The 112,762-nt window shown below is 56.6% G+C and carries 109 protein-coding genes and 2 pseudogenes (2 of these 111 only partly in view); 63 read left to right on the plus strand and 48 right to left on the minus strand.

Annotation, left to right across the window (positions count from 1 at the left end):
- Together BLR97_RS09705 and BLR97_RS09710 are read right to left on the minus strand one after the other, a co-directional pair.
- A protein-coding gene (locus tag BLR97_RS09705) for a cold shock domain-containing protein (protein WP_089705606.1) crosses the window boundary here: on the minus strand, positions 1-2,794 show its 5' portion. 128 nt of this gene lie to the left of the window's left edge; 2,794 of the gene's 2,922 nt are visible here — the first part of the coding sequence; its start codon is at positions 2,792-2,794; its stop codon lies beyond the left edge, outside the window.
- A 400-nt stretch (positions 2,795-3,194) separates the two neighbouring features.
- Positions 3,195-4,034, minus strand: a complete 840-nt coding sequence (locus BLR97_RS09710) for a DMT family transporter (RefSeq protein WP_089705609.1) — start codon at positions 4,032-4,034, stop codon at positions 3,195-3,197.
- A gap of 100 nt (positions 4,035-4,134) precedes the next feature.
- Here BLR97_RS09710 and BLR97_RS09715 point away from each other — a divergent pair, with 100 nt between their 5' ends.
- A complete protein-coding gene (locus BLR97_RS09715) occupies positions 4,135-5,043 on the plus strand; it encodes a LysR family transcriptional regulator (RefSeq protein ID WP_089705611.1) in 909 nt (302 codons plus the stop codon).
- A 57-nt stretch (positions 5,044-5,100) separates the two neighbouring features.
- Here BLR97_RS09715 and BLR97_RS09720 read toward each other — a convergent pair whose 3' ends face one another.
- Complete coding sequence (locus tag BLR97_RS09720) at positions 5,101-5,970, minus strand: LysR family transcriptional regulator (RefSeq protein ID WP_089705615.1); 870 nt, start codon at positions 5,968-5,970, stop codon at positions 5,101-5,103.
- A gap of 44 nt (positions 5,971-6,014) precedes the next feature.
- Here BLR97_RS09720 and BLR97_RS09725 point away from each other — a divergent pair, with 44 nt between their 5' ends.
- From BLR97_RS09725 to BLR97_RS09735, 3 genes are all read left to right on the plus strand, one after another.
- The gene (locus BLR97_RS09725) at positions 6,015-7,292 is read left to right on the plus strand and encodes an MFS transporter (RefSeq protein WP_139172929.1); all 1,278 of its coding nucleotides are present in this window, start codon (positions 6,015-6,017) and stop codon (positions 7,290-7,292) included.
- Positions 7,293-7,369: 77 nt separating this feature from the next.
- Positions 7,370-7,804, plus strand: coding sequence for a hypothetical protein (locus tag BLR97_RS09730; protein WP_139172931.1), 435 nt, complete (start codon positions 7,370-7,372; stop codon positions 7,802-7,804).
- Positions 7,805-7,977: 173 nt separating this feature from the next.
- Positions 7,978-8,976 (plus strand): virulence RhuM family protein/type II toxin-antitoxin system death-on-curing family toxin, encoded by a 999-nt coding sequence (locus tag BLR97_RS09735; RefSeq protein ID WP_089705623.1) that lies wholly within the window; start codon positions 7,978-7,980, stop codon positions 8,974-8,976.
- Positions 8,977-9,052: 76 nt separating this feature from the next.
- On the opposite strand, the gene BLR97_RS09740 is transcribed toward BLR97_RS09735, so the two are convergent.
- Positions 9,053-9,349, minus strand: a complete 297-nt coding sequence (locus BLR97_RS09740) for a DUF1330 domain-containing protein (RefSeq protein WP_089705626.1) — start codon at positions 9,347-9,349, stop codon at positions 9,053-9,055.
- Positions 9,350-9,459: 110 nt separating this feature from the next.
- On the minus strand, positions 9,460-9,981 hold the full coding sequence (locus tag BLR97_RS09745; RefSeq protein WP_089705629.1) for a cupin: 522 nt from the start codon (positions 9,979-9,981) through the stop codon (positions 9,460-9,462).
- Between the two features lie 248 nt (positions 9,982-10,229).
- Between BLR97_RS09745 and BLR97_RS09750 the strand changes: the two genes are divergently transcribed.
- On the plus strand, positions 10,230-11,426 hold the full coding sequence (locus BLR97_RS09750) for a multidrug effflux MFS transporter (protein WP_089705632.1): 1,197 nt from the start codon (positions 10,230-10,232) through the stop codon (positions 11,424-11,426).
- A gap of 73 nt (positions 11,427-11,499) precedes the next feature.
- Here BLR97_RS09750 and BLR97_RS09755 read toward each other — a convergent pair whose 3' ends face one another.
- On the minus strand, positions 11,500-12,243 hold the full coding sequence (locus BLR97_RS09755; protein ID WP_089705635.1) for an MFS transporter: 744 nt from the start codon (positions 12,241-12,243) through the stop codon (positions 11,500-11,502).
- Here BLR97_RS09755 and BLR97_RS09760 point away from each other — a divergent pair.
- The 3 genes and pseudogenes from BLR97_RS09760 to BLR97_RS19940 all read left to right on the plus strand — a co-directional run.
- On the plus strand, positions 12,217-12,444 hold the full coding sequence (locus tag BLR97_RS09760) for an amidase family protein (RefSeq protein WP_089705638.1): 228 nt from the start codon (positions 12,217-12,219) through the stop codon (positions 12,442-12,444). The two genes, BLR97_RS09755 and BLR97_RS09760, sit on opposite strands and share 27 nt — an antisense overlap.
- A gap of 140 nt (positions 12,445-12,584) precedes the next feature.
- A complete protein-coding gene (locus BLR97_RS09765) occupies positions 12,585-14,720 on the plus strand; it encodes a TonB-dependent siderophore receptor (protein WP_089705641.1) in 2,136 nt (711 codons plus the stop codon).
- A gap of 266 nt (positions 14,721-14,986) precedes the next feature.
- A pseudogene (locus BLR97_RS19940) lies at positions 14,987-15,130 on the plus strand (IS481 family transposase); the annotation flags it as partial.
- Here the strand turns inward: BLR97_RS19940 and BLR97_RS09770 are convergent.
- From BLR97_RS09770 to BLR97_RS09790, 5 genes are all read right to left on the minus strand, one after another.
- On the minus strand, positions 15,090-15,326 hold the full coding sequence (locus tag BLR97_RS09770; RefSeq protein ID WP_340147939.1) for a helix-turn-helix domain-containing protein: 237 nt from the start codon (positions 15,324-15,326) through the stop codon (positions 15,090-15,092). The pseudogene BLR97_RS19940 and the gene BLR97_RS09770 overlap by 41 nt on opposite strands.
- 153 nt (positions 15,327-15,479) lie before the next feature.
- On the minus strand, positions 15,480-15,905 hold the full coding sequence (locus tag BLR97_RS09775) for a Rid family hydrolase (protein ID WP_089705644.1): 426 nt from the start codon (positions 15,903-15,905) through the stop codon (positions 15,480-15,482).
- Positions 15,906-15,965: 60 nt separating this feature from the next.
- Positions 15,966-17,366, minus strand: a complete 1,401-nt coding sequence (locus BLR97_RS09780) for a sensor histidine kinase (protein ID WP_089705647.1) — start codon at positions 17,364-17,366, stop codon at positions 15,966-15,968.
- Positions 17,335-18,021, minus strand: coding sequence for a response regulator transcription factor (locus BLR97_RS09785; protein ID WP_089705649.1), 687 nt, complete (start codon positions 18,019-18,021; stop codon positions 17,335-17,337). The genes BLR97_RS09780 and BLR97_RS09785 overlap by 32 nt, the downstream gene beginning before the upstream one ends.
- Positions 18,021-18,752, minus strand: coding sequence for a MipA/OmpV family protein (locus BLR97_RS09790; RefSeq protein WP_244511274.1), 732 nt, complete (start codon positions 18,750-18,752; stop codon positions 18,021-18,023). Before BLR97_RS09790 ends, BLR97_RS09785 begins: the two co-directional genes overlap by 1 nt.
- Positions 18,753-19,047: 295 nt before the next feature.
- Here BLR97_RS09790 and BLR97_RS09795 point away from each other — a divergent pair, with 295 nt between their 5' ends.
- On the plus strand, positions 19,048-20,202 hold the full coding sequence (locus BLR97_RS09795) for an efflux RND transporter periplasmic adaptor subunit (RefSeq protein WP_244511275.1): 1,155 nt from the start codon (positions 19,048-19,050) through the stop codon (positions 20,200-20,202).
- A complete protein-coding gene (locus BLR97_RS09800) occupies positions 20,199-23,261 on the plus strand; it encodes an efflux RND transporter permease subunit (protein WP_089705657.1) in 3,063 nt (1,020 codons plus the stop codon). Before BLR97_RS09795 ends, BLR97_RS09800 begins: the two co-directional genes overlap by 4 nt.
- Positions 23,262-23,391: 130 nt before the next feature.
- On the opposite strand, the gene BLR97_RS09805 is transcribed toward BLR97_RS09800, so the two are convergent.
- Positions 23,392-24,228 (minus strand): SDR family oxidoreductase, encoded by an 837-nt coding sequence (locus tag BLR97_RS09805; RefSeq protein WP_089705661.1) that lies wholly within the window; start codon positions 24,226-24,228, stop codon positions 23,392-23,394.
- Positions 24,229-24,337: 109 nt separating this feature from the next.
- Here BLR97_RS09805 and BLR97_RS09810 point away from each other — a divergent pair, with 109 nt between their 5' ends.
- A complete protein-coding gene (locus BLR97_RS09810; protein ID WP_089705664.1) occupies positions 24,338-25,231 on the plus strand; it encodes a LysR family transcriptional regulator in 894 nt (297 codons plus the stop codon).
- 145 nt (positions 25,232-25,376) lie between these two features.
- Here the strand turns inward: BLR97_RS09810 and BLR97_RS09815 are convergent, their stop codons facing one another.
- The 3 genes from BLR97_RS09815 to BLR97_RS09825 form a co-directional block, all read right to left on the minus strand.
- On the minus strand, positions 25,377-26,525 hold the full coding sequence (locus BLR97_RS09815) for an MFS transporter (protein WP_089705667.1): 1,149 nt from the start codon (positions 26,523-26,525) through the stop codon (positions 25,377-25,379).
- Positions 26,522-27,049 (minus strand): TetR/AcrR family transcriptional regulator, encoded by a 528-nt coding sequence (locus BLR97_RS09820; RefSeq protein WP_089705670.1) that lies wholly within the window; start codon positions 27,047-27,049, stop codon positions 26,522-26,524. Before BLR97_RS09820 ends, BLR97_RS09815 begins: the two co-directional genes overlap by 4 nt.
- Positions 27,050-27,116: 67 nt before the next feature.
- Positions 27,117-27,860 (minus strand): SDR family oxidoreductase, encoded by a 744-nt coding sequence (locus BLR97_RS09825; protein WP_089706159.1) that lies wholly within the window; start codon positions 27,858-27,860, stop codon positions 27,117-27,119.
- Between the two features lie 205 nt (positions 27,861-28,065).
- Here BLR97_RS09825 and BLR97_RS09830 point away from each other — a divergent pair, with 205 nt between their 5' ends.
- Complete coding sequence (locus tag BLR97_RS09830) at positions 28,066-28,986, plus strand: AraC family transcriptional regulator (protein WP_089705674.1); 921 nt, start codon at positions 28,066-28,068, stop codon at positions 28,984-28,986.
- A 13-nt stretch (positions 28,987-28,999) separates the two neighbouring features.
- Here the strand turns inward: BLR97_RS09830 and BLR97_RS09835 are convergent, their stop codons facing one another.
- On the minus strand, positions 29,000-29,392 hold the full coding sequence (locus BLR97_RS09835; RefSeq protein WP_089705677.1) for a RidA family protein: 393 nt from the start codon (positions 29,390-29,392) through the stop codon (positions 29,000-29,002).
- A 141-nt stretch (positions 29,393-29,533) separates the two neighbouring features.
- On the opposite strand from BLR97_RS09835, the gene BLR97_RS09840 reads away from it, so the two are divergent.
- The gene (locus BLR97_RS09840) at positions 29,534-30,460 is read left to right on the plus strand and encodes a LysR family transcriptional regulator (protein WP_089705680.1); all 927 of its coding nucleotides are present in this window, start codon (positions 29,534-29,536) and stop codon (positions 30,458-30,460) included.
- A 166-nt stretch (positions 30,461-30,626) separates the two neighbouring features.
- Here the strand turns inward: BLR97_RS09840 and BLR97_RS09845 are convergent, their stop codons facing one another.
- The 6 genes from BLR97_RS09845 to BLR97_RS09870 all read right to left on the minus strand — a co-directional run bounded on the left by BLR97_RS09845 (position 30,627) and on the right by BLR97_RS09870 (position 35,455).
- Positions 30,627-31,139 carry a hypothetical protein gene (locus BLR97_RS09845; protein WP_089705682.1) on the minus strand — a complete coding sequence of 171 codons (513 nt, stop codon included), beginning with the start codon at positions 31,137-31,139 and terminating at the stop codon, positions 30,627-30,629.
- Between the two features lie 46 nt (positions 31,140-31,185).
- Positions 31,186-31,806, minus strand: a complete 621-nt coding sequence (gene msrQ, locus BLR97_RS09850; protein WP_089705685.1) for a protein-methionine-sulfoxide reductase heme-binding subunit MsrQ — start codon at positions 31,804-31,806, stop codon at positions 31,186-31,188.
- On the minus strand, positions 31,806-32,822 hold the full coding sequence (msrP, locus tag BLR97_RS09855; protein WP_089705688.1) for a protein-methionine-sulfoxide reductase catalytic subunit MsrP: 1,017 nt from the start codon (positions 32,820-32,822) through the stop codon (positions 31,806-31,808). Before msrP ends, msrQ begins: the two co-directional genes overlap by 1 nt.
- Positions 32,823-32,927: 105 nt before the next feature.
- Complete coding sequence (locus BLR97_RS09860) at positions 32,928-34,424, minus strand: sensor histidine kinase (RefSeq protein ID WP_089705691.1); 1,497 nt, start codon at positions 34,422-34,424, stop codon at positions 32,928-32,930.
- A gap of 3 nt (positions 34,425-34,427) precedes the next feature.
- Positions 34,428-35,129 carry a response regulator transcription factor gene (locus BLR97_RS09865; RefSeq protein WP_089705693.1) on the minus strand — a complete coding sequence of 234 codons (702 nt, stop codon included), beginning with the start codon at positions 35,127-35,129 and terminating at the stop codon, positions 34,428-34,430.
- A 47-nt stretch (positions 35,130-35,176) separates the two neighbouring features.
- Entirely contained in the window at positions 35,177-35,455 is a 279-nt protein-coding gene (locus BLR97_RS09870) for a hypothetical protein (protein WP_089705696.1), read from the minus strand.
- Between the two features lie 201 nt (positions 35,456-35,656).
- Here BLR97_RS09870 and BLR97_RS09875 point away from each other — a divergent pair, with 201 nt between their 5' ends.
- The 3 genes from BLR97_RS09875 to BLR97_RS09885 are packed head-to-tail and all read left to right on the plus strand — an operon-like array spanning position 35,657 to position 38,224.
- Positions 35,657-36,634: a DUF2157 domain-containing protein gene (locus BLR97_RS09875; RefSeq protein WP_089705699.1), complete on the plus strand. Its 978-nt coding sequence runs from the start codon at positions 35,657-35,659 to the stop codon at positions 36,632-36,634.
- Positions 36,631-37,710: a DUF4401 domain-containing protein gene (locus tag BLR97_RS09880; RefSeq protein WP_089705702.1), complete on the plus strand. Its 1,080-nt coding sequence runs from the start codon at positions 36,631-36,633 to the stop codon at positions 37,708-37,710. Before BLR97_RS09875 ends, BLR97_RS09880 begins: the two co-directional genes overlap by 4 nt.
- Complete coding sequence (locus tag BLR97_RS09885) at positions 37,700-38,224, plus strand: GDYXXLXY domain-containing protein (protein WP_089705705.1); 525 nt, start codon at positions 37,700-37,702, stop codon at positions 38,222-38,224. Before BLR97_RS09880 ends, BLR97_RS09885 begins: the two co-directional genes overlap by 11 nt.
- 105 nt (positions 38,225-38,329) lie before the next feature.
- Here BLR97_RS09885 and BLR97_RS09890 read toward each other — a convergent pair whose 3' ends face one another.
- Entirely contained in the window at positions 38,330-39,745 is a 1,416-nt protein-coding gene (locus tag BLR97_RS09890; RefSeq protein WP_244511276.1) for a tetratricopeptide repeat protein, read from the minus strand.
- 169 nt (positions 39,746-39,914) lie between these two features.
- On the opposite strand from BLR97_RS09890, the gene BLR97_RS09895 reads away from it, so the two are divergent.
- The 3 genes and pseudogenes from BLR97_RS09895 to BLR97_RS09905 all read left to right on the plus strand — a co-directional run.
- Positions 39,915-40,883 carry an AraC family transcriptional regulator gene (locus tag BLR97_RS09895; protein ID WP_089705707.1) on the plus strand — a complete coding sequence of 323 codons (969 nt, stop codon included), beginning with the start codon at positions 39,915-39,917 and terminating at the stop codon, positions 40,881-40,883.
- A 184-nt stretch (positions 40,884-41,067) separates the two neighbouring features.
- Entirely contained in the window at positions 41,068-42,849 is a 1,782-nt protein-coding gene (locus BLR97_RS09900; RefSeq protein WP_089705710.1) for a mechanosensitive ion channel family protein, read from the plus strand.
- A 161-nt stretch (positions 42,850-43,010) separates the two neighbouring features.
- Positions 43,011-43,259: pseudogene (locus tag BLR97_RS09905) on the plus strand (alpha/beta hydrolase family protein); the annotation flags it as partial.
- 4 nt (positions 43,260-43,263) lie between these two features.
- Here the strand turns inward: BLR97_RS09905 and BLR97_RS09910 are convergent.
- Positions 43,264-43,608 carry a DUF952 domain-containing protein gene (locus BLR97_RS09910; RefSeq protein ID WP_089705713.1) on the minus strand — a complete coding sequence of 115 codons (345 nt, stop codon included), beginning with the start codon at positions 43,606-43,608 and terminating at the stop codon, positions 43,264-43,266.
- 237 nt (positions 43,609-43,845) lie between these two features.
- Between BLR97_RS09910 and BLR97_RS09915 the strand changes: the two genes are divergently transcribed.
- Positions 43,846-44,217, plus strand: coding sequence for an MbcA/ParS/Xre antitoxin family protein (locus BLR97_RS09915; protein WP_089705716.1), 372 nt, complete (start codon positions 43,846-43,848; stop codon positions 44,215-44,217).
- The gene (locus BLR97_RS09920; RefSeq protein WP_089705719.1) at positions 44,214-44,963 is read left to right on the plus strand and encodes an RES family NAD+ phosphorylase; all 750 of its coding nucleotides are present in this window, start codon (positions 44,214-44,216) and stop codon (positions 44,961-44,963) included. The genes BLR97_RS09915 and BLR97_RS09920 overlap by 4 nt, the downstream gene beginning before the upstream one ends.
- Before the next feature lie 43 nt (positions 44,964-45,006).
- Here BLR97_RS09920 and BLR97_RS09925 read toward each other — a convergent pair whose 3' ends face one another.
- The 4 genes from BLR97_RS09925 to BLR97_RS09940 all read right to left on the minus strand — a co-directional run bounded on the left by BLR97_RS09925 (position 45,007) and on the right by BLR97_RS09940 (position 47,035).
- Positions 45,007-45,345 carry an AzlD domain-containing protein gene (locus tag BLR97_RS09925; protein ID WP_089705722.1) on the minus strand — a complete coding sequence of 113 codons (339 nt, stop codon included), beginning with the start codon at positions 45,343-45,345 and terminating at the stop codon, positions 45,007-45,009.
- Positions 45,342-46,064: an AzlC family ABC transporter permease gene (locus BLR97_RS09930; protein WP_089705725.1), complete on the minus strand. Its 723-nt coding sequence runs from the start codon at positions 46,062-46,064 to the stop codon at positions 45,342-45,344. The genes BLR97_RS09925 and BLR97_RS09930 overlap by 4 nt, the downstream gene beginning before the upstream one ends.
- Entirely contained in the window at positions 46,061-46,591 is a 531-nt protein-coding gene (locus tag BLR97_RS09935; protein ID WP_089705728.1) for a helix-turn-helix domain-containing protein, read from the minus strand. The genes BLR97_RS09930 and BLR97_RS09935 overlap by 4 nt, the downstream gene beginning before the upstream one ends.
- A gap of 144 nt (positions 46,592-46,735) precedes the next feature.
- Positions 46,736-47,035: a hypothetical protein gene (locus BLR97_RS09940; protein ID WP_089705732.1), complete on the minus strand. Its 300-nt coding sequence runs from the start codon at positions 47,033-47,035 to the stop codon at positions 46,736-46,738.
- Between the two features lie 513 nt (positions 47,036-47,548).
- On the opposite strand from BLR97_RS09940, the gene BLR97_RS09945 reads away from it, so the two are divergent.
- A complete protein-coding gene (locus tag BLR97_RS09945) occupies positions 47,549-48,322 on the plus strand; it encodes an MFS transporter (protein ID WP_244511278.1) in 774 nt (257 codons plus the stop codon).
- A gap of 91 nt (positions 48,323-48,413) precedes the next feature.
- Here BLR97_RS09945 and BLR97_RS09950 read toward each other — a convergent pair whose 3' ends face one another.
- Positions 48,414-49,037: a CDP-alcohol phosphatidyltransferase family protein gene (locus tag BLR97_RS09950; RefSeq protein WP_089705735.1), complete on the minus strand. Its 624-nt coding sequence runs from the start codon at positions 49,035-49,037 to the stop codon at positions 48,414-48,416.
- 284 nt (positions 49,038-49,321) lie between these two features.
- On the opposite strand from BLR97_RS09950, the gene BLR97_RS09955 reads away from it, so the two are divergent.
- From BLR97_RS09955 to BLR97_RS09975, 5 genes are all read left to right on the plus strand, one after another.
- Positions 49,322-50,953 (plus strand): DASS family sodium-coupled anion symporter, encoded by a 1,632-nt coding sequence (locus BLR97_RS09955; protein ID WP_089706162.1) that lies wholly within the window; start codon positions 49,322-49,324, stop codon positions 50,951-50,953.
- Between the two features lie 101 nt (positions 50,954-51,054).
- Complete coding sequence (locus BLR97_RS09960; RefSeq protein WP_089705739.1) at positions 51,055-52,203, plus strand: exonuclease SbcCD subunit D; 1,149 nt, start codon at positions 51,055-51,057, stop codon at positions 52,201-52,203.
- On the plus strand, positions 52,200-54,800 hold the full coding sequence (locus BLR97_RS09965; protein ID WP_089705741.1) for an AAA family ATPase: 2,601 nt from the start codon (positions 52,200-52,202) through the stop codon (positions 54,798-54,800). The genes BLR97_RS09960 and BLR97_RS09965 overlap by 4 nt, the downstream gene beginning before the upstream one ends.
- A gap of 64 nt (positions 54,801-54,864) precedes the next feature.
- Entirely contained in the window at positions 54,865-55,599 is a 735-nt protein-coding gene (locus BLR97_RS09970; protein WP_089705744.1) for a tellurite resistance TerB family protein, read from the plus strand.
- Entirely contained in the window at positions 55,599-56,078 is a 480-nt protein-coding gene (locus BLR97_RS09975; RefSeq protein ID WP_089705747.1) for a phosphatidylglycerophosphatase A family protein, read from the plus strand. The genes BLR97_RS09970 and BLR97_RS09975 overlap by 1 nt, the downstream gene beginning before the upstream one ends.
- Positions 56,079-56,170: 92 nt before the next feature.
- Here the strand turns inward: BLR97_RS09975 and BLR97_RS09980 are convergent, their stop codons facing one another.
- From BLR97_RS09980 to BLR97_RS09990, 3 genes are all read right to left on the minus strand, one after another.
- Entirely contained in the window at positions 56,171-57,553 is a 1,383-nt protein-coding gene (locus tag BLR97_RS09980) for an NAD-dependent succinate-semialdehyde dehydrogenase (protein ID WP_089705750.1), read from the minus strand.
- 184 nt (positions 57,554-57,737) lie between these two features.
- Positions 57,738-58,364: a peptide-methionine (S)-S-oxide reductase MsrA gene (gene msrA / locus BLR97_RS09985; RefSeq protein ID WP_422821917.1), complete on the minus strand. Its 627-nt coding sequence runs from the start codon at positions 58,362-58,364 to the stop codon at positions 57,738-57,740.
- Positions 58,365-58,455: 91 nt separating this feature from the next.
- Positions 58,456-59,364: a LysR family transcriptional regulator gene (locus BLR97_RS09990; protein ID WP_089705753.1), complete on the minus strand. Its 909-nt coding sequence runs from the start codon at positions 59,362-59,364 to the stop codon at positions 58,456-58,458.
- A gap of 139 nt (positions 59,365-59,503) precedes the next feature.
- On the opposite strand from BLR97_RS09990, the gene BLR97_RS09995 reads away from it, so the two are divergent.
- The 5 genes from BLR97_RS09995 to BLR97_RS10015 all read left to right on the plus strand — a co-directional run bounded on the left by BLR97_RS09995 (position 59,504) and on the right by BLR97_RS10015 (position 65,006).
- Entirely contained in the window at positions 59,504-61,024 is a 1,521-nt protein-coding gene (locus BLR97_RS09995; protein ID WP_089705757.1) for a CoA-acylating methylmalonate-semialdehyde dehydrogenase, read from the plus strand.
- Between the two features lie 25 nt (positions 61,025-61,049).
- On the plus strand, positions 61,050-62,711 hold the full coding sequence (locus BLR97_RS10000; protein WP_089705759.1) for a GMC family oxidoreductase: 1,662 nt from the start codon (positions 61,050-61,052) through the stop codon (positions 62,709-62,711).
- 190 nt (positions 62,712-62,901) lie between these two features.
- Entirely contained in the window at positions 62,902-63,105 is a 204-nt protein-coding gene (locus tag BLR97_RS10005; protein ID WP_009101184.1) for a cold-shock protein, read from the plus strand.
- A 159-nt stretch (positions 63,106-63,264) separates the two neighbouring features.
- Positions 63,265-63,933: an alpha/beta hydrolase gene (locus BLR97_RS10010; RefSeq protein ID WP_089705762.1), complete on the plus strand. Its 669-nt coding sequence runs from the start codon at positions 63,265-63,267 to the stop codon at positions 63,931-63,933.
- 50 nt (positions 63,934-63,983) lie between these two features.
- Positions 63,984-65,006, plus strand: coding sequence for a YihY/virulence factor BrkB family protein (locus tag BLR97_RS10015; RefSeq protein ID WP_089705765.1), 1,023 nt, complete (start codon positions 63,984-63,986; stop codon positions 65,004-65,006).
- A gap of 229 nt (positions 65,007-65,235) precedes the next feature.
- On the opposite strand, the gene BLR97_RS10020 is transcribed toward BLR97_RS10015, so the two are convergent.
- A complete protein-coding gene (locus BLR97_RS10020; protein ID WP_089705768.1) occupies positions 65,236-66,648 on the minus strand; it encodes a PhoH family protein in 1,413 nt (470 codons plus the stop codon).
- Positions 66,649-67,074: 426 nt separating this feature from the next.
- Positions 67,075-67,269, minus strand: a complete 195-nt coding sequence (locus BLR97_RS10025) for a DUF3008 family protein (RefSeq protein ID WP_089705771.1) — start codon at positions 67,267-67,269, stop codon at positions 67,075-67,077.
- A 104-nt stretch (positions 67,270-67,373) separates the two neighbouring features.
- On the opposite strand from BLR97_RS10025, the gene ybaK reads away from it, so the two are divergent.
- The 7 genes from ybaK to BLR97_RS10060 all read left to right on the plus strand — a co-directional run bounded on the left by ybaK (position 67,374) and on the right by BLR97_RS10060 (position 75,434).
- On the plus strand, positions 67,374-67,841 hold the full coding sequence (gene ybaK / locus BLR97_RS10030) for a Cys-tRNA(Pro) deacylase (protein WP_089705774.1): 468 nt from the start codon (positions 67,374-67,376) through the stop codon (positions 67,839-67,841).
- Positions 67,842-67,934: 93 nt separating this feature from the next.
- On the plus strand, positions 67,935-69,332 hold the full coding sequence (gene dbpA, locus BLR97_RS10035; RefSeq protein ID WP_089705776.1) for an ATP-dependent RNA helicase DbpA: 1,398 nt from the start codon (positions 67,935-67,937) through the stop codon (positions 69,330-69,332).
- Positions 69,333-69,368: 36 nt separating this feature from the next.
- Positions 69,369-70,247: a PA4780 family RIO1-like protein kinase gene (locus BLR97_RS10040; protein ID WP_089705780.1), complete on the plus strand. Its 879-nt coding sequence runs from the start codon at positions 69,369-69,371 to the stop codon at positions 70,245-70,247.
- A 50-nt stretch (positions 70,248-70,297) separates the two neighbouring features.
- Positions 70,298-72,187, plus strand: coding sequence for an ABC transporter ATP-binding protein (locus BLR97_RS10045; protein WP_089705782.1), 1,890 nt, complete (start codon positions 70,298-70,300; stop codon positions 72,185-72,187).
- Positions 72,188-72,218: 31 nt separating this feature from the next.
- Positions 72,219-73,226: a zinc-dependent alcohol dehydrogenase family protein gene (locus tag BLR97_RS10050; protein WP_089706168.1), complete on the plus strand. Its 1,008-nt coding sequence runs from the start codon at positions 72,219-72,221 to the stop codon at positions 73,224-73,226.
- Positions 73,227-73,416: 190 nt separating this feature from the next.
- Positions 73,417-74,598 carry a hypothetical protein gene (locus BLR97_RS10055; RefSeq protein ID WP_089705784.1) on the plus strand — a complete coding sequence of 394 codons (1,182 nt, stop codon included), beginning with the start codon at positions 73,417-73,419 and terminating at the stop codon, positions 74,596-74,598.
- Positions 74,599-74,606: 8 nt separating this feature from the next.
- Positions 74,607-75,434, plus strand: a complete 828-nt coding sequence (locus BLR97_RS10060) for a mechanosensitive ion channel family protein (protein WP_089705787.1) — start codon at positions 74,607-74,609, stop codon at positions 75,432-75,434.
- 179 nt (positions 75,435-75,613) lie between these two features.
- Here BLR97_RS10060 and BLR97_RS10065 read toward each other — a convergent pair whose 3' ends face one another.
- Positions 75,614-76,348: a YebC/PmpR family DNA-binding transcriptional regulator gene (locus BLR97_RS10065; protein WP_089706171.1), complete on the minus strand. Its 735-nt coding sequence runs from the start codon at positions 76,346-76,348 to the stop codon at positions 75,614-75,616.
- Between the two features lie 192 nt (positions 76,349-76,540).
- Here BLR97_RS10065 and BLR97_RS10070 point away from each other — a divergent pair, with 192 nt between their 5' ends.
- Both BLR97_RS10070 and BLR97_RS10075 read left to right on the plus strand, forming a co-directional pair.
- A complete protein-coding gene (locus BLR97_RS10070) occupies positions 76,541-77,158 on the plus strand; it encodes a LysE family translocator (RefSeq protein WP_089705790.1) in 618 nt (205 codons plus the stop codon).
- A gap of 81 nt (positions 77,159-77,239) precedes the next feature.
- On the plus strand, positions 77,240-77,725 hold the full coding sequence (locus BLR97_RS10075) for a glutathione peroxidase (protein WP_089705793.1): 486 nt from the start codon (positions 77,240-77,242) through the stop codon (positions 77,723-77,725).
- Here the strand turns inward: BLR97_RS10075 and BLR97_RS10080 are convergent.
- Entirely contained in the window at positions 77,722-78,105 is a 384-nt protein-coding gene (locus tag BLR97_RS10080; RefSeq protein WP_089705796.1) for a DUF7079 family protein, read from the minus strand. The genes BLR97_RS10075 and BLR97_RS10080 overlap by 4 nt on opposite strands.
- A gap of 158 nt (positions 78,106-78,263) precedes the next feature.
- Between BLR97_RS10080 and fabV the strand changes: the two genes are divergently transcribed.
- Together fabV and BLR97_RS10090 are read left to right on the plus strand one after the other, a co-directional pair.
- The gene (gene fabV / locus BLR97_RS10085) at positions 78,264-79,469 is read left to right on the plus strand and encodes an enoyl-ACP reductase FabV (RefSeq protein WP_089705799.1); all 1,206 of its coding nucleotides are present in this window, start codon (positions 78,264-78,266) and stop codon (positions 79,467-79,469) included.
- Between the two features lie 167 nt (positions 79,470-79,636).
- Complete coding sequence (locus BLR97_RS10090) at positions 79,637-80,614, plus strand: GlxA family transcriptional regulator (RefSeq protein WP_089705802.1); 978 nt, start codon at positions 79,637-79,639, stop codon at positions 80,612-80,614.
- 19 nt (positions 80,615-80,633) lie between these two features.
- Here BLR97_RS10090 and BLR97_RS10095 read toward each other — a convergent pair whose 3' ends face one another.
- The 3 genes from BLR97_RS10095 to BLR97_RS10105 form a co-directional block, all read right to left on the minus strand.
- The gene (locus BLR97_RS10095; RefSeq protein ID WP_089705805.1) at positions 80,634-81,428 is read right to left on the minus strand and encodes an SDR family NAD(P)-dependent oxidoreductase; all 795 of its coding nucleotides are present in this window, start codon (positions 81,426-81,428) and stop codon (positions 80,634-80,636) included.
- 133 nt (positions 81,429-81,561) lie between these two features.
- Positions 81,562-81,882: an antibiotic biosynthesis monooxygenase family protein gene (locus tag BLR97_RS10100; protein WP_089705808.1), complete on the minus strand. Its 321-nt coding sequence runs from the start codon at positions 81,880-81,882 to the stop codon at positions 81,562-81,564.
- A 94-nt stretch (positions 81,883-81,976) separates the two neighbouring features.
- A complete protein-coding gene (locus BLR97_RS10105) occupies positions 81,977-83,011 on the minus strand; it encodes a C45 family autoproteolytic acyltransferase/hydrolase (protein WP_089705811.1) in 1,035 nt (344 codons plus the stop codon).
- A 371-nt stretch (positions 83,012-83,382) separates the two neighbouring features.
- Here BLR97_RS10105 and BLR97_RS10110 point away from each other — a divergent pair, with 371 nt between their 5' ends.
- The 10 genes from BLR97_RS10110 (at position 83,383) to BLR97_RS10155 (ending at position 92,343) form a co-directional block, all read left to right on the plus strand.
- Positions 83,383-84,597, plus strand: coding sequence for an aspartate aminotransferase family protein (locus tag BLR97_RS10110; protein ID WP_089705815.1), 1,215 nt, complete (start codon positions 83,383-83,385; stop codon positions 84,595-84,597).
- A 38-nt stretch (positions 84,598-84,635) separates the two neighbouring features.
- Entirely contained in the window at positions 84,636-85,700 is a 1,065-nt protein-coding gene (locus tag BLR97_RS10115; protein WP_089705817.1) for an arginine N-succinyltransferase, read from the plus strand.
- Positions 85,700-86,731, plus strand: coding sequence for an arginine N-succinyltransferase (gene astA / locus BLR97_RS10120; protein WP_089705820.1), 1,032 nt, complete (start codon positions 85,700-85,702; stop codon positions 86,729-86,731). Before BLR97_RS10115 ends, astA begins: the two co-directional genes overlap by 1 nt.
- Positions 86,732-86,767: 36 nt before the next feature.
- Complete coding sequence (gene astD, locus BLR97_RS10125) at positions 86,768-88,240, plus strand: succinylglutamate-semialdehyde dehydrogenase (protein ID WP_089705823.1); 1,473 nt, start codon at positions 86,768-86,770, stop codon at positions 88,238-88,240.
- Entirely contained in the window at positions 88,237-89,604 is a 1,368-nt protein-coding gene (gene astB, locus BLR97_RS10130) for an N-succinylarginine dihydrolase (protein ID WP_089705826.1), read from the plus strand. The genes astD and astB overlap by 4 nt, the downstream gene beginning before the upstream one ends.
- A 121-nt stretch (positions 89,605-89,725) precedes the next feature.
- A complete protein-coding gene (locus tag BLR97_RS10135) occupies positions 89,726-89,968 on the plus strand; it encodes a type II toxin-antitoxin system ParD family antitoxin (protein WP_089705829.1) in 243 nt (80 codons plus the stop codon).
- Positions 89,961-90,254 (plus strand): type II toxin-antitoxin system RelE/ParE family toxin, encoded by a 294-nt coding sequence (locus BLR97_RS10140; protein WP_089705832.1) that lies wholly within the window; start codon positions 89,961-89,963, stop codon positions 90,252-90,254. The genes BLR97_RS10135 and BLR97_RS10140 overlap by 8 nt, the downstream gene beginning before the upstream one ends.
- Positions 90,255-90,375: 121 nt before the next feature.
- A complete protein-coding gene (locus BLR97_RS10145) occupies positions 90,376-91,311 on the plus strand; it encodes an alpha/beta hydrolase (RefSeq protein ID WP_089705835.1) in 936 nt (311 codons plus the stop codon).
- Between the two features lie 76 nt (positions 91,312-91,387).
- Positions 91,388-91,894, plus strand: a complete 507-nt coding sequence (locus tag BLR97_RS10150; RefSeq protein WP_089705838.1) for a 2-thiouracil desulfurase family protein — start codon at positions 91,388-91,390, stop codon at positions 91,892-91,894.
- A gap of 23 nt (positions 91,895-91,917) precedes the next feature.
- The gene (locus tag BLR97_RS10155) at positions 91,918-92,343 is read left to right on the plus strand and encodes a GNAT family N-acetyltransferase (protein ID WP_089705841.1); all 426 of its coding nucleotides are present in this window, start codon (positions 91,918-91,920) and stop codon (positions 92,341-92,343) included.
- Positions 92,344-92,379: 36 nt separating this feature from the next.
- Here BLR97_RS10155 and BLR97_RS10160 read toward each other — a convergent pair whose 3' ends face one another.
- The gene (locus BLR97_RS10160; protein ID WP_211605100.1) at positions 92,380-92,772 is read right to left on the minus strand and encodes a winged helix-turn-helix transcriptional regulator; all 393 of its coding nucleotides are present in this window, start codon (positions 92,770-92,772) and stop codon (positions 92,380-92,382) included.
- A gap of 69 nt (positions 92,773-92,841) precedes the next feature.
- On the opposite strand from BLR97_RS10160, the gene BLR97_RS10165 reads away from it, so the two are divergent.
- Entirely contained in the window at positions 92,842-94,143 is a 1,302-nt protein-coding gene (locus BLR97_RS10165; RefSeq protein ID WP_211605102.1) for a YbfB/YjiJ family MFS transporter, read from the plus strand.
- An 83-nt stretch (positions 94,144-94,226) separates the two neighbouring features.
- Here BLR97_RS10165 and BLR97_RS10170 read toward each other — a convergent pair whose 3' ends face one another.
- A complete protein-coding gene (locus BLR97_RS10170) occupies positions 94,227-95,153 on the minus strand; it encodes a DMT family transporter (protein ID WP_089705849.1) in 927 nt (308 codons plus the stop codon).
- An 84-nt stretch (positions 95,154-95,237) separates the two neighbouring features.
- Between BLR97_RS10170 and BLR97_RS10175 the strand changes: the two genes are divergently transcribed.
- Together BLR97_RS10175 and bluB are read left to right on the plus strand one after the other, a co-directional pair.
- On the plus strand, positions 95,238-95,726 hold the full coding sequence (locus tag BLR97_RS10175) for a MarR family winged helix-turn-helix transcriptional regulator (RefSeq protein ID WP_089705852.1): 489 nt from the start codon (positions 95,238-95,240) through the stop codon (positions 95,724-95,726).
- 149 nt (positions 95,727-95,875) lie between these two features.
- The gene (gene bluB / locus BLR97_RS10180) at positions 95,876-96,553 is read left to right on the plus strand and encodes a 5,6-dimethylbenzimidazole synthase (protein WP_089705856.1); all 678 of its coding nucleotides are present in this window, start codon (positions 95,876-95,878) and stop codon (positions 96,551-96,553) included.
- On the opposite strand, the gene BLR97_RS10185 is transcribed toward bluB, so the two are convergent.
- On the minus strand, positions 96,554-98,065 hold the full coding sequence (locus tag BLR97_RS10185) for a sensor domain-containing diguanylate cyclase (RefSeq protein ID WP_244511280.1): 1,512 nt from the start codon (positions 98,063-98,065) through the stop codon (positions 96,554-96,556).
- Between the two features lie 315 nt (positions 98,066-98,380).
- Here BLR97_RS10185 and BLR97_RS10190 point away from each other — a divergent pair, with 315 nt between their 5' ends.
- Positions 98,381-99,706 carry a DUF2252 domain-containing protein gene (locus tag BLR97_RS10190; RefSeq protein ID WP_089705862.1) on the plus strand — a complete coding sequence of 442 codons (1,326 nt, stop codon included), beginning with the start codon at positions 98,381-98,383 and terminating at the stop codon, positions 99,704-99,706.
- Between the two features lie 14 nt (positions 99,707-99,720).
- On the opposite strand, the gene BLR97_RS10195 is transcribed toward BLR97_RS10190, so the two are convergent.
- On the minus strand, positions 99,721-101,439 hold the full coding sequence (locus BLR97_RS10195) for a diguanylate cyclase (protein ID WP_244511281.1): 1,719 nt from the start codon (positions 101,437-101,439) through the stop codon (positions 99,721-99,723).
- Here BLR97_RS10195 and BLR97_RS19945 point away from each other — a divergent pair.
- Positions 101,434-101,604 carry a hypothetical protein gene (locus BLR97_RS19945; protein ID WP_244511282.1) on the plus strand — a complete coding sequence of 57 codons (171 nt, stop codon included), beginning with the start codon at positions 101,434-101,436 and terminating at the stop codon, positions 101,602-101,604. The genes BLR97_RS10195 and BLR97_RS19945 overlap by 6 nt on opposite strands.
- A gap of 161 nt (positions 101,605-101,765) precedes the next feature.
- Here BLR97_RS19945 and BLR97_RS10200 read toward each other — a convergent pair whose 3' ends face one another.
- Positions 101,766-102,821, minus strand: a complete 1,056-nt coding sequence (locus BLR97_RS10200) for an SPFH domain-containing protein (RefSeq protein ID WP_089705868.1) — start codon at positions 102,819-102,821, stop codon at positions 101,766-101,768.
- A gap of 2 nt (positions 102,822-102,823) precedes the next feature.
- Entirely contained in the window at positions 102,824-103,318 is a 495-nt protein-coding gene (locus BLR97_RS10205) for an NfeD family protein (protein ID WP_089705871.1), read from the minus strand.
- Between the two features lie 155 nt (positions 103,319-103,473).
- Between BLR97_RS10205 and BLR97_RS10210 the strand changes: the two genes are divergently transcribed.
- Entirely contained in the window at positions 103,474-104,190 is a 717-nt protein-coding gene (locus tag BLR97_RS10210) for a trimeric intracellular cation channel family protein (protein WP_089705873.1), read from the plus strand.
- On the opposite strand, the gene BLR97_RS10215 is transcribed toward BLR97_RS10210, so the two are convergent.
- Entirely contained in the window at positions 104,187-107,207 is a 3,021-nt protein-coding gene (locus BLR97_RS10215; RefSeq protein WP_089705875.1) for an AsmA family protein, read from the minus strand. The two genes, BLR97_RS10210 and BLR97_RS10215, sit on opposite strands and share 4 nt — an antisense overlap.
- Before the next feature lie 108 nt (positions 107,208-107,315).
- On the opposite strand from BLR97_RS10215, the gene BLR97_RS10220 reads away from it, so the two are divergent.
- The 4 genes from BLR97_RS10220 (at position 107,316) to BLR97_RS10235 (ending at position 111,027) form a co-directional block, all read left to right on the plus strand.
- Positions 107,316-108,029 carry a DUF3581 family protein gene (locus tag BLR97_RS10220; protein WP_089706174.1) on the plus strand — a complete coding sequence of 238 codons (714 nt, stop codon included), beginning with the start codon at positions 107,316-107,318 and terminating at the stop codon, positions 108,027-108,029.
- Between the two features lie 120 nt (positions 108,030-108,149).
- Positions 108,150-109,133, plus strand: a complete 984-nt coding sequence (locus BLR97_RS10225; protein ID WP_089705878.1) for a TRAP transporter substrate-binding protein — start codon at positions 108,150-108,152, stop codon at positions 109,131-109,133.
- Positions 109,134-109,181: 48 nt separating this feature from the next.
- Positions 109,182-109,742, plus strand: coding sequence for a TRAP transporter small permease (locus BLR97_RS10230; RefSeq protein ID WP_089705881.1), 561 nt, complete (start codon positions 109,182-109,184; stop codon positions 109,740-109,742).
- 19 nt (positions 109,743-109,761) lie between these two features.
- Positions 109,762-111,027 carry a TRAP transporter large permease gene (locus tag BLR97_RS10235; protein WP_089705884.1) on the plus strand — a complete coding sequence of 422 codons (1,266 nt, stop codon included), beginning with the start codon at positions 109,762-109,764 and terminating at the stop codon, positions 111,025-111,027.
- Between the two features lie 18 nt (positions 111,028-111,045).
- On the opposite strand, the gene BLR97_RS10240 is transcribed toward BLR97_RS10235, so the two are convergent.
- Both BLR97_RS10240 and BLR97_RS10245 read right to left on the minus strand, forming a co-directional pair.
- Positions 111,046-111,921 carry a transglutaminase family protein gene (locus BLR97_RS10240; protein ID WP_089705887.1) on the minus strand — a complete coding sequence of 292 codons (876 nt, stop codon included), beginning with the start codon at positions 111,919-111,921 and terminating at the stop codon, positions 111,046-111,048.
- Positions 111,918-112,762, minus strand: the final stretch of a protein-coding gene (locus BLR97_RS10245) for a circularly permuted type 2 ATP-grasp protein (RefSeq protein WP_089705890.1). 1,564 nt of this gene lie beyond the right edge of the window; only the last 845 of its 2,409 coding nucleotides appear in the window; its start codon lies beyond the right edge, outside the window; its stop codon occupies positions 111,918-111,920. The genes BLR97_RS10240 and BLR97_RS10245 overlap by 4 nt, the downstream gene beginning before the upstream one ends.

The following is a 112,762-nucleotide window of genomic DNA, read 5'->3' on the forward strand; positions in this document are numbered from 1 at the left end:
AAAAAGCTTCATTTGATGTTGCGCCGATAATAACAAACCCATATCCACGCTCTGGATTATAAAATTTTATTAAGCATTTCTCTGTTTGTAATTTATTTCTCCCATTAACGAATCCATCGATTGTTTTAATTTGGAGGCCTTTATTATCTTTTGATAGAGTGCAATATATGATGTCGCCATCATGAATTGAATCAAGTTCATTGTTTTCAAGTTTTTTTGTTTTGAAATAGACTTCATCGTCTATTTCTGAAAGTGAAACGAAACCAAAATCTTTTTCCGGGTCGTAACGTTCTATTTTTCCGATTAGTCTTTTTCCAAGATGGATGGATAAGTTGTCCTGATCTTCTGTTCTATCATCGTTTTTAGAAATGCTAAATGCTTGAATATCTCTTATTAAATCTCTTTGGCATTTAAATTGCTCATTATTATGATTATTGGTGATAAATTTGCTATCTTCATTTATTAAATATGTAGAGAATGCTTTTCTAACACTTGAAGTTATCTCACCAAACGGACGACTTGATTTAAAATAGCTTCTTATCTCATGCGCTACTTCAGAGTCGCAGATCCCTGTGGTCAAAGCCATTTGGTAGAAGTAAACGCTATTTTTAGTTGAAAGGTCATAGTGAGCTAAGCCTTTGTAAGTTATAGCAACTTTTTGAATTTCGTTAAGAACGTTAGTTGATGGGTCATAGGGCTCAATAAGTCGTAATGAGACAATCTCTTTTAAGCATGTTTCAATATCTACGGAGTCGATTCCTAGGGCTTCAAAGTAGTTAACTATAGAGTTTATAGTTAAGTGTCGTTCGTCAACATCGCGGCCAGTTTGCTTTGTGGCTCTAAGTAAAGAAAGTATTCTTAGGGTTAGTAACGGAGAATGAATTTTATCAGAGCTTAATTTGAATGTGGATACCACACCAAAGTCATCGCCTGTACTTACTCGATATGCTTCATAGTCACCACGAATTAAAGCATCTACAAATTTCGGGAAACTTATGGATCCTGTTGTAATGTAGCTTGTAATTAAGTCCTCGATTCTTATTACTGGAGAAGTAATTATTCTTTTAGATAGGTTCATGATTGAGCGGATATTGTAATTAGTCAGTTCACCTAATGTTTTTGCAGTGAAGTTGTTTTCAACAAAGATATCCTCTAGTACTTGGGCAAATTTTGATATATCAGTAAGCTTTATACGGATTCCTCTGTTGGATAAATAGTCTTTGCTATCAATAGTGTCAGCCGCAACTAATTTCTTGTTTAGATATTCAATCCTTTTTCTAAATACTTCTCTAGGTGATGGTGTTGGGAGAAAGAAAGATCTAGACTGATGTATAGTAAATATATCTGTTTTAGAAAAACTCCAAGCGGACTTGTCTGTAACAGGAAATATAAGCATGCATAAATTTACTTTCCTTCTATAAGAGTTGCAAAGCTGAAATATTTTAATTTTGAAGTCGAGTGTAAATTCATCTGTGTTGTCAACAGTTATTATAGGTAATTTTTTTCTGTTATGAATCGTAAAGTGAAGTAGGCTTTCGAGGTATCCTTCACGGTTATCTCGTACCTCACTTTCTAAAAAAGTTGAAAATTTCTCATCGAAAGCTGCTTTGTCGTTTTCGTATATTTTTTTTAGATATCCTGAAGCCATCCTCTTATATTGGTTAAAATACATACCTTGTAGGTCTTTATAGGAAGGGAAACCTTCTAAAAACAGTTCTTTTTCTAGAAATGTTATGACTGTTTCTGTGAGCCAGCTTACGGTAGTGTTATCATCACCAGATGCATCTAAACAATTTATATTGATGGGTAAGCACTGTTTTCGGGTGCTGAGTGGTAGTATTTTCGAAAAAAACCTATCAATGTAAGTAGTTTTCCCAGAACCTGTGGGCCCAACAATAAATACAGACATGTCTGAGTCTGAGGGCATTTCAGCATGGATGTTTATTTCAACTAGGTTACTTAGCTCACTTCCTACTTTATTTTTGTCCTTAGGTAAGTTGTTTAAAACGCCATTGGTTATTTTTTCTAAAGAGTAATCCGCTATTCGGCTTTCATTTGATTCAACGAAGCACTCTTTCATTATTTCAGAGTTCTCATCTCCTGTGAGTTGTGTAAAAAAGCTATTCAATATTTTTTCTAGATCTAATGCGATCGGTGATTTTTGTAGTATGTTTATTTCGCTAGGGTCTAACGCTGAAACTAGAGGTGAGGTAAGGTATTGCCTACTGTTATGTATTTTGTCAAAAATTGCGTTAAAAAGTTTTGCTTTAAAATTCTCAAAAGATAATAGCTCGTAGAACTCGCTAAATGAATTTGAAACCGAATCTAAAGATGGGAATACGAAAGCTTCTTTTTCTCTGTATCCTCCTGGTACCCAGTTCTTAAAAATAATCCAAGTGATTCCATCTGTGACTACTGAAATAGGGATTCCAGCTTCACTAGCATATGAGTGTGCTTGCTTTATTCCCTCAGAAGATGGTTTTAAAGTAGAGCCGGATATTTTTAAAGTTCTACATTTATCAGTGATGGTTGAGTTAATTCCCAATATGCCTATACGTTTAGCCTCTACGATCAATGAAGCGTTGCCTTCTATTTTTAGTATATAGTCTGAGAAGCCATTTTCATGATTTGTTTCACAAATGAAGGATGAGAATGGCCATCCTAAGCATTCATGAAAGATCCTGTTTATAACTTTTATCTTGGAGTCTTCCTCGCTTTCAATTGCTGAAATGTCTTCTCTAATTTCTTTGATAAGTGTATTGATCTTTGTTTCTGCAATGTCGACTTGTGTCATGTTATCCCTTTGAAAGTTAATGGTTGTGTTTTGTATTTAATAATACCATTTTCATATTTTGGAGTGATGTCTTGTAAACAATTATTAGATGCCGTAGAGTTTTAAGTATTTTTCTTGCTATAATATATTGTATGGTTTTAGTTATAGTTAAAAAAATTGGCTTCATGCTGAAAAACATTCTCTATTCACGATTATATGCGCGAACAGCGCCAGCTTCTACAAGTATGCTGCGTGCTAGCGCTGCTGGATGGAAAGCTGTTGTTCACCAAAGATTTCTTTTTTCATCCCCTTCAACAGCGTTGGGTGTGTTGGTAGGTGGCAGCACTAATGACCGGCGCGCTTGGAAGACGCCATCGGTAAAAACCTGGAAAGCCATTCAGTATGAGCGCTTGGCAAGTATTTAATAAGAGCTTACCGTAATCAACACCATCGCCAAAATTGAAAGCGCTATCCCCACCATACTGGCACTGCTAACCCTTTCCCTGCGCACCAGAGAGCCAAACACCACCGGTATCAGCGGGTACATCGACACAATCACAATGCTGATAATGGCAAGCTGTCCTTGCTGTGAGAGCGCATAGAGCGTAAGCCCCAGTGCGCTGATACCGCCTGCCACCGTTGCGAAAAGCGGAAAGCGTTTTTGTGTTGGCTTTGCGCGTTGGTAAAACGGCAGCAAACACACAGCTCCGCTTAGCATGCATAGGGCGATGCCATACGACGCGGCGTGGTCGGGCACCTGCCCAAGAAAGTGCAACTGCAGGGCAAACCCTAAGCCTGCACCCAAACCAAAGAGCAGGCCTGTTCTGATTATGCTGTTCACCTGCCCTTGGTTTATCCGGCCGCCGCCCGCCGTTAGCCAGATAGCGGGCAGGGCGATCATCACACCTAGCCATACCCAGGCGTTGGGCCGCTCGCCAAGCAATACCAGAGAGAGCGCAAGGGCGATGGTCACCATCGAGACAGCGCTAATGGGCACGACGATAGCAAAGGGAGCCTGTGATAGGCCTTTATAAAGCAGTAATGCACCCAGGGCCGAGCCAAGGCCAGCAAGTGCGCCCCATTTCCAGGCGTCCGGCTCCCATGTGGAAAAGAGCAGTGCGCCTGCGAGGCTGACAAGCGCTCCACCCAGATGGGTATAAAAAGCAATATTTAGCGGCGGGTAAAAATGGGCGAGCAAGCCATTGATAAAGTGTGTGCTGCCGAGCAATAACATGGCGCTGAGTGCTAGGGCGATGGACATGCGGTTTCCAGGTTAGGATGATAAATGGAAGGGCCAGCATATAAGGCGCTCACGTGCGGCCAGAAACCCAGGTGGCTCATGGTCACCATGAGGAGATGTGATGATTAGAGGCGCAGATATCTCCATTGCCCAACTGCGTGTATTGCTCACCGTGGCAGAGGAGCAATCCTATACGCGTGCTGCCGCGCGCCTTGGCGTTAGCCAGTCCGGTGTTAGTCACTCGATGCAGGCGTTAGAAAAATTGGCCGGTGGCCCGCTTATCACAAAAGCCGCGGAAGGGTTGGAGCCAACGGCTTTGGGAGAGTTAGTGCTTACTACTGCTAGGAAAGTGGTGGGAGAGCTTCAGGTATTAAACCAGCAAGTGGCCCAGTTCCATGATGAGGTGGATGAAACCCTGAAGATTGGCGTTATTCCCAGTGCGTTAACGGGATGGTTGTCGCCGCAACTTTCGAGCTTAACGAGCCGCTACCCGGAGGCCATTAGCCTTGTATTGGAAGGCATGGAGGAGGAGATAAAGGAGTGGGTGGAAAGCGGCGTGGTCAATATGGGCGTGACGACCGATATGACGCAGCTTAATGTCACCTACTGGCGTGAGCACTTTGATTGGCAGCAGTTAAAAAAGGACGAGATCGTTGCCGTACTGCCCGAAAACCATCCCCTCAGGAAACAAGCCAGCGTGACGGTGGCACAGTTAGCAGAGCACCCGCTTGTTATGTCGTCAGGCGGTTGTGAGTCGCTTATCCAGCAGATATTTGCCCACTCATTGGATGAGGTCGAAACCTTCCAGGTGGATTTTTGGGTACGCGATACCCGCACGTTATTGCAGATGGTCGCTGGAGATGTCGGGGTTAGTTTTGTGCCCACGCTGGCCTTAACAAGTAAGCCAATGCCTGGTGTGGTGACGCGCCCTTTATCGCCGAGGCGGGAGCGAAATCTGATTGCGTTTTGGGCCAAAAAGCAGCCACTCAATCAGATAGGTCGGCAATTGCTGAAAAAGTGCACAGCATGAGAGTACTAGCAGATTAGAGAGAAGCCCAAACCAAGCTCATCGCAATGAATGCGACAGCTATTCAGCACGGTCTTTGCAGCATGCACGCACATAGTTAAGAAACTCGGTAACTGTTTGCGAGGTTCTTAAATCGGTATGCATCAGTCCCCACATGGTCGTACTCAATTCAGGGATAATAGGGCTGATTCTTTTGATTCCCGCCCCTTCTTTGTCGAGATAAGTTGGTAACACTGCTGCATAATCGTAATTGGCTACCATGAAATAATCCATAAGAATGGAGTTGCTTTTTAATAGCCTGCCTTTAAGCAGGTTGTTTTTTGAAAACCATTCGCTGAGCAGTGGGTAATGCATTTCAGTATTAGGCGAAATCCATGAAATATCGCTTTCTAGCCAGTCAGTATGTTTGCTCTTCTGTGAAACATAGACAGCCTGGTCAATAGGCAGAATCTTTTTTCCGATAAGTGTTTCATTCGGGTTGACCACGGGGCGAAACGCAATATCCGCGTCACGAGCTTCAAGACTCATGAGTTTATTGCTAACAATGACGCTTATATTCAGCTCCGTATATTTGCAATTGAAGTCGTGAATAATATCGCCCAACAAGCCATACATTAATGTATCCGTAGTAGTGACTGTTAAGTTTCCGGTTAGTGTTTCTTTGGCAGAGTACAGTTTTCGTTGGGCATAAAGAACTTGTTTTTCTATTTCCTTTGCACTTCTCACCAGCTCTAATCCAGCGAGTGTTGGCACATAAGCATTGTTTTCACGATGGAATAGCTTTACCCCACACCTGCTCTCAATCTCTGCGAGGCGCCTGTATATTGTAGGTTGACTGACATGTAGTTTGCTCGCTGCGTTCTTAAGCACTTTTTCTTCAGCAATTGCCAGCACAACTTTAAAGTCGTCCCACTTTAGATTCTCAATCATGAAAAACTCATTCTCATTAATGATAATTTACATGTTAGTCATGAGTGGATAATATTTCAATAAATTCATTAACAGAATTTAATATTGCTATGAGTGAAATGCAGAGAACTGTTCCAGTGATATCTTCACAGCAGAAATTCAACGCTATTCTGGTTGCTGCTTTATGCGTTATCACTGCCGGCAGTTATGTAACCCTATCAGGCTTGTTGACGTCACAGCTAATTGAAGAGCTCGGCTGGTCGTCCCTCAATATAACCTTTGGCATCACCGTCAATATGATCCTTTATGGTGCGACAGCACCATTCGCCATTCATTTGATGGAAAAATACGGAATCAAAAAAATTGTCATACTAAGTCTTGTGACACTTTGTGCAGGTGCATTGGTGTGCACAATAAATTCAAAAATAATCTTCAATCTTGCCTGGGGTATTTTAGTGGGGCTGGGGTGTGGCGTATTAACGATGTCATTTGGTGCGCTCTTTGCTCGTTCCTGGTTTGAGAAAACGGGCCTGCCGACAGGTATATTGACGGCTTCCTCGGTTACCGGTCAATTTGTATTACTACCCATGTGGGCAAAGCTAGCCAATGAATTTGGCTGGCGAGCGCCGTTAATCGGCTGCATTGTCTTAACCCTAATCACATTGTTGGTGATATGTTTGCTGCTGAATGAGAGGCACTCGGCGGTTAGAACGGTGACTGCTTATAATATTAAGCCGAATAGTACATTTGCAGATGTCTTTATTAACTTAAAAGGGTTCGTAAAGAATAAAAAATTTTGGGTAATCGCATTAGCGTTTGGAATGTGTGGCGCCACTACGAATGGCTTGATGTGGAGTAGTTTTACGCCGGCAGCAACGTTAGAGGGGATATCGGTAGCGGACGCATCTTATTTGCTATTGATAGTAGGCGTTTTAAATATTCCAGGTACGATTGGGGCCGGATGGCTTTCAGATAGAGTCAATAAACAAGCATTGCTAGCGGTTATCTTCTTTTTGCGTGGCGCGAGTTTGATTTGGCTACCCTTTATTTTATCGCAACCCGTTGGATGGGAGCTGATAGCCTTTGCCGTCGTGTTTGGTGTATTTGATGTTGCAACGGTTCCTCCTGTGATTAATTTGTGCAACCACATATTTGGTGATCAAGGGCCTTCGGCTTTTAGCTGGATCAACGTGGCTCATCAGGTAGGCGCTGGGTTGGTTGCTTTTTTAGGCGGGTTAATTGCCTTTATGACGGGATCATATTTTGTGTTGTGGTTTATTGCAGGCGGGATCTGTTTCATTGCTGCTTTGATTGTACTTAGTCCTTATCATGGCGAGAACTAAAAAGTCCGCTCGTTAAACTACGAACAGCCCTTTTTAAGGTATGCTTTTCAGCGGAAATGGCGACTGAGAAAAACACCATGACGAGGATGCTTCCCCACCGTCTGCTGCTTGCCGCTGAAATGCTCTTGTTGGCACTGCCTATTACGCTCCTTTGCGGGTTGCTTGGTGTGGGGGTGGTACTTGCCAACGCATTCCCCTGGTGGGAGCAGATGCTGGTCATCCACTTCGTGCTGTTGGGCTTGGTGGGGATGGCTGGCCTTTGGCGGGTGGCGCTGGCGACGATATGGCCGAGTCAGCAGCAGCGGCCGGCTTACAATGCATGGTGGTGGCACGCGGCTTGTTTGGGGGCTGGGTTATTGGGTGTTTCGTTGCTGCTTTATGGCTTGATTGCGCTGGGCTGGGAGCCGCCCGAGTGGGTCGTCGTCATGGCGACAGGCGTGTACACCATGCCACTGTTGGTGCCATTTCTGCATGTTGCCTACTGTCGGCGAGTGTTTATGTCGGCTAAATAGACCTGCCTTTGATCCCGTGTTGCCACTCACGATTTAAGTGATAGATGTTGAGGGCAATAATTTTTGGATAAATTTGCTGTATGGGTATACAGTTTTATGGGAGAATTATACTTGGCTAATTAAGGGATTGCGCTAGCAATGCGTTGGCCGCAACAAAATGGAGGCAGCAGTCGATGAAGGATCAACAAATACAGATATTCACCAGCGAAGACGGTCAAGCACAGCTGGAAGTGGCGCTGGAACAGGACACTGTCTGGTTGAGTCAGGCACAGATGGCAGAGCTTTTCGGCAAAGATCTGCGAACGGTTAACGAGCATATTGGCAACGTGTTCGCAGAGGGAGAACTGGAGAGAGAAGGAACTATCCGGAAATTCCGGATAGTTCGCCAGGAGGGTAAGCGTCAGGTTCAGCGTGAAATAGACCACTACAATTTAGACGCCATCATCTCGGTTGGCTACCGAGTGAAATCTCAGCGTGGTGTACAGTTCCGCAAGTGGGCGACCCGCGTCCTGAAAGACCATCTGGTTCAAGGCTATACTCTGAACCAGCGACGCCTAACCGAACGCGGTATCGAGTTTGAGCAGGCGGTGAAACTGCTCAGCCAAACCCTGACCAATCAAGGGTTGGTATCTAACGAAGGCGAGGCCGTCGCGCGTGTTATTAGCGATTACGCACGTTCTTGGAGCTTGTTGCAGGGTTATGATGAACAGCAGTTAGCCGAGCTAAACATCAAGCAGCCTGATATGCATTCGTTGGAGGTGGAAGAGGCGTTGAAGGCGATTGGTGAGTTAAAGCAGACGTTAATCGCCAAAGGCGAGGCAACCGAGCTGTTCGGTCAGGTGCGAGGTGACGGTTTGACATCGGCCCTGGCCACCATTGAACAGGGCTTTGGCGACGAGCTGTTTTATCCGAACGTGGCCACCCGCGCGGCGCATTTGCTTTATTTTGTGATCAAAAACCACCCTTTGGCTGATGGAAACAAGCGCTGCGGGTCGTTTCTGTTTCTTTGGTACCTGCGCCGCAATGCGGCCTTGCTGGCCCGGCCCGTTGAGCAACTGATCAACGACAACACCTTAGTGGCGCTGGCGCTGCTGGTCGCAGAAAGTCAGCCGGATCAGAAAGCGCTGATGATTCGGCTGATCGAGCATTTTATACTGCTTAAAGAGCATTAATGGCTGGTGCGCCGCCAACGGGCGTAATTGCTTGATAGCCACTTAATCCCCGCTATAAAAGCGGGGGCTTTGCTGATTAAGCCTCCTCAATCCCATCCACAATAAACACGCGGTAATCGGCCCCCTGGAAGCGGTGCTGGCGGGCTTCATGGTAGGCGGGGCTTTGGTACCAGGCGCGGGCGGCGGCCATATCGGGGAAGCGTAAAATCACCGCGCCTTCCATGGCGCTGCCTTCGAGCACTTTAAAGTCGCCGTAGAACGCGAGCGGTTCAGGGTCGTGGCCTTCGCGGGCGGCTTTGGCCTTTTCGCTGTAGCGCTCCATTTCGTCAGTGTCGTGGGTGTGTTCTTTGATCATCACCACATAGGCGGTCATAGGGCTTTCCTTCAGTATTTGAAATGAGGGTGTCCAGAGCGGCTTAGGCCATGGCTATCGGCTGTATGTAGGCCTGTTGATAATACCGTTTATCGGCAGGGTCAAGGCCGTTACGGCGTCGTTTTTGCCCATAGGGTTTTCAGCGGGCCGCCTACCGGGTCGCTTTCGGGCATCGCCACGCTATCCACGCGCGCCTGCGCCGCTTCCAGCTGTGTCGGGTCGCCGCGCTCTATCGCCGGCTTTTGGCTTGGTGGGTAGGCGCCTACCATGCAGAAATCATCGTCCGCTTCCAGGCTGGCATGCCCAACGCCTGCGGGCAGCACCAGCACATCGCCTGCGCAAAGCATCAGTTCGCGCCCGTTAGGGCCACCCAGCCTTGCGCGGGCTTGTCCGCGGAAGATGCCCAACGCTTCATGGGCGGTGGAGTGGAAGTGGTCGAAGTCATACAGGTGGTAGCGCCACGCCGGCAGCCAGCCATGGCGCTTGAACATGGCTTCGAACGAGGTGGCACGCTCCTCTGGATTACTGGTGTCAATAACGCTGCGGTAGATCAACACCGGCAGTGGGGAGTTGGGGTAGCCGGTCGCTGCATCGCTGTCGAGATGGAGTCGTTCGGGCTGGGGGATCGACATCCTGGCCTCCTCGTTGGGGGTGTGCTTTTCAGCATGGTTTTTAGCCTAGTTTTTAAAAAACAGTTTTAAAATAGCTTTGAGCACACTCTTTTGCATCGCCGAGCTAACCGATAACAGGCTTGCTGCGTGTTTTATCGGTTACTGCCCAGCAGCGTCTCCCAAGTTTTCTGTTCGATTGCCTTGATAGCATCAGCCGGTATCATATCGTTGATGTTGTCCATCATTACGCCCTTTTACCGCGAGCTTCTATGATCCAATCTAAAACGCCCTTCATTGTGGTGCTGAGCCTGGCATTGACCATGATGCTGGGTCCGTTTTCCATGGATACGTACTTGCCGGCTTTTCCAGTTATTGGTGAATCGCTGGGGATCTCTCAGCAGGCGGTATCGCTGAGTGTTTCAGTGTATGTACTCGCATTGGCGCTTGGCCAGTTAATCGGCGGTGCGCTTTCAGACCGCTTCGGGCGCCAGCGGGTGTTGATGAGCGGGCTGGCGATTTTTGCGTTCTCAAGCATCGTCATTGGTATGGCGGATTCTTTGAACACGCTGCTCGGCGGGCGGGCCGTTCAGGCCCTTGGCGCCGGTTTTACCCTGGTATCAGTACCTGCGCTGGTGCGTGACCGGGTGGCGGGCCGCGACGCCGCGAAACTGTTCTCGATGATGGGCTTTATCATGGTGCTGGCACCTGGCATTGCGCCGGGCGTCGGCAGCGCGATTCTGGCGCTGGGTTCCTGGCACTATATCTTTTTCGCCTTGGCGGTATACGCGTTACTGCTGGTGCCGTTGCTGGTGCGGGTGATCTTTACCGGCACGGGCAAGGTGTCTCGAGCGAAAAGCCCTAAGATGAGCCTGCTGGCGCGTTACAAGCTGGTACTGTCGACAAAGCCAGCCTTGCCGTTCATCGTTTGGCAGGCCGCGTCTTTTTCTACCCTGATGATGTTCATCACCTATGCGTCATTTATCTATCAGGGGCACTTCGGCCAGTCGCCCTCGGCTTTTTCGATGCTGTTTGCGGCGAATATCGTCGCGATGCTTATCTTTAATATTATCAATCGAGTGTTGCTTTCCAGGCTACCGTCACTGCGTATCCTGCAGTTGGCAACGGGCTGTCAGGCAGTGGGCATAGTATTGCTGGTGATGGCTGCTTTTATGGAGTGGCCTCAATACGCTTTCCTGCCCGCCATGATGCTGGCCATCGGCTCGATAGGGGCGATCTCGCCGAATATTCAGGCGTGCTTTTTGGAGTTCTTTCCCACCAGTGGCGGGACGGCCGCAGCGCTTCTAGGCGCAGCACAGTTCGGTGTCGCCGGGCTGCTGAGCGCATTGTCCGCCATGTTGCCGCATACGCTTGAAGCGGTCATTCTGGCCATGGCCGCCTGTGGCTCGGTGGCGTATCTGATGCTTGCCCGCTCTGTCATCAAAGGGCGTGCAGCTGTCGAGGCGTAGTGAGTTAGGCGGTATTCTCCTGTCGTGACGGTGGGTATGGAAACATTGCTTACCTTTGACACCGCCGCCTGAGTCAGTGCCACGAGAGCGCTGGTTCTCTCAAGCGCCGCCTACTGATCTCAATGAGAACCGTACATAGCAATGCGGCTACTGCGGTGGCATGAAAGGCATAGCTTGTGCCCCAACTGGCAGCGACAACGCCACCCATCAAGGGCCCTACCACCTGGCCGATATACTGGAAGGATGTTGATATTCCCATCACACGTCCAAGGCTCCCGGCATCGGTGTATACATGTTTGAGTGCTGACTTAAGGCAAGGCAGCACGCCTCCCAGGGCCAGTCCCATCGCGAAACGGAGCCCCATTAGTGTATAAATATCCCTAACAAAGGCTTGAGGAATGATCAGCAAGGCACCTATTGCGAAACCATAAGCGGCAACGCGCATAGAGCCATAACGATCAGCCAAACTACCAAGCATAAGAGAGGAGAGTAGGCTTCCCAATGCGGTGATAGACAGGACAATGCCTGCCGCTGAGGTTGTCTCGAAAGGGGCATGATACATGCCGCCCACAACGCTATAGATGATGGGCTCGATCGACAGGTTGGCCACCAGCACCCCCATGGTCGCTATCAGCAGTGCCCAGATACTGAAATCGAAAGGAGCAGCGTGCGCTGTAGACTCTCCACGTGCTCTCTGCGGAGTATGCTTTTCCTTGACCAGAAAAAAGGTTGAGACAACATTGAAGAAAATCATGCCGCCAGAAATGAAGAACGCCTCACGCATGCCGACATGGGCCGAGATAAAACCTCCCAGCATGGGGCCAGCCAAACTTCTATAGAGCAGGAAACCTTTACCTGGGAGGACGGCAGTCAAGAGAGTGTTGCCGAGGCGTATGTGCGCTTATGTGCACCCGCCAATGTGACCGGGCTACCCGCGCTGACCGTGCCGTTCGGTAAGGATCATCAAGGGCTACCGATAGGCGGGGTGGTTCAGCGTCGTCGAGTGTTGCAATTATGAGCAATAGATAAAAATAAATGATTATGATTGGCATTAGTACTATTGACTCCGCGTTACCCCCTTTGGATACTCTCCCGGCCTTTTAAAAGAAAACCATAAGGCGAGCAGGGCAGGTTTATTCATTTCAAGGGGTCTTCAACATGACTGATAGCAGTAGCGCAGTTCGGCGCAACGCAAGTTGGTTACGGTGGCAGCAGACCACTACCGCCATTCTGTGCGGCACGACGTTGGTGGCTATTCCCATGATCGGGAACGCCCAGGAAACCGGCGAGAGCAGTGAAGATAATGAGGGCTATCGCCTTGCTCCCATTATCGTCAACGCGCAGGCAATCGCCGATGACAACGCGAACACGATCGTGGCCCGGGAACTGTGGATGGGTGGCAAGGTCGCGACCAGCATCCAGGACACCCCCGCTTCCGTCTCGGTCATCACCGAAAAAGAAATCGAGCAACGAGATGCCGATAACACCGAGGAAGTCCTGCAATATACGCCCGGCATCCTCACCGGCTACTGGGGTACCGACAACCGCAACGATTACTACAAAATTCGCGGATTCGACGCCACGACCTACCGCGACGGGATGACACTCGGCTCGATGCGCGGCGTTCGCGAGGAACCCTACGCCTACGAACGTGTCGAGGTGCTGCGTGGCGCCAACTCCACCCTGTTCGGCCCGGCGGCCCCCGGTGGCTCGATCAACTTCGTGAGCAAGCGACCAAAATTCGAACGCTTTGGCGAAGGCTACCTGGGCTATGGCTCCTTCAATCACAAGGAGGCCGGTATCGATGTGGGGGATACGCTGGATGCCGACAAGACGCTGGCCTATCGCTTCACCGGCAAAGTCCAGGACAGCGACCGCGAATACGATCACTCCAAAAACGACAAGCAGTTCTTCATGGGTGGCCTGACCTGGGAGCCGACGGCGTACACCACCGCGACTGTCATCTTCGACTATCTGAAGCGTGACAACACGCCCAACAGCGGCGGCTATCCGTTCGATAAGGAATATGACCGCAGCAACTTCTTTGGCGAGCCGGATTACAACTTTCACGCTGTCGATCGATCCAGTATTACCGGGATGCTCACCCATGATTTCGATAACGGTTTGACCCTGCGCGGCAACCTGCGCTACAGCGATCTGACTGACGACTACGGTTACGTCTATATCACTGACAATCTGGCACGAACCGGCACGCTAGTCGACCGGGGCTATATTGGAAGAGATAGAGAAGCTCAGGAATTGATCGGCAACGCCATCCTGCAATACGACACGAGCTTTGGCCCGGTCGACAGCAGTACGCTGGGCGGGATCGAGTATAGCGATGTATCCAGCAAAACCACGTCCGTTTACGCGCCGGGAGATCCGATTGATGTCTCGAACCCCGTATATCAAGGCGCCCCGAGCAGCCTGACCCCCTATAGCGCCAATGACCAGGACAACAGGACTCGGTCGGTTTTCCTGACGCAGAATCTGTCCTTCTATGACCATGTCATCGTCACCGCGGGCGTTCGCAATGACTCAATGGATCTCTCCAGCAAGGACCTCACGGGAACCACTGCCTCCGACGACGTCTCGGAGACCTCGTACCGAGGCGCATTGACTTATAAATTCAACGACGAGCTTTCCACCTATTACAGCTATGTGGAATCGATTGCGCCCCCAGCCATCGGCGTCAAACCCGAACGCGGCAAACAGCACGAGCTTGGCGTGAAATATGCCCCGGAGGGGATGAATGCCCTGTTCTCGGCAGCCGTTTATGAGCTGAACAAGGACAACGAGAGTATCGCGGTTGTACAGGATAACGGCTCCATCGAGCAGGAAACCGTCGGCGAATCCCGTGTGCGCGGCTTCGATCTGGAAGCCAAGGCCGAACTGACCGACAACCTGAGCCTGACCGGCGGCTATTCCTATATGGATCAGGAAGTGATTCGCGGCACGCTGAGCGATGGCACATCAATCGAAGGGAACCAGTTCGCCACTGCCCCGAAGCAAACCATTTCGTTGTGGACGCATTATTCTCTACCGGATACGGGGATGAGTTTCGGTCTGGGTGCGCGCTATGTCGATTCCTATTATTTTGATGCCGCCAACACCTCCAAAAGCGAGTCGGCAACGCTCTTCGATGCGTCCTTCGGTTACCAGTTCGTCAAGGATACCGATCTGACCGTCAACGTCAGCAACCTGCTCGACAAGCAGTACGTGGTCAACTCCGGTACGGCGGATTTCTATAATCAGGGCCGCGAAATCAGCGCGAAAGTGAGCTATCGCTGGTGATGTAATTTCGCCGATACCCCAGAGGTGCAACAATCGCAAAACGCCCCGACTTGGTTCGGGGCGTTTTGGTATCGCGTTTTCAATCACCCAGTGCGCTTTAGGATGTTTAACAGCAAACATTTTTTGGTATTTTATTTGTATGGATGCACAGGTTTAGTTGCGGTTTATACTTAGCTGTAGAGTTCCTGATGATCAAATGAGTTATAGAAGTTATCCTCTATTGACCGCTAGAGAGCTTCTATAGCAATTCATCTGGGAGCAGGCCTATGGACATCAAACTGCATAAGCAAGCGGCCACGACACCCAAAATCCGTGCTGAGATTCAGGCAGCACCTGCCCATATCAGTGATAGTGAATTGGCGCACCAGTTTATCGTGACTGATTCGACGATCCGGCGCTGGCGGTACCGTGTCGCGTGGTGCGGTTGAGCAGCTTAATCGCCAGGTGCGCCTCAAGGTCGGTGACCAGTTTGCTGATGGTCGAGCGGGGAAGCGCCAACTGCTCGGCGGCCTGACTAAATGAGCCGGTTTCCACCACGCGTACGTAGGCGCGCATTGCGGTAGTTGGTTCATGGCCTCTCACCCTGTGGGGTCTGTTAGTGGTCATTTGCTTGGTGCGATGCCGTCCATCAGTCTCCGGCTACCTCGCGTATATTATCGAGGAGTTCACTAAATGCGCTGCTTACCTGGAATGGCCGGGTAGACGGGCGGGGCGTTGGGTTACAAGCAGAAAAATGACGCCATCGGCGGCGGCGATGATTCAGCTGTTCAAGGCGAATCCCGGCAGCAGCGCCTCGGCCTCGAAAGCGATCAGCCATTCCGGTTCGGCAAGGCCATGCACAATTAACCAGGTAGCCGCCGGTGGCGCGCTGGGGAAGCGACGCTTCAGCGCTTCCATAACCACTTGCTGATCGTAGCGGGCGGACTCAGCCAAGTAGATTCTCAGCATCACCACCCGCGAAAGATCGCCATCGAGGTTCAATAGTAACCGCTCGACATTGTCCAGTGCCGCCTCGGTTTGTTCGGCCAGCTCGGGCCCCGCTAGATGGCCTTGGGGATCGACCCCTACCTGGCTGGACATCAGCACCCGGCATCCGCCCTGAACCAGCACGGCCTGACTGTGGCCTTCTACCAGGGTATCGGGCAGGTTGGTCGGATTCAGGGGTTGGCGCCTTAAGATTTGCATAGCAACCTCGTTGGTAAGCTGATGGTTATCACGCCCAATCGATCCATTGGGCGTGATGCTCTACTGAGCGCTTTTAAATACATCGCTATCATTGGCATCGCTCGCTCTGCTTAGCGTCATGGCCAAACCGGGATGGGCGTTGTGGGCCGAAAGCACCCAACCGTGTGCCATGGCAATCTCCTGGCAGATGGCCAGCCCCAACCCAGCGCCATGGTCGCGTCGATGCGCGCCACGCCAGAAACGAGAGAACAGCAGAGACATCTGTTCTGGCTCGACGCCAGGCCCCTGGTCACGCACGGTTATCGTATTCTCCTGGATCTCCATGCTGACGAGAGTCTGCTCAGGGGCATGCTGGATGGCGTTCTCCAGCAAGTTCTTGAGCAGAGTGAAGCATGCCCCGCGATCAGCCTCCCATGTCACCTCATCGTCGGCGGCGAGTACCGTTAAATGCACGTCGGCGGACTCCGCCATGCGTTGCAAGTAGGTGGACGCTTCGTGGGCGATGTCGTGCATACGAACAACGCTAAACTGGTAGTTGTGCGCCTCGCTCGCTTCGGCCAGAAGTAGCAGTTGTTGCACCTGACGTGTCATGTACTCGACATCGCTCAACAGCGCCTTCCGGTCATTACGCCCTTCCTCAAGGAACTCGACCTGCCCGCGGATCAGCGACAGTGGCGTTTTTAACTCGTGGGCCGCGTGGCCGAGAAACTCCTGCTGCAGGCGATAACCCCGCTCGAGACGTTCCAGGGCGTGATTGAAGCTATCTACTAGTGGTGCAATCTCCGCGGGTACGGCTTCCGTATTTAGCCGGGCGTCAATGGAGCGCGGCGAGATAGCTGCCGCCGATTTGGAAACATCGCGCAACGGCTTGAGGGTGTAGCGCAGGGTAATATAGGCGCATAAGCCGAAGGCGATGAAAAGCACGAGTCCGAACAACGCCACGGCAGCGACCACCTGCGGAAAGGCCACGGTATAGACGACTTCCAGGAACCTCGCACTGACCACGAATTGCAGATACCACCTTCGCCCCTCATGCTCGAGTGGCTGCGTGGCGCCGTAGAAAGTTTTTCCCTCATGCTCGAAAGTGAAATTGCCGCGTGCCAGCCGAACAAGATCGCCGTCGGCCGACCAAAACTCCTCTCCTGAACTCGAAAAGACGGCCACGTTTCCGGCTTCATCTAAAATCCGGTAAGCCGTTTCGCGCTGCGGGCCCTCGTATAGCCAGGCGCGGTCCTCCAGACTCGAGTCGAAACCGACGGGCCGGCCACGACTGTCGAACTCGATATTGTCCACCAGCCCCTCGGCCGCGTCGGCCAGGTCCATACGAGCCAGTAGATCGCTCTGAAGCACCACTGCTGCAGCAATTACCAGCAGCGTGATACTCAGCACCATACCCGCCACATAGGCCAGCAGCACCTTCAGCCTCAGGCTATTGAGCGTCATCCGCTTGACGAAGCGCATACCCCATTCCTCTGACGTTGGCGATCCGCTGGCGCGAGCCGATGGCAAGCAGCTTTCGGCGTAAACGGTGCAGGGCGACATCCAGGGCGTTCGGTGTCACCGCCTCACTTAGTCCCCAGGCCGCTGCTTCCAGCGCGCTGCGGCGAACTACGTCATCGTGCTTGTGTAACAGCAACTGCATGATGTGCATCTCCGCCGGGGCGAGGGTAATGCTTTTGTCGCCGTTGAACAGAGCGCCGCTTTCAATATGTAGTCTCAGGTCACCATGACTGGGGTCGATGGGGTGGAACTCCGCAGGGCGACGCAGCAAGGCGCGAACCCGAGCCACCATCTCGTTCATGGCAAATGGCTTGGGCAGGTAGTCGTCGGCGCCGGCTTCGAGGCCTTCTACCCGGTCATGCAGCGCATCGCGTGCTGTTAACACAAGGCAGGGCACGTTAAGCCCCGCGTTGCGCACCTTCTTGAGCAATACAAGCCCATCGCCATCTGGCAAGCCACGATCGAGCACCAGCGCTTGATAGGGCATCTGCTGGATAGCTACCCAAGCAGAATCGATGCGGTCGACCACATCCACGGCGATACCCGCGGCCAACAGCCCTTTGCACATCAAGTGGGCTAGCCGGTCGTGATCCTCGATCAGCAGTATGCGGCTCATCAGAATGTATAAAGATAGCCAACTAACACGGCGTTTTGGGTCGAGCGGTCCACCAGCGGGCTATCTTTGATTTCGTCTGCCAGGCTCGTGAACTCAACACCTATCAGCACAGAGTGATGCTGGTCAAACTGGTACACGCCGCGCACCCCCGCCTCGAGATTGACACCCGATTCCCCTGAATAGGCAGGGCGATCAAAGCGAACCTCACTATCGCGAACACCGAAGTAGTAATCGATGTTCTTGTCGTCCTGCCAGGACGCCCCTACGTATGGGGTTAGCATTATATGTTCGCCGAAATCCCACGTTCTCTCCAGGCCAAGATCTAAGCGCTGCCCGTCGCTGTTGCCGGAGACGTCGGTGAGCCATTCGGCGCTGACCTCGAACAGCTCGTTTTCCCACGCCACGTTGGCCCCCGCCCAAAAGCCGCCCTCGCGCTCACTCATGCCGTTGAGAATCCGGGCATCGCCTTGCTCGTAGCCGCTTTCATCATACTCGGCGACGATACCGAAATTGAGCTGTTGAGAGTCGCTGATGACAAGACTCGGCAGTTTAAATTCGATTTCCGGTCCGAAGACACTAATGTACCGGTTCTCGACCAGGAACAAGGGAAATGGGGTGTTTTCCCTGTCGATACCGGCATAGGGATCCTGTTCGCTCATTGCGCCTAAGCCCAATCCCCAAGTGGTTTCGTCTGAATTTTCTTCATCTGCGAATACCAATGGAGACGCCATAAAAAAACCACTAATAAGTGTGGCTGTTGCCATCCTCTTAGTGGAGAGCTGAACGGTTGGAAATAGCGACTGATGAGAACCCATGATTGCACTCCTAGCATGGTGTGAAAGTGAGAGTGATATGACAGTGCCATCATCAGGAGGATTGTCTTACGCGTTTCTTACTGAAAATGGATTTGATCAAGCGCTACGTCAGTAAGAAACGAGAAAGGAATACAGGCCAATAGTTGTTCAACAGAAATGCTTGATTTCGTTTTTCATCAACGAACTGAACAATTTGAAACAGGCCTGAATTATGTCACCTCCAACCGGAAAAATGTATCTCGGCATTACGATTGCCGTGATCGCTAGCGCCGCCGCGCTGGCGTGCATGCAGGCGGTCTCGTCGGAAAGCGATACCGTCGCCGAATCGACGGCGCAGCCCTCACTATCCGTGAACGTGACAACGTTAGAGCCTCAGACGCTTCCGACGACGATTGCGGCCAATGGTGATATCGCGGCGTGGCAGGAAATCATTGTCGGTACCGAAATCGGTGGCCTGCGGCTGGTAGACGTCAAGGTAGACGTGGGTGATGAGGTCACTGAGGGGCAGGTGCTGGCCGTTTACAACGACACGACGGTGCGCGCGGAGCTGGCTAGAAGTCGCGCCGCCGTGGCGGAAGCCGAAGCAACGCTTGCGGAAGCAACGGCCAACGCCCAACGCGCCCGGGGTTTGAAAACCACCGGGTCGCTTTCAGAACAGCAGATCCAGCAATACGAAACCGCCGAGCTCACCGCCAGGGCGAGACTCAACGTTGCACAGGCGGAACATGACGCCCAAGAATTACGCTTGGATCAGACGCGGGTGGTCGCCCCTGACGACGGTTTGATTACCTCGCGCACGGCCACGGTTGGTGCTGTCACTGGCACTGATCAGGAGCTGTTTCGGTTGACGCGCCATGGTCGCCTGGAGTGGCGGGCAGAGGTCGCCGCGTCCGATCTGAATAAGCTGCGACCGGGCCAGACTGCCAGGGTCACACTTTCAGATGGCCATGAGCTCGAAGGGCGCTTGCGCACCATCGCGCCGCTAGTGGACACCGCTACCCGTAATGGTCTGGTCTATGTCGACCTACCGTTAAGCGACGTCGCCCGGGCGGGAATGTTTGCACGGGGTGAATTCGAGCTGGGCACGCGCCAAGTGTTGACGCTACCCCGCTCAGCGGTGCAGATCCGTGATGGCTTTGGCTACGTGCATCGCGTCAGCGGTGAAGGCGAGGTAACGGAGCTAAAAGTTTCCCTGGGCCAGCATACGAAGGATCGTATCGAGATTCTCTCCGGCCTTGAACCTGACGCCTTGGTGGTAGCGTCGGGTGGCGCCTTTCTGGGCAACGGCGACCAGGTGAAGGTGATTGAGGGAGAGCCGGTTCATTCACCCCAAACGAACGATACCGACGTCGAGGAGGGGGTATGAAGCTGAATACCTCATCCTGGGGGATTCGCAACCCTATTCCGGTCGTTCTGCTCTTCATCCTATTGACCTTCTGGGGGCTCATCTCCTTCCGAGGCTTGTTTATTCAGGACTTGCCGGATGTGCAGCTGCCCCTCGTGGAGGTATCCGCCTCGTTGCCGGGGGCGGCCCCCGCCTTAATGGAGAACGAGGTTGCCCGCAAGATCGAGGACTCCATCGCTACCGTCTCCGGCGTCAAAAATATCTCTACAACGCTGACGGATGGCAATGCCGATATTGCTATCGAATTCAGGCTGGAAAAGTCCTTGCAAGAGGCTCTTGAGGATGTGCGCGACGCTGTTGCCCGCATCCGCTCGGATCTACCCGCTGACCTGAGTGATCCAGTGATTCGGAAGGGTGAGTTTTTCAGTGAGCCGATTGTACGCTACGCGGTGACCTCCTCCGATCTAGATGATGAGGCACTCTCCTGGTTCGTAGATGACAAAATGACCAAGGCCGTCTTGTCGGTGCCGGGCGTTGGCTCGGTTCGGCGTATCGGCGGGGTCGATCGCGAAGTCCGCGTGGCATTGGATCCGGATCGCCTGCTGGCGATGAACACGACAGCGCTGGATATCTCACGCCAGCTGCGCCAGGCGCAGTTGGAGGCGCCCGGTGGGCGTGTGGATGTTGGCGGAGCCGAACAGGCCGTGCGCATCATCGCCAACGCTGAATCCGCAGCCGAGCTGGCGACGATGGAGCTGGCACTCAGCGACGGTCGCCGTATTCGCCTTGATGAGGTGGCGACGGTTACCGATACCGTGGCCGAGCGGCGCTCAATTGCATTGCTTGATGGCGTGCCCGTCGTCGGCGTTGAGATGACCCGTGCCGAGGGGTACGGCGAGGTGGATGTGGCCGAGGACGTGCAGTCTGCGCTCGCGGAGTTGCAGGTGCAATATCCCCACGTCGAGATCGAAGAAGCCTTCAATTTCGTTGGGCCGGTGCTGGAGAACTATCAAGGCTCCTTGCACATGCTATTCGAGGGCATGGCGCTGGCGGTGCTGGTGGTGTTCTGCTTCCTGCGCAATTGGCGGGCCACACTGATTGCGGCGGTTACGCTTCCGCTGTCGATCATCCCCACCTTCGCTTTCATGCACCTGATGGGCTTCTCGCTCAATGTGGTGACGTTGCTGGCGCTCTCGCTGGTGATCGGGGTGCTGGTGGATGATGCCATTGTCGAGATTGAGAATATCGAACGGCACCTGCTGATGGGCAAGCCCCCGCGCCGGGCCGCCATGGATGCGGCGGCGGAAATTGGCCTGGCCGTTGTCGCCACTACCTTTACATTGATTGCCGTTTTTCTGCCCACGGCCTTTATGAGCGGCACCGTCGGGCAATTCTTCGTTCAGTTCGGTTGGACGGCCTCGGTAGCGGTGCTGTTCTCGCTGCTGGTGGCGCGCCTGCTGACGCCTATGCTGGCTGCGTATTTGCTGCGCAAACCCCAACATCCCTCGCGCGATCCAACGTGGATTAGCTACTACTTGATCGTTGCTAACGGGTGCCTGCGCCACCGTAAGACAACGCTCCTCACGGCAGCGGCCTGCTTTGCAGGAGGTATCTGGCTGGCCTCGACCCTGCCGGGGACCTTCATACCTCCCGATGATAATTCCCAGACGCAGGCGACGCTCACCTTGCCGCCAGGTAGCACTTTTTCTGAAGCGGCGGCGCTTGCCGAGCAGGCACGCTCACGCCTGGTGACGCAACGGCATGTCGTTAGCGTCTTCGCGGCTGTCGGTGGGGGCTCTGGCAGCAGTGACTCTGATGTGACCTCGGTTGAGCTGACCGTTGGTTTGTCGGATCGCGCAACCCGCGCGGGCGTTACGCAGCAAGACATAGAGCAGCAGTTACGCGTTGCACTCGCCACACTTCCCGGCGTGCGAACTCGCGTAGGCGACGAGGGGGATGGCTATGAGTTGGTGCTCGCCGGTGAGGATAGCCGGGTGCTTGAACTGCATGCCCGCCAAGTCGAGCGGGAGATGCGCGCCATTCCCGGCATCGGCGCGGTGAGTTCGACGGCCAGCCTGGTCAGGCCTGAGCTCCTTGTACGCCCTGATTTTGCCCGCGCCGCCGACCTTGGGGTTTCGGCTCAGGCCATCGCCGATACGCTGCGCATCGCGACAGTGGGCGATAACGCTGAGGATCTTCCTAAGTTGAATGTTAGCTCGCGCCAGGTGCCGATAATGGTTCGGCTGGCGGATGCTGCACGGGAAGACATGGCAACCCTCAAACGCCTACCGGTTCCTGGTGCTAATGGGATGGTGCCGCTTGAGAGCGTGGCTTCCCTCGAATGGGGCAGCGGGCCTTCGGAAATCACCCGGCATGATCGTCTGCGCAACGTCAATTTCGAGGTGAGCCTACAAGGGCAGCCTTTGGGAGAAATCGAACAGGCCGTGCAGGCACTGCCCAGTTTACGTCAGTTGCCACGCGGCGTGTTTCAGACACCAGAAGGCGATGCAGAGGAAATGGAGGAGCTTGCCTCAAGCTTCGGGATTGCCATGCTGACCGGCGTGCTGTGTATCTATATGGTGCTGGTGCTGCTGCTCAAGGATTTCATGCAGCCGATCACCATTCTGGTGGCTCTTGTGCTCTCCATCCCCGGGGCTTTCCTGGCGCTGTTCCTCACGCAGACGCCCGTGTCGCTGCCTGCCATGATCGGATTGATCATGCTGATGGGCATCGCCACCAAGAACTCAATCCTGTTGGTGGACTACATCATTATCGCCCGTCGGGTGCATGGGTTGGAGCGCGTGGACGCCATTCTTGATGCCTGCAAAAAACGTGTCCGGCCCATCGTGATGACCACCATTGCCATGGGGGCGGGCATGATGCCGATCGCCCTAGGATGGGCGGGCGATCCCAGCTTCCGGGCTCCCATGGCCTTTGTGGTCATTGGTGGGCTGATCACCTCGACGCTATTGAGCCTGTTGGTTATTCCCGTTGTTTACAGTGGCATTGATGATTTTGTGAACTGCCTGCGCCGATTGATTCCGAGCCAGAGCGAGAAAAAAACGGCTGGGGTTGAATAACATGGGGTTCTAGCAAGGAAGGCAACTCTTGCGATCAGGAAGAGACAAGATGCCATTAGTTTATGGCATCTTGAACTTTCGCATTTAGCTGTAAGAGACAATGTTTCCACTGCTTGCTAGACAACGCACATCAGCTTGGCTCACCCCTATCCGCAGATAACGCTACCTCCTTGTACGTTTCAAGCGACTCAAGCCGCTCTTTAAGCGCATGGCTAATGGAGTCATAGGCAGTGCTGCCTAACGTAAGGCGTAGTGGTGGGTTCGACATATCCGTTATGTTAATGATGGCATCAACGGTGTTGCCTGCATCGCCTTTAATGGCCAAGTCTCCTGACGCCAGTGCCCTACGTAGCTCGCCTGCTGGGGTATCTTCATAGATCGGCGTCGTGGGTGTGCGATCCAGTCCTTCAGCAAAGTGGGTCGCGGTGGGCCCCGGCTCGGCGATAATGAAATCAATCCCGAAAGGTGCGACTTCTTTCGCCACGGATTCGACGAACCCCTCGATGCCCCACTTCGTAGCGTGATAAAGGCTGAAGCTTGGATAGGCGATCTGACCGCCCTCTGACGATACCTGAACGATGCGGCCGCCCCCTTGTTCGCGTAGATGCGGAAGTACAGCACGCAGGAACTGGATGGAGCCAGTAAGGTTAGTCGCGATTTGCCGCTCAATCTGTTCATCGCTGGCTTCTTCGGCAGCGCCAAAGAGTCCATACCCCGCATTGCTGACGACCACATCGATTCGACCGAGTTTTGCGAATGCTTGTGAAACGGCATCTCTCATCGTCGGTGTATCTGTCACGTCGAAGGTCAGTATCTGCAAGCGATCACCATGCAAGGCGAGTAAGTCGTCCAGAGAACCCTTGCGGCGTAGCGTTGCTATAACGCGATCGCCGCGTTCCAGTAGCCGTTCAGTGAGTAGTCGGCCGAGGCCGGTGGATGTGCCTGTGATAAGCCAGGTTTTAGCCATGAGATCTCTCCTAAGTCATTCATCACGTGTTGCAAGACAAAGGCTAGGGCAGTAATACTGATAAGAGAATACTCATCAATTGGAATGAGGAGGTGAAAATTATTCACCAATGAGCAAGCCAACGTTCACCGACCTCAAGGCGTTTCAGGCCGTGGCGGAACATCGCAGCTTTCGCCGTGCAGCCGACCTGATGGGCGTCAGCCGCTCTTCACTCAGCCATACCATGCGCACGCTTGAACAACGATTGGGTACCCGGCTGCTGCACCGAACCACACGCAGTGTCTCGCTGACCGAGAGCGGCGAGCAGTTGCTCTTGCGGCTGAGTCCGCTATTGAGTGACTTGGAAGCGATCCTGGAGGATGCTTCCAGCGCCGAAGGAAAGATCACGGGACGGTTGCGTATCAATGGCAGCGAAGGGGCCGTGCGGCTGTTACTGCAAACCGTGGTACCGCGTTTTCTCGCCCTTCATGATGACGTTGAGCTTGATCTCGTGGCCGAGGGGCGGCTGGTTGATATCGTCGAGCAGGGGTTTGATGCAGGCGTAAGGCTGAGAGAGGCGGTTCCCCAGGATATGATTGCCATCCCTGTGGGTACTGAGCTGCGTTTTCTTGCCGTTGCCTCTCCTGACTATCTACGTGGCCGTGTGGCGCCAAAGACACCGGACGACCTGGCCTTTCACCAGTGTATAAAGCAAAGGCTGCCGAGCGGTAAGCTCTACCGCTGGGAGTTTCAGCAGCACGGCCAGGACATGGCGGTTGATGTTCCAGGTGCGTTGACCTTGGACAGTAGCCAACTAATGGTGGAGGCCTCAGTCGATGGTTTGGGCATCGCCTACGTGCCAGAGTCATATGCACTCGCCTATTTGAAGGATGGGAGGCTGGTCACCGTGCTCGAGGAGTGGTGCCCCCGCATCCCTGGGCTGTGTCTTTACTACCCCAATAACCGTCGTGTACCGCCCAGCCTGCGGGCGTTTATCGATCTGTTGCGAGAGTTGCGAACTTAGTCTCTATTAGCGCACCCCAATTTGAATAAGCGCAACGAACGCCTGGGCTGCTTCAGCGTGGAGTGTCAGGAGCGGTAACGCTGCCTCGTTATTATCTATGTATTGCCAATAACCCCACTATTAGGTGACTTACCTCTTGTGCTGACTAGATGGCTTTTGGGGCCGGCTGGGGTATGGCGCTGCCGGCCCTTGCCAGCCCCGCGGTCAAGGCAAGGCATGCAAAGCCCAGCACGGCGTAGTCGGGTGACAGCCGATCCATCAAAAAGCCAAAGAGTGGGGCGCCAGCCGTCTGGCCGATCGCGATGGTCAGGAAGCCGATCATCAGACCTGTGGCGGGCCGGTCGGGCAATGCCGTGACGCCCCATACCAGATAGGCACCTGTCACCATGATGTAAGCCGCGCCGAACAGCATTCCGCCGACGATTGCCAGTAGGGGAGTGGTGGCGCTGGTACCAACCAAAAGAATGCCTGCTGCCAATGCCCCCAGAAAAAGCCAATGCACCCGGTCGAGCCCGAAGCGCGCCACTAGTGTGCCTGCGCCAGCTCCCGCAATACCGGATGTACCGATGGCGACCCAAAGCAGCCCTGCGCCGGTATTGCCCCAGCCAAGCTGCAGCGCGACGAGTTTGCCGCCAAAAGACCAAATAGCGGTGCTGGACGCGCCCATCAAAAAAGCAGCGGCGATCAAGCGCATAATAACGCTGTTAAAGGGGGGCAAGCCGCCCGAGACCTGGGTCGCCTTGGTGCCGCCTGGTACGCTAAGCGCGGCAACTACCGCCATCACAAAAGCGGTCACGGCAAAACAAGCGAAAGCCAGCCGCCATTGACCTCCCATCAGTAACGCGACCGGCCCTGAAAGCACCACACCGGCACTCGTTCCGGCATTAATGATCGTGTTGGTGGCACTTTGCCGATCACGTCGCACGGCAGTGGCCACCGCTGCCGCCATGGGCGGCGATGCTAGCCCCGTACTTGAGCCTGCCAGCATGACCGCGCTGGCGAGCAATAGGGGGGAGGGCGCCATGGCGATGCCTGCCATGCCGACTGCCGCGACCAGTGCCGCGCCAATAGCGACGGCGCGGGCGCCGATTCGTTCGGTCAGGTACGCTGACAAAATGATGGCGAGACAGTAGCCCAGAAAAGCCCCGCCCGATATGAAGCCACTCAAGGTGGACGTGAGAGCAAGGTCAGTATCGATCTGGGGCAGAAAGAGCCCGAAGGCGAAGCGTGCAAAGCCATAGCACACTGCAATCAGTCCAAACCCCGCCGCACCGAGGTACACGCTGGGACTCATGATCTTGCCTGCTTGAGCAGTGCTGATGCGGCTTTGTGTGCCGAGACTACCGCCTTGGGGCCACGGTAAATCGCGGCCGCGGTGGCGCCTTCGTACAGGATAAGGATCTGCTCGGCGAGTTCCGGCATCGCCTGGCCATCGGTTTCTATCGCGACAATGTCCTGGATCTTGTCATAAAGCCTTGCCTTGTGAGCCAGTACGGCTTCAGTGATTGCCGGTATGTCTCCGCCGGTTTCGCCGTAGGCACGCAGAAAAAGGCATCCTCTTGCGCTCTCGCTCCTTATCCATTCTTCCAGCGCGTCGAAGAGTGCATCAACGCTGCCCACTTCGATGTGTGGCTGGAACCGTCGATGGCGCTCTTTAAGCACCTCCGTTATCAGCGCCGTTTTACTACCCGCATGCTTGTAGAGCGTTCGGCTCGACATGCCAGCCGCCTTGGTTAGCTTGTCCATCCCGGTGGCGGTAAAGCCGTGCCGGTCGAAAAGCTGCTCTGCTGCCGAAATAAGCTTTGTTTTGGTATCCATGCGAGCAATGTAAAACGATCATTTTACATCGTCAATTGTTATCTACTCGTACTGAAATACGAAGAACTCACATCTTGTTGAGCATCTCCACCACTTCATCGAAGTGGCCGTCACGCTCCGCCCAGCGCAGGAAGTTGACGTTTTCCACCAGGATTTCCCTGGGCGTGGGCTTTTCTTGGAACAGCGTCATGACCTCTTCCATATAGTCATTAAGCGGCATATAGCCTTCGCGGGTCGACTGCCCAGGTGTCAGCTCCGTTTGTACCGCCGGTGGGGCCAGCTCGATAAGCTCGACCTTGCCCTTGAGCTGCTCGCGAAGCGAAATCGTATAGGAGTGAATGGCCGCCTTGGTGGCGTTGTAGGTAGGCGTGCCACTCAACGGCACAAACGCCAACCCTGAGGATACGTTCACGATCGTCGCGTCTGACTGGCTTACCAAGTGGTCGGTCAGTGCGTTGGTTAGCCGGATAGGCCCAAGCAGGTTGGTGACGACCGTTTGTTCGGCATCTGTGATGTCATGGGTGCTGGTCAAGTCCTCGCGGCGCATGATGCCTGCATTGTTGATCAGCACGTTAAGGCGGGGATGCTCGGCGATGACACGTTCAGCAAAGGGCGTAATCGCTTGCGGATCCTCTACATCGACGACCATGGCGTGCATATTTTGCTGGCCCGCAATGGTTTCCTCCAGCTTTTCCCTGCGCCGACCGGCGACGATTACGGTGTTGCCAAGCGCATGGAAGCGAAGCGCAAGCTCACGGCCAATGCCTGATCCACCGCCGGTAATGAGCATGGTGTTTCCTGATGTTTTCACTTTTAAACCCTCCATCAATATGAATAACGCTGTGTGACTCAAGACCATTGAGGCGTCCGCGATAATGGTTGAGTCCTCCCAGTGTTAAGCATTTTCTGATGGTGGGGCTTGCCAAGCCTTGCGCAAAACTTGCCTGATCCTGCAGCTGTGGAAAAAACCTTTCTGAGGCATGCTAACGTTGATATGAGATGCTGGAGGAATGCGTATGAACTCACTCAAACAGGCGGTTCAAACCTATGCCAATCACGATGGCTTGGTGATAACCCCATTGCCGGGGCTTAGCATGATGTGCGTCGAAACCCCCGCCGGTGATTTGCAGTCGATATACAAGCCGTTGGTTTGCCTGGTGTTACAGGGAGCAAAACGCATGGCGGTTGGGCACCAGAACCGAGTGGTAGCGGCCGGTGAGTCGGCGATTGTGAGCGCGGATATGCCGGTCGTCGGGCGGATTGTCCAAGCCAGCCAAAGTGAGCCCTATCTGGCCGTTGCGATTGACCTGGATAGAAGGATCTTGCGCGAGCTTACCGCCCACATGGGCAGCGTTCGTACCCAGCGCCCATCCGAGATGCAGACGCTATTCGCCGAAGACACCGAAGCCGAGTTGATTGACTGCGCATCCCGGCTGATGAAGCTGCTGGATCGTCCCGAATCCGCGCCGCTTCTGCGCCCCGGCATCATGCAGGAGCTACATTATTGGCTGCTCTCGGGGCCTCACGGCAATGCACTGCGGGAGATTGCTGATCCGGATAGCTACGCAAGCCGCCTCGCCGCTGCTATCGAGATCCTCCGAGCTAACTACACGTCACGCGTGCCGGTGGAACAGTTGGCGACTGAGGCGGGCATGAGCCTTAGCTCGTTTCACAAGCATTTCAAGCACATGACGTCGCTAACGCCGGGCCAATACCAGCAGCGGCTGCGCTTGATCGAAGCGCGCCGCCTGATGCTTGACGAAGGTGTTACCGCGAGCAATGCCGCCTTTGAAGTAGGGTACGAAAGTGTCTCTCAGTTCACTCGCGAATACGGCCGTCTTTTCAAATCGCCGCCGAAGCGTGACGCACTGCGCTTGCAGAAAACCATCGGGGCCGCCAGTAGAAGCGCCGCTCCGCCGAGACGGATAGGCGCTTGAGGTACATGGCTGCTTACTCGGGTAGTTTGGCAATGACCTTGATTTCAAAATCAAAGCCCGCCAGCCAAGTGACGCCGACCGCTGTCCAGTTTGGGTAGGGTTTTTCCGGAAACGCGCGCGACTTGGCATCCATCACGGTGGCGAACTGGGCTTCCGGGTCGGTATGGAAGCTCGTCACATCGACGATATCGTCGAAGCTTGCCCCCGCTGCTGCCAGAACACTCTGCAGGTTATCGAAAGCAAGCTGCACCTGGGCGGCAAAGTCCGGCTCGGGCGAGCCGTCTTCACGACTGCCGACCTGGCCCGACACAAACAGAAAGTCGCCCGAGCGGACGGCGGCGGAATAGGTGTTCTGCTCATAAAGCGCCTGGCGGCCCTTGGGGAAAACGACGTCACGCTTAGCCATGTGAATCTCCATCTGTAGGTCGAGGTCGACCGGTTAGTTACGGTGATGTCACTTTAGGCCTGCATTCGTGGTGGATAAATGGCGAATTTTGTTCAACATTGTTTGTAGTTTTCAAACAATCACGAGGTGCTTGGCACAACCATGGATCGTTTCAACGCAATGCAGGCATTTGCTCGGGTGGTGGAGACTGGCAGCTTTACCAAGGCTGCTGAAACACTTCACATGAGCAAGACCAGCGTGACGCAGCTCGTGCAACAACTGGAGGTACGGCTGCGTGTAAAGCTGCTCAACCGAACCACACGCAAGGTTAACGTCACGGCGGACGGCGCGGCCTATTATGAGCGCGTCATCAGACTCCTGGCTGATATGGACGATGCTGAAACCAGCCTCTCTAACGCCTCGGTGTTGCCCCGCGGTCGGCTAAGAGTTGACGTGCCAGGCCCGCTGGCGCGAATGATCCTGATCCCGGCGTTGCCTGACTTCCACGCTCGATACCCTGATATTCAACTCGACATGGGCGTGAGTGACCGCATGGTGGACCTGATCGGTGAAAGCGTGGACTGCGTGGTGCGCGGCGGGGAGCTTACCGATTTATCGTTGGTGGCGCGTCGTGTGGGCGACCTGAGGCTCGGTGTTTACGCCGCCCCCAGCTATCTTGAAAGAGCGGGTGTCCCTTCGCATCCGCAAGCGCTGTCAGCCCCTCCTCACTACATCGTGGGTTTCAGATGGGATCGTGCGGGCTTGGTCTTTCCCCATGCCATGTACCGCAGCGGAGAGCGTGTCAACGTACAAGGACGCTATGTGATTTCGGTCGACGACGGTAATGCTGGCCTGGCGGCGTGCCTATCAGGACTCGGCGTAATCTGGCTCCCTGACTACATGGCCAGGGAGCACGTATCGAGCGGCGAGCTGGTTCGCTTATTCAGTGATTGGCAGCTCGACCCAATGCCTATGTACGTAGCCTTCCCACCGAATCGGCACGTAAGCGCCAAGCTGCGCGTATTCATTGATTGGGTCGTCGAGCTGATGGCTGAGCATACGCCTATGGTGGACCGACGGATAGACTGATGTGGCGGCGAGAGAGGGGGGTGAAGGCTTGCCATCGGCGTGGCGTAGCGGCTATGGGTTCAAGGGGGCAAGCTGGATGAAACCGAGCAGGCTGTGCCTTTCCAGTTGGCCACCTGCCTAAGCGACCGCTTGAAACAGGCAGTTGAGAGCGTCATGACGCAGAAAGCTAATCATCGTGGCTTAGAGGTTTTTCTTCGTCAACGACGACCAGTTCTCGGTCATTTTCCAGCGTTGCCAGGGCAATCTGGTAGCAGTCTTCGATATGACGGTTGCCCATCATCTTCATGGCGGTGTAGCTGATGCCGCCTGCCACGGCGCTGCCGACGAAGGGTACGAACTTGGAGACGCCTTTTGCGGCGACCCTGACGCCCATTTTCTGTAGCAGCATCACAATCAGCTTTTTGGTGATGTATTTCCCCGCCATCTTGCTGCCCGTATTGGATATGGCCGTCATTACGAACAGCTTGGCTTCGGTATCCAGGCTTTCGATTTGTTCAGGTGTTAGCCCGAACTGGTGATTAATCCTGGGGATCAGCCGCATCAAAATGGCGACGTCTGACCCTACATCCACCCCCGGCAGGGGAATGATCGCTGCGCCGGCTGAAAGGCGCGAGCTATTGGTGACCATCGCTTGGCACGACTGCTTGATGGCGTCGAGGTCTTCCCGTGACGTGATCATAAGGCGGTCCTTGTTTGACGAAGGGACATCCATTTGGCGTTGCAAATTAAGTACGACTCAACCGATAACGTAGTTTAGGCAGTGTACGCGCAACGGGGGGCAGTCGGGTGGCCATGATAAGCGCGGCAACTAACGCGTATGCTGCCCATTCGCCCATATCTGCCCGCACTACCCAGAAGAAGTGCAGCAGTACCAAACCCAGAATGGCGTAGGAAAATTTGTGCAGCGGCTTCCAGCGTTTGCCTAGCTTGCGCATCGACCACTTGTTGGAGGTAACACCGAGCACTGCAAGGCCGATCAGCGCGATCATGCCGACGATAATGTAGGGCCGTTTGACGATCTCGCTACCCAGCAGCGCCCAGTTAAGCCCCAGGATGAACAGCGCGTAGCTGAGCATATGCAGGGTGGCGTAGGCGAGTGTCCACAGGCCCAACTGTCGCCGGATTAGCGCAAAGCCTTTCCAGCGGGTGAGCTTGGTGAGTGGGGTAAGGCTGAGGGTAAGTAGCAGCATCCATAGCCCGCCAATGCCGATATTGAGCAGCAGGTAGCGCCCCGGCTCGGGGCCAGCGGCATTATTCGCTACCTGCCAGCTCCAGAACAGCAGCGGCGTTAGCGCCGCCAGAAACACTGCCACGCGCCAAGCTAACCATTTGTGCTGCGTTGCCATTAGTAGTGCTTCCTTAAGTCCATGCCTGCATACAGCTCGGCGACTTCATCTTCGTAGCCGTTGAACATTCGGGTTTCGATGGTGTTGGGGCTGAATAGGCTGTTAGGTAATCGCCGCTCGGTGGCTTGGCTCCAGCGGGGGTGGTCGACTTTGGGGTTCACGTTGGCATAAAAGCCGTACTCGTCCGAGGCAATCTGTTGCCAGGAGTTGACCGGCTCTTCTTCGACCAGTGAGATACGCACAATCGATTTGATACTTTTAAAGCCGTACTTCCAGGGAACCACCAGCCGCAAAGGCGCGCCGTTTTGGTTGGGCAACTCGCGGCCGTACATGCCCATCGCCATTATCGTCAACGGGTGCATGGCTTCGTCCATGCGCAGGCCTTCCACGTAGGGCCAGTCGATGATCGAGAACGAGGAGCGCTGGCCGCGCATCTGCTCCGGATCTACCAGGGTTTCAAAGCGCACGTACTTGGCTTTGCTGGTGGGGTCGGCGCGCTTGATGATATCGGCCAGCGGGATGCCCAGCCAGGGAATTACCATCGACCACGCCTCTACGCAGCGCAGGCGGTAAATGCGCTCTTCAAACTGCGAAGGCTTGGCGATGTCCTCCAGGGCAAAGCGCCCGCCGTTGTTGACTTCTCCATCGACCACCACGCTCCAGGGCTGGGTTTCCAGGCTGCCCGCATAGCGCGCGGGATCGCCCTTGTCGGTGCCGAACTCGAAAAAGTTGTTATAGCCACTGGCGTCATCAAAGGGAGCGATTTTGTCCTTGTCAGGGTTACTAGGAGTGATGGCGCGCCACTCGGTCTCGCTGATTTTCTCCTTTAGCCACGCGGGTGCATCGCCTTCGGGTACATCGGAGTAGTCTTCATTGGCGCGCACGTGACCAGATAAGGCGAGCCCTGCGCCTAGGCCTGCCATGCCGCCCATAAAGCGTCGCCGGGAGAGGTAGATAGATTCCGGCGTGACATCGGACTCGTTTAAGTCACTGGGTTTGGCAATCTTTATTAGCATTGGGGTGCCTCCACTCGCGATGGATAAGGTGTTATAGCTGTGACCATCTTGTACAAGATTTATCACAGAAAATTCGCAAAGTTATTACGTTTTTTAAACGTCGCTTTAGAAGGACGTGTATATCGGCAAGCGTATGCAGAAAGACGCTCCCCCAGCAGCACGGTTTTCCACACGGATATCACCCCCCTGAAGGGTCATGATTCTGCGTGCAATGGCTAGCCCTAGCCCTGCATGGCCAGAGCCGCCGGAAGCTTCACCACGATAGAAGGGATCAAAAATATGCGGTAGATCCTGTTCTGCAATGCCGGGGCCGCTATCCTGCACGTAAACCTCGGGTTCCCCCTCCGCCTGGCCGACAATGACGTCAATACGACCGCCCGGAGGGCTGTAGGCAATAGCGTTGATGATCAGGTTGTCCAACACCCGTTCGGTCATGGCCAGGTCGGCGTAGGCGGTGGGCAATGCCGGGTCGCCACTGAGGCTGAGCGTTAGCTGGCTTTCCTGTGCGGACTGGCCGTGTTTCTGCACTACATCGTGAACCAGCTCGGCCAGCGGGAAGGGCTCCGGCACCGGCTGTTTTTCCTTCGCCTCCAGGGCCGCAAGCTCGAAAAGCTCATCCACCAAGCGGCTCAAACGGCGGCCTTCCTTGAGGGCGATGTCGAGAAAACGATCCTGCTCCTGGGGGCTGAGACGGTCACGTCTTAACTTTAGGCTTTCGATATAGCCCTGCATGGACGCCAGCGGCGTGCGCAGATCATGGGATACCTGGGCGATCAGGCGACGGCGCTGGGCGTCTTTTTCCGTCAGTTGCTCAATCTGGTTGGCAATCCGCTGGGCCATATCGTCGAAGGTGACACCCAGATAGTCGATCTCGTCGCGCACCACAGGCCGTTTGTCTCGCCATCTTGTGGTGTGAGACCAAGCGCTGGGCGGGCTGTGGCGCATATCGCTGTTTTCGAATTGCTCCACTAGCCGCGTCAATGATCTCAAGCGGCGGGTCAGCAGGTGGAAAATAGTCAGCCCCGCGACCATTGCTACCGCCAGGCTGACCAGTAGCGCCCAGGCGCTCATTTCGAGCACTTTACCGCCACGGGCCATGGTTTCTGCGGCATCGTATTCCTCACCGCGCAACACCACATAAAGATACCCTTCCGGGTTCTCCGCCGTGGGCACCGGGGTAACGGAAAAGACTTTCTGGCGGTCGTGGCTGCGGGGGTCGTCGCCGAGGAGCGGGTAAAGGCTCATGTCATCCATCAGCCTGCGGATGGGCGACAGGGATACCTGGTTGCGTTTGATCTTCGCCGGATCTGCCGAATAGGAGAGAATGGTGCCATCGAGATCTAGCAGATAGATCTCGATGCTGGGGTTAATGGCCATGTACAGGGCGAACAGTTCTTCCAGGGCGCTACGGTCAAGCTCGCCGTCGCGGACTAAATTCCTGTCGGACACCAAGTTCTGGGCCAGATCCTGATGCAGTGCCTGGTTGACGGAGGCACTGTATTCACGCAGAGAATACAGGCTGATAAAGGTGTAAAGCAGGCCGACGGCCAGCAACAGCAGAAACAGGCCGAGGGCCAGCCGGGTATAGAGTGTTTTCAGCATAGCTTATTCGCGGAAGCGATAGCCCACCCCCCAAACCGTCTGGATAAACGCCGGGTGAGCGGGATCCGTTTCGATCTTTCCGCGCAGCCGGTTGATGTGGGTATTGACGGTATGCTCGTAGCCTTCGTGGCTGTAGCCCCATACGGCGTCGAGCAGTTGGATACGGCTGAATACCCGCCCTGGATGACTGGCAAAGTGCCAGAGCAGGTCAAACTCCCGCGCGGTGAGCTCGACGGCTTGCTCGTGGATAAACACCCGTCGGCGAGCGGGGTCAATACGTAGCCCATCGGCGGTTAACGCTTCATTGCTGGTCTCTGCGGCGGGCGCGGATGCCATGGCGTCCACGCGCCGGAATAAGGCCTTCACCCTTGCGGAAAGCTCGGCCACGCTGAAGGGTTTGGTGAGGTAATCATCCGCCCCGATTTCCAGGCCCAGCACCCGATCCAGCTCCGTGCTTTTAGCCGTCAGCATCAGCACGGGGACGTAGCCTTTGCCGGAACGGATTTCGCGGCACACGGAAAGCCCGTCCATGCCGGGCAACATCAGATCAAGAATCACCAGGTCGATACCCCCTTCACGAAAACGCGCAAGCCCGGTATCCCCCCGCTCACAAAGAACGGGGGTCATGCCAAGCTCGGCCACGTGTATGCGGACGAGCTCACCGATACCTGGGTTGTCTTCAATGATCAGTACGTTTCGTGTCATAGGAACCTGGCTTTTAAACGCTCGCGATTAGTTCGTGTGTCTGAGGCTTACATGCCCTCGCTTTCCATATCCTCTTCCATTTCCATATCGCCCTCGGACATGCTGTCATCTTGCATATCGCTGTCCATGGAATCGGTCATGGAGTCATCCATAGAGTCGGACATATCATCCGTCTTCATGTCACTATTCTCCATTGGCTCATGTTCCATTGACTCATGCATGTCGTCTTCCATCATGTCATCTTCGGACATCATTTCATCCGCATAGCTGGCCGTCGCCATCAGGCTGAATAGACAGATGGCAGCGATTGTCGTGAACTTGTTCATGGCGTTTTTTACCCCCTAGGTTTAAGCCTGCCGGATTGGCAGGCTCAACACCTATACTAGGCGGATACCATCACAGCAGAGTCACCGGGTGTTAAAGAGTGTATCGCGCAAATCTCACAAATGTGTCACGGGTGGCCGAATGATAGGGCGATGGCAACAACACCTTATGTTTCAATACGCTTGTTTTAACAAGGAGCCCCCATGGCTTCAAAACGCCACGAATTGGTGTCGTTAATTGACCAAGGTGCGATACCGCCCAACCAAGTGCCTAAAGCCGTGAAAGCGGCCGGGCTGTGCCCTTCGCCCCGTGCGTGGGGGGTGTTTATTGATCGGCTTTTACTTTGGCTGGGTGGCTTGGCTTTGGCCTTCGCGGTGCTGTTTTTTGTGGCCTATAACTGGGCCGAGCTGGGTCGCTGGCCGCGCTTTGGCCTGGTGCAGGTGGCTCTCGTGCTGGCGGTGGGCGTTGCCGTTTGGGGCAATACTCACCGCTGGGTAGCTAGGGCCGCGCTGACCGCCGCGTCGCTGTTGGTTGGGGTGCTGCTGGCGCTGTTGGGTCAGGTGTATCAGAGCGGCGCCGACCCATGGCAGCTGTTTTTCGTCTGGGCCGTGTTGATCCTGCCCTGGGTGTTTGTCAGCCGCTTTGAGCTACTTTGGCTTGCCTGGCTGGCGCTTTTGAACACGGCGCTGTGGCTTTATTTTCGCACCTGGGGCGGGGCGCTCGACGTGTGGTTCGTCAGTAGCGATGCCATCTTTTGGTGGCTGTTCGTGCTCAACACCGCCGCGCTTGTGGTAGGCGAGTGGGGCGTACAGCGTCGGCGCTGGCGCGTCAGCCGCTGGACCCTGCGCACCCTGGCGCTAGGCAGTGGAGTCCCCATCACTTTGTTGATGATGACGCTGATCGTCGATGCAACGGCGTTTTACATGCCCGCGCTAGGGGTTTACCCGTTATGGCTCGTGGCGCTGTATGGCGGTTATCGCTACGGGCGGCCGGATCTGTTGTTGGTGGCGGGTGGCTGTGTGTCGCTGATCTGTGTAGTGACATTGGCGCTGGCCCGGCGATTGTTATGGCAGGGCGAATGGCAGCCGGGTAGCTTGCTGATGTTGGCGTTGGCGGTATTGGTAATGGGTGCCGGCGCCGTGATGTGGTTAAAGCGGCTGCATACGGAGGCGCCCTCATGACCCATAAGGCGACGTCTTTACGCGCCAGGTTGCACCAGGCGGGTATTGCAGTAAACGAAAGCGGCATGCAAGCGTCGCCGCAAATCCCTTGGTTCGTGCGCGTGCTGCAGGCGTTTTCCGGTTGGCTGGCAGCGATGTTCCTGCTTGGTTTTATCGCCATGGTCGCGGCGTCCGTGGTGGAGAGTACGCTTGGGTCGTTGAGCTTGGGCGCCATGATGCTGCTGGCGGCGTTTGGGCTGTTTTGCGTGACGCGCAGCGACGTGGGCGAACATCTGGCGCTAGCCGTTAGCCTGGCGGGGCAACTTCTGGTGGCCTGGGGCCTGGCCAATGTCTGGGAAACGTCCGCTTACCTATGGTGGGTGTTGCTGGGTTTGCAGTGCGTGCTGGCGCTGGTCATGCCTAGCCACACGCATCGTGGTTTTTCTGCCTTTGCCGCCAGCGTGGCGCTGTATATGGCGTTGGCGATGAGCGCCATGAACCCGGTTGCCAGCGGCATGGTGCTGCTGGCCCTTACCGCGCTCTGGCTGAATGAGTTTCGCTGGCCGACGCGTATCCCCCATGTGCAGGCGTGGGGTTATGGTCTGTTGGCGGGCCTGCTGGTCATTCAGGGCGTGGCCCATACCGGCGGGTCGCTTTTGTATTTCGATGCCCGGACGGCGGGTATTTGGGCGGCGTTAACACCCTGGCTGGGTGTGGCGTTGGTTGCGCTGGCGCTAGGCGCGCTGTTGTTGACGCGGCTAGATGCGTCTCTTTCAGCCAGGGCACGTGGGGCCGCTTATGTGTGTGCGGTCGTGTTGCTCATAGTGACCTATCACGTGCCGAGCGTGGGGCAAGGCGTGGTGGTGATGTTATTGGGCGTTGCCGTTGGGCATCGCCTGCTGGTGGGAGTCGGCGTGCTTTCGCTATTGCTGGGCATTGGCAGCTATTACTATTCGCTGGAGACCACGCTGCTGATGAAGTCAGTCACGCTGCTGTTGATTGGCGGGCTGCTGTTGTTGCTGCGCTTGGCGTTGCGCCACTGGCTGGGTTCAACGATGTCAAAGCAAGCCGACGGGAGCCCTGGCCATGATGCGTAGTGCCAAGTGGCGCCGGGTGGTTATCGTTGCGACCACGCTGTTGATCCTGGCGGTGGTGAACGCAGCGATCTGGGAGAAGGAGCAGCACCTGGCCGAAGGCGAGGTGGTGTATCTGGCGCTGGCGCCAGTCGATCCGCGATCGTTAATGCAGGGCGACTATATGGCGCTCAATTTTGCGCTGAGTAACGAGATTCAGCGTGCGCTGCAAAGCCGCCGTGATGACGGCGCGCCCAGGTCGCGCGACGGCTACGCCATTGTGCGTGTGGACGAACAGCGTATTGCTCACTTCCAAGGGCTGGCGGAGGGCCAAAGCACGCTGGATAACGACGAACGGCGTCTTCACTACCGCCTGCGCAATGGCCAGGTGCGGCTAGCCACCGATGCATTCTTTTTCCAGGAAGGCCACGCCGAGCGCTATGAGGCTGCTCGCTATGGTCGATTCCGCGTCAACCAGCAAGGTGAACCCTTGCTGGTGTCCCTGCACGATGAAGCCCTTGAAAATCTCAGCCAATAGCAGGCTATGAACTGATCAAGTAGCAGTGGGTGCGCCCGCCATAGCAGCGCCGAGGCGTCGATCATATCCGGCACCACGGCGCTACGCTACTGACGGATGGGGCCTTTATAAAGGGCCGATACTTCTCGCGTATGTCTGAGGCCGAAGTGGCAGAGAGCGAGGTGCCACAAGTTGTGCACCCTGACAGTCAATCTGACGCTCGGCTACGGCCGGGGCGGTGGCTCGTCGCAGGAAGTCGCGGTTGATGGGGCTATGTGGCTTGAGCGCCAAACGTTCGTTGGCCATTCCCTCAGCAAGCTCTCGATTTCCCCCACGTAGGGCGGCTTCGGTCAGCGTCCAGTCGATGATGTCGCGCTGGGCGTGACTACCGCCGAAGGCGTTGGCAATAAAACGTACCGAGTTTAGACGCTCGGCCGCGGTGGTGTAATGGCCGCGCCAAAAGGCTACAAATCCTTCCGCCAGGGGCAGGCCGATGCGTCGAGCCCAGGTCGCTGTCTCGGAACTGTGGAGGTTATTGCGTAGTGTGGCCAGCAGCGCTTCCACCTGGGCGTCGCGACCAGCACCCAGGTAGGCCATCACTGCATGCCAATCGTTAAAGGGGTAGAGCTGTCCGTCCGCGTGCTGATCCCAGGCGATCGCCAGTTCCTGCCAACGCTCTTTGACATCCTGACCCGTGAGGCTCAGCCGCCACAGCAGCGCCGAGGCGTCGATCATATCCAGCACCACGGCGCTGCGCGCCTGACGGATTGGGCCGTCATAGAGGGCCAGCACTTCTTTGGTCTGCCCGAGGTCGAGATGGCAGAGGGCGAGGTGCCACCAGTTGTGCACCTTGAACAGATTGTCGTCGCCCGACCAGTAAGGCTCGCGCTCGGTCATCCAGCTAATGCCGTCCTGAGCACGGCCCTGCATTTCCATGACGTGGGCGATGGCGTGGTGTGCCCAGCAGTCGAGCGGTTGCAGATCCAGTGCTTGTCGGCCGACTTGTTCGGCGCGTGCGTAGTCGCCAGTCTCCTCTAGCCCGAAGGCATACATGCCTTGCACGATGGAATGACCCGGTATGTCGGGCGACCATCGAGGTAGCACGCGAGCTAGGCGGTCACGCAGGTTACGGGCATTGGCTCGGTAGAAGTCGACCAGGTGGCCGGCCTGGAGGGCCAGTAAATCGTGTGGGTAGCGCAGGTTGTGGTAATCCAGGGCGAGCCCTGCGGCGCTCCACTCGCCAGCAAGCAGCTGCGCGAGTATGGCGGCATGAGATGCTTCCCGGTCATTCAAGCGTGAGTCATTAACGGCTGCCAGTTCGGCCTTGGCAGCGGCTGCCGCGGCGGGTTCTGTGGCCAAAGCAAATAGGTAGATCTTGGCGATGCGTGCCATGGGGAAGTCGGGGGCGGTCTCAATCGCCTGCTCTAGTGGCGTGACGGGATCGCCTCGGTAGAGGTTGAAGGCGTCGACGGCACGATTGTACTGCTGCAAGGTCTCGGCGGTGGCACCGGTCAGGGCGTTGCCTTGGCGGTCGGTCAGCATAGTAGGGATCTCCGGTTTTTCTTTGTGATTGTTGGCGGTGACAGCATTTTGCCACCGGGTGGCGGCCAGTCCGCTCACCAGGCTGCTAGACTACGTTGAGGTACGGGAAAGCATAATGGCCGAGGCGCCGGGGTTGTTGTCCGATCCGCCGCGATAGAGACACAGACCCATGGATGCTGCACTTGATGTGCTGCGCATGATTCGTTTTACCGGTGGCATCTTTCTCGATGCGGAGTTCTCTGCGCCCTGGTGTGTGGTGGCACAAGTCACTCCGGAGGATTGTCTGCCTTTTACACCGGTGCCTCAGAGCATCCTGGCTTATCACTATGTCAGCGCCGGGGAGCTGTTGTTGCAGGTGGATCAAGGGCTGCCGGTGGCGTTGTCGGCGGGGCACATTGTGCTTTTGCCGCGCAACGATCCGCATCTCCTGGGTAGCGAACTGGGCGCCTGCCCTGTCAGCGTCGATCACCTGCTACAGCCCATAAACGAAGGAGGGCTGTCACGCATCGTCCACGGTGGTGGCGGCGAAATCACCCGCCTGCTGTGCGGTTTTCTGCATAGTGAGACACCCTGCGATGCTCTGATTGCTGTACTGCCAAGAGTAATGACACTAGACGTGGCGGAGGGCGCTGCCAGGGCGTGGATCGAGAGTTCCTTCCGCTTTGCAGCCACGGAACTAGCTGCCGGGGCGGTGCGCTCGCCGGCGTTGCTCGCCAGGCTCGCTGAATTGCTGTTTATCGAGGCTGCACAGCGCTACCTTACCCGCCTGCCGCCCGATCAACGTTCCTGGGTTGGCGGATTGCGCGATCCTTTTGTCAGTCGAGCCTTGACCCAACTGCATGGTTTCCCTGAACGACATTGGACGACTCAAGGGCTGGCGTGCCAGGTCGGACTCTCCCGCTCTGCTTTTGCCGAGCGCTTTACTGAGCTTGTAGGAGTGCCGCCGATGCGCTATCTGGCTAGGCTGCGTATGCAGATCGCCTCCCGCCGCCTTTCGGAGTCGCTGACCCCTATCTCGCGCATCGCACTGGAAGCGGGGTACGAGTCAGAAGCCGCTTTCAGCAAGGCATTCAAGCGCGCATTCGGCGAGCCGCCAGCGACATGGCGACGGAAGCTCCGTACACCTGCACGCTCCTGATGGGCAAGCCGCATGCCGCTGTCTTTAGGTTCAATCGACATACTGCGCCTTGCTTCATTCCGCAAGGTAGGCTGTACTTTGTGTTCTCACTGACAAGGACGGCTCGGTGATTCCCCCCTGGGTTGCCTAACGGCCGGGCCTGTCGGTGGCATACAAATGGCTCACTTTAATTAACAAGGCCTCTATGAAAGCAAACACCGCGTGGCCCGTGTGGTTAGTGCTGTTCGTGGCATTCACTTTTTCTAGCCTCTGTACGGCGCAAACTCAAGAAGAGGAAGGCGGGGGCGAGAACCGTCAATGGTTTAGCGTTGATTCAATCAACGCCGGACTTGGCGAGGCCCCCGAGGAAGTGAGCCGGCTAACGCCCAGGGAAGCGATTCGCAGCTTTGTGAAGCTGACTGAGCAAGAAGAGTATGAAGCGGCCGCTCATGTGCTCAACTTGGCTGAATTCTCTGAACAGGAGCAGCGTGAACAAGGCGCTGAATTAGCCCGCCAGATGGCGGAGGTTCTCAAACGCGGTAAGTGGCTGAGTGTGTCGGATCTCCCGGGGCGTGAAGACGCCATGATCGTAGACGCCTCGGGCCAAAATCCCCGTGCGGGCGAAGTGCGCCGCAGCGTTGAATTGGCGACGCTCAGAACCCGTGGCGATACCTACGCTATTCGGCTAGGTCGATACCGCGTGGGTGAAGAGGAGCCGGCATGGCTGATCATGCCCATCAGCGTGACGTACATTCCGATGCTCTATGAGCGATTCGGCCCGTCGATGTTGGAAAATTATATTCCCGAGCGATTTCAGAGCTCATTTGGTCTCCTGAGAATTTGGGAGTGGATCGCCATTCCGGTGTTTCTGCTGCTCAATGTGTTTTTCGGTTGGGTGGTTTATCGGTTCATCGGGTTGTTGGCGACATTGGCCCCTTCGGGTGGGGTAAGCATTTTCGCTGGCCAAATTGGCGTACCCACGGCGCTGGTGGTGGTGTCGTTGGTCACACAAGCGTTGTTGGGCTACGTGGTGTCGTTCTCGGCGGTGGCGACGACGACCTTTCGTGTCGTACTGATCAGCATCTTGGCCTGGGGCATCGGTACCATCGCCTTGCGCCTTGTGGATACTCTGATGCTGGGAATGACGCGGCGCTTGGTCGGTGGAATCGACGACACCGATTCCAAGGACGATCGCAAACTGCTCACCACGCTTTATGCACTGCGCAGGATTATTATTCTGGTCACTGTGACGGGTGTATCGGTCTATATTCTGGGGCAAATTCAATTGTTTGAGACCCTTGGCATGTCGCTTTTAGCGTCTGCCAGCGTGTTGGCGGTGCTGGTGGGTGTCGCCGGTCAGGCGGTGTTGGGCAATATTCTCTCGTCGTTTCAGCTGTCACTTGCCAAACCTATCCGGATTGGCGATCTGGTGATATTCGAAGAAGAATGGTGCTATGTAGAAGGTATTTTCTATACCTTTATTCGTTTGCGGGTATGGGATGACCGGCGGCTTATTGTGCCGGTCACCTATTTTGTCACCAGGCCCTTCGATAATTTGTCGGTCAAGGGCACCAAAATGTACCGCTCGGTGACGCTTACGCTGCACTTAAGCGCCGACATCGAACTGATAAGAGAAAAGTTTCTGGAAGTTGCTAAAGAAGAAGACGATATCATCGAGCACCACAAGCTGCTGTGTTACGTGACCAGCCAAACTGGCGCGACGCAAACCGTGACCTGCTATTTAATGACCTCTGACCCCATGTCTGGATGGACCGCGGAAATGCACGTACGCGAAAAACTCATGGCGTTCATCCGCGACCATCACCCCGACTGGTGGCCGAGAGACGTGGTGGTTATTAGCCATCGGGATATCGCTCGGGGCGAAGGGCAGACCCAGCGCTCGATCAACGCGCCCAACGACGCGTCGAGCGAAGAAGTGTCCGACACCGAGGCGCCGGGCGACCGGGATCAAAGCGAGTCCACGTGACCGGCGGTGAGCGGTCTGAGGCCAGGTTCATGGCGTACATGGTAGTAAAGGCCGCTTACCAAGACAGGGAGTGTTTTTGCATGGGGTTACAAGTCGAACAGCGTTTATTACCAGGCTGACAAGCCTGGGATGTTAGCAAGCGCGCTTGGACGTGGCACGATAGTCATGAAGGTTTGTTGCCGACCACACCGATCGAAATTGAGCGTTACCCTGGGCCGCTATTGCTTTCCCATGGCACTGAAGACCGAATGTGGTCGGTTGAGATGACTAGGCGTCTTGAGAAACGCCTGAGCGAGCATGACCGCAACCCCGAGGTGCACTACTACGGAGGTGAGGATCATGTCTCTAGCAGCTCGGGACAGAATGTTCACTACCAATTGTTGCTAGACTTCTTTTCAAAACATCTTTAACCCCTCACTCGTCATCTTTCCATGTAAAAAGCCCATCTCGGTAGCTAAGAGGCATGGCTGTCATGATGGCCGTTTTAGGTAGATTGTCGATATGCGCTTTGGGCTGCCACCAGGGCTGTTCTTTGGTGGGCGGCAGCCATTCAATGCTGTCGCTAAAGTGGGTCGTATCTACCTCTAGCACTAACGGTGCCTCATCATAGACGAAGTATTTGTTGGCGATATAGAGAACTGCTTCTTCAACATTCAAATGAACGCAGTCGAGCTTATGATCGTTGCCGCAGCGGGGTACATAGCCTAGCTGCTGTGTTTGATCCCAAATAGTTTTGCTGATGACTCTGAATAAACGCATAGCGACTCCAGGGGTGTTTTTTACTCCGACCTAGTTAGCCTAAAAGCTCAAGTGGACTTGAGGTCAAGTTGCACTGAAGTCGTGAGGTCTATTGCAGAATAAGACTCTTGGGCCGCGGCGCTGGATGAAATCAGTGACCTTATCGGCGATGGTGTTGATAAAACAACTCTGCCCAGCATGTGAATAAAAGACTTTTTTGCTATTATTGATGGAAATCCATCTTTTTTATGGTGCGCCATGTCAGTCCTTGCTCAAACAAAGCTCACCCCTGAAATGGTGCTGGCGAAAGCGGTACTGAGTGCTGCTGAGCAGTTGGGGTTATCGCAGACTGATTTGGCAGCAGTGCTTGGCGTGCACCGCACAACGATTACACAGCTTAAAAAAAGTCTGAAGCTTGACCCCAACTCTAAGCAGGGCGAACTAGCCCTGCTGCTCATTCGCTTAGCTCGAGCGTTGTTCGCTCTTACCGGCGGCGACCAAAAATGGATTCAGCATTTTATGCGCACGCCTAACCGTGTCACTGGTGGCATCCCAGCTGAGCAAGTGACGCAGTTGGAAGGGCTGTTTGCGGTACTGAGGTTCGTTGATGGTATGCGGGGTAAAGTGTGAGTGTGTGGGAGGCCTGCGGCGGCGAGCGAAACATCGAACCCATCTCGGGCACGCTGTACCGGCTGGTGGAAAGTCAGGAGCAGGTCGCGACGCTCAGCTATGTCGACACGCTAGAAGAGCAGGAAATGCTTGAAGCCCTGCTTGAAACTGCTAAACCGCCTAACCCACAGCAGGAGCGAGACCTGCACTACCTATTGAAAACACCTTTCCGGTACCCGCCTCTCCATTGGGGGTCGCGTTTTGGCCGTGTGTTTGAGCCAAGTATTTTCTATGGCGGTAAGAGTGTTGCGACTACCCTCGCTGAGTCTGCCTACTACCGACTGGTTTTCTGGTACTCCATGGAAGGGGAGCCCGTTACCGAGTCGCTGCGTTCAGAGCACACGCTATTGTCGGTGGACTATGCCGCTCAAAACGGCGTCAGGCTAAACGCTGGCGCCTTTATCGAACACATCACCGCGCTGACGCATCCGGTCGATTACGCGCCTTGTCAGCAATTGGGCAGTGCAATGCGTAGGGCGGGGGTGGAGGCCTTTGAGTACGCCTCTGCAAGAGATCGTCAAGGCGGTGCCTGTGTGGGCTTGTTTTCCCCTGACGCGCTCGCCCAGCACGCGCCAACCGATATGCAGCCCTGGCTTTGCGTCACGAACGCCGCTCAAGTCTCATTCAAACGCAAAGACGCACCCGGGGTAACGACCTATTATCTGGATGATTTTCTGCATCAGGGGGTGCTGCCATTCCCTGCTTAGGGCGTTTCTATAATGCGCAGCCAGCAGCCCAATTCGCTACGGCTTACCCTACGCCGGCCGCCACTAACTGCACCGCGCCATAGACCGCGACGCCGGCAGCCACCGGCCAGCCCAGCGAGCGTAGCCGCCACCACACCATCAGGGTGACACCTAGTCCGATAGCCGTCGCTATCCATGAAATGGCGCTTGGGTTAACCGGCATGATCGACACGCCCAATACCGCCGCAATCATCAGCGGGCCGAGAATGGTGAGCCACTGGGGCATGTTGTTGAGGCCGGTTGTACTGTCTATGCGGCGCTGCATCCACAAGAACGGCACCACGCGCATCAGCAGGGTGCCCAGGGCTGACGCCACCACAGCAATCCATAATGCAGTGCTCATGGGTTACACCTCCCAGCCTTGAACTTGACCATATAAAAGCACAGCGCGCCGCTGGTGGCGGCCAGGGGAATGGCCACGTTGCTCCAGCCGTACAGCGTCAGCAGCAGCGCCGAGCCAATGGCGGCGCTCAGCGCCACCGCCCAGCGCTTATCCGTGAAGCGCGGCGCGACCATGGTGAGAAACAGGGCGGGTAGCGCAAACGGCATTACTTCGCCGAGGAGTGGCCAGCGTGCGGTCAGCGTCTCACCCGCCGTGGCCCCTATTACCGTCCCTACTATCCATACGCCCCAGGCGAGCAGGGCGGCGCCGGTGAACCAGCCAAACCGATCCGCTGCTGGTAGTTGGGGAAGCCGGGTGAGCGCCAGGGCAAATACCTGGTCGGTTAAACCGTGCATCAGCCAGGGCCAGTGGCGGCTGCGCGGCAATAAAGCCGCCAAGTTAGGGCCGTAAACCAGATGGCGCACGTTAATCAGCAGCGTCATGGCGACCACCAACCAGAGCGGCGACCCCGCGGCCACCATGCCGACGAACAGGAATTGCGAAGCCCCGGCGTAAATCAGCGTCGAGATCACGGCGGCTTCCCAGGTGCTAAACCCCGCCTGGGTGGCGACCACGCCAAACGAGAGCGCGACCGGGATATAGCCGCCAAGCAGCGGAATGGCTTCGCGAACGCCGGTGAGCCATGCAGGCGAACGGCGGGGCGCGGCGAGCGGCTTCATGGTGTGTCTCCCGGGGAGGCATAAACGACGGTTAATAGCAGCGTCGCCCAGGCGTCCTGGGTGCGATAAAGGTGGGGTTGGTCAGCGGGAAACGCCATCGAATCGCCCGCGGTTAGCGTGCGAGTGGCGCTTTCCGGGCCGGCTTCCAGCCAGCCGCTCAATAGCGTGAGCGATTCCCGCGAACCAGGGGTGTGCGGCTCAGCATGGCGTATGGTATGCGGCGCGCAGCGCATCCAGTAGGCATCGATCTGGGGCGTATCGGTTCCCTGATCAATCAGCCGCACCAGAACGCCATCTTCGCCCAGCGGTACGGTAATTGGCGCGACCAAGGTGCCAAAGGGAACGTTTAACTGCACGGCAAGTCGCCAGATGGTGTCGAGCGTCGGGTTGCCGTTGCCTTGTTCAAGGCGCGACAGGTTGGACTTGGCAATCCCCGCTGCGCTGGCTAACTGCGAAAGCGACCAGCCCCGCTCGAGGCGGAGTGCCTGTAAATGATGACCGAGAGTGCTAAGTGAAAGTGAATCCATGGGTGCCGCCGCATCGTTGCATTAACAAAACGTTCCATTTATAGAACGTTCTATATAAAGAACGATCGACTGTCAACCATCCGCTAAACACGTGTGGCGAGCATAACTATCGGCGGAGGTTTCCGCCGACAGCATGGGTGGTTACTAAGCGGACGCGGCGTTGGCACTTACCGCAGTCGAGCGGCGGGGCATAGCGGTTGGGTCGTTTAAAGCGTCGATGTTGGCATAGCCTTTTTTGACGAGCGCGACCACGTCCGGAGAAGCGCCCCAATGCAGCAGCATGGTATCAATGAGCTGTTCGGCATCGTCAAAGCGGCCGCAATGGCTAAGCAGCTTGGCTACGGTGTAGTCACAGGCGGGGGTATCAAACATGTCGTCCTTGATTTCCTGAATGGCGAGTTCTAATCCGGCTTGAGAAATCTCAACACGCTGTTCGCGTTGCATAGCACATCTCCTTGTGAATGCGGGGTGATGGGCTTCGATATCAAATAGCATCGAGGCACCTTCATATTGTACGCATCTTATACGTATGCGAGCTTAATATAGTCATCGTTGCAGCGCGATAACCTGTGATATGCAGGCCTCCCACTAGCCTAGGGGTTAGCCTATATTCAAGAAATGGCCGACCATTTCTAAATAAGTATATATATCACATGGCTTTATCGATCGTCTGTGCGCTGTCCAACGCTAATGGATGAATCATCGCCGGGCAAAAAATGGAAAGTGAAATAATTATGCAGAAGTTTGCAAGATGGAGTGTTAGCAACTAGTGTTTGTACTGTGCAAGACAGGGAAAATAGAAATCGCCAGGAAGGCAGGCTTACGGATAAGCCAGTAAGACAGGATGTTGATCGACAGGACGTCACATAGCAACACACCATGGAGAGGTATCCAGGACGGATAGAAACGACAGGATGTCGGTGAAATACATCAAGGCCCCCGAGAGGGGGTTTTTTTGTGTCGGTACGTCGCGTTCAGCCGAAACTTCCCGAGCGCCCCAAAAGTAGCCTCCGGGCACTACTGGGCTTTGCGCCGCTGGCGGTTGCTTCCGTTGGGTTGTCGGGGTTGGCGATGGGCGCGTTTTGGTCGATGATCCCGGTATACGCCACTCGGCTGGGGTTTGATATTGGCGGTGTCGGTCTGGTGATGAGCGTGGCCATTATGGGTGGGGCGCTGCTGCAGATTCCCATAGGGCGCTTCTCAGATAAACACGACCGCCCCAGGGTGATGACCTGGGTAGTGCTACTAGCGGCGCTGATCGCGGTCGCCATGCCATTTGCGCCCAGTCATGAAATGTTGCTGGGGCTTTATTTCATTTGGGGCGGCTTGGCGTTTTCACTCTACCCGCTGGCAGTAGCCCAGTTGATTGATCAGCTACACCCGGATGAAATTGTCTCCGGCTCGGCGGATGTGCTGGTGATGCATGGCGCTGGCTGTGCCGTGGCGCCGATAGCAGCGGGCTCGCTGATGACCGCGGTGGGCATCCATGGCCTGCCTATTTATATTGCCTGCGTGTTTACTCTGTTGGGCGCTTACGCGATTTATCGCCGCCGCCGCGTGACGGCCCTGATTACCCACACCGCCCACTTCGAGCCGATGGTGCAAAGTAGTGCAGAGGCACTGGAATTGATCTTTGATGATGCGCAACGCGATTTATTTGATGACCCAAGCTTCTATGAAGAAGAGGAGCGCCAGCGGTTAAGGAATGTTTTAAGCGCGGCAAAGGTATGACGTTTATGTCAGGCGTTGCGCGCTTCACCGACCTTGATTAAAAGCATTGCCCGCGATGAGGCTTAACCGGAACAACGATCTTGCCAGAGGATTACGGCTGTTCTTCATGCCTGCGTAGTGTCCAGTAGCCGCCCCATAGCCGAGTTGCCGTGGTAATGAGACAGGCGGCGGCAAACACAGTGGCCAGGATAGGGAAATGCGCCGGGAATAGACAAAAAATCACCAGTGCCATAACGGTTTCGGTGCCTTCGGTCAGTCCTTCCAAATAGTAAAACGCTTTTTGGGGGAAATCGGGACGTTCAACCCCTTGTTGTTTGGCGGCAATCGCAAAGGCTAAAAACGACGTGCCAGTGCCGATAAACGCAAACAGCAGCAGCGCTGCCGCCTGGGCGTTATCCGCCGGATTGGCCAGGGCAAAGCCCAGCACCGCGGCGGCGTAAAACACAAAATCCAGCCCGATATCTAAAAAACCCCCGGCCTCGCTCGTTTGATGGCTTACCCGTGCCAAGGCGCCATCTAAGCCATCGCCTAGCCGATTCAATAGAATGGCCGCCAAGGCAAGGCCGTAATATTCCCACGCCAGTAGCGGCAGAGCGCTGATGCCGATTAAAAAAGCACCAAAGGTAACCTGGCCGGGGGTAACACGGCCTTTAAGCCGATAGGCGATCCATTCAAGCGGGCGGTGGGTGAGTGGCATGGTCCAGCGGTCGAGCATACGGCGCTCCTAAAGGTGAGATGCTACACAATCAACCGGTTAATTTACTGGGCTAACCGGGAATTGTCATATTAGTTGAGCCATAAAAAATTAAACTAAAGTCGTTATACTTTGGTATTAATTTTTCATAAATAACTGGACTAAAGTCGTAGGGAAGTGGAAAACGGTGGCCGAAGAATGCGCGTGCCCTGACGATCCCGGTCGCTATGGGTGGGTCGTGTGTATTCTTCATAACCTTACACATTTTCGGTGAGCGAAGTCGTCGTATGCTAAGCAATGGAATGATGACGGTGTGGAGCCAGCTTTGGGCTTCCCACCAGCAGGCAAAAACCCTATTACTGTGCGCGCTACCTACCACGGGCGGTTCAGGGGGTGGTAGTGCGTCTGGAAATAATGGCTCGGGACCTGAGCCGCGTCCACCGGCGTATACAAAACCGCAAAAAGTAGGGCTGCTGTTAGGGCCGCTGCTGTTCGCGTTTGTGGTGTTGTTTTTTAATCCCGCGGATCTAAGTTTTGAAGGCCGCATGGTGCTGGCTACGACGCTCTGGGTTGCGGTGTGGTGGATTACCGAAGCGATCCCGATTCCGGTGACGTCGCTGTTGCCTATTGTCTTGCTGCCGATCACCGGAGCGCTGGAAAGCAGCCGGGTGACTGCGGCCTACGGTAACCCGATCATCTTCCTGTTTCTGGGCGGCTTCATGATTGCCCTGGCCATGGAGAAGTGGGGGCTTCACAAGCGCATCGCGTTGACGATCATTGGCGTGCTGGGCACCAGTATCAATCGCATCGTGCTGGGCTTTATGGCGGCGACCGGCTTTTTGTCGATGTGGGTGTCCAACACCGCTTCCGTGATGATGATGCTGCCGATTGGCACGGCGATTGTGTACCAAGTAACCCAAGAACTGAGTAAAAGCGACGATGACCATCGCGAGGATATCGATAAATTTAGCAAAGCGCTGATTTTTGGTATCGGCTACGGCGGTACCATCGGCGGCTTGGGCACCTTGATCGGCACACCGCCCAATATCATTCTGGCGGCCACCGTGTCGGAGCTGTTCGGGGTGCAGATTTCCTTTGCCGAATGGATGTTCTTCGCCTTTCCCGTGGTGGTGATTCTGCTATTCGCTGCCTGGCTGTTGCTCACCAAGGTGGTTTATCGCGTCAGGTTTGCCGATTTGCCAGGGGGCAAGGCGGTGATCGACAAGGAAAAGCAGGCCCTGGGCGCCACCCGCTTTGAAGAAAAAGCCGTGCTGGCGGTGTTTCTGTTCGCTGCCTTCATGTGGATCACTCGCTCGTTTTTGTGGGAAGGGCAACTGCTGACCATACCCGGCATCAACGACACCATGATCGCCATGGTCGCGGCGGTTTCGCTGTTTTTGATTCCCTCCAAGAATCAGGGCGGCTGCCTGCTGGACTGGGACGTGGCCAAGGACGTGCCCTGGGGCATCTTGCTGCTGTTCGGCGGCGGTCTGGCGATTGCCGCCGGCTTCAGCTCCTCGGGACTGGCCGAATGGATCGGTGAGCAGATGAGCGTGCTGGAAGGTGTCAACTTCCTGCTGGTGATTATGATGGCCAGCGCGATGGTGCTGTTCTTAACCGAAATTACCTCGAATACCGCGACCGCGACGATGATTCTGCCCGTCCTGGCGTCGCTGGCGCTGGCGCTTAATGTGCATCCGTTTGTGTTGATGGTGCCGGCGGCCATGGCGGCCAACTGCGCCTTTATGCTGCCGGTGGGCACGCCGCCGAATGCGATTATTTTCGCCACGGGCAAAATCAAAATCATCGAGATGGTACGCAACGGCTTTGGGCTTAATATTCTCGCGCTAATCCTGATCGTCGCTGCAGTCTACTTTTTGCTGCCGATGATGTGGGGCGTGGATTTAACCAGCTACCCTGACGCTTTCCGCCGCTAGTTCTAAACGCCAACCTAGACACTAAAACGCCTCGCCTTGAGCGGGGCGTTTTAGTGCCTAGGTTGTTATGATGCACGTACGTTTTTGCTGCTGAGTTTGCTATGCGTCTTTTACACACTGCCGACTGGCATTTAGGTCGGCTGTTTCACAACCTGTCGTTGCTGGACGATCAGCGTTATGTGCTCGATCAGCTGATCGATATTATCGATCGCGAGGCCGTCGATGCGGTGCTGGTTGCGGGCGATATCTACGACCGATCGGTGCCGCCTGCCACGGCGGTCGCGCTGCTGGACGACGTGCTGACAGAGCTTTGCAGTGTGCGCAATCTGCCGGTGGTGATGATTTCCGGCAACCACGATAGCGCCCAGCGGCTGGGCTTTGGTGCGCGCCATTTGCGCCAGGCCGGGCTGCATATCCTGTCGGATTTGACCGACTGCGACCGGCCGGTGACGCTGTCCGCCAACGGTGTGGAGGTGGATGTCTTCGGCATACCCTATGCCGACCCCGAGTATGTGCGCAGCCAGTTATCGGTGGACGTGCGCGACTTTGATAGCGCCCACCGCCACCTGGTCGAGCGGATCAATGCCCAGCGCCACCCAAGTCGGCCCACGGTGCTGATGAGCCACTGCTTTGTAGACGGCGGTAGCGCCTCGGATTCCGAGCGGCCGCTGACGCTAGGCGGCGCTGAAAGTGTCGCCTTGGAGCCGATGCAAAGCTTCGACTACGTAGCGCTGGGGCATTTGCACGGCCCTCAGTATAGCGGGGGGGAGCATATCCGCTATAGCGGCTCGTTACTCAAGTACAGCTTTTCCGAAGCAAGCCAGCGCAAGGGCGTAACCCTGGTGGATATTAACGACCAGGGCGTGCAGCATATTCAGCACCGGTCGCTTGAGCCGCGTCTGAACGTGCGGATTTTGGAAGGCGAGCTTGAGTCGTTGATCGCCGACGGCGTTAGCGATCCTCACGCCGAGGATTATCTGCTGGTGCGGCTGACCGATCGCCACGCCATCCTCGACCCCATGGGCAAGCTGCGCGAGGTGTATCCCAACGTACTGCATTTGGAGAAACCCGGCATGCTGGAAGCCCGTGGTCGCCAACAGCTGGATCGCGAGCGGCTGCAGTTTAGCGCGAAGGATATGTTCAGCGACTTTTTTGCCCAAACCAGCGGCGAGGCCATGACCGACGAGCAATCCACAGCGATCAGCGAATTGATTGGCGAACTTAGCCGCGACGAGGAGGCTCAGGGATGACGCCGCTTTGCTTAACCATGCAGGCCTTCGGCCCCTTTGCCGGGCGTGAAACCGTCGACTTCACTGCATTGGGTAAAAGCCCGCTGTTTTTGATTAACGGCCCCACGGGCGCGGGTAAAAGCTCGATTTTAGACGCGTTGTGTTTTGCCCTTTATGGCCAAACTACTGGCGCCGAACGCGATGCCAGTCAAATGCGCTGCGATCAGGCGCCAGCGGAGCTGCTCACCGAGGTGGCGCTGGATTTCCGACTGCGCGGCGAGGCCTATCGGATACGCCGTGTGCCCCAGCAAGAGCGCCCCAAGGCGCGCGGCGAGGGCACTACCACGCAAAACGCCGAAGCCCAGCTGTGGCGGCTGACCGCAGACGGCGAGCAAGGCGAGTGCCTGGTGGCTAAAAGCGTCAACGACGCTACCACCCAGGTGCAGGGCTTGATTGGCCTCGATGCCAGTCAGTTCCGCCAGGTGATGGTGCTGCCCCAGGGTAAATTCCGCGAACTGCTGTTGGCCGGGTCGAAAGACCGCGAAGTGATTTTTTCCCAGCTGTTTCAAACGCAGATCTTCCAGCGCATAGAAGAGCGCTTGCGCAGCCGGGCGAACCAGATCGAGCGCGAGGTCAACGACCATCGCCAGCGGGTGCAGGGTATTTTGCAGGCCAGCGAGGTGGAAAGCGACGCCGCGTTGGAGGAAGAGCGCAGCGCGCTAGAACCGCAGCGGCAAGCCGCCGAGCAAAGTTACCTTGAGGCGAAAGCGCGCCGCGAGGCGGCTGAGCATGCCGAGCGTCAGGGTAAGGAACTGCAGGCGCAGTTCGATCAACAAGCGTCGCTCAAAGCCGCTAAACACGAACTTCTACGCCATCAGGGCGACATAGACGACGCCCAAACGCGTCTGCATGCCCACGGGCAAACCCAGGCGTTGGCGCCGGCTTACCAAACCCTGCAAACGGCGCTGCAAACAGCGCACACCACTCACGACGAGCTTGCCCAAGCAGAGCAGGCCATGGCCAAGCAGCAAGCCGCCCAGGCCGAGGCCCAGCGCGCGCTGGAAGCGGCTAAGCCCGGCTTTGAGCAGTTGCCTGCCTGGCGCGAGCGGGCGTACCGGTTGCACCATGCCGTTGAGCAGTGCCAGGAACTGGCCGCGCTTGATGCCAAGCGTAGCCGACTCGCGGATCAGGTGGAGCAGGCCAGCGCTGAGATCGACCGTCAGCGGCCGGCCACCGAAGCGGCAGAGCAGCATGCCACCGCGCAGGAAATGCATTGGCACCAAGGCCAAGCGGCGTTACTCGCACAGCGCTTGGAAACTCAGGTGCCTTGCCCGGTTTGCGGCAGTCGCGACCATCCGGCGCCTGCCGTGGTCGAGCAAGCACCGGTCAGCCAAGCTGAGGTCAAAAAGGCTCGCGCGGCGTTTGAACAAGCTCGCCAGGCACTGGTGAACGCGCAGCAGCACCACGCGCAGCTTGCCCAGCAACTGGCCGACAAAGAAGAACACTGCCAGCGACTGCGCGGCGAGCTGGGCGAACACGCTTCGCTTGAAGCGCTTAAAGCTACCCAGGCCGAGCTCAACGCCGATATTCAGGCCGCTGACGCTGCCTGGCAAACTGCGCAGGAAAACGCTCAACGCGCCCAAACGGCGCTGGCCCGCGCCGACACTACATTAAAGGATACTCACCAGCGCCAAGCCCGCGCCGACAGTGCGCTTAACGACGCACAGCAGGCGTGGCAACGCGCTCTGGCCGATAGCGTCTTTGACGATGAAGACGCCTTTACCAGGGCTCGGCTGAGCGAAGCAGAATACCAGCGCTTGAGCCGTGAAGTGGCTGACTTCCAGCGTGAGCAAGCCAAGCTGGAGGGCCAACTGGAGGCGATTCAGGCCCGCCTTGAGGGGCAAACGCCGCCGAACCTGCCCGCCTTGGCAGAGCAAGTGGCGGAAACAAAAGCCCAGGAGCAGACCTACGAGCAGCGCTATCAACAGCTGGCCACGCGGGCGGCTCAACTCAAGGCGACCCGCGAAAAGCTCGACGCCGCCCACGCCGCCCAAGCATCGCTTGAGGCCCAATATCGTGTGTGGGGCACGCTCAGTGATGTCGCCAACGGTCGCACCGGCCACCGCATCAGCCTGCAGCGCTTTGTGTTGGGGGTGTTGTTGGACGACGTGCTGATCCAAGCGTCAACGCGGCTGGTACGCATGAGCCGCGGTCGCTATCAACTGGTGCGCCGCGATGACCCTTCCAAAGGCAATCGTGCCTCGGGGCTTGAGCTGGATGTGGCGGATACCTATACCGGCAAGAATCGCCCGGTGGCCACGCTGTCCGGCGGTGAGTCCTTTATGGCGGCGCTTTCGCTGGCGCTGGGGCTTTCCGACGTGGTGCAGGCTTACGCCGGCGGCATCCAGTTGGATACGCTGTTTATCGACGAAGGTTTTGGTAGTCTCGACCAGGACGCCTTGGATCAGGCGATTGCGATGCTTAGCGAGTTGCAAATGGGCGGGCGGATGATTGGGATTATTTCCCACGTAAGCGAACTCAAAGAACAAATGCCGGTTCGTGTGGACGTGCGCGCGAGCCGTCATGGAAGTACGGTGGTCATTGAAGGCGCGCGGTAGTGCAACGCCTCAAATGCCTCTTTAATAAGCGTTGTTCAGGCCCTTATACCCAAGGAGTACATCTATGAACGCGAGTAAAATTCTCCAGCAGTTAATGCAGCAAGCCGGCGGTGGCCAGAAAGGTGGTAGTGGTAGCGGCGTCGACGTAAAAGGCATGCTCGAGGGTCTCTCCAAGCAGTTCGGTGGCGGCAGCCAGGGCGCCAAAGGCGGCGGTTCCGGCGGGGTAGACATGAAAAGCCTGCTGGGTGGCGGCGCAATGGGTATGCTGGTTGGCTCCAAGCGTGGCCGTAAGTTGGGCGGTAAAGCGCTTAAATACGGCGCGATTGCCGGTGTGGGGGTGCTCGCCTGGAAGGCCTGGCAAAGCTCGCAGGCGGGTAAGAGCTCGCCCAGCGAGTCGCAAACAAGCGCTGAAGGCGAGCGTGTCGAAGTGCTCAATGGTGAATACCAGGAGCGGCGCAGCCTGGAATTATTGCAGGCGATGATCATGGCCGCCCGGGCCGATGGCCATATTGATAAGCAAGAGCAGGCGCTGATTGCCGAGCAGATCGATGCCTTAGGTGCCGATAACGAGATGCATCAATGGGTCGAGCAACAGCTCAACGCCCCGCTGAATGCCAAAGCGCTGGCGCAACAAGCCGATTCCCCGCAAGCCGCGCGGGAAATGTACCTGATTAGCGTCGCGGTCATCGATGAACAAAACCCCATGGAACGCGCCTGGTTGGATCAGTTGGCCAGTGCTCTAACGTTGACGCCGGATATGGCCCGTGAACTGGAACATCAAGCTCAGCAGGCCGGTTAATGCTCGAGACGCTTAATTTTTGGATTGCGACCGGCTTTGGGCTGGGGCTTGCGCCTATCGCTCCGGGCACCTTTGGTTCGCTACTGGGTATACTGCTGGCATGGTGGCTGCTTGACAAACCCACGGGCCAGCAAGCGGCGGTGATCGGCGTGTTGTTGGTAGCGGCGGTGCCGGTTTGCCACGTCGCCGCGTGGCATTATGCTGGGCTGGATCATGGCAGTATCGTCGCCGATGAATACGTGGCGTTTCCGCTGGCGGTCATCGGCCTGAGCGCCGCACGCCATCCGCTGATCATGGCGCTGGCGTTTGCGGCCTATCGCTTCTTCGATGGATTCAAGCCAGCGCCGATTCATCTGGCAGAGTATGTTAGCGGCGGCTTTGGCATCGTGTTGGACGATGTGATCGCCGCGCTGGTGACCTGGGTGGTTATCGCCAGCGGCCTGTTCGTCTGGCAGCGCTCCCAACGACGCAACGTTTAACGACGAGCACCACTGTCGGACGCATAAAAAACGCCGCAGGCCAAAAGCCTGCGGCGCTTGTCGTTGCGGCTCCGCTTGTCGCGAACCGAGACTTACTCTTGGACGACAATCACCGATTTCACATTGACGAATTCGTGCATGCCGAAGCCGCCGTGTTCACGCCCGTAGCCGGAATCCTTCACGCCGCCAAAGGGCATTTCCGGGGTGGCGACGCCAAAGCCGTTAATAAACACCATGCCGGTATCGAAATACTGGCTGGCCAGTTCGGTGGCGCGCTTGACGTCTTTAGAGATAATGCCACCGCCGAGGCCGTAGCGGCTATCGTTGGCGATGCGCATGGCATCGTCATCGTCCTTGGCGCGAATCAATGCAGCGACCGGGCCGAACAGCTCGTCGTCGTAGGCAGGCTGGCCTGGGGTGACGTTATCCAGCACGGTAACCGGGTAGAACGCGCCTTTGCCGTCGGGTTTCTCACCGCCGCATAGAATCTTCGCGCCTTTGCGTACGCTTTCTTCTACCTGCTCGTGTAGGTCGTCGCGTAAATCGACGCGCGCCATGGGGCCTACATCGATACCATTTTGTGTGGGGTCACCGACCTTCAGCGCACGCATCTTCTCGACGAAGCGCTCTTTAAAGGCCTCGTAGTTTGCTTCGGTGACCACAAAGCGTTTGGCGGCCACGCAGGTTTGCCCGGTGTTGTAGACGCGACCCATCACGCAGGTATCCACGGCGACGTCCAGGTCGGCATCGTCGAGCACCAGGTAGGCATCGTTGGAGCCTAGCTCAAGCACGGTCTTTTTCAGATGCTCGGCGGCTTTGCCGGCCACTTTGCGACCCGCGCCGTCGCTGCCGGTCAGCGTGACGCCGCGCACAGCTGGGTGAGCAATGACCTCATCGGATACATCATGAGAAATCACCAGCGTGCGGAAGACGTTTTCTGGTAGCCCCGCTTCGCGGTAGATTTTTTCAAGCAGTAGGCCGCTGCCGGTAACGCATTCAGCGTGCTTAAGCAGTACGGCATTGCCCGCCATAATATTGGCGATCGAATAACGCACGACCTGGTAGGCAGGGAAGTTCCAGGGCTGAATGCCGTAGATAACGCCTATTGGCGAGTAGGTGACAATGCCGCGTTCACCGTTGCTCGGGTTTCGTGTTTCATCGGCGAGCGATGTCGGGCCGTGCTCGGCGGTGTAATCGCAAATGCCCGCACACAGGTCGACTTCTTGATGCGCCTGTTCGGGGAGTTTGCCCATTTCTTTGACCATAAAGTCGGCCAGTTCGTCGCGGTTTGCTTTTAGTGCTTCGCCGATGGCTTTAACGACTTGAGCGCGTTGCTCGAGGGGTTTGAGCCGCCACTCGAGAAATGCTTGATGACTCGCCTCAACCACCTGCTTCGCTTGGCTGGCATCCATCAGCGCATAGGTTTCTAGCGTTTCGCCGGTGGTTGGGTTAACGGTCGTGATGCTGTTGCTCATAAGATCTCCTATCTATAGATCAACGCTTTTAAATCAAAACTATCTAAATCAACAATGCTCTAGATCAACGCGTCCTAGCCAATGGCTTCATTAGACGACTGGTCTACTATTGCTGGCATTCACTGTAGTAGAAAACTGGCAATGCTGCCAAATAGGCGATCCCTATGGCTAACGAGAGCTCTGGTCAATCGAAGGTTGGGCCGCCAGCTTCGTCGCCCCATACCTCGTCTAGGCGACCATCACGACCGCAGCTAAAGCGGTAAAACTTATAGCGCACTGGGTTTTTTTGGTAATAGTCCTGGTGGTATTCCTCGGCCTTCCAGAAGGTTTCAGCGGGTAAAATGTCGGTAGCGATGTCCTGCTCAAAGCGGTCTTCCAGTTCGGCTTTGGAGGCTTCGGCCAGTTCGCGCTGCTCATCATTCTGATAAAAGATCGCTGAGCGGTACTGGTCGCCAACGTCGCAAAATTGGCGGCCAACCGCGAACGGGTCGATATTGCGCCAGAAAATATCGAGTAGCTGTTCGTAGCTGATTTGCGCTTTATCGTATTCGACCTTGACCACCTCGATATGGCCGGTATCGCCACTGCTGACTTGGTCGTAGGTCGGGTCTTCCAGTTCGCCGCCGGTATAGCCGGAAATGGTCGCCGTTACGCCGGGCTGGCGGTCGTAAGGGGGTTCCATGCACCAGAAGCAGCCGCCAGCAAATACCGCTTCCGCGGGCGTCTCGGCCTGAAGCGACGTGCTGGTGATGCCGATAGCAGCGGTAGCGATCCCCAGCGCTAACGGGCGAAGTGGTAGGTGTTGCATCATGAGGTTGACTCCCGGAAGGTGAACCATGCTGTTGTGAGTTGTTTAGTCGCCAGGTGGTTCACTTTCCTTACAATCGATAGTTATCCCTTCGTTAAACCTGGCCATGGCGTGGGGGCCATACGTCGTCCAGGGTTGTTAACGCGGTAGCGATCGGTGGCTCGGCTGCCCGGTCGTGTCGCCAAATCAGGCCCAGAGCGCAGGGCAGACGAACATGGTCTGCCACGGCCAGGCCGCTTTCCTGACGTTCGGCCATGGCCAGGGCGTCGCGTGCCAGGCTCAGCCCGACGCCGGCGCGTACCAGATCGAGCATGCAGGCTTCCTGATCGACCTGGGCGACGCGGTTGGGCGTCACCTGACTGGCGGCAAAGCGACTTTGCAGCAACCGGTGATGCACCGAGTCGAGCGGGGTGACGATCCAAGGCAGGCGCGCCAGCGACGCCCAGCGTGTGTCCGTCAGCCGCGCCTCCCAGCCGGCGGGGGCAATCACGTGGTAGTCAAACTGGGTAAGCTCTCGCCAAGCAAGGGCTTGGTGGCCCGTGCCTTCTCCTGGTGGCGCGAGATAAAACCCAACGTCCAAATCGCCCTGTTCAATGCGCGCCAGCACGCGGCCACTCATGCCGTGGTGCAGTTCGGTTTCCAACTGCGGTGCCCTGAGCATTAAGCGGCTGAGAAACGCCCCTAGGCGAATAAATTCCGGATCCACGATGGTGCCGATGGTCAGCTTGCCGCGTAGCGTGCTGTGTAGCGCACTGGCGGTTTGTTCAAACGCGTTGGCGCCGGCCAACGCTGTTTCGGCGGCGGGCAGCAGGGCGAGCCCGTCGGCGGTCAGGGTGAGGCCCTGCGGGCGTCGGTTGAACAGGGTTAGCCCCAGGTTGGCCTGCAGCTGCTTCAACTTTAGGCTAACCGCGGGCTGGGTGAGGTGCAGTTGTTGGGCCGCGCGAGAGACGCTGCCTGCGCGGGCAACGGCCACAAAAGCCCTGAGTGTGGCGTATTCCTGCATGGGCGGCTTCCTTTTGGGGTAGTGATATTAGTTAAGCTTATATCGTGGTTAAAAATTACTCAATTGATTGCCCCTGTAAGGCCAGTAATCTGTTGCTATCGATATTTTAATAATCACGACACTTATAAAGGTTGCCCCCATGACCGCAACAACAACGACCACCGCCATTCAACATTACATTAATGGCCAAGTGAGCAGCGGCACCGGTGATGCTCAAAACGTATTTAATCCGGCGACGGGTGAGGTCACCGGGCAGGTGGCGTTAGCCGGTGAGCGCGAAGTAAATGCCGCCGTAGAGGCCGCCCAAGCCGCCTTTCCTGCCTGGGCCGACACGCCGCCGATTCGCCGGGCGCGGGTGATGTTCAAATTTCTTGAACTGCTCAATGCCAATAAGGACGCCTTGGCCGAGGCTATTACCAAAGAGCACGGCAAAGTATTTACCGATGCCCAGGGGGAAGTCGCCCGGGGGATCGATGTCGTCGAGTTCGCCTGCGGGATTCCCCAACTGATGAAGGGCGACTACACCGAACAGGTGAGCACCGGTATTGATAACTGGACAGTACGCCAGCCACTCGGTGTGGTGGCCGGCATTACGCCGTTTAACTTCCCGGTTATGGTGCCCATGTGGATGTTTCCGGTCGCCATCGCCACGGGGAACACCTTTATTCTGAAACCCAGCCCGTTGGATCCGAGTGCTTCGTTGATGATTGCTGATCTTCTGAAGCGAGCCGGGCTACCCGATGGCGTATTTAACGTGGTGCAGGGCGGCAAGGACGCGGTTGAATTGCTGCTTGATCATCCTGAGGTCAAAGCGTTGTCATTTGTTGGATCCACGCCCATCGCCAACCTGATTTATGAGCGCGGTGCCCGCCATGGCAAGCGCGTCCAGGCGCTTGGTGGTGCGAAAAACCACATGGTGGTAATGCCCGACGCGCATTTGGACAAGGCCGTTGATGCCTTGGTCGGTGCGGCTTATGGCTCAGCTGGCGAGCGCTGCATGGCGATTAGCGTTGCGGTGTTGGTCGGCGATGTCGCCGATAAAGTTGTCCCAGCATTGGCCGAGCGTGCCAAATCCCTCAAAGTGAAAAATGGCATGCAACCGGACGCCGAAATGGGCCCGATTGTGACCCGCGAGGCGCACCAACGGATTACCGGCTACATCGACAAAGGCGTGGCCGAAGGCGCCGAGCTGCTTGTCGACGGTCGCGAATTTAATGCGGCCCAGACCGGCGATGGCTGTGACGAAGGCTTCTGGATGGGCGGCACGCTGTTTGATCGCGTCACGCCGGACATGACCATTTACAAAGAAGAGATTTTCGGCCCGGTATTGGTTTGCGTTCGGGTGCCCGACGCGTCCACCGCGATTCAACTGATCAACGACCATGAATTCGGTAACGGCGTCAGCTGCTTTACCGAAAGCGGCAGCGTGGCGCGGGAGTTCGGCCGTCGTATTCAAGTGGGTATGGTCGGCATCAACGTGCCGATTCCTGTGCCGATGGCGTGGCATGGCTTCGGCGGCTGGAAGCGCTCGTTGTTCGGCGACACCCATGCCTACGGTGAAGAAGGCGTGCGTTTCTACACTAAGCAGAAGTCGATCATGCAGCGCTGGTCGGACTCGATTGACGGTGGGGCGGACTTTGTCATGCCCACGGCCAAGTAATCGCACTCGCGGCAGGAGTCAGCCCATGTCCGATACCCCTCATCAGTTTGACTACATCGTGGTCGGAGCAGGCACCGCCGGGTGCCTGCTGGCCAACCGCTTGAGCGCCAACCCGAATCACCGGGTATTGCTGATCGAGGCGGGCGGGCGCGACAACTACCACTGGATTCACATTCCGGTGGGCTACCTCTACTGCATCAATAATCCGCGCACCGACTGGATGTTTCGTACCGAGCCCGACGCCGGGCTCAACGGTCGCTCGCTGATCTATCCACGGGGCAAGACCTTGGGCGGCTGTTCCAGCATCAATGGCATGCTGTATATCCGTGGTCAAGCGAGGGATTATAACCACTGGGCCGAGGTGACCGGTGACGATGCCTGGCGCTGGGAAAATTGTCTGCCTGATTTTATCAAGCACGAACACCATCATCGCCTGGATGAAGGTGGCGATGCCGATGCTGAGCACTGCGATTTTCATGGTCACGGTGGTGAATGGCGGGTGGAAAAGCAGCGGCTAAGCTGGCAAGTGCTGGATGATTTTGCTGAAGCGGCGGCACAGTCAGGTATACCCCGGACGCGAGACTTTAATCGCGGCGACAACGAAGGGGTGGACTACTTTGAGGTCAATCAGCGCGCCGGCTGGCGTTGGAATACGTCAAAAGCGTTTTTGAAGCCGGTGCGACAGCGTCATAACCTTACCGTTTGGCACTCAACCCATGTCAACCAACTGGTATTTGCTAACGATGGCGCAATGCCACGATGTGTTGGCGCCGACGTGGTGCGCGAAGGTGAAACGCTGCGTGTGAATGCCAGCCAGGAAGTCATCCTGTCCGCTGGGTCGATTGGTTCGCCTCAGTTGTTACAGCTATCCGGCATTGGTCCCGCTGACTTGCTGGATGAACATGGTATCGAGGTGGTGAGCGCCTTGCCCGGCGTGGGCGAAAACCTGCAGGATCACCTGCAAATTCGCTCGGTGTACAAGATCCAGGGAGGTAAAACGCTCAACACGATAGCCAACTCACTGATAGGCAAGGCCAAAATTGGCCTGGAGTATGCCCTTAAACGTACCGGGCCCATGAGTATGGCGCCGTCGCAGCTGTGTATATTTACGCACAGCGGCGAGGAGTATGACTATGCCAATATCCAGTACCACGTTCAGCCGTTAAGCCTGGAGGCTTTTGGCCAGCCGCTACACCCGTACTCCGCGATTACGGCGAGCGTGTGCAACCTGAATCCCAGTAGCCGAGGGTCGGTTAGGATTAAGAGCCGCGATCCGCGTCAGGCGCCCGCTATCATGCCGAATTACCTGAGTACGCCGGAAGATCGCAAGGTGGCCGCCGATTCGCTGCGGGTGACGCGTAGAATTGCCGAGCAGCCCGCCTTTGCCAAGTATCAGCCCGAAGAAGTGAAGCCCGGCCTCGAGTACCAGAGCGATGACGAGCTGGCGCGTCTGGCCGGGGATATCGGCACGACGATCTTTCATCCGGTGGGCACCGCGCGCATGGGGCGGGAAGACGATCCGATGGCCGTGGTTGACAGCCAGCTGCGCGTTCGCGGCGTCAGTGGGCTACGCGTGGCGGATGCCAGCGTGATGCCGACGATCACCAGCGGCAACACCAATTCGCCGACGTTAATGATCGCCGAAAAGGCCGCCTGCTGGATATTGTCAGCACGGTCATCGAACTGACATTTTTTTACGCCACAATGTTGACGTGCACCAAAACAAGGGGCATGATTCAAGCAGTTGGTTAGCAAGTTGAACGTTGTCAGCAGTATCGAAGCGCCGCAAGCGTTGAGTCTGGTGAAGGTTTCTTGTTCTACCCACTGCAACTCGGGTATTACCCGGCTCTAAATACGCTTGATCGAGGATTTCGATAATGGCAACTGGTACCGTTAAGTGGTTTAACGACACTAAAGGCTTCGGCTTTATTTCTCCTGACGACAATGGCGACGACCTGTTCGCGCATTTCTCTGAAATTCAAGCTGACGGCTTCAAAACTCTACAAGACGGCCAGAAGGTTTCCTTCGACGTCACTCAGGGTAAAAAAGGCCTTCAGGCTTCTAACATCAAAGTTCTGTAATTAGAGCTCACGATGTTTGCTGTTAGCGTTTAGCGCTGGCAAGCTAAAAAACCCCGCTTTCGCGGGGTTTTTTGTATGCGTATGAAAAATATCCATATTGCTCGCCCCCTGACGTCGCTTTGCGCTAGGGTGGCCTTTTTAAGCAAGGAATGAACGACCATGACAGCTCCTGGCGAACTAATCATCGAGCCGCAGAGCGGTCAACCCGCAGATGCGTGTGTGTTTATATTGCATGGCTTGGGTGCCGACGGCCATGATTTTGAGCCTCTAGTGCCGGCGCTGGGCTTGCCCGACGATGCCAACGTGCGGTTTATCATGCCCCACGCGCCCCGGCTGCCGGTGACCATCAACGGCGGGATGGTAATGCCTGCCTGGTACGATATCTTGGCGATGGACTTAGGCCGCCGGGTAGATGAGGCTCAGCTAAAGGTCTCCGCAGAACGTATCCAAATGCTCATCCAGGAGCAGATTGACCAAGGGATCGATAGCCAGCGGGTTATCGTGGCAGGCTTTTCCCAAGGGGGAGCCGTCGCCTACCACGCTGCGCTTTCATTCCCGCTGCCGCTGGGTGGGCTGTTGGCCATGTCGACCTATTTCGCCACTGCTGACAACATTTCGTTGGCCGAGGCGAATAAGCAGATTCCGATTGAGGTTCAGCACGGCAGTTTTGACCCCATCGTGCCGGAAAGCTTGGGCAAAAGTGGCGCTGATCGCTTAAAAAGCTTGGGCTATACGGTTAATTACCGTCAGTATTCAATGGCTCACTCGCTTTGCCCGCAGCAAGTAAGCGACATTGGCCGCTGGCTCAAGGAGCGTTTGAACGACTGAGCAGAGGTGCTCGCGTTGATAGCGCTATTACTGAGGTGGGAAGGCATGCGATGAGCAAAAAAGCGACCAATCGACCAACGCTGCGCGGCCGCCAAGCCGGCTTCCCTCGTGAAATCCCCAAAACGGGATGGCAGGATATCGTCTGGCGCGTGATGCGTTCAGCACGCCGCGACCGGATTATGCTATTGGCGGCGGGCGTGGCTTTCTACGCTTTGCTGGCGCTGTTTCCCACCATTGCGGCGGTTATCTCGCTTTGGGGCCTATTGTTCGACCCCTATGAAGCGAGCCAGCAACTCTACGAAATAAGCCGTTTGATGCCCCCCGAGGCGGCAGCACTGATTGATAATCAGGCCCAGGACGTGGTGGATAGCGTTGAGTCGAGCAATGAAATGGCCGCGTTGGTGGGGTTGTTGATCGCCATGTATATCGCCTCGAAGGGCGTCAGCGGCCTAATAGTGGGACTTAACGTCGTTTATGGTGAGCAAGAGCAGCGCAGCGTGTTTTGTTTAGGCTTATTGGTCACGGCCATGACCTTAGGCTTGATTTTGATGACCCTGCTGTCGTTGGGGTTTATCGCGCTCGTGCCGATGTTAGTTGATGCATTGGCGGTCGTTTCTCCCTTTGATCGCATGATCGACTTTATGCGCTGGCCCGCATTGCTCGTCATGATGAGCGCCGTGATTGCGCTGCTTTACCGCTTTGCGCCGTATCGCCGCGCGGCCCAATGGGAATGGTTGAGCGTGGGGACGGTGGTCGCCACGCTGCTATGGCTGCTGGGCTCAGGGGGCTTATCGCTTTACGTGCGCCATTTCGCCAGCTTTAGTGAGTTGTATGGCTCCTTGGGGGCCGTGGTGGTATTGATGCTGTGGTTTTTGCTCTCGGCTTTTGTGGTATTGCTGGGTGCGGAGATTAATTGTGAACTTGAGCGACAGACGCGCAAGGACACCACCGTTGGTCAGTATCGGCCACCGGGCCAGCGTGAAGCCTACGCCGCCGATACGCTAGGTCCTGAGCATCCGTGGCATGAGCAAGACGATATCCCGAGCCCACCAGATTCTCACCACCGTGACTAAGCGATGCTTGAGCTTGGCAGATGAGAGGGTAATGGGCTGTTAACCAATAATAATGGGGAAGCAGGACGTAGCCCCGTGCACCTGGTTAATAGGTCTTACTGCAAGCGTTGGAAGACGCCAACGCTTATATATTGCCGTCGGCGAAGCAGGGTCTATTAGTCACTTAACGGCTGGCTGCCTTCCGCTGTTGAGCGGGAGGCAGGCATTAGATACAAAAAAGGGTAAGGGGTTATAGGAGTTCTTCGGCGGCCAGCGCCAGGCGAGAACGTTCGACGCTTTTCAGCGTGATGTGACCCGCATGGGGCCAGTCGCGAAACCGTTCCACCACAGCGGCCATCCCGCAGGTGTTGGCGGTTAGGTAAGGCGTGTCGATCTGCCCGACGTTGCCCAAGCAGACGATTTTGGTATTGCGTCCGGCACGGGTCACCAACGATTTGAGCTGTTTCGGGGTAAAGTTTTGCGCCTCATCAATGATCAAGAAAGTGTCGTTGAGGGTGCGCCCGCGCATAAAGCTGGGCGCGCGGATCTGTACCCGTGAGCCAATCAGCTGGCGTGTGGCACCGTTATCCCAGGTAGTCTCGCCTTCGTCATTGCGCAGCAGGTTATCCATATTGTCGTGGAAAGCGCCCATCCACGGCGACATTTTCTCCTCTTCGCTACCGGGTAAAAAGCCAATGTCTTCGCCCATGGGTATTGGCGCGCGGGTAAACACAATGCGCTCGAACTGCTTTTGATCGAGGGTTTGCTGAAACGCAGCGGCCAGCGTCATAAAGGTTTTGCCGGTGCCTGCGTTACCGGCGATGGTCACCAGGTCAATCTCAGGATCCATCAGCAGGTTAAGGGTGAAGTTTTGCCGGCTGTCGTGGGCGTGGACGCCCCAGACTCCGGCGTGGTGGCGATAGTTGGTTAACAGCTGTAAGCGTGCTGACGACGGCGAGAGTTCGCGGATGATCGCCTCAAACTCAGCGCCGTTTTCGCTATCCGATACCAGCATGCCAACGTGCCAGTGGCGCGGCATGTTGCCTTTCAACTGATAGAAGGTGTGGTGGTCGACTCGCTCAACGGTGACCTCCACGTTGAGCGCTTCCCACAGCGACGCTCCGTGCTGGCCTGCTGCCGAGGTATATACTTGGGCACCTTCAATCATCGCGTCGCTATCATCAAACGCACGATCCGTTAAGTAATCCTCGACGGGGACTTTTAACGCCGCCGCCTTCACCCGCAGATTGATGTCCTTGGTAATTAGAATGACCGATGCATCGGGGCGTTCGTCACGCAGGCGGCAGGTTTCCGCCAAAATACGGTTGTCTGGACTGTCGTCCAGCGCGCTAAAGGGCTGAAGGTCGTTGTAGCAAAGAAAGCGTAAATGGCCGGACTCACCGGTGATGCGAGGGATCGGGATACCGCGCTGAATTTCGTCGAACGTGACTTGGCTGGTTAAATCCGAGAGCGTACGGCTGATCTGGCGTGCCGTGCGGGCGATTTCGCGAATACCGTTTTTATGCTTGTCCAACTCCTCCAAGACGGTCATGGGGATGACAACATCGTGCTCGTCAAAGTTGTAGAGCGCGGCGGGGTCATGAATCAGGACATTGGTGTCCAGAACGTAAAGCCTAGTTGCTTTCTTATCGAGTCGTACCATCGTGGCATTCACTCCGTAGTTGACGGCAACATCGACACTGGCAGGTACGTCTTACGTCCTAATGACACTTGCCTGTGTCGGTAAGGTGGCGTGTCCTGGTCTCTCCTTATTTAGCACTTTTTAATAGCGTGGAAGGCTTTGGTGTTTTTTTCCACAAAAATGATTTCAACGCTGCGCGAGCGCCTTTGGGTACCATCGTGACAAGCTATTCGAAAAACGGTAAGGCGTGGTGATTGCAAAGGTGGGCAGTTTCTTGATGGTGGGTATTGCAATCGATACGCAGCAAATCGATAACGCCGAAGAGATTGTTGAAAGCGTTGAGCAGCACTGAACAGAGTGCAACTGACAACCTGTGACCAGCATTACGCTGATCACCCGATCACAATAAAAGATGCGTTGCACGCTTCCTTAATCATCTTAATCATCTTAATCATCTTGATCGTCTTTCTTTTGCGGCTTGCCCTTGCGCTGAGTGCCCGCCATTTCCTCCAGTTCGTCCTCGCTCATTGAGTCGTACATTTCTTTGGAGGCGCCCACCAATTCGCTGGGTTTGGTTTCACCGCGTTTGGCGGAGAGTGCCGCACCCGCGGCTTTTTGCTGTGCTTTAGACGTGGCTTTCATGCAAGACTCCTGTCAGTTGACTTCCTTTGGCCTGCCGCGTTATTAAGCTTAGCAGCCAGTAAACTGCTTTCCAGACCACAGGCCGTTAACCAAGAGATTTTTCCATGACACCGGCGATTAATAGCGCAAAACGCGCGGGCATTGTTTATCACATACACGAATACTCTCACGATGCGGCAGCCGACTCCTATGGTCTGGAAGCGGCGGAAAAGCTGGGTGTGGCCGCTGCTCAGGTATTTAAAACGCTGGTGGTGAAACTCGATGGACAACAGCTGGCAGTCGGCATGGTGCCGGTGGATAAGCAGTTAGGTTTAAAGCAAATCGCCAAAGCGGCGGGGGCCAAGAAAGCTGCCATGGCCGTGCCGGCCGAGGTCGAGCGTGCCACTGGGTATGTGTTGGGCGGTGTTAGCCCGCTGGGGCAAAAAAAGCGCCTGCCGGGCTTTCTTGATGCCTCGGCTGAAAGCTTTGCTACGCTGTATGTCAGCGCAGGTCGGCGCGGGCTTGAAATTGAGCTATCGCCGAAGGATCTACTCGTGCTTAGTCAGGCGCAACTGGCCCCCATCGCAGTATGACAACAGCGCGTGATGAAGCACTTTCTGGTATGGTGCGCAGCATTAAGGCCGCTCATGCTTAGTCGGGCATATTCGCCCCTTCAGGAATTTTTTGTGTCAGACACTTCTTTTGCATCCCTGGCGCTGCCCAGCGCACTCGCCAGCAATCTAGACTCTCTTGGTTATCACCAGATGACGCCGGTTCAGGCGCAAAGCCTACCGCCGATGCTGGCAGGCCGCGACGTATTGGCACAGGCCAAAACCGGCTCGGGTAAAACGGCCGCTTTTGGCTTGGCGTTGCTGGCTGGGCTACGCATTGAGGCCTTTGCGGTTCAGGGGTTGGTGTTGTGCCCAACGCGGGAATTGGCCGATCAAGTCGCCGAGGAGCTGCGTCGTCTGGCCCGGGCCATGCCGAATGTGAAAATTCTCACGCTGTGTGGCGGGGCGCCGCTGGGGCCGCAGCTGTCATCCCTGGATCACGGCGCGCACCTTGTGGTGGGCACCCCGGGGCGTATTGAGGAGCACCTACGCAAAGGCTCGCTGACGCTGGGCTCGCTTACCACCCTGGTGCTGGATGAAGCCGACCGCATGCTGGATATGGGCTTTCAGGCGACCATTGATGCAATCATTGCCGAGACTCCGGCGGATCGCCAAACGCTGTTGTTTAGCGCAACATTCCCTGAGGAACAATCCTCAGGCGACCTAGCGGCGATGACGCGTGGCATCATGCACGAGCCGGTGACGGTAAAAGTCGCTGAGGTTCACGATGCCAGCACCATCGCGCAGCATTTCTATAGCGTGGCGGATGAAGCGTCGCGTTTTGCAGCGCTCAAGCAACTGTTATTGATTAACCGACCGACCACCAGCGTGGTGTTTTGTAACACCAAGCGGGAAACTCAGGCGGTAGCGGATCGGCTGGTGGATGCTGGTTTCAGCGCCGTGGCGCTCAATGGCGATTTAGAGCAGAAAGACCGCGACCGCATTCTGGTTCTGTTTGCCAACCGCAGCGCCTCGATCTTAGTGGCCACCGATGTGGCGGCCCGAGGCTTGGATATCGCCCAGTTAGATGCTGTTTTTAATTACCAGATCGCCCGAGAGCTGGATGTCCACGTGCACCGCGTTGGCCGTACCGGGCGAGCCGGGGCGAGCGGCATTGCCTGCACCCTGGTCTCGCCGCAGGAAACCTATCGCCTTGAACGGTTATCCGACGTGCTGGGTGAAACTCTGACGACCGAGCCGTTACCCAAGGCGTCTAACGCGGCACCGTTTGAACCGCCCATGGCCACGCTGCAACTGGCCGGCGGCAAAAAAGACAAGCTACGGCCAGGTGATATTCTCGGTGCGCTGACCAGCGAAGGCGGCGTGCAGGGGGATCAAGTCGGTAAAATCAACGTGTTGGCGCGAAGCGCTTACGTGGCGGTTGCGCGCGATGTGGTTCAACAGGCTCAGACCAAGCTTGAGCATGATAAATTAAAGGGGCGAGCCTTCCGTGTTCGCCGCATTCGCCATTAAGCGAGCATGATTAACGAGGAGCCAACGCAGCGATCCATGAAAATCCCTAAACGATTACAGCCCTTGGTCGATGACGGCATGATCGACGAAGTACTGATGCAGTTAATGAGCGGCAAGGAAGCACAGGTATACGTGGTGCGTTGCGGTGATGAGGAACGCTGCGCCAAAGTTTTCAAAGAGGCCAAACAACGTAGTTTTAAGCAGGCTGTGCAATACCAGGAAGGGCGCAAGGAACGTAACACCCGCCGCGCCAGGGCGATGGCCAAGAAAACCCGCTATGGTCAAAAAGAGCAGGAGCAGGCGTGGCTAAATGCCGAAGTCGATGCGCTTTATCGTCTTGCCTCAGCAGGCGTGCGCGTGCCCGAGCCCCACGGCTTTGTGGATGGCGTATTGCTGATGGAGATGATCAGCGACGCTGAGGGCAACGTGGCGCCGCGCTTGGACGAAGTAAAGCTCACGCCGGAGCAAGCCGAAACCTACTTCGCCAAAATCATCCAAGACGTGGTGCGTATGCTCTGCGCGGGTTTGATCCACGGTGATTTGTCGGAATTTAACGTGCTTGTCGATGCCTCCGGCCCGGTGATTATTGATTTACCCCAGGCCGTTGACGCCGCTGGCAATAACAGTGCAGCGGCAATGCTTTACCGCGATGTCGATAACATGCGCGACTATTTTGGTAAGTTCGCGCCAGCGCTTCTCGATACCCACTACGGCAAAGAAATGTGGGCGCTATACGAATCCGGCGAGCTGCATCCGGATAGCCAACTGACCGGCCACTTCAACTTTGATACCCATATTGCTGACGTTGATGAGCTCATGGAAGTGATCGACGACGCCAAAGAGGAAGAGGCCGATCGACTGGAGCGCATGCGTGATGATGAGGAGGATTATCCAGAACCGCCCCAGCCCTACTGACGTTCGTCGCCAGCGCCACCCTCGGCCCACAAGTAACGTAAGGAACTTTCATGCTTTCGCGTATGCTCACGCCTTTATTTCGTTACTTTGAAACGCGGGTAAACCCTTACCCCGAGGGCGACGTTACGACGCCGCCCCAGGGGCTTCCGCCGTTTATCTGGCATTTCTCGCGGCCTGTTTGGCCCCTGTTGCTGCTGATGTCGCTGTTTACCGGCCTGGTGTCCGCCGCCGAGGTGGTGTTTTTTAGCTACATGGGCGAGCTGGTGGACTGGCTAGGCAACGTCGAGCGGGCGAATTTCTGGGCCGAAAACGGCCCTTGGCTGGCCGGGGTAGGCGTGATGGTGCTGATTGGCCTGCCTCTGCTGGTATTGCTGCAGTCGCTGGTGACCCACCAGAGTATCTTCGGCAATTATCCGATGATTGGCCGCTGGCTATCGCACCGGCATATGCTCAGCCAGAGTCTGGCGTTTTATCAGGACGAGTTTGCCGGGCGGGTGTCGCAGAAGGTCATGCAGACCGCGCTGGCGATTCGTGAAACCGTCACCAAGGTGATGGATCTGCTGGTTTACGCGGTGGTGTATTTTACCGGCGCGGCGATTTTGCTGGGCCGTGCCGACCCTTGGCTGCTGCTGCCATTGGGGATCTGGCTGGCGGGCTATCTGGCGATTATGCGCTTTTTCGTGCCACGCCTGCGCGATGTCTCCATGGCCCAGGCGGATGCCCGGGCGCAGATGACCGGGCGCGTGGTGGATAGTTACAGCAATATCCAGACCATCAAGCTGTTTGCCGATACCCTGCGCGAACAGGACTACGCCAAGGACGCCATGGAAGGCTTTATGGGCACCGTGCATCGCCAAATGCGGCTAGTCACGATCATGAGCGTGTGCCTGACGCTGCTCAACACCGCGCTGCTGGTGGGCACCGCGGGCATGGCGATCAGTGCCTGGTACGTCGACGCCATTTCGTTGGGCGTGCTGGCTATTGCCATCGCGCTGGTGATGCGCATTCGCTTCATGTCCGACTGGATCTTGTGGGAGGTCGCCGGGCTGTTTGAAAACATCGGCACGGTACAGGATGGTATGAATACCATTGCCCAGGAGCCCACGATACGCGATGCGCCCAACGCCAACGCCTTGAATGTCCCTCGTGGTGCCATTGCGTTCGAGTCGTTGCGCTTTGGCTATGCTCAAGCCAAAGGCGAAAACAAAACCGTGTTTGATGGCTTGAGTTTGAACATCGCGTCGGGCGAGAAAATCGGTCTGATCGGCCGATCGGGGGCGGGCAAGTCGACCCTTGCGAATCTGCTACTGCGTTTCTACGACGTGCAGGGCGGGCGCATTCTCATCGATGGGCAGAACATCGCTGATGTCACCCAAACCTCGCTGCGCCATCAAATCGGCATGGTGACCCAGGACACCTCGCTACTCCACCGCTCGCTGCGCGATAACATTCGCTACGGCAGCCCCCACGCCAACGATGACGATGTCTGGGAGGCGGTGTGCCGCGCCCACGCGGACAGCTTCATTAACGATTTGGTCGACCCCAAGGGACGGCGCGGGTTGGATGCCCACGTGGGCGAGCGCGGCGTGAAGCTTTCCGGTGGCCAACGTCAGCGCATTGCTATTGCCCGGGTACTGCTCAAAAACGCGCCGATTTTGGTGCTGGACGAGGCCACCTCGGCACTGGATTCCGAAGTGGAAGCCGCCATCCAGGAGCAACTTGATACCTTGATGCAAGGCAAGACGGTGATTGCCATTGCCCACCGGCTGTCGACCATCGCCATGCTGGATCGACTGATCGTGGTGGATGAAGGGCAAATCGTGGAGAGCGGCACCCACGCCGAACTTTTGGCGCACGACGGTATTTACGCGCGCCTCTGGCGTCGCCAGTCGGGTGGATTTATTGGCCTTGATGTCGGTGCTGATCGCCCCAACGATTAATGTAACGATCATTCCACCCAAAGAGGTTTTCATGCAGGCGATTCAACTAAAAGCACCAGGCGGTCTCGATAACTTAACCGTTGTAGACCAAGCTGCACCCGGCGAACCGGGGGCAGGCCAAATTCGTGTGCGCTTGCACGCCAGCTCGCTGAATTTTCATGACTATGCCGTGGTGGCGGGGATGATTCCCACTGAAGACGGCCGTATTCCCATGTCGGATGGCGCGGGCGTTGTCGAAGCCGTGGGCGAGGGCGTGACGGAATTCGCTGTTGGCGACCCAGTAGTGTCGACGTTCTTTCCCGGCTGGCTGGAAGGCCCGGCGCGCGTCGGTGATTTCACGACCACCCCCGGCGATGGTGTGGATGGCTATGCGCGCGAGCAAGTCATCGCGCCTGCCCAGGCGTTTACCTACCAGCCGGCGGGTTACAGCCACGCGGAGTCGGCCACGCTGACCACCGCCGGGCTGACCGCCTGGCGTGCGCTGGTGGTTGACGGCGGCTTGAAAGCCGGCGATACCGTGTTGGTGCTGGGTACCGGCGGCGTGTCCATTTTTGCGCTGCAGTTTGCCAAGATGATGGGCGCGCGGGTGATTGCCACGTCGTCCTCTAATGAAAAACTGACGCGCTTGCGTGAGCTAGGGGCGGAGCACACCATTAACTACAAAGAGACGCCCGAGTGGGGCAAAGCCGTTCAAGCGCTGACCGAAGGCGAAGGCGTCGATCATGTTATCGAAGTGGGCGGCCCCGGCACGCTGCCGCAGTCTATCGATGCGGTCAAAATTGGCGGTCATATCGCGCTGATTGGCGTATTGACCGGGCGAGAAGGCGAGATCCCCACCGCCAAGCTGATGGCCAAGCAGGCCACGCTTAAAGGCTTGATCGTCGGCAGCCGTCGCGACCAAATCGAAATGACGCGGGCCCTCGAGGCTACCGGCACGCGGCCGATCATCGACCGAGAATTCGCGCTGTCCGAGATTGCCGATGCCTTCCGCCACCAGGAAGCCGGCAAGCACTTCGGCAAGATTTGCCTGACGTTCTAACGACGCCGTCGTTTAAACGCATTTGGGTGAACAGGAACGGCCATTCGCATAGGATGGCCGCTCTTTTATTTGCCAATGTCACCGTGACACGATGGCGTTAGAGCTACTCTAGATTATAACGTCGGCTAGTCCCGAGTGATTGCGTCAGGCATGCTAATCTTAATCTATTTAATTATTTTCGAGGCGGTATATGGCGCAGCGCTCTACGAAAGCCGATTTATCGCCATGGGACGTCGTGGCGCTTGAAACGTTTTGTACGCCCGAACGCACCCAATCTAGCCAGTGGCGGCGTAGTTGGCGCGCGGCAACTAGTTGGATGGGGGGCAAAGGGGCGTCCGAACGCCAGGCAAAGCAAGAGCACGAACTCCGCGCTTTACCCGAGGTGAAGCTGGCCCATTGGGCCCCTGAGATCGACTGGTCGCCTGCCGCTAGCGCTCTGGGCGAGATATTAGAGTGCCATGAGGAGGCCCCGGTGGTGCTGTTTATCTCACCACCTCACGGTGGCCACAGGGAAGTGGTGAGTCAATGGGCGGAGCACCAAGGGGTTGATTGCCTGCCGGCCCCTACCGTTGGCGAGCTTGCCGAGGGAAGCCTTGAATGGGTGGAGTGCTTAGCTCTTCAGCACCGCTGGGCAGTCCCCGCTCTGGAGCGGCATTTTTTACGTAACACGCAAGGATTGCAGGGCGTACGTGAGTTGTTAGAACGCGCCTTAAGCAGCCGTTTGGGGCAAGGGGTTATAGGTTGCGACAGCTGGACTTATGCGTACCTGAAGCACGCGGTTGGCTTGGAAGGCGTGCCGGTATTTGTCCTTCAGGCGTTGGAAGGTGAGCAGTTAGCGCACTATTTTGCTCATTTGCCCAAAGGGGGCGATTGCCCCACGGTATACAGCACCCGTACGGGTAAAAAGATTCTTTCTAACGGCGGCGAAAACCAACAAAAGGACGTCCATAAAGAGCTCCAGCGTCTGGCGGCGCATTGCCGAGGACATTTGGGCATTGCCTGGCACTACTGGCGGGAACGTCTGCGCGAGCCGACTGAAAGCGACGCCGCCGATCGTTCTTCAGAGCGTTCTCAAGCATCGCCTGAATCGCTGTGGCTGCTTGACGTATTGGCGGAGGCAGAACTACCCGAAGATACCGGGGATGTGGCAACGCTGCTGCTGCATACGCTGCTGATCCATGGGGGGCTTGAGGATCATGCGCTGGATCTTGTGCTGCCGTTTTCAAACCATGAAGCGCTAAACGCGCGGTTATCGCTGGCTCGCCAGGGAATTCTTAGCTGTCATCAACAGCGTTGGCAGGTGGCCCCGTTGAGCTACGCCAGCGTGCGCCAGTTGCTGGAATCACGACACTACCTTGTCGACCCACTTTAGGTACGCCTATGGACGAGCAAATGCAGTACGCCAAGTTGTTTAACGATATCGACAGCCAAGCGCTGATTACCCTTGGAGTGATTCTGGCAAGTACCATCTTATTGACGTTTGCCAGCCAGCATATGCTTACCTGGCTAGCCAATCGGCTTCATGGCCCCATTCGCTTTAGGGTGTTTGCGCTGGTGCCGCTCACGCGACTAGTGATTTTGATTACCGCGCTGGCGATTGCCGTGCCTATCGTTATTGAGCCTTCGCTGCGCAACATGGTAACGCTGCTTGGCGCGATTGGTCTGGCGATAGGCTTTGCCCTGAAAGAGTACGTTAGCAGCCTGATTGCAGGGGTGGTCTCGGCGGTTGAACTGCCCTATCGGCCGGGGGATTGGGTCAAGATTGACGACACCTATGGCGAAGTAAAGCATGTGGGGATGCGTACGGTCAGCGTTCAAACGCCGGATGATGACCTGGTGGCGGTTCCTCATCTTAAACTGTGGGATACCGCGATCTATAATGCCAACAATGGTGGGGTCAGCCTGCAATGTGTGGCCAGCTTCTATCTGCAGCCTGAACATGAGGCGGGCTGGGTGCGCAAAGCTTTGCGCGACGTAGCCCTGACCAGTGCCTACCTGAAATTTGATAAGCCGATCATCGTCATAGCGGAAGAGAAGCCTTGGGGTACCCATTACCGTATTCGCGCGTACCCGGTTGATCCGCGTCAGCAGTTTCTGTTCATCACCGACCTCACGGTGCGCGGCAAGCAGGTGTTAAGCGCGGCGGGCGTCATGCCCGCGCTGCTGCCTCCCGATGCGGCGCTGGATTCACAGGGTACAGCAGGTTAATGGCCGCAAATACCGACGCTCTATATTATTTGGGGCGTGGAATACCCCTGCCAACCGTAAATAAAGCGTTTTCTGTCGCTGTGTTTGCATAAGACCAAGGGCAATGAACGATTCAGCATGGCGATCGATAGGCTGCTGACACTGCCCCAGGCACTATTAGCATTGCGCGCGGCGCTGCGTTATTGCTCGCTTTCGGCAGGCAGCTCAGCGCTGTGGTAGACGTTTTGCACGTCGTCCAGGTCATTCAGCATGTTGAGCAGTTTTTCGAACATCGCCACGTCATCGCCTTCAACCGGTGTGGTGGTTTGTGGCAGAAACTGAATTTCGTCGGCCTCGAAGTCGACCTCGCCGAAGGTGTCCAGCAACGCCTGCTTGGCTTTGGCGTAGTCGGTGTGTGGCGCAAACACGGTGATGCGGCTGTCTTCCTGCTCGATGTCGGTGACGTCGACATCCGCTTCCATTAGCGCTTCCAGTACGGCTTCCTCGTCGCTTCCGGCAAACGAGAAAATCGCGCAGTGGTCAAACATATGGCTAACGCTGCCAGGAGTGCCGATTTTGCTCTTGGTCTTGGTGAAGCAACCGCGGACATCGCCAAAGGTGCGGTTCGGATTGTCAGTTAAGCACTCGACAATCACCATCGCATTGCCGGGGCCGAAGCCTTCGTAGCGTGCCGCTGAAAAGTCTTCGCCACCGGCGCCGCTGGCTTTATCCAGCGCCTTGTCGATGACGTGAGAAGGCACTTGGTCTTTTTTGGCACGCTCCATCAGGCCGCGCAATGCTAGGTTGCTGTTGGGGTCGGTGCCGCCTGACTTGGCGCAAACGTAAATCTCGCGACCATACTTACTGTAGACTTTCGTCTTCGCATCGGCCGTTTTGGCCATGGATTCTTTACGGTTCTGAAAAGCCCTACCCATGTTGACGTCCTGTAATTTGCCGTTGCCCCAGCTGATCAGGGGCATTATCAAAAGGCCAAAGTTTACCCAACAGCGTACCATGCTAACAGCGTTATTTGCGCTTGCCAGACGTCGCGTTAGTTGGTTTGGCGTACACTGGGTTGCTGATTATTGTCGATGTCTAGGGCATTAGGGACGATCAAGGAGGAAGCAATGCCGTTTTCATTATGGCTGTCGCTTGCGGCGGTATGCGCGATGGGCGCGATGTCGCCGGGGCCGAGTCTGGCGTTGGTGTTACGCCACACCCTGGGCGGGGGTAGGCTGGTGGGGATGACAGCCGCGCTATGCCATGCTGGAGGAGTCGGGATTTACGCGTTGCTTACCGTGCTGGGTTTGGGCGCGCTGATCGCTCAGTCGCCGACGCTTTTCCAACTGATTACCTGGGCGGGTGCGTTGTATCTGGCGTGGTTGGGCATCAAGGCATTGCGCGCAGGTAGTGCCGGGGCCATGCAGCAGCAGGGAATGGCCACCTCCAGTGCCCGCGCCGCTAAAGAAGGTGTGCTGGTAGCACTCGGTAACCCTAAGCTGATTATTTTCTTTATCGCGCTGTTGAGTCAGTTTGTAACCCCTGACATGAGCTTTCTTGCCAAAGCACTGATTGTGGTGACCGCCATGGTTATCGACGGCGGATGGTATGTGCTGGTGGCCGTTGCACTGTCGCATTCGCGGGTGTTGCCCTGGCTTCAACACCGTGCCCATTGGATCAATCGGATTACCGGCGTGTTGCTGCTAGCGTTGGCGCTTCGTGTGGTAGCCGGGCCGTTCAGCTAGACCGCTGGCCGAACTGGTGCGCAGTGCATAGACATGGCAAGGTAGGCGGTAAAATGAGGCATTTCAGGGGGGAGGCGGCACATGACATTTTATGATCAGGATTGTTATACCCACGTGGGCCAGCCTTTTAATCTGCGTGCGCTGCAAGGCCAGGTCTTGTTGGTCGTCAACGTCGCCAGTCGGTGTGGCTTTACCCCGCAGCTAAAAGAGCTGGAAATGCTCTACCAACGCTATCGCGACCGTGGTTTTACCGTGTTGGGTTTTCCTTGCGATCAATTTGCCCGGCAGTCACCGGAAAGCGCCGAAGCTTTTTGTGCGTTCGGCGAGCAGCAATATGGTGTGACGTTTCCGCTTATGGAGAAAGTGCGGGTTAACGGCTCTCAGGCCCACCCGCTTTTCGTGTTGCTTAAGCAGGAAGCGCCCGGCGTACTGGGAACGAAAGTGATTAAATGGAACTTCACCAAGTTTCTGGTTGGGCGTGACGGCAGGGCGATTGCCCGCTTTGGCCCCCGTGACCATGGCCGCTCCCTGCGGTTGCGTTTGGAACTCGCCCTCGACGAGGCTTAAGTCTCGCCGCGGGCGACCATGACTCGGTTCATTAGCTCGTTCCAGCGGTGGCGTACCATCATCGTCGTCAGGCCTGAAAACAGCGCCCAGCTTTTGCGTCGCCAACCTGTTAACCGTAGGTTGTGACCGACCAACTGCTGCATCAGTTTGCGGTCGTTAAACTGACGCCATTCGCTGGCGATAGATAATTGGTAGCGGGCCATCACTGGGGCCATTTCTAACCGGAACATCCACTCCAATTCGTTTAACGTCATTTGATAGCGCTGCACCACCTCTACCATTTGGGCGTAATCGCGTTCACTCGGTTCTCGATCCAGCCACAACGGGGCCAGCGCCAACCATAAATCGCCACGTTCATCGACTAGTTGCTGTGCGTTCATTTATAAAGCCTCGCGGGCGGACGTCATGGGTAAAGACAATATCCTGACGTGAAAGGTCAGTTAGCTCAATAGCGGACAGCGCCGCTTGAGACCGCTAGAATAACGCCACTGATGAACGGTGCGACGCCAACAAGTTATTTCGAAAAACGAGGTTCTCTGTGATTATTAAACCCAAAGTACGCGGCTTTATTTGCACGACTACCCATCCGATTGGCTGCGAGCAGAACGTTCGTGAGCAAATCGACGCCACCCGAGCGCGCGGTTTGGATAAAAGCGCCGGCCCTAAAAAGGTGCTGGTGATTGGTGCTTCCAGCGGTTATGGCTTGGCGGCTCGTATTACCGCAGCGTTTGGCTATGGCGCGGATACCTTGGGCGTGTTTTTTGAAAAGCCCGCTACCGAGAAAAAGCCCGGCACGGCGGGCTGGTACAACAGTGCCGCGTTCGACAAATTCGCCAAGCAAGAAGGGCTTTACAGCAAATCGATCAACGGCGATGCGTTCTCCCACGAAGCGCGGGAAAAAGCCATCGAACTGATCAAACAGGACATGGGAGAAGTCGATCTGGTGGTTTACTCGCTGGCGTCGCCGGTGCGCAAGCTGCCCGACAGCGGTGAACTCAAGCGCTCCAGCCTGAAGCCGATTGGCGAAACCTATCGCGCCACGGCGATCGACACCAACAAAGATGCCATTATTGAAGCCGAGGTAGAGCCTGCCACCCAGCAGGAAATCGACGACACCATTACCGTAATGGGCGGCGAAGATTGGGAGCTGTGGATGGAGGCGCTCGACGAGGCCGGTGTGCTGGCCAAGGGCGCGCGTAGCGTGGCGTTTAGCTATATCGGCACGGAAATTACTTGGCCGATTTATTGGCACGGGGCCCTGGGCAAAGCTAAGGAAGACCTGGACCGCGCTGCTGCGGCGATTGACAGCAAGCTGAAAACCACCGGCGGCGGCGCGAACGTAGCGGTGCTTAAATCCGTGGTGACCCAAGCCAGCGCGGCGATCCCGGTGATGCCGCTGTATATCGCCATGGTCTACCGCATCATGAAAGAGCAGGGCGTCCACGAAGGCACCATCGACCAGCTTAACCGTCTGTTCGGCGAGCGGCTTTATTCCGCGCAGAGCGGTGCGCTGATCACCGACGACGTGGGCCGCGTGCGCCTGGATGACTGGGAGTTGCGTGACGATATCCAAAAAGCCTGCCAGGATCTGTGGTCGGAAGCGACCACCGAGAACCTGTTCGAGATCACCGACTATGCGGGCTATAAGCACGATTTCTTGAAGCTGTTTGGCTTTGAGCGTGACGATGTCGATTACGATGCCGACGTTGACCCGCTGGTCGAGTTTGATGTGGTCAATCTATAAGCGCATGGCCTTGCCGCCATACGCGCGTTGCGTCATCGCAGGACGTCGGGCTTATGGCCCGGCGTTTTTGCATTTACACGGCGTATTTTTTTCCCCGCGACGCCGTCGCTGCCTTTACCCAAGCAATTGGTTAAGATGGCAGTTTGTTTTCGGCACGGCGGTTTCCCATGCAGCATAGCGCAGTCAATTCTCCCAATGCCGCCTCGCGAAGGCGGGTAGCGTTTGTCCTGCTGCCGGGGTTTTCGCTGCTGGCCCACGCCAGTGCGTTGGAGCCTTTGCAAATGGCCAACCAGCTCAGCGGGCAGATGCTTTATCACACCGTCACGCTGAGCATGGATAGCGAGCCGGTACGCAGTGGTGCGCAGCTTTCCGTACTTACTCAACACGCGTTGGAAAGCCCGCTTGGGCCGCTTGATTTGCTGTTGATCTGCGCCCCCACGCCACTACCTTATGCACTGCCCGCCAAGCTGAATGAGTGGCTGCGCGGGTATGTAGGGCGCGGCGTAATGTTGGGTGGGTTGGCTGGTGGCACCGAAGTACTGGCCCGCTGTGGTCTGCTGGAGGGCTACCGCGCCACGCTGCCCTGGCAACGTTTCGATGCTTTTGCCCAGGCGTATCCCCAAGTGACGCTTTCACAACAGCTGTTTGAAATCGATCGCGACCGGCTTTCCTGCGCGGGCGGAACGGCCGCCATGGACATGATGCTGACGTTGATTAGCCAGCATCACGGCGCGCGGTTGGCGGAGCAAGTCTCCGAGCAGTTTGTCTGCGATCGCATTCGCTTGGCGGACGAGCGCCAGCACGTACCGCTGCGCAGCCGCTTGGGCCACGCACCGCAGAGCCTGGTGGATGCCGTAACGCTGATGGAGGCCAATATCGAAGAGCCGCTTTCCACGCTGGAGTTGGCGGAGCACCTGGGGATTTCCCGCCGTCAGCTAGAGCGGCTGTTTAAGAAATATCTGCAGGCGGTGCCCAGCCGTTACTACCTTGATTTGCGTTTGCAAGAGGCGCGCAAACAACTGCGCGAGAGCGACCGGGCGGTAGGCGATATTGCGTTTGCCACGGGGTTCTCCTCGGGCGCACACTTTTCCACCGCCTACCGTCACCATTTCGGCATGACGCCGAGGGAAGAGCGCCTGGGTTAGAAGTATAAGATTAGAGGGCTTAGGTTAGCGTATCGACAATGCCGCCTTCCACGCGCAACGCGGCACCAGTGGTGGCGCTGGCTTGGGTCGATGCGGCATAGACGCTCATGCTAGCCACTTCTTCTGGCGTTGCCAGCCGCTGAATAATCGACGATGGGCGGTTCTCCTGTACAAAGCGGGCTTCAACCTCTTGCTGAGAGATACCTTCTTTTTCAGCGATTTCACCCAGCATATTAAGCACGCCTTCGGAACGCGTTGGGCCCGGCAAGATGGCATTGACGGTCACCTGGGTACCGCTCAATACCTTGGCAAGCCCCCGCGATACCGATAGCAGCGCCGATTTGGTCATGCCGTAATGAACCATTTCGCTGGGGATATTGATACCCGATTCGCTGGATAGGAACTGGATGCGGCCCCAATCCCGATCGCGCATACCTTGGGCATAGTGGCGAGAAAGACGCACTGCACTCATGATGTTAACGTCAAAAAACTGCTGCCAGGTCGCGTCGTCCACCTCGAAAAAATCCTGCGGGCCAAAGATACCCACGTTATTGATCAGTATATCGGTCTCCGGCTGCTGCTCGATCAGCGTCTGGCAGCCGTCGGCGGTGCCCAGGTCGGCGGCTACGCCCGTTGCCTTGGCGTTGGGAACGTCTTTCTTGATGGCCGCGATGGCTTCCTCAATTCGTGCCTGGGTGCGCCCGGTGATAACCACCTCGGCACCTGCATTGGCCAGGCCCTGGGCAATCGCAAAGCCGATACCTGCGGTCGAGCCGGTTATAATGGCGTGCTTGCCGTTAAGATCAATCTGCATGGGGTGTGCTCCTCTCTTCCTGAGTATCAGTACCTCACTACACAACTAATAACTTCATAGCTTGCTAATGAGTGTGGTGCTCTTTTAGGTTTCTTCAAGGGGGACTCAATATGATCTCTAGCCCAACACCCGTTTATGACTCGGCATTCGGCGGCATCACTACCCACTCCGGCTCCTCGAATTCGCCGATCAGGCGGATCTCGCAGCAGGCGGCCCCATGGCGGATGATCTCCTTTATCTCCGGGTTGGGCTGGGCTTCCATGGCGTCGCGGCTGGCCTTGCTGTCCCAGTGGGCAATGGCGATCAGGGTGTTAGGGTCGCCGATCTTGCGATGCAGTTCGGTGCCGCGTGCCCCTGGCGCCTGCTGGATGAGCTGGCTGGCGCGGAGCCAGGCGTCGGCGTAGTCCTCGGCACGGTAGCCGTCGCGGATATGCACTTCGAAGATATATTTCATGGCGCTTCTCCCTGTCGCTGCTGCTGAAACTTTCGATCCTGGGTCAGTGTATCCCGCCCACCGTCCTGATTCAGCTGCCTCTTTTCTCGCGCCGCTAGTCGAGCGCGATGCTCAGCGTCTGCCGGGCCTTGCAGGGGTAGCCGTGTCGCAGGTGCAGGGTGCGCTCGTCGAGGGCCATCACCACCGAAAACAGTGTCTCCATGCGTTCGGCATCGGGCAGATCGATGTCGGTGTGCTTGCAAATCGACATGGGCGCATTGTGGTGGTCGCTCAGTACGTCGAAAAGCGCGCTGACGCTGGCCCTGGGCGGTGGGTCGAGCAGCTCATCGAGGCGGCGTAGGCGCACATGGGAGTCGGGCTTGGGGAAGTCGGTGACACAGGCGGTCGCGGCGCAGAGGTGGTTGGTGTGGATCACCCTCCCGCCGCTGGGCTTGAGTACCCCCGGCGGCCCGGGGTGAACCTCGAAGCCGGCGGCCTGGCCTGCAGCGCTGGCGACCAGAAAGTGCGCCGGTGAGGCGACGCGATCCTCCGCGACGATGCGCTGGGCGCTGGTGAAACCGTCGCTCTCGAGAAGCTTGCGCAGGGCGACGTGGATCGGCAGACCGTCGCCACAGGTCTGCGAGCGGATGGCGTTGAGACAGACGCCGAGGCCGTGGGCGTTGAGGCCGATCTTGGCCAGCATCCCGGCCTCGCCGACGCTGACCAGCGGCGGGGCGTCGTCACCCTCTATGTGTAGTACCACCACGTTGTCGAGCTGGTCGAGGCGCCAGTCCCAGTTCTGGGCCAGCCACTGCCGACCCTGCTGGTAGAGCGAAAAGGCGGAACAGCCGCCGCTGGCCTGGGTTAGCGAGATCTCACTGCGGCAGTTGAGGGTGAGGATGTCGTCGCGCTGCAGGTCGGCGCCCTCGGCAATACCCTCGAGCTCATCCAGGATCGACGGAAAGCCGCGTTCGATAGCCGGTATAAAGCGCCGCGCCTCCTGTCGGGCTGCGGCCCAGTCGAGGCCTACAAAGTCTTGAAACAGCCGGTCATAGACCTCAATGCTGCGCTGAATCTGTGCGGCGTGGCGCTGGCCATGGGCCACGCCAATGGCATGGCGGCTACCACGCAGGTGGGTTACGTCGAGCATGCGGAGTGCTCCTCGGTGAGGGGAGTTACTCAAGCCTACCGCGAACAGCGTTGAAGTGCAGGTGGGGGCTTGGATATGCAGGCTCACGGATTTACTCGCCCTTGATGGCCGACACCGCTCGCCGATGCCTGGATCCCGCCCCTTATTCAACGTTGGGGGAGGTTCGACGCTGACAGCTCAGGCGTCCCCAAACGATAAGAAGCAGGCCTAAATACGCCACTGATACCGTGAGGTGAACAAGGATGGATGTAGAGTGGGGGTGCCAGTTAAATGCTGCTTTTCATAATTTGCCGTCCCATTGCTGAAAGCAGTTACCCTATTCGGCCCCTTATACTGTTTTCATTCCATTACTCCACCGGAGGTAGCGTCCCATGAGCCATACCCCAAGCCGTCAGGATTTCGATCACTACATGACGCCCAACTACGCCCCACAGCAGGTTATTCCGGTGCGTGGCGAAGGCAGCCGCTTGTGGGATCAGCAGGGAAGCGAATATATCGACTTCGCTGGGGGGATTGCTGTTAATTCTCTGGGTCACTGCCATCCGGTGCTGGTCAACGCGCTTAAAGAGCAGGGCGAAAAGCTATGGCATCTTTCCAACGTGTTCACCAACGAACCCGCGCTAAAGCTTGCCAAGACGCTGACGGAACGAACCTTCGCCGACAAAGTGTTTTTATGTTCTTCCGGCGGTGAAGCCAATGAGGCCGCGCTAAAGCTGGCGCGCCGTTGGGCGGTGGATCACCACGGCGAGCACAAAGATAAGATCATCTCGTTTCATCAATCCTTCCACGGCCGCACCTTCTTCACCGTGAGCGTGGGTGGCCAGCCGAAGTACTCCCAGGGTTTTGGCCCGGTGCCGGGTAGTATTCTGCATGCCAACTTTAACGACCTGGAAAGTGTGCGCGAGCTTGTCGGTGACGACACTTGCGCAATCATGGTTGAGCCTATGCAAGGCGAAGGTGGCATCGTTCCCGCTACCCAGGAATTCCTCCAAGGCCTGCGCGACCTTTGCGATGATCACAATGCGCTGCTGATTTTTGATGAAGTGCAAACTGGGGTTGGCCGTAGCGGCGAGCTCTACGCGTATAAGAACTTCGGCATTACCCCGGATATTCTCACCAGCGCCAAATCGTTGGGCGGTGGCTTCCCTGTCGGTGCCATGTTGACCACCGATGCAATTGCGAAATCCTTGGCAATTGGCACCCATGGCTCTACCTACGGCGGCAACGCCCTGGCGTCGGCGGTGGCGCTGGCAGCGGTCGAGTTTATTGATACCCCCGAGGTGCTTGGCGGCGTAAAAAAACGCCATGATTTATTCCGTGAGCACCTGGAGACCATCAACCGCAAATACGGCGTGTTTAAGGAGATCCGCGGCATGGGGCTGCTGATAGGTGCGCAAATGTCGGAGGCTTACGAGGGCCGCGCCAAAGACATCCTGCCGCTGGCCATAGAGGAAGGCTTAATGGCCTTGATCGCTGGGCCTAACGTGCTGCGTATGGCCCCGTCGCTGGTGATTCCGGAAGCCGATATTGCAGAAGGAATGGCTCGCCTTGAGCGCGCCATTGAGCGGTTAGTTGCGGCAGCATGAGTGAGCCAACCGCAGCCACACAAGAGGGGGCGTTGAGGATGCTGGTTATTCGACCGGTGACAATGGCAGACCTGCCGGCGCTGGAACAGTTGGCCGAGCACGCGGTACCCAGACTCACCAATCTACCCGCCAACCGCGAACGGCTCGAGGAGCGCATCGTGCGCTCTGAGGCTGCCTTCAACGGCGAGGTGGATTACCCCGGAGATGAGCACTATACCTTCGTGCTGGCGGACGATGCCCGCGGGGAAGTGTTGGGCACGGCGACCATTCGTGCCCAGGCGGGGGCCAACGAAGCCTACTACACCTACCGCCAGGAAACGCTGATTCATGCCTCGCAGCAGCTCAACGTGCGCCGCGAAGTGCAAACCCTGGCGCTTTCCCACGAAGTTTCGGATGCCACGCTGCTGTGTGCGTTTTCGCTTAATCCGCGCTACAAAGGAACCAGTGCGGAAAGCCTACTGCGTCGGGCGCGGCTGATGTTTATCGCCCAGTATCCGGAGCGCTTTTCACGCATTTTGGCGGTGGCGTTCCCGGGTTACCTGGACGCCCGCAGCGAATCGCCGTTCTGGGAGAGTGTGGGCCGCCACTTTTTTGCCCGCAGCTTTCAAGAGATAAACCACATTGCCGGGGTGCGCTCGAAAAGCTTTATCGCCGAAGTGATGCCCCAGTTTCCGCTTTATCTGCCGCTGTTGACGCCCCAGGCGCGGGCCGCAATTGGCCGTGAACACCCCGCCCACGAAGAGGCCCTGGAAGAGATGCTGGCGGAAGGTTTTGTGCGCTCCCGCCATGTGGATATTTTTGATGCCGGGCCGATCGTTAAAACCGAGCGCGAAAGGCTGGAGTCCTTCCGCAGTGCGGCGTGGCACCCCGTGCGACTTCGCCCTGAACATACCCTGCCTGATGCCGAACCGGCGATGATTGCCAACCAGAAGCTGGGCGGGTTCCGCTGCATTGTGGCGCGCTATGCGCTGTCGCCTACCGGCCAATTGATGCTGTCACCGGAACACGCCAAACAGCTGGGCGTCGAGGAGGGCCGCGCGGTGCTAGCCGCGCCGTTAACCCTGCCGAGTGCGGTGGACGCGCTCGATGAAGGAGAAATGTAATGCGCATTCGACCCATTGCTCGCGACGATTTGGATGGGCTCCAGGCGCTTGCGCAGCAGGCGGGGGTGGGGTTTACCTCGCTACCGGACAACCGTGAGTTTTTGGCGGGCAAGATTGAAGCCGCTGCACGTGCCTTTGAGGAGCGCACGCCGGTGGATGACCGGCTGTATTTCTTTGTGCTGGAAGACGAAGATAACAATGAGCTGGCGGGCTGCTGCGCCATCGAAGGTCAAGTAGGCCGTGAGGTGCCGTTCTACAACTATCGGCTGGGCACCTTGGCGCACTCGTCAATCCAACTCGATTTGCACCGCACCATCGACACGCTGTTTTTAAGCTCCGACCACACCGGCGACGCCGAAGTGTGCTCGCTGTTTGTGCGCCCGGAATATCGCGGTGAGGCCAACAAACATTTGCGCAATGGTGCGCTGCTCTCTAAAGCTCGCTGGCTGTTTATCGCCCAGTTTCGTGACCGCTTCCCCGATAAAGTACTGGCGGAAATGCGCGGTGTCTTCGACGAGAATAACGTCAGCCCGTTCTGGGAGAGCTTGGGAAAACACTTCTTTCCGATGGATTTCAACGAAGCGGATCGCCTCACCGGCCTGGGGCAGAAGAGTTTTATCGGCGAATTGATGCCCAAGTTCCCCATCTACACCACCTTTATGGCCGAGGAGGCGCGCGCCTGCATTGGTCAGGTGCACCGTCATACCCGCCCGGCGCTGGAAATGCTCAAAAAAGAAGGGTTACGCTGGGAAGGCTACATCGATATTTTCGACGGCGGGCCTACCGTGGAGGCCTACGTTGACGATGTGCGCGCGATACGCAATTCACGGCTCTGCCAGGTGGAAATTTCAACCCGTGCTGCGCAAGAGAGTGTCAGCCGTTGGCTGGCGGCCACGTCGAATATGCTCAGTTTTACCGCCAGTTGGATAGGCCGCGCGCCTACCCATGACAACACCATTGTGCTTAGCGAGCAGGAAGCAAACCGTCTGGGTGTCACTACCGGTGACCAGGTTCGCTTGCTCGAAACCTAAGCACGGCAATCGTTCGGCAACGTCGAGGAGACAACGATGCACGCCCAACAGCAGCAATTGATCAACGGCACCTGGGTCGCCGGCGAAGCAGACACCCTCACCAAGTACGATCCGGTTTCCGCGTCGTTGTTGTGGGAAGGGGGAGAGGCCTCCAGCGAACAGGTCGCCGCTGCGGTAGACGCCGCGCGGGGCGCCTTCCCCGGTTGGGCGCGCACGCCCTTTGACGAGCGCCAAGCGCTGGTCGAACGTTTTGTCGAAGTGCTTACCGCTCGGCGTGAAGACCTGGCCGTAGCGATCGCCTCTGAAACCGGTAAGCCGCTCTGGGAAGCACGCACCGAAGCGGGCGCGATGATTGGTAAAGTGGCGCTCTCTCTGAAGGCTTACCATGAGCGCACCGGCGAGCGCGAAAAAGAGGTCGGCAGTGCAAAGGCCGTGCTGCGCCATCGCCCCCACGGCGTGATGGCGGTGTTCGGTCCTTACAACTTCCCCGGCCACTTGCCCAACGGCCACATGGTGCCAGCACTGCTGGCGGGTAACACTATGGTGTTCAAACCCAGCGACCAGACCCCGCTGACCGCCGATTTAACCCTGCAGTGCTGGTTGGAAGCCGGGCTGCCCGCCGGGGTAATCAACCTGGTGCAAGGTGGCGTGCCGGTAGGACAAGCCTTGGCTGGGCACCCCGATATTGATGGCCTGCTGTTTACCGGTAGTGCCAAAGTGGGCGGCATGCTACACCAGCAGTTTGCCGGGCAGTTGGATAAGATCCTCGCCCTGGAGTTGGGCGGCAACAACCCGCTGGTAGTAAAAGATGTCGATGACGAGCGTGCCGCGGTACTGAGCATCCTGCAGTCGGCGTTTCTGTCCGGCGGCCAGCGCTGCACCTGCGCTCGCCGCTTGATGGTGCCCCAGGGCGAAGTCGGTGATCGCCTGATTGACGCGCTTTCCGACGCTATTGCCAAGCTGCACGTGGCCGGCCAGTTTGAGGAAGAACCCGCGCCCTTCTTTGGCGGCTTGGTCAGCGTAGCCGCCGCAGATGGTCTACTCAAGGCACAGGATGCGTTGGAAACCATGGGCGGCACGGTGATCAATCGCATGAAGCGCCTGCAAGACAACACCAGCCTGCTTAGCCCCGCGCTGATCGACGTGACCGGCCTGGACGTGCCCGACGAGGAGCATTTTGGCCCGCTGCTGAAAATCCATCGCTACGGCGATTGGGATGAAGCGCTACAGCTTGCCAATAATACCCGCTACGGGCTTTCCGCCGGGCTGATCGGCGGCGATCAAGCTGACTGGGAAGATTTCCTGCTGCGTATTCGCGCCGGGATTGTTAACTGGAACCGCCAAACCACCGGCGCTTCCGGCGATGCGCCGTTTGGCGGTGTGGGCGACAGCGGCAACCATCGGCCTAGTGCCTACTATGCAGCGGATTACTGCGCCTACCCGGTAGCGTCCATGGAAGCCGACAGCCTGGAAATGCCCGATACACTGCCCCCGGGAGTCAACCTATGAGCGCCACCAACATCAGCAACGTCAGGGAAGTCAATTTCGACGGTTTGGTCGGCCCAACCCATAACTACTCGGGGCTGGCTGTGGGCAATGTCGCGTCCATGAGCCACGGCGGCCTGGTCTCCAATCCCAAAGAGGGCGCTTTGCAGGGGCTTGCCAAAATGAAGTCGCTGATGGACGCGGGCTACGCCCAGGGCGTACTGCCTCCCCAGCAGCGTCCGGATATTGGCGCGCTGCGTGATTTGGGCTTTAGCGGCAGCAACCGCGAAGTACTGGCCCGTGCCGCCAAAGAGGCGCCGCAACTGCTGCGGGCGGTATGCTCTGCCTCCAGCATGTGGACGGCTAATGCGGGCACCATTACCCCCAGTTTGGACGCAGCGGATGGCCGGGCGCATTTCACCCCTGCCAATCTGCAGTCCAGCTTTCATCGCTACTTGGAACCGGGCACCACTGGGCGGGTGCTGCAGGCGATCTTCCGCGACGAGCAACATTTCGCCCACCACCCGGTGCTGCCCGCCACGCCAGCGTTTGCTGATGAAGGCGCGGCGAACCATACTCGCTTATGCGGTGAGTACGGCGAGCCGGGCGTTCATCTGTTCGTGTATGGCCGCCAGGCGTTTGGCGACGTGCATAGCGGCGCGCGCGAACCCAAGCGTTACCCTGCCCGCCAGACCTTGGAGGCCAGCCAAGCGGTGGCGCGCCAGCACGGGTTAACAGACGCGCAAACGGTGTTTGCCCAACAGCACCCGGACGCCATCGATGCGGGTGTATTCCATAACGACGTCATTGCGGTGGGCAACGGCCCCGTGCTGCTCTACCACGAAATGGCCTTTCTGGACGAAGAAGGCACCCTGGATGAGTTGCGCGGCAAAATGACCACGCCGCTGATACCGGTGCGAGTGCCCTTGGAGGCAGTAAGCATGGAAGATGCCGTCGCGTCGTATCTGTTCAATTCGCAGCTGCTCTCCAACCCGGACGGCACCATGACCCTGGTAGTGCCAGGCGAATGCCAGGAGCGCGAGGCGGTATGGCGCACCATTCAAGATCTCCTACTGGCGGGCCATAATCCCATCAGTGACGTGATCGTTAAAGACGTTAAGCAAAGCATGCGCAACGGCGGCGGCCCCGCTTGCCTGCGCCTGCGCGTGGTGCTAACGGAGGCCGAACGTGCAGCGCTCTCTGGCCGCGTGCTGCTCAACGATGCGCTTTATGATGACCTAATCGCCTGGGTCAACCGTCACTACCGCGACCGCCTCGCTCCCGATGATCTCGCCGACCCACAGCTGGCAGAAGAGTCCCTCACTGCACTGGATGAACTCACCCAATTACTCAAGATCGGGTCTGTTTACCCGTTTCAGTTGGGGTAGGAGCTCCCAGCAGTTGGTTTTTAGGGAAAAACCATAGGCTAGTCGTCTCCAGGCCATAGTCCTTGCAGGTGTATTCAAGGGTGCTATGATTTGTGTTAACTATTCACACAGGGGGTTGGCTATGCCCAGAACAACGAGCATTACTATCGGCGAACAACTAGACGATTTTGTGGGGAAATTGATTGCGTCTGGTCGCTACGGCTCAACCAGTGAGGTCGTGCGTTCAGCCTTGAGATTACTTGAGCGCCAGGAGCATCAAACGGCAGCGTTGAGAAATGCTGTTGCAGAGGGTGAGCGTAGCGGTGAAAGCAACTTGTCTCTGCACGATATAGCCGCCCAGGTAAAACAGAAACACGATGTATAAGCTGTCCAACCTGGCGGCAGAAGATTTTGCCTCCATTTACGAGTATACCCTGCTTAACTTCGGCGCTCTCCAGGCCGATGCTTACACTGATAATCTTGAGGGCACCTTGCGCCTACTGTCTGGTTCTCCGCTAATGGGTTGTGAGTGCCCAGAGATCGGCGATGGAGTACGCCGTCATGATCACCAACGACACGCCATTTTTTACCGGCAACGTGAGCAAGATATTTTTGTCATCAGGATACTCCATCAGCAGATGGAACCGTTGAAACATGTTTTTGAACTATGACGGTGAGCGTAAAAAGCCTGATAGCATCTTAACGACCGAGTCCTGTCCTAGAGGCATCGTGCTCTCAGGAAGTCGCATTGCGACATGCATGTTGACCTTAACGATAGGAGTGCTGTTTTCAATGCCGATCAGTACAAATGCAGGCGGTTTGAATTTCGAGGTGTTAGTTTCAGAGCAGGGCGCAGCGAGCCAAGTACCAGCACTTCAGCGCTTTGAAGCGCGAGATGGAACAGCATTAGCGTATCGGCATTATCCCAGTGAATCTCCTACTGCACTTATTGTTCTTCATGGATCAGGAACGGATAGCAAATATTTGGCCACTTTTGCCCAGGCGTTAGCTGATGCAGGCGCCGCAGCTGTGTATACCCCTGATATACGGGGTCATGGCCCCTCTCCGCAACGGCGCGGCGATATCGACTATATCCATCAGCTTGAGGACGATCTGGCTGATTTTATTTATCACATCAAAACGGAAAACTCAGCAATATCCAGATTAGTGGTAGGAGGCCATTCGTCAGGCGGAGGACTTGCTATACGCTTTGCTGGTGGGGAGTACGGGCACCTTGCCTCTGCATACCTCCTGCTGGCGCCCTATCTGGGGCACGATGCCCCTACCGTTCGTAATAACTCGGGGGGATGGGCTGAGCCGAGTGTGGCTAAAATTATTGCGCTATCTCTTCTCAACAGGCTCGGCGTAAAAGGCTTGAATGGCGTGACCGTGCTGCGATTTAACCTACCTCCTGAGTACCGGGATGGGTCAGAGACACTGGCTTATTCTTATCGGCTGATGACGGGGTTTAATCCCTCTAACTACCCGGATGACCTTCGTTCTATCAATGTGCCGAGCCTTTTCCTAACCGGCGCCGAGGATGAAGCCTTTTTCGCCGATCGCTTTGAGTCTACCGTTCGACCGCATGTCCCTGACGCCGAGGTCACCACTGTCCCCGGCACATCGCACTTGGGGCTGTTAGTGAATGAAGAAGGCACTGAAATAGTGCGTCAGTGGCTTCAAGCGCGAAGCAGGACATCATCGATGTGTACTTTTGAAAACAGCTAAAGTTTGATGGATGATAATCAGAAGAGAGCACTCAGTTAGGGGCATATGAAGTATCAGTTTTAAGTTAACCACCGTACTGGAGACCGGCGATTTGAGAAAAGTATTAATGAGCGCCTGTCTCTTGGGTAAAAAGGTTCGCTATGATGGTGGCGCCCTTTCCGTGGATGATCAGATCGTTGAGCAGTGGCGTTCTGAAGGACGAATCGTTTCTGTTTGCCCCGAAGTTGAGGCGGGGATGAGTATTCCCAGGCCGCCCGCGGAGATTTTCCAAGGCAGTGGTAAGGGTGTTTTAAACGGTGAGGTCGATGTTATCGAAAACGATGGAGGCAAGGTGACCAATGAATTTTTAGCAGGTGCCTCTATCGCTTTGAACCTGTGCCGTAAATTCGATATCGATATCGCAGTGCTTGCTGAGTTCAGTCCTTCATGCGGAAGCACCGCTATTTATGACGGCAGTTTCTCTGGTAAAAAAGTACCGGGTATGGGAGTAACAGCCGCACTGCTTCGGGAACATGGTGTGCACGTGTTTAGTCAGTATGAAATAGCCCAAGCTAACACTGCACTTCTTGCTACAAGTTCGTGAAAGCAGCACTAGGATATCGAGATATGACGCCTATTATTCGGTCTACTAACGACAAGGCGTTCGCGGAAAAATTAATTCGCCAAAATATGTCTGCTTACTACGAACAGTTGGATATGCGCTGGAATACAGCCCTGTTTGATAAACAATGGGATGAGTTAGACAGTTACGAATTAGTTATTAACGCTAGCCCAGTAGGGTTGTTATGCATAAATCACGATGAAGCCGCTTACTATATTAGAGAGCTACAAATTGATCAGAAGTGGCAGCGCCAAGGCTTAGGCACAACGGCTATTCGCTACACGGAGGAAACTGCCCAACAGTCGGGCATCCGCTTACTTCGGCTGCGTGTGTTTTGCATCAACCCAGCAATAGCGCTATACGAGCGTATGGGGTTTCGCGTGCGTAAAACCGAGGGCGGGACTCACTATATGGAGAAAAGGATTGATTAGCTGCTCAAACTGAATCGTGTTGTACTCCCTGATGCCTTACTCCTTTACTGTCGCAATGATGTCTGTCATATCGGTCACTTCTAAACCATCCTCCCGTATTAGTTTCGTTTCAACACGCAGTCCATCCCTCGTTTGTAGCTGAAGGCGAAGCGGTGTATTGCCAGGTTCTAAGTGCTCTCCGCCCCACTCGCGAAGGGCGATAACCACGGGGAAGAGTGCGTGGCCTTTCGCTGTTAGCGCATAGCCTTTGCGGGCTCGTTGTCCTGAATCACGGTATTGGTAGCGCTCTAAAATACCTTCTTGAACCAATCTGGCAAGCCGGTTGGACAAAACTGAGCGAGTAATACCCAGGTCTTCTCTGATTTGATCGAAGCGCTCAGCACCACATATCACTTCTCGCAGAATCAGCAGCGACCACGTATCTCCCACAGCCCGGATCGCCTTGGCAAGCGAGCATTCTGAGACGGGAACACGTGTGTGGGAAGTGTGTGTTTCGGTGTGGTTTTTCATATTCCAATGATAGCAAAGTTTGAAAACAGAACTAAGCGCGACTACCCTGAGTCTTTATTAAAGACTCAGGTGGCCGATATGACACAATCTGACTTTCTCCACGAGCGCGATCCTACAGCGCTCACAACTGACCTTCGTACACTCGCTGCGCTGGCCTTGGTACCGGCAATCGGCCTAGGTATTGCACGATTTTCCTACGCATTACTTCTACCCTCTATGAGCTCAAGTCTTGGGTGGAGCTATGCCGATGCAGGCTGGATGACCTCGGTAAACGCAGCAGGGTATCTTATTGCCGCGCTGATTTCGGCCCGTTTTATTGGAGTTGTTGGGGCCAATCGAGTCATGCGTACGGGGATCTTCGCATGCGTGATCGCTTTGATCATGATGGGGGTATTTCGCCACACTGCATTACTCAACATCTCCTGGTTTTTGGCTGGACTAGGCGGCGCTAGTGCGTTTATTGCTGGTGGGGTTATCGCCGCCCAAGTATCCCAACGCCATCCGGCACGAGCGTCGTTTTTACTCGGCATCTTCTATGCGGGGCCAGGTTTAGGCATTGTGCTTTCGGGGGTTGGCGTTCCCTGGGTTCTGAGCCACTGGGGCACAACGGCTTGGCCTAATGCTTGGTTAGCATTGGCGGCCATATCAGTGGTACTCGCACTCGGCGTCGTATGGGGTGTTCGCGTCATGCCACAAAGCCGAGTTCAGGCACATGCATCGGCACCATTAGCTTCTATGCAGTGGATGCTGGTTGGCTATGGTTTTTTCGGGGCAGGCTATATTACTTACATGACGTTCATGATCGCCTGGATACAGTCCCACGGTGAGAGTGCCGCGTTTCAATCGCTATTCTGGATCGTGCTGGGCTTGGCTGTGACTGTCTTCCCTTGGCTTTGGGCTGGTGTGCTGCAAAATCAGCGCCACGGACGTGCATTTGCGATGCTTAATGGATTGACCCTGATTGGCGCTGCATTGCCGCTTATGTCAAGTGCTTGGCCTGTTTTACTGGCGTCGTCTGCGGTTTTCGGTTGTGCCTTTTTTGGTGTCGTGGCGTCTACGACGGCCTTCGTGCGGAGAAATTGCCATGCTTCGTCATTGGCGTCGGGTATTGGTGCGATGACGGTCGCGTTTAGTATTGGCCAGACATTGGGGCCAACGCTAAGTGGTTGGTTGAACGATCTAACTGGGGGGCTGACGGTAGGATTATTAACGTCAGCCGTCTTTTTAAGCGCCGCAGCGCTAATAGGTTTATTGCAAAAAGATTTCGGGGCAGGGCTGTCAGCACAATGAATATCAGGTATGGCTGGCTATCTGCTTGCACCATGCCAACGGCGCCCATACTGTCATGTTCGTTTAAGTCGCTCTTGGGTTAACTAGTTAAGTTGTTTGGCTTTGCCAATATTGAGCAGGGCAATACCTGCACCAATTAATAGAGCGCCTAGTAGTAAGCCCTCGGGGGCGGTTTCACCTTGTAGCAATATGGCGACCGGAACGCCCACCACGGCGCCGACGGAACCTAATAAACTCAGAAACACCGGGCCGCCGCTCTTCTGTAGCAGAAAGAGCAGTAAGAACTGGCCGGCGAAGACCAGCGCCTGTACACCAATCAGCATGATCGGCAGGAAGCGGTCTGTCGAAACACCCAGTGAGAATCCCGGCAGTAAACTCACGCAGAGTAAAATGACGGCCGCGGCGATGAGCATCCCGGGTGCCAGTGCATCGCTGGAAACGCCAACTGGCCAGCGCAAGGTTCGGTAGAGGTTGCCGATGGCCAGCAGTACGGGGCCAATCAAGGCGAGGAGAATCCAGAGGTAATTGGCATCAGGCGCGGAAAGCTTATGGAAGGCCAGGGTGATGGCGCCTGCTAGGGCTGATATAACCCCCGCTGCCCGGGTAACCTGGAAGCGTTCCATTTTTAACGTTAATGCGCCGACGTAGGTGAGTAGTGGTGGCAGGGTGATGATTAATGCCACGAACCCAGCACCCACATGGGGGATGGCTAAGAAAAATAGCAGGTTGGCGCCCGCCACGCCTAGCAAACCGGATACGGCGTAATACTCAAGGGTGCGAAGGTTAACCGGCGGTAGATTGCGGCGAAAGGCTGCGAGAACCAGCAGAATTAGCGCCGCCCCCGAAATGGACCAAAACAAAAAAGCGACCGCTGACAGCTGCATTTCACCAGCAAGTTTAGCCAAATTGGTCGATAGACCCAGCAAGGCGCCACAGGCTAACAGATACATCAGTGGGGCAAGCCAGGCTCGTTTAGGTGAGTGTGTGACGCTTGTGGTTGATAATGTCATTCGTCATGCTCTCGATAAGTATCTTGACGTCAAGGTATGCGCGATTAATCTTGACGTCAAGATAATTAGGCGCAAAATGCTCATATGGATCATGTAGACAACATTCTCAAACAGTGGCGGCAGGAGAGGCCCGACCTTGATGTTACGCCCATGGGCACCATCGGGCGGGTCAAACGGCTGAACCATACCTTAATGCGTGCAATGGAGAAGACCTGGGCGAAATACGGTCTTAGTGACGCAAGTTTTGACGTTCTAGCAACGCTACGCCGAGAGGGGGCGCCCTACGCCTTATCGCCTGGGGATTTGATGGCATCCACCATGGTCACCTCAGGCACCATGACCCACCGTATCAATCAACTGGAAAAGGCAGGGTTGATTGAGCGGGTCAAAAACCCAGACGATGGCCGTGGTTTTCTGATCTCTCTCTCGCAGCCTGGATTTGATTTGATCGACGAAGCAGTGGCCGCCCATGTGGAAACCCAGGCACAGCTGGTGAGCGGGCTGACCGAAGAGCAACGGGAGCAACTCGATGAGTTGCTTAAGCATTTCCTGGCGGGATTTGAGCAGCAGTGATGCGTGCGTGTTACGCGCTCCTTTACAGGATGGAATGACCGGGACGATGAAGGCGTTTACGCCAAACCAACCCGCTGCGGTGGCGGCTTGACTGAGCTCATGTAGACTGCTGTCCATCAACCTGAACAGCAAAAGGTCCAGCTTCAGCCATGACAACTCCGAACCAGCGTTTTTCCGATGCTGAGCGGCGTGGTCTTTACCGCGCCATACACGAGCGGCGCGACGTGCGCTCGCAGTTTCTGCCCGACCGGATTCCGGCAGACGTGCTGACTCGCCTTTTAGAGGCCGCGCATCACGCGCCGTCTGTGGGATTTATGCAGCCCTGGGATTTCATTGTGATTGAAAGTCGTGACGTCAGGGAAGCGGTGCTTGCGATGTTCGAGCAGGAGAATCAGAAAGCCGCCGAGCGCTTTGAAGGCGAGCGCCAGACGCATTATCGCAGTCTTAAGCTGCAAGGCATCATGGAAAGCCCGCTTAATCTCTGCATTACCTGCGATCGAAGCCGGGGCGGCCCCCATGTGCTGGGGCGCAACAGCATCGTGGATACCGACCTGTTCAGCACCTGTTTAGCCGTGCAAAACCTGTGGCTGGCGGCGCGGGCGGAAGGGATTGGCGTTGGCTGGGTGAGTATTCTCGACCAGGCGCAGCTAAGTGTGGCGTTGAATCTGCCCGAGCACGTTTATCCGCTGGCGTATCTTTGTCTTGGCTACGTGAGCGAGTTTTTAGAACAGCCGGAACTGGAAGCCAAGGGCTGGCGCTCCCGCCTGCCATTAAGCGAACTGGTGCACGGCGATAAGTGGGGACAGCCGCGAGGCAGCGGCGGGTGACTAGGGCATCTGGCTTGCCGTGCCCTGTCCATCTTTTCTTTGTCTGCGGCGCTGACTCTTGTCGAGGTACATGCGCTCATCCGCGAGCGCCAGTACCCGTTGGGCAGGGGCTTCGCTTGAGCTGGCGCACCCCTGGCTCACATGCAGCGCGAGGGCTTCGCGGGCGCCGTCAGCCGTTGTGATGATGCATTGCTGATCAGGCAGGTGTTCCCTGATCAAGTCAGCCAGACGCGTGGCGGCCGACATGCTCGCAGACGGGAACAGAACGACGAATTCGTCGCCGCCATAGCGCGCCAGAATGTCGCTGTCGCGGCAATGCAGCTGTAGGCTTTCGGCCACGGTGGTGATCAACTGGTCGCCCGCGATGTGCCCATAGTGGTCATTGACTTCCTTGAGTCCGTCGACATCCAGCATCAGTACGGCAAAATCCAGGCTTGGCGTTTGCGCCTTGCCCTGAATGCTTGCCTGTAGCGCGGATTCTAGAAAGCCTCGGTTGTAAAGGCCGGTGAGGCCGTCGCGCTCTGCGGTTTTCTTCAATTCCAGATGCAGTAGTTTGTTTTCGGTCGCCGCGGCTAGCTGATCGGCAAACAAGGGTAATATCGGCTCCAGCGTGCTGTTCGGCTTGGGCGCCTTCACGATCAGCCAGCCTTCGTAAAGGCTGAGACGGCCGCCCATGGACGTGGTATAAAGCATCTCACCGTCGCTTGTCTGGTGCGTTTTGAGCGTGTGGGGCGGGTTGGCGAACAAGTCCGTCAGTCGGCGCTCATCTTTTGAGCCAATGCCCGCGGTAGCTGCATAGCGGGTCACGTCGGGCCGTTGTCGTTCTTGCAGGTATACGGCAAAGCCGTAGTCAGGAAAATGGCTGTGCAGGTGGTTTAAGGAATCATTCAGCAGACGATGGATGTTGGTGGCGCTATTGGCGACCGTCCCCAGATCCAGCAAGGCGTGAAAAACCCGGTTCTGAAACTTTATTTCGCCAATGCTGCGGCCGATCTTACGATTCTGGCTGTAGGTGACGCGGCCGATGGTCAGAAAATAGACGACGGCGCCCGTCCACTGGTAAATGTCTAGCGAATTGCTGATAGTGGGGCGAAAATCGCCGCCGGTGAGGGCGCTTGCGCCTGCCGCCGCGATTGTGAAGAATGCTGCTGACACAAACATCTGTCGTAGACCGCCGACCACTAAGTTGTTCATCAAACAGGCAAGGCCAATGGTAACGGTGGCCAGAACGTAAAAGTCCAGCACGCTACACCAAGCCCCAAGCAGCAGGCTGTCGCAGAGCAGATTTCTGAACTCGGCACGCTTGGAATTCTGAGCGCTTGCCGCATGCAGATACGCGAGACCTGGCCAGATCAGCAGCAATACGCCCGGCAGAATAAGCGTCCAGCCGCTACCTTCGGCCACGGCGATCCAGACCGTTAGACCGAAGGTATGGCAGAAGGCAAAAACGCGCGGAGCAAGCGTCGCTAATGCAAGCCGGTGGGCATGTTTCACTGAAATAGGTATGTGCAAAATAGTGTGCACTCAACGTTATTTGACTACCAGACTACCAGACTAGCAGCTTAGGAGGTTAGGAAGGGCTTTTATAGGAGATGGTAAGGGTGTCAGTCTTTTTCATTATGTCTCGAAAAGCGCTCAGCTACGCCAAACGCCTACGAAAGCCGCGCCTGCTGGCTGTCACTTGTTTAGATGGCAGGCTCGAGCGCATGAGCTGATCGCCGATTATCGAACGCCGACGCGCCCCTGAGCCTCGGGCTGACTTAACCTCTTGACGTTTGTCTCCTATGCTTACAGCAGAGCATTTTTTGCACCAACAAAGGCATCGCGATGAGTCATACATTAACCGGTCACAATCGTCCTCAGCAGGTGATTGAGGCTATCCAGCAAACCAACCAGCCGCTGCCAACGGCGACACGCCAAGCTAAGCACGCCAAAATGGCTGCTTCGCCGTATCGTTTTTTTCGCGGTACCAATCACTTGTATTGGCAAGACGTTTGGCACGATTGGCGCTTTGCGCTGTTCGGCGGTTGGCCGAATACCCAGACCTGGCTGCAAGGCGACGCCCACGTTTATAATTTTGGTGCTTATGGTCATCACGATGACCAAGTGCGCTACGGCATGGATGATTTCGACGACGCACTGATAGGCGACTATCAGTACGATGTTTGGCGGCTGGCTATCAGCGTAGTATTGGATGGGCGTGAAAATGCCGAGCTAAGCGCCAACGCCATTGATAAAGCGCTTAAAAAGTTATTAGAGGGTTACTACCAGACGTTGGTGGAACATACCGACGACGATACCCCGATTAATGCGGTGACGCTGGACAATGCCAAAGGCCAACTGAAGCCTTTCTTGAACAAAGTGTCAGATAAGCAAAGCCGTGCGCGCATGCTTGAAAAATGGACCACCGTTGACGAGCAACAAGGCCGTCAGTTTGCCGAGCGTCCGGGTAAACTGGCTAACCTGCCCGCGAATGTGGCCAGCAAACTGCGCCGCTTGATTGAGCAGGATTATCAGCAAACCCTCCAAGATCCGATAAAAGAAGCTAATCCCCATCATTTTCGCGTAAAAGACACCGCGCGCAGGTTAGACGCGGGCACCGGTTCGTTGGGTGTCGAACGTTACTATGTGTTGATTGAAGGCGGCGTTGAGCAAGAGCACGACGACATCATTCTGGATGTGAAAGAGCAGGTAGCGCCGGAAGCCTTTCGTTTTATGACCAAAGCTCAGCAGCAAGCGTGGCGAAAGTTATTTCCCAACGAAGGCATTCGTCATGCGGCGGCATTTCATGCGATCGCAGAACACCCGGACGCCTATCTCGGCTGGCTAACCATGAACGACAAGGTGTTTTCGGTGCGCGAACGCTCGCCGTTCAAGAAAGATTTTCCTACTCATAAGCTGTCCGGCGCCAAGCCCTATCGTAAGCTGGCTAGTCAGTGGGGGCAGATTTTAGCGCGCGAGCACCTGCGCGGTGCGCAAGCATTGAATAATGGTGACCACCGGCCGTTTGCTAAGGCCGTTTGCCAGCGTCTGAAAGGGCGTGAAGCGCAGTTCGTTGACGTTGTGTCGACCTTGGCGGTGGCTTATGCCGACTGCGTCGAGCAGGATTACGGCGTGTTTATCGATCATTTTCTGGCCACCAACGCGCCCTGACAGTTAAGCGGCCACTACTGATGTTGCTGCCTGCCGAGCATAAAACCATGCTCTTCGAACGCTTCAGACCAAACCACGCAGCGGTTACGGCCGCTGCGTTTGGCGTGATAAAGCGCTTCATCAGCGAGTCGAAGGAGCTTATGTGGGTCATGAGTGTGGTCGGGGTAAGTGGCGATGCCGCAAGACAGCGTGACTCTTCTGAGTGGTATTCCTTGGTGGACACAGGCGCATTGGGCAACTGAGGCTAACAACGAATTGGCGCTGGACTCGGCTGTTTTGGCAGAGGAACCCGGGAGGAGGGCCACAAATTCTTCTCCCCCAATTCTGCAGACTATTCCCAAATCCATGAAGTGTTGAGTGAGTACAGAGGCCATTTTAACCAGTACGGCATCGCCTGCATCGTGGCCAAAGTAATCGTTGATGTCTTTGAAATGATCCAGATCCAGCATCAGGAGCGACAGCTGGCTGCCATGCTGTTGCGCCCGGCGACATTCGTGATCGAAGACCGTGTTGAAATGGCGACGATTATGGAGCCCGGTGAGCGGGTCTTCAAACGACAGGCCCTCTAGCTCTCGGACGAGCTGGTCGAGTTCAGCGGTACGTGTGGCCACTTGCTGTTCGAGAGTATCGTTCGCCATGGCCAGTTGCTGCTGAGTGCGCCGATAGTGCCACAGAAAAATCGCCGCAATCGCCAGGGAAAAGGCCAAACTACCGTAGCTTAACGGCACCGTGCGCCAAGCCACAAAGCCATGGGCGACGACCATATCGGCCAGTAACAGCGGGGCATAAAAGGTGAAGCTCAGCACCAGCAGGCGCTGTTCAAGGTTGAGCCGTCGGAAGCGGAACAGGGCGAGCAGCAACATGATCGGCATGGTCACGGCCAGCAGCACATCAAAGATGGGGAAGGTATTCGAAAGGCTGATAACCCCCAACTGCACAAGCCCAATGGCAATCGCCAAGTAGGCCAAGTGCAGCGCCCACAGCCGGGTAATCCAGCGTCTTGCCGTGCCTTCAAGCCAATGACTGAGCAGCATCCCCAGCGCGATTGGCAGGGTGTAATAACTGCCCGCTCTCAGCGTATCCCAGGCAAGCGCGCCGTCGGCGATCAGCTGCCGGGCGGGCGCTTCGGCCAGCAGCATAAGCCCAGAGGCATAGGCGAAGAGGGCGATGGCCATGAAGCCTCGCCGCTCCTGCCCGATAAGGGCGAAAATCGTCGCCAGGATCGCAAGTACCAGCACTAACGCGCTTATGCCAAGGTCCTGGGCCGAGTCATGGATAACTTGCTTGAGCACCTCAATGCGCTCCATCACCTGCACTTCGCCCCAAAGGCCAATGCTGGTGTAGTGGGAGTAGAGGCGGAACGTGAGCGTCTGGCCGGCCGCGTCGTCAGGCAGGTCAATCATGTGCCAGGGCCAGCCCGCAAAATCGCCACGCCCCTGTTCGTCAAATTCACCGTACTGGTAAATCAGTTCGTCGCCGAGGAACGCCTGGCTAATTAAATTGATACTGGTGATATAGAGAACGGGGTCGTTCCATTCGCCGTCAGGCAAGGTGGTACGTAACCACAGGTGCTGATGCCCCTCACGCCCTGGCGGGTTGGACGGCGACGTCACCGACTGCCAGTCACTGGTGTCACTGTCCAGCCATTGGGGCGCGCCGTTGGCATCGAGAGGTGAGTCCCCCCAGCGGTATTCCCAGCTATCCAGCGGATGAGGCGGGGCCTCCGCGTGCACGGCTCCCGACATCACCATCAGCAGCGCGAAGGCGATGAAAACGAGAGTGCGATGGCGTATGGCGAACCCACAGGGCAACATGGTGAGCGTCCTCATCAGCTGTTAGCGGTCATTCTACTCATCAATGCAGCCACTGGGATTATCAACGGCGTGAATGCGGTGTGAGGCCCATGCGCTTGAGCCACTATCAGTTTAACCAAAAACCTCGCCCAGGCGATGATGTTTACTTCAACGCAGGGTTGGTTTGTTAGCCACCAGGCCAATAACAAAGCCGGGCCCATTGGGCCCGGCTTAAAGCTAGAGAAAAGCGATGGGAAATCAATTAATTAGTTACCACTGGCGGCGCCGCCGACGATACCGCTCTGGAAGCCGCTGTCGCGACTGCCGTTGCGGTTTTTAAGGTGGCTGGCCACGGTGTCTTCCGGTGAGCCAGCCATTTCGCGGAACATGCCCATTGAGCCCAGCAGGGCAGACGACTCGTAGGGGACGAAGACCCGTTCACCGTCTTTGGCCATGTTGGGCAGTCCCTTGATGTAGCTTTGGCCGAGCAGGTAGCCCACTACGGTGCGCTTGTTCTCTTCGCTATCGCCAATCGCGCTGAGCACCAGTTTGATCGACTCCTGTTCACCTTGAGCGCGCAGAATCGCCGACTCTTTATCGCCTTCGGCGTTAAGGATGGACGATTCCCGCTGGCCCTGGGCCATGGCGATGGCGGCGGATTTCTCGCCTTCCGCCTCGGTGACGGTGGCGCGCCGCTTACGCTCAGCGGCCATCTGCAGGCGCATGGCGGACTCGACCTCGTCCGGCATGGCGATATCCTGCACCTCAACGCGGGAGATCTTGATGCCCCACTTGGAGGCCGGTTCTTCCATGGCGGCCTGGATTTCGTTGTTCACTTCCGCGCGGGATTCAAACAGTTTGTCCAACTCCATCTTGCCGACCACCGAACGCAGCGTGGTCTTGGCCAGCACTTCCACCGCTTGGCTCATGTTCTCGACTTCGTAGACCGCCCGCTTGGGGTCGATGATTTGGTAGTACAACGCGCCATTGATGCGCACGGTGACGTTATCGGTGGTCACCACCGGCTGACCAGGGAAATCCATCACCGTTTCGCGGCGATCGATACGGGTCTCGTCGGTGGTAAGCGCCGTGTAGTCATCGCCTACCTTGCGATAGCGAAGCATCGTGATGGCACGCGGTTGTTCGATAAACGGCACGATGATGTTGATGCCGCTTTCCAGCACGCGATGAAACGAGCCGAGTCGCTCGATGACCATCACCTCTGATTGGCGAACGATCACCAGGCCTTTCGAAATGATCAGTATGCCGATGACGACAATGATCAGGCTGATCAATAAGCCGGGGCTAATGGGTAAATCCATTTTTAAGGTTCCTTGTGTTGGGTCGTATCAGCCGAGGATGCTGTATTGGCTGACGGGAGGAGCTGAACAAGGGCCGTCGTGCCCTCGAAGCGTTTAAATACCACCGGGGTGCCCGGGGGTAATTCGGTCTGGTCACTCTCGATGACGCGCAGGCGATAGAAATCACCGTTGACCTTGATTCCGGTGGCATCATCGAAGTCGCGTTTTAACGTGGTGTAGTGGTTGCCTTTTTCCACGCCGGTGCCGGTGGTGCCGTAAGAAACGCCCTTGGGCGAAAAGCGTGGGCGAATCACCATCACCCCCAGTGGCACCAGCACCCCGGCAAATACTCCCATGCTGATCAACTGCCAAGGCAGAGTGAGACCAAGCGCCGCTACCGCTGCCGTCAGCGCCGCGGCGACCCCCAGGGCGAGCAATAGCATCGCGCCGGAGGTCAGCTCCGCCAAGCTGAGCAGCAGGGCGAGTACAAGCCAGCTATAAGCGGGGTTCCAGTCCATGCGTGCTCCGTTCCATAAAGGTTCATAACGCCAGCGTAACCTAATGGCTGGTCACACGCCTATCATTAGCGTACAGGTCGTTTTCTTCGTGTTAGTTTCGAAAGCGAATTACGATCTTATCTACCCAAACAATGGCGAATACAAAGGAGAAGCGCGTGTCGGGCGTGGTCTACTGGTTGGATATGGCGGGGGTTATTGTGTTTGCGCTGTCGGGGGTGATTTTGGCGTGCCGATCGCGTATGGATCCCATAGGAATGCTTGTGTTGGCGGCGGTGACCGGCATTGGCGGCGGTACACTGCGCGATTTAGTGCTGGGTGTCAGGCCGGTGTTCTGGGTAACTGATCCGACCTATTTATGGGTGATCTTAGCCACGGTGAGCGTGTCGCTGGTGGGGTTTCACTATATCCACCGCTTGTCGCGGGGGTTTTTGCCGGTGGCCGATGCGTTTGGGCTGGCGATTTTTACCGTGATTGGTACCCATAAAGCGCTGCTGCTGGGAAGCCCGGGCGTGGTCGCGGTACTGATGGGCATGATGACCGGTGTGGCGGGGGGTATGATCCGTGATGTATTGGCCCAGCGAGTGCCGATGGTACTGCGCGAAGAGGTATACGCCACGGCGGCAATGGCCGGGGGAATCGTTTACGTGGCCCTGCATGTCCTGAATGCACCGCTTGCCGTTAGCATTGCCGCGTCGCTGAGCGTGACGCTAGGGGTGCGCTTGGCGGCCATTCATTGGCACCTGGCGTTGCCGGTGTTTGCCTGGGTAAGCGTGCCGCGCAAAACAGCCGACGAGACAGCAGAGCCGCTGTCTACGCCGCAAAAAGCCAAGGAGCGGGTTAGGATGATTCGCCGGGAGCGAAAGCAACGCTAGGGCCTGGGGTAGCGGTTCGCTTCCCGCCAGCGCTCAAACCAGCGGCGCGGCTGAAACAGCCGCAACATTGGCTCACGATCCTGCAACTCAACCCCCAAGCCTAGCCGGCCCAAACGCGCATAAAGTGCGCCGTTAGCGCTCTGATCAGCCAGCGTGAGGTCGGCCAACAGCAGCAGCGGCCCGCCGCTCAACTGCAGGTCATAGAGAGCCAACTGACTGTCGTTTAGGCCAAGCTGGGCGCTGCCCGCGATATCGCGCACGCTGAGTAGCCGCCCCAACCAATCACTTTCCCGGGCGCGGGCCAGAAATAATCGCGCGAGTAAGCCGCTATCGCGAAGACGCAGCCCTAAGCTGGCATTAAGGTTGACGGGCGTCTCCCAGGTGAGCGTGGCCTCGTTCATATCCAACTGCGCCCACCAGCCCGCATCGCTAGTCGCCTCGCCGCCCAACCTTAAGACATTGTCCAGACGCAGAAAGGAGTCGTTGGCGACAAAACGCATGGCGTCCAGATCGCCTTCGCTGAGTTCAAGCTGCATGTGGATGTCGCCGCGCAGCCGCTGCTCTAGCAGTGCAAGCTCGGTGCCGAACGCCCTGAACGTCACGTCGCCTTCACCTTGCATACCGCGTAAAACAAGCTCGCTGGATAAACTCGCCTGGCCGTCCAGCAGCCTGACCCCAGCCCCTTCGGGCAAGTAGGCGTTATAGCGGGTAATGTCCGGCACATCGATGATCGGCAAGCTAATCCGGGTGGTGAAGAGCTCGGGCTGCGGGTCTTCGATGACGGCGGAAAAGGCATCGGTCGTGGTGGTGAGAGCCAGATGGCGGCCTTCCACATGGGGGCTGTCATCGCCCTGGCGGGCCAGCGAAAAGTGCGGGATGCCCAGGGAGAGCAGCGCCCGCTCGGCACTGTCCAACTGCGCGGTCAGCTCGCCACGCCCGCTGGCGCGGTAATCCAGAAAATCAACGCGCAGTGGATTGGCCACCACGCGAAGCCGGGTGGGCGCGGTCAGTCGGTCAGCCTTGAAGCCGCCCTGGGCCGACAGCTGCCCCTCACCGTCGAGGGCAAGCCCATGGGCATCGGGCAGAAAAGCGTTGAGAAAGCCCAGGTGCTGGACGCTGCCGGACAACGCGAACTGGCCACTTGGTTGGCCATTTTCGCGTTGAAAACGGCCTTCTTGGAGCGTTAGCGAGCTTGTCAGCGTGCTGTCATGACGCGCTTGCCGGGAGGCGTCGCTCACCTGCCACTCAAGGCGGCTGCCGCTGACGTCTAACGTGCTGGCATCCATCGCTGCCTGGTTGATGGTCAGGTCGAGCTGCATGTCGCTGGTGAGGCGGTGGGCGTTATTACCGGTTGACCAGTCGGTTACCCAGCGGCTGCCGGCGAGGGTGGCGTCGCCGCTCAGCTGGTCGGGCGTCAGGAGAAGCAGGCCTTGGCTACGCGCCTGGCCGCTGATCAGTCGCAGCGGCGCTGCATCGGGCAGGAAGGCGTCCACATAGCGTTGCAGCTCGCCAATGTCGGGCAGCGTCGCGTCCTCCCAGCGTAATGAACCCGTGGCATGACGGCGCGCGGCGTCAGGATCCAGCGGGCTGTTGGCGGTCAGCGTCAGCGAAGCGTCGGCCAGCAGGGGGCGGTCGTTGTGCTGCAGTCTTGCCTGGGTCAGGTTGAGCGTGGCGGCGAACGTCTCTGGTGTGGGCAAGTAGGCGTGAAGGGTGCCTTTCCCTTCCGCGGTAAAGGCCATTGCGCTAGCGCGCAGTGCATTTGCGGTGACGGTCACGTCTGCAGTATCTACGCGATTATCAGACAGCGTCATATCGACGGCGATCCGGCCATCACCGGCAAGGTTAATACCGCCGTCTAACTGGTCGGCGGCGGCCCGCTCAAGGTAGCGCTCCAGCATATCCAGCCGGCGTACCCGACCGTGCAGGCTGATGGCGGCTGAACCCGGCGCTTCGAGTTGATCGACGCGCTGGTTGTCGAGCACTGTGCTGAAATCAAGATGGGTCTCATCGGCATAGGGGATTGCCTGACGTGTGGTTTGGTGGTCAGCGATGACGACGTTTTCAAGCGTTGCGTCAAGGGTTAGCGTGTCGGGCGCGTCGGAGGGGACGCGCAACGCTATAACGCCATCTCCCTGGGCATTGTGTACCGGCGGCTGCTGCTCAGGACGCTGCCAGCTCGCTTCTTGTTGCTGCCCCAGGTAGGCTTCGTCGACCCGCAGGGCAAGCGCGGGGGCCGAGAGGGTCAACTGGCTGTTCGGTTGAAGATAGCCTTGCTCAAGGCGGATCTCGCCGTGTAGATCACCGCGGCCGTTGAGCGCCAGCCAGGGCAGGTCGCTAAGGTAGGGCATAAATACATCCCAGGCATCGGCATGGGCGCTTAGCGTAGCGTTGGCAGTGAGGGCTGAGACAAGGTCGGGGTTTAGCGTTCCTTCGGCGGTGGTCGGCGAAATACTGTCAAGCGTGGCGCTGGCGTCCAACTGGATATCACGGGCCAGGGTGGCGTCGTCCTGTTCGCGCATTAGCCGACCCTCTGTTAAGCGTAAATGCGCTTGGGGAATGGCCAGGGTGTCGCGGCTGAGGGTGGTGTTGCTGATGTTAAAACGCCCTTCACCCTGAAGGGTGATATCGCCAAGCTGCAGTTCACGGATGCCCTCGGCGTCCAGCGCGACAATGTGAATGTCGCCGCGCAACAAGGCCATTAACGAAAGTTCCAGCGTGGCGCGGTCTGCGTTGAGCGTCAGATTGAGGGCGCCGTCATCGCGACTTAGCGCTAACCCCTCGACCTCCCAACGACCCGGATGACGACTACTGCCCTGTTCCCAGCGGATATCCACACCGGGGGCTTGTGACAGCCGCTCGGGGAGCCATTGACTGTTGAGCAGCCAGTAGCTCCCCGCCAGCCAAATGAGCATAAGGCCGAACGCAATGCCCAAGATAATGACGAGCCAACGCGGTATGCGTCGCTGGTTGGCGAGGGCATGCGCTGGGTCTTTGGTGTCTGGCGGTCGCGATGGCATAAATCGATCCTTGAAGATGACTCCTGCTAGTCCATGTTTTATGGCATTATGCGCGACGTAAGCCCGCAATCGACTTTTGATTTCAACGCTAAGCAGACAGCCAACGTCATGTTCCAGGAATTTTACACGCAGCGCGGAGAGTATGTAGTTATCTCCGCTGAGCAGGCCAGCCACTTCGCCAAGGGTGTGGCGGGTGACTACAACCCGATTCATAATCCGGATGCGCGGCGTTTTTGCGTGCCGGGGGATCTTCTCTTTGCGCTGGTGTTGGCAAAGTTTGGTTTGTCTCGGCACATGGAGTTTCGTTTCACCAATATGGTGGGCGCCGATACGCCGCTGGTGTTCAGCGAAGCGGATAATGGCGAGCTACAGGTATGCGATGAAGGCGGTAAATGCTATTTGCAGGTCGTGCGGTGGGGTGAGTGGACCTACGATGCCTCGGTGATCGAGGCGTTTGCCCGCTGTTATGTGGCGTTTTCGGGCAAGAATTTCCCTCACTACCTGACACCGCTAATGGAGCAGCACGGCGTGATGTTTAACCCCAAGCGCCCGCTGGTGATTTACGACAGCATGGGGTTTTCGCTCGAGCGGTTAGACGGCGTATCGCCTGGACTAACGCTTAGCCACTCGTCGTTGGATGTGCAAGGTAAACGCGCCGATGCGCTGTTGGAATTTGCCATTCAATCCGAGGGTGAGCCGGTCGGTGTGGGCTCGAAAAAGCTCGTGGTCAGTGGGCTTTGCCCCTATGACGCGGATGAAATGGCGGCAATTGTGGATGAATTTTATCGACTTAAAGCCGCCTACCTGGCGTCGGTTGATTAAGCGAGCAAGCCAAGTGCGACGTTAGTGGAAGTGGCTGCCCTCAACGCTTAGTGTGCGGTACGCTTAGCCTCACTGACTTGAAGCAGGGAATTACCCTGCTAAACCCAAATGAGGCGCTGCATGAACCGACGCAAACTGTTAACACTCGCCGTTGCCGCCAGCTCACTGGCCGTGGTTTCTCTCAATGCTCAGGCCCGTGACTTCCGCTTGGGCTTGATTACGCCTGCCCAGCACCTGTGGTCGACCGAGGCGGAAGCCTTTGCGGAGACGCTCCACGAGCGCTCAGACGGCGAACATAGCGTGTCGGTATTTCCTGCGCAGCAGCTCGGTAATGAAGCGCAGATGGTTCAGCAGCTGCAAAGCGGTGCGCTGGACATGGCCTTTCTGACCATTGCCGAAATTTCCAACCGGATACCTGATTTTGGCGCGCTCTATGCGCCTTATCTGGTCGACGACGTCAACCACGCCGCGCGGCTATTACGTTCAGATGCCGCCGGCGAGCTACTCGACCTGATGCCGCAAGGCGTCGGGTTGGTGGGCGTTGGCTACGGCATGGTGGGCATGCGCCAAGTGCTCAGCCGAGACCCCATTGAGAGCGCTGACGACTTGCAAGGCCAGCGCCTGCGCATTACGCCGTTTGAGCCGATCCGCGATTTCTACACCGCAGCCGGTGCCGCCCCGGCGCCGATGCCGCTGCTCGAAGTCTACGACGCGCTGGCCAACGGCCAGGTCGACGCCATCGATATGGACTTCGACTCCATTTTGATCCTCAAATTCTACGAGCAAGCCGAAAACCTGCTGATTTCCAACCACATGATGTTCCCCATGGTGGGCGTGGTATCCGGGCGCGTATGGCGCGAGCTTTCCGATGAGGATCGCGAGCTGATCGATACCACCATGGCCGAGCACCTGGAAAATGTGCTGGTGGGCTTTGAGGAAAAAGACGCCGCGCAGGAAGAAGAGATTCGCGCTATGGATATCAATATTGTTGAGGCGGACGCTGAGTTTTTCGCCGAGGCGATTGCCGAGTGGGAAGACATCTGGGCACCCAAGGCGCCAATGTTAGATACCTTGCGCGCAGAAGCCGAACGCCTGCGCGAGTAAGCCGCTGGCAAAAGATTTCACGACCATTCACAAGAGTCATCCGCCCTCATGCTGCAACGCCTTTCTTCGGGGCTTGCCCGTGGAGAAGAAATCGCCGCCGCTGCGTTAGCCGCGGCGGTGACGTGCTTAATCCTGACCAATATTGCGTTTCGCGTCTTGGGTAGCCCGCTCTATTGGGTAAGCGAGCTGGCCATTTACGCGATGATTTGGATGACCTTTCTGATTGCCGGCGCGGTTTTCAAGCGTCGCCAAGGCGTCGCGGTGACCTTGCTAAGCGACCTGCTGCCGCGCACCGGCCGTAAACTGGTGGGCCTATGGGTTGATGCCATGGTGTTGCTGTTTGCGGTATTGCTTGTGTGGCTTTGCTGGCGTTGGTATCAGCCGCTTACGCTTGCTCAGATGGGGTTTGATACCGGCGCCTTTCAGGGGCAAACCTTCAATTTTATATACGCTGAGAACACGTCCACCTTAGGCATAAAAAAGTTCTGGGTGTGGTTAATTGTGCCCTGGTTTGCGCTTTCGCTGAGCCTGCACGGGCTTGCTAATCTTTGGCAGTCGGTGCGCCAGTGGCGAGACCCCGCCGAAGAACCGAACACCGAGAGGTTATAATGATACGGGCGGTGCGCTTATGACCATTGCGGTCTTTTTACTGCTTTTGCTGGGGGCCGTGCCCATTTCCCTGGTGCTGGCGCTTACCGCCATGTGGTACATCCAGGCATCCGACAATACGGTGCTGTTCGACTCCTATCCTCAGCAGCTGTTTAGCGCGATTGAAAGCTACGGTCTGCTGGCGATACCGCTATTTATGCTGGCGGGAGAGTTGATGAACGAAGGCGGCCTTACCCGGCGCTTGATTGCCCTGGCGCGTATTTTGGTGGGCGGCTTTCGGGGCGGGCTTGCCTATATCAACCTGGTCGCCAATATGATGATGGCGGCGATTATCGGCTCGGCTGCCTCGCAAATCGCGATTATGTCTCGCGCCATGGTGCCGGCCATGGAGCAGGAAGGCTACGACAAACCGTATAGTGCTGCGATCACCGCCGCGGGCGGGCTGCTGTCGCCGATTATTCCGCCCTCAATGCTGTTCGTGCTGTTTGGGGTGATGGCGCAAGTGCCGATTGCCGAGATGTTTATTGCCGGGCTTTTGCCGGGGTTACTCTTGGGGGCGAGTTTTTTCATCGTGATTGCCCTGGTGGGGCTGATTCAGCAATACCCTAAAGGCCAGTGGCCCAGCCGCCGCCAGGCAATGCACGATGCGCTGTGGGGGCTACCCGCGCTGTCGATTCCGGTGATTATTATCGGCGGCATTTTATGGGGCATCGCCACGCCCACCGAGTCGGCGGCGTTGGCCTCATTGGCGGCGTTACTTATGGGCCGTTTTGTGTATGGCGACCTGCGCTTGGGTCAAATGCCGCAGGTGCTCAAGCGCACGGCCGTCAACGCCGGGTTGGTCATCATGTTGATTGCCGCCGCCGGGGTGTTCGGCTGGGTGGTGATTTACGAGCAGCTGCCGCAAATGGCCGCCGAGTGGATTGCGGCCCTCACCGCTGATCCGTTTGTCTTTTTGCTGATGGTGATTGGCGCACTGCTGCTGGTGGGGATGGTGATTGACGGCATTGCCGCGCTGATTTTGGTGGTGCCGATTCTGATGCCCATCGCCGAAAACCAGTTTGCGATTAGCCCCTATCAGTTTGGCGTAGTGGTGTGCTTAACGCTGGTGATGGGGCTGTTAACGCCGCCCGTGGGGGCGGGGCTGTTCATCGCTTCTTCGATGACCGGCGCGCCACCGCTGAAAATCTTCCGCGCGCTGCTGCCCTTTCTGCTGGCAACGCTGGTGACTCTGGTGTTGCTCGCGTGGCTGCCGTGGTTAACCAACGGGTTAATCCAGCGTTAATTCGCTTGGCGGCCAGTTTTAAGCGGCGCCACCCGTCAGCGGCATCACATCCACTTCGACGTCCAACTGATGGTCGCCGCCGCCATTCATGACGCCTTTTAGCGGCGCCACATCGGCGTAGTCGCGCCCCCAACCCAGTACCGGGTGCTGCTCGCCGGCTACTGTGCCATTGGTCGGATCCAACGCCAGCCAGCCCCAGTCCGGAATCCAGGTGGCCAACCAGGCATGGGAGGCATCTGCGCCAATTAGACGTGGCTGGCCGGGAGGCGGCTGGGTTTCCAGGTAGCCGCTGACGTAACGCGCCGCTAATCCTACCGAGCGCAGCGCGCCAATGGCGAGGTGGGCGAAGTCTTGGCATACGCCTCGCTGATGGGCGAGGACGTCGCTTAGTGGCGTGGCCAGGGTCGTGACACTGGGATCGTACTCGAAGGTATGGTAAATCAGTTGATTAAGGGCCAAGGCGGCTTCCACCAGCGGTCTGCCCGGAGTAAAGCAGCGGCGGGCAAACGTCGCCAGTTCGTCGTTGCGACGAATAAACGGTGAATCCAGGCGGTAAAGCTGCGTATCAAAACGGCTATCGTTATCCAACTGCTGGGCCACGCTTTCCCACGCCGCTGAATTGACAGGCAGCGGGCTCAGCGGCTGAGTGTGGAGCGGGGTGACCACCGTGACCTCCAAGGTTTGGTGGATCTCTTCCAAGGCGAAGTAAAGTACCCGATTACCGAAGACATCGCGCCGCTCGGCTTGAACCTGCGGCACGGGACTGATGGTAAGTGCTGACGCCCCGCACTGTTGATGCGGGGTCTTGCGGGGTAGCACACGCGCTTCGCTGTGGCACAGGGTTACCGGCGCATCATAGTGGTAGCGAGTGGTGTGCCGCAGGGTGTAGTTCATGACTCGGGATCCATGCTGACCAACTGGCGTGGCCGCTCTACATGGCTAAAGTGGCTATGGCTAAGCGCTTCCGACAGCCCGCTCAGCGGTTCGATCAGCGCATCCAGCAGTTGGCCTAACGCGTCCTGTGCGTCGGGGGTATCGGCGAGGTGGCTCAAGCGCTCGATATCGGCTAGGTGGAGCGCTGCGTTGGCCTGAATCAACAGCCGTCGCTCGGCGTTGCGATACGGCGAGGCGCTGCCGGGTAGCCGGTCTATTTGCCGTTCCAGTCGCTTGAGCATGTAGCCCACCGAGCGAGGATTGGTTTCGTCAAATAGCAGCAGGTCGAGAATTGCTTCCGGGTGCAGCTCGCTACGGTAACGCCGGCGGTAGGCGGTGAAATTATCGGTGGTGGCAAGCACCACTTCCCAGAGGGCCAGACCCGGAGAGAGGGGCGCATTGAGGGTGAGTTTGAGTAACGCGAGTAAGCCTAATAGGCGGTCTAAAAAGCGTCCAATATCCATAAACCGCCAGCCGTAGTGGTGGGGCATGGTTTCGTTGCATAACCCGAAGAAGGCGGCCACTTGGGCGGAAATATCCTCGCAGGCACGCCGAGCAGCGCTGGTATCCAGGCGTGGGCTGAAGGTGCTTACCCGCTGGCGCAGTTGGTGTAGCACCCGCCAGGCGTCGTCCCCCAGGTGGTCGCGAATACTACGGGCGTTGCCCAGCAACTGGGAAAATAGCGACGGCAGCGCTTGAGGGGTCGACGCATCAAACTGGGCCAGCAATGCAGTGCGTTTTTGGCTAAAGCCGACGAGAGGCGTCTTGATGCGCTCGCCATCGTTATTCTGGGTACTGATAT

It is taken from the genome of Vreelandella arcis (assembly GCF_900103865.1).
Lineage (GTDB): Bacteria > Pseudomonadota > Gammaproteobacteria > Pseudomonadales > Halomonadaceae > Vreelandella > Vreelandella arcis.

Coding starts and splice junctions, on each gene's coding strand:
- BLR97_RS09710 (WP_089705609.1), bottom strand. CDS start 4,034: ATGTCCATCGCCCTAGCACTCAGCGCCATGTTATTGCTCGGCAGCACA.
- BLR97_RS09715 (WP_089705611.1), top strand. CDS start 4,135: ATGATTAGAGGCGCAGATATCTCCATTGCCCAACTGCGTGTATTGCTC.
- BLR97_RS09720 (WP_089705615.1), bottom strand. CDS start 5,970: ATGATTGAGAATCTAAAGTGGGACGACTTTAAAGTTGTGCTGGCAATT.
- BLR97_RS09730 (WP_139172931.1), top strand. CDS start 7,370: ATGACGAGGATGCTTCCCCACCGTCTGCTGCTTGCCGCTGAAATGCTC.
- BLR97_RS09735 (WP_089705623.1), top strand. CDS start 7,978: ATGAAGGATCAACAAATACAGATATTCACCAGCGAAGACGGTCAAGCA.
- BLR97_RS09740 (WP_089705626.1), bottom strand. CDS start 9,349: ATGACCGCCTATGTGGTGATGATCAAAGAACACACCCACGACACTGAC.
- BLR97_RS09745 (WP_089705629.1), bottom strand. CDS start 9,981: ATGTCGATCCCCCAGCCCGAACGACTCCATCTCGACAGCGATGCAGCG.
- BLR97_RS09750 (WP_089705632.1), top strand. CDS start 10,230: ATGATCCAATCTAAAACGCCCTTCATTGTGGTGCTGAGCCTGGCATTG.
- BLR97_RS09760 (WP_089705638.1), top strand. CDS start 12,217: ATGGGCCGAGATAAAACCTCCCAGCATGGGGCCAGCCAAACTTCTATA.
- BLR97_RS09755 (WP_089705635.1), bottom strand. CDS start 12,243: ATGCTGGGAGGTTTTATCTCGGCCCATGTCGGCATGCGTGAGGCGTTC.
- BLR97_RS09765 (WP_089705641.1), top strand. CDS start 12,585: ATGACTGATAGCAGTAGCGCAGTTCGGCGCAACGCAAGTTGGTTACGG.
- BLR97_RS09770 (WP_340147939.1), bottom strand. CDS start 15,326: ATGACCACTAACAGACCCCACAGGGTGAGAGGCCATGAACCAACTACC.
- BLR97_RS09775 (WP_089705644.1), bottom strand. CDS start 15,905: ATGCAAATCTTAAGGCGCCAACCCCTGAATCCGACCAACCTGCCCGAT.
- BLR97_RS09780 (WP_089705647.1), bottom strand. CDS start 17,366: ATGCGCTTCGTCAAGCGGATGACGCTCAATAGCCTGAGGCTGAAGGTG.
- BLR97_RS09785 (WP_089705649.1), bottom strand. CDS start 18,021: ATGAGCCGCATACTGCTGATCGAGGATCACGACCGGCTAGCCCACTTG.
- BLR97_RS09790 (WP_244511274.1), bottom strand. CDS start 18,752: ATGGCGTCTCCATTGGTATTCGCAGATGAAGAAAATTCAGACGAAACC.
- BLR97_RS09795 (WP_244511275.1), top strand. CDS start 19,048: ATGTCACCTCCAACCGGAAAAATGTATCTCGGCATTACGATTGCCGTG.
- BLR97_RS09800 (WP_089705657.1), top strand. CDS start 20,199: ATGAAGCTGAATACCTCATCCTGGGGGATTCGCAACCCTATTCCGGTC.
- BLR97_RS09805 (WP_089705661.1), bottom strand. CDS start 24,228: ATGGCTAAAACCTGGCTTATCACAGGCACATCCACCGGCCTCGGCCGA.
- BLR97_RS09810 (WP_089705664.1), top strand. CDS start 24,338: ATGAGCAAGCCAACGTTCACCGACCTCAAGGCGTTTCAGGCCGTGGCG.
- BLR97_RS09815 (WP_089705667.1), bottom strand. CDS start 26,525: ATGAGTCCCAGCGTGTACCTCGGTGCGGCGGGGTTTGGACTGATTGCA.
- BLR97_RS09820 (WP_089705670.1), bottom strand. CDS start 27,049: ATGGATACCAAAACAAAGCTTATTTCGGCAGCAGAGCAGCTTTTCGAC.
- BLR97_RS09830 (WP_089705674.1), top strand. CDS start 28,066: ATGAACTCACTCAAACAGGCGGTTCAAACCTATGCCAATCACGATGGC.
- BLR97_RS09835 (WP_089705677.1), bottom strand. CDS start 29,392: ATGGCTAAGCGTGACGTCGTTTTCCCCAAGGGCCGCCAGGCGCTTTAT.
- BLR97_RS09840 (WP_089705680.1), top strand. CDS start 29,534: ATGGATCGTTTCAACGCAATGCAGGCATTTGCTCGGGTGGTGGAGACT.
- BLR97_RS09845 (WP_089705682.1), bottom strand. CDS start 31,139: ATGATCACGTCACGGGAAGACCTCGACGCCATCAAGCAGTCGTGCCAA.
- msrQ (WP_089705685.1), bottom strand. CDS start 31,806: ATGGCAACGCAGCACAAATGGTTAGCTTGGCGCGTGGCAGTGTTTCTG.
- msrP (WP_089705688.1), bottom strand. CDS start 32,822: ATGCTAATAAAGATTGCCAAACCCAGTGACTTAAACGAGTCCGATGTC.
- BLR97_RS09860 (WP_089705691.1), bottom strand. CDS start 34,424: ATGCTGAAAACACTCTATACCCGGCTGGCCCTCGGCCTGTTTCTGCTG.
- BLR97_RS09865 (WP_089705693.1), bottom strand. CDS start 35,129: ATGACACGAAACGTACTGATCATTGAAGACAACCCAGGTATCGGTGAG.
- BLR97_RS09870 (WP_089705696.1), bottom strand. CDS start 35,455: ATGAACAAGTTCACGACAATCGCTGCCATCTGTCTATTCAGCCTGATG.
- BLR97_RS09875 (WP_089705699.1), top strand. CDS start 35,657: ATGGCTTCAAAACGCCACGAATTGGTGTCGTTAATTGACCAAGGTGCG.
- BLR97_RS09880 (WP_089705702.1), top strand. CDS start 36,631: ATGACCCATAAGGCGACGTCTTTACGCGCCAGGTTGCACCAGGCGGGT.
- BLR97_RS09885 (WP_089705705.1), top strand. CDS start 37,700: ATGATGCGTAGTGCCAAGTGGCGCCGGGTGGTTATCGTTGCGACCACG.
- BLR97_RS09890 (WP_244511276.1), bottom strand. CDS start 39,745: ATGCTGACCGACCGCCAAGGCAACGCCCTGACCGGTGCCACCGCCGAG.
- BLR97_RS09895 (WP_089705707.1), top strand. CDS start 39,915: ATGGATGCTGCACTTGATGTGCTGCGCATGATTCGTTTTACCGGTGGC.
- BLR97_RS09900 (WP_089705710.1), top strand. CDS start 41,068: ATGAAAGCAAACACCGCGTGGCCCGTGTGGTTAGTGCTGTTCGTGGCA.
- BLR97_RS09910 (WP_089705713.1), bottom strand. CDS start 43,608: ATGCGTTTATTCAGAGTCATCAGCAAAACTATTTGGGATCAAACACAG.
- BLR97_RS09915 (WP_089705716.1), top strand. CDS start 43,846: ATGTCAGTCCTTGCTCAAACAAAGCTCACCCCTGAAATGGTGCTGGCG.
- BLR97_RS09925 (WP_089705722.1), bottom strand. CDS start 45,345: ATGAGCACTGCATTATGGATTGCTGTGGTGGCGTCAGCCCTGGGCACC.
- BLR97_RS09930 (WP_089705725.1), bottom strand. CDS start 46,064: ATGAAGCCGCTCGCCGCGCCCCGCCGTTCGCCTGCATGGCTCACCGGC.
- BLR97_RS09935 (WP_089705728.1), bottom strand. CDS start 46,591: ATGGATTCACTTTCACTTAGCACTCTCGGTCATCATTTACAGGCACTC.
- BLR97_RS09940 (WP_089705732.1), bottom strand. CDS start 47,035: ATGCAACGCGAACAGCGTGTTGAGATTTCTCAAGCCGGATTAGAACTC.
- BLR97_RS09950 (WP_089705735.1), bottom strand. CDS start 49,037: ATGCTCGACCGCTGGACCATGCCACTCACCCACCGCCCGCTTGAATGG.
- BLR97_RS09955 (WP_089706162.1), top strand. CDS start 49,322: ATGACGGTGTGGAGCCAGCTTTGGGCTTCCCACCAGCAGGCAAAAACC.
- BLR97_RS09960 (WP_089705739.1), top strand. CDS start 51,055: ATGCGTCTTTTACACACTGCCGACTGGCATTTAGGTCGGCTGTTTCAC.
- BLR97_RS09965 (WP_089705741.1), top strand. CDS start 52,200: ATGACGCCGCTTTGCTTAACCATGCAGGCCTTCGGCCCCTTTGCCGGG.
- BLR97_RS09970 (WP_089705744.1), top strand. CDS start 54,865: ATGAACGCGAGTAAAATTCTCCAGCAGTTAATGCAGCAAGCCGGCGGT.
- BLR97_RS09975 (WP_089705747.1), top strand. CDS start 55,599: ATGCTCGAGACGCTTAATTTTTGGATTGCGACCGGCTTTGGGCTGGGG.
- BLR97_RS09980 (WP_089705750.1), bottom strand. CDS start 57,553: ATGAGCAACAGCATCACGACCGTTAACCCAACCACCGGCGAAACGCTA.
- msrA (WP_422821917.1), bottom strand. CDS start 58,364: ATGATGCAACACCTACCACTTCGCCCGTTAGCGCTGGGGATCGCTACC.
- BLR97_RS09990 (WP_089705753.1), bottom strand. CDS start 59,364: ATGCAGGAATACGCCACACTCAGGGCTTTTGTGGCCGTTGCCCGCGCA.
- BLR97_RS09995 (WP_089705757.1), top strand. CDS start 59,504: ATGACCGCAACAACAACGACCACCGCCATTCAACATTACATTAATGGC.
- BLR97_RS10000 (WP_089705759.1), top strand. CDS start 61,050: ATGTCCGATACCCCTCATCAGTTTGACTACATCGTGGTCGGAGCAGGC.
- BLR97_RS10005 (WP_009101184.1), top strand. CDS start 62,902: ATGGCAACTGGTACCGTTAAGTGGTTTAACGACACTAAAGGCTTCGGC.
- BLR97_RS10010 (WP_089705762.1), top strand. CDS start 63,265: ATGACAGCTCCTGGCGAACTAATCATCGAGCCGCAGAGCGGTCAACCC.
- BLR97_RS10015 (WP_089705765.1), top strand. CDS start 63,984: ATGAGCAAAAAAGCGACCAATCGACCAACGCTGCGCGGCCGCCAAGCC.
- BLR97_RS10020 (WP_089705768.1), bottom strand. CDS start 66,648: ATGGTACGACTCGATAAGAAAGCAACTAGGCTTTACGTTCTGGACACC.
- BLR97_RS10025 (WP_089705771.1), bottom strand. CDS start 67,269: ATGAAAGCCACGTCTAAAGCACAGCAAAAAGCCGCGGGTGCGGCACTC.
- ybaK (WP_089705774.1), top strand. CDS start 67,374: ATGACACCGGCGATTAATAGCGCAAAACGCGCGGGCATTGTTTATCAC.
- BLR97_RS10040 (WP_089705780.1), top strand. CDS start 69,369: ATGAAAATCCCTAAACGATTACAGCCCTTGGTCGATGACGGCATGATC.
- BLR97_RS10045 (WP_089705782.1), top strand. CDS start 70,298: ATGCTTTCGCGTATGCTCACGCCTTTATTTCGTTACTTTGAAACGCGG.
- BLR97_RS10050 (WP_089706168.1), top strand. CDS start 72,219: ATGCAGGCGATTCAACTAAAAGCACCAGGCGGTCTCGATAACTTAACC.
- BLR97_RS10055 (WP_089705784.1), top strand. CDS start 73,417: ATGGCGCAGCGCTCTACGAAAGCCGATTTATCGCCATGGGACGTCGTG.
- BLR97_RS10060 (WP_089705787.1), top strand. CDS start 74,607: ATGGACGAGCAAATGCAGTACGCCAAGTTGTTTAACGATATCGACAGC.
- BLR97_RS10065 (WP_089706171.1), bottom strand. CDS start 76,348: ATGGGTAGGGCTTTTCAGAACCGTAAAGAATCCATGGCCAAAACGGCC.
- BLR97_RS10070 (WP_089705790.1), top strand. CDS start 76,541: ATGCCGTTTTCATTATGGCTGTCGCTTGCGGCGGTATGCGCGATGGGC.
- BLR97_RS10075 (WP_089705793.1), top strand. CDS start 77,240: ATGACATTTTATGATCAGGATTGTTATACCCACGTGGGCCAGCCTTTT.
- BLR97_RS10080 (WP_089705796.1), bottom strand. CDS start 78,105: ATGAACGCACAGCAACTAGTCGATGAACGTGGCGATTTATGGTTGGCG.
- BLR97_RS10090 (WP_089705802.1), top strand. CDS start 79,637: ATGCAGCATAGCGCAGTCAATTCTCCCAATGCCGCCTCGCGAAGGCGG.
- BLR97_RS10095 (WP_089705805.1), bottom strand. CDS start 81,428: ATGCAGATTGATCTTAACGGCAAGCACGCCATTATAACCGGCTCGACC.
- BLR97_RS10100 (WP_089705808.1), bottom strand. CDS start 81,882: ATGAAATATATCTTCGAAGTGCATATCCGCGACGGCTACCGTGCCGAG.
- BLR97_RS10105 (WP_089705811.1), bottom strand. CDS start 83,011: ATGCTCGACGTAACCCACCTGCGTGGTAGCCGCCATGCCATTGGCGTG.
- BLR97_RS10110 (WP_089705815.1), top strand. CDS start 83,383: ATGAGCCATACCCCAAGCCGTCAGGATTTCGATCACTACATGACGCCC.
- BLR97_RS10115 (WP_089705817.1), top strand. CDS start 84,636: ATGCTGGTTATTCGACCGGTGACAATGGCAGACCTGCCGGCGCTGGAA.
- astA (WP_089705820.1), top strand. CDS start 85,700: ATGCGCATTCGACCCATTGCTCGCGACGATTTGGATGGGCTCCAGGCG.
- astD (WP_089705823.1), top strand. CDS start 86,768: ATGCACGCCCAACAGCAGCAATTGATCAACGGCACCTGGGTCGCCGGC.
- astB (WP_089705826.1), top strand. CDS start 88,237: ATGAGCGCCACCAACATCAGCAACGTCAGGGAAGTCAATTTCGACGGT.
- BLR97_RS10135 (WP_089705829.1), top strand. CDS start 89,726: ATGCCCAGAACAACGAGCATTACTATCGGCGAACAACTAGACGATTTT.
- BLR97_RS10140 (WP_089705832.1), top strand. CDS start 89,961: ATGTATAAGCTGTCCAACCTGGCGGCAGAAGATTTTGCCTCCATTTAC.
- BLR97_RS10145 (WP_089705835.1), top strand. CDS start 90,376: ATGCCGATCAGTACAAATGCAGGCGGTTTGAATTTCGAGGTGTTAGTT.
- BLR97_RS10155 (WP_089705841.1), top strand. CDS start 91,918: ATGACGCCTATTATTCGGTCTACTAACGACAAGGCGTTCGCGGAAAAA.
- BLR97_RS10170 (WP_089705849.1), bottom strand. CDS start 95,153: ATGACATTATCAACCACAAGCGTCACACACTCACCTAAACGAGCCTGG.
- BLR97_RS10175 (WP_089705852.1), top strand. CDS start 95,238: ATGGATCATGTAGACAACATTCTCAAACAGTGGCGGCAGGAGAGGCCC.
- bluB (WP_089705856.1), top strand. CDS start 95,876: ATGACAACTCCGAACCAGCGTTTTTCCGATGCTGAGCGGCGTGGTCTT.
- BLR97_RS10190 (WP_089705862.1), top strand. CDS start 98,381: ATGAGTCATACATTAACCGGTCACAATCGTCCTCAGCAGGTGATTGAG.
- BLR97_RS10200 (WP_089705868.1), bottom strand. CDS start 102,821: ATGGATTTACCCATTAGCCCCGGCTTATTGATCAGCCTGATCATTGTC.
- BLR97_RS10205 (WP_089705871.1), bottom strand. CDS start 103,318: ATGGACTGGAACCCCGCTTATAGCTGGCTTGTACTCGCCCTGCTGCTC.
- BLR97_RS10215 (WP_089705875.1), bottom strand. CDS start 107,207: ATGCCATCGCGACCGCCAGACACCAAAGACCCAGCGCATGCCCTCGCC.
- BLR97_RS10220 (WP_089706174.1), top strand. CDS start 107,316: ATGTTCCAGGAATTTTACACGCAGCGCGGAGAGTATGTAGTTATCTCC.
- BLR97_RS10225 (WP_089705878.1), top strand. CDS start 108,150: ATGAACCGACGCAAACTGTTAACACTCGCCGTTGCCGCCAGCTCACTG.
- BLR97_RS10230 (WP_089705881.1), top strand. CDS start 109,182: ATGCTGCAACGCCTTTCTTCGGGGCTTGCCCGTGGAGAAGAAATCGCC.
- BLR97_RS10235 (WP_089705884.1), top strand. CDS start 109,762: ATGACCATTGCGGTCTTTTTACTGCTTTTGCTGGGGGCCGTGCCCATT.
- BLR97_RS10240 (WP_089705887.1), bottom strand. CDS start 111,921: ATGAACTACACCCTGCGGCACACCACTCGCTACCACTATGATGCGCCG.